This window comes from Pantoea phytostimulans, assembly GCF_046118715.1.
GTDB lineage: Bacteria > Pseudomonadota > Gammaproteobacteria > Enterobacterales > Enterobacteriaceae > Pantoea > Pantoea phytostimulans.
In genome coordinates this window covers 2133325-2248667 of record NZ_CP173698.1, presented here as the reverse complement: position 1 = coordinate 2248667, position 115343 = coordinate 2133325, and the positions used below count along the sequence as shown (strand labels likewise).

Sequence of the window (115343 nt, the reverse complement as noted above, 5' to 3'; positions counted from 1 at the left end):
CGCATATGAAAAATATGGCTTCAATGATTTCAAACTGAAAGGCGGCGTACTGCGCGGTGGCGAAGAAGCTGAAGCCGTGACCGCGCTGGCGAAGCGTTTTCCCGAAGCGCGCATAACGCTCGATCCCAACGGCGCGTGGTCACTCAATGAAGCTATTTTGCTGGGTAAGCAGCTGAAAGATGTGCTGGCCTATGCAGAAGATCCGTGCGGCGCAGAGCAAGGCTATTCAGGACGCGAAGTCATGGCGGAGTTCCGCCGCGCAACCGGCATGCAAACCGCAACCAACATGATTGCCACCGATTGGCGACAGATGGGGCACACCATTTCGCTGCAATCAGTGGATATTCCGCTGGCCGATCCGCATTTCTGGACCATGCAAGGTTCCGTGCGCGTGGCGCAAATGTGCCACGATTTTGGCCTGACGTGGGGTTCGCACTCCAACAACCACTTCGATATCTCATTGGCGATGTTCACCCACGTTGCTGCGGCAGCGCCCGGCGCAATTACCGCCATTGATACGCACTGGATCTGGCAGGAAGGCAATCAGCGCCTGACAAAAGAACCGTTCCAGATCAAAGGCGGCATGGTACAGGTGCCGCAAAAACCGGGATTGGGCGTTGAGCTGGATATGGATCAGGTGATGCAGGCTAATGCGTTGTATCAAAAACACGGTCTCGGCGCGCGCGACGATGCGCAAGCAATGCAGTTCCTGGTGCCAGGCTGGACCTTTGACAATAAACGTCCGTGCCTTGTGCGCTAACCTTTTTGGCTTCCGCAGGGGAGCCGATGCAACAGGAGTAAAACCATGAGTAATGCAGCCTGGCCGAACAGCTTTCGTCGTCGTTTGCTGGCAGGTGAAACCCTGATTGGCAGTTGGTGTGCACTGGCAAATCCATTAAGCACCGAAGTGTTAGGACTGGCCGGATTCGACTGGCTGGTGCTGGATGGGGAACATGCGCCCAACGACATCACCACTTTTGTGCCGCAACTGATGGCGCTGAAAGGCAGCCACAGCGCGCCCGTCGTGCGTCCGCCCTGTAATGAACCGGTGATCATCAAACGTCTGCTGGATATCGGTTTTTATAACTTCCTTGTGCCGTTTGTTGAGACCGAAGAAGAAGCGATCCGCGCTGTTGCCTCTACGCGTTATCCACCCGCGGGTATTCGCGGCGTATCGGTATCGCACCGCAGCAACATGTACGGAACCTTGCCGGAGTACAACAACACCATCAATGACAACATCACGGTGCTGGTACAAATCGAAACGCAGCAAGCAGTAGACAATATTGATGCTATCGCGGCGGTTGACGGCGTGGACGGTATTTTTGTTGGGCCTGGCGATCTTTCTGCGGCGCTGGGCTATCTCGGCCAGCCAGCGCATCCAGATGTGCTGAAAGTGATTAAGCACGTTTTCGAGCGCGCTAAAGCAGCGGGCAAACCCAGCGGTATTCTGGCACCGGTTGAAGCCGATGCCCGGCGCTATCTGGAGTGGGGCGCCAGCTTTGTGGCGGTCGGCAGTGATTTAGGTGTTTTCCGCAACGCAACGCAGGCGCTGTGCGACAAATTTAAGAAGTAATCAACCAAGAGGCAACATAATGAAAATTGGATTTATCGGCCTGGGTATCATGGGCAAGCCAATGAGTAAAAACCTGGCGAAAGCGGGCTATTCGCTGGTGGTACGCGATCACCATCCAGAAAATGAAGCTGAACTGGTTGAGTTAGGTGCGACAGTGGCGAAATCACCAAAAGAGGTCGCCGAACAAGTGGATGTGGTGATTACCATGGTGCCGAACTCGCCGCAGGTAAAAGAAGCCTGCCTTGGCGAAAACGGCATTATTCATGGCGCCAAACCTGGCTTGATTGTGATCGACATGAGTTCAATTGCACCGCTGGCGAGCCGAGAGATTCACGATGCGCTGGCAGAAAAGCAGATCAAAATGCTGGATGCGCCAGTCAGCGGCGGGGAACCCAAAGCCATTGAAGGCACGTTGTCTGTGATGGTTGGGGGCGACAAGGCGGTGTTTGATCAGTGCTACGACATCATGAAAGCGATGGCGGGCTCGGTGGTGCACACCGGCGATATTGGCGCGGGTAATGTAACCAAGCTGGCGAATCAGGTGATTGTTGCCCTGAATATTGCGGCGATGTCTGAAGCGTTGTCTTTGGCAACCAAAGCGGGGGTAAACCCGGATCTGGTTTATCAGGCCATTCGCGGTGGGTTGGCGGGCAGCACGGTGCTGGATGCTAAAGCACCGATGGTGATGGATCGTAATTTCAAACCGGGCTTCCGTATCGATCTGCATATCAAAGATCTCGCCAATGCACTCGATACGTCGCACGGCATTGGCGCGCACTTGCCGCTAACGGCCGCCGTGATGGAAATGATGCAGGCGCTGCGCAACGATGGACAGGGCTCCTCCGACCACAGCGCGCTCGCCTGCTATTATGAGAAGTTAGCGAAGGTTGAGATTTCCCGCTAAAGGGGGTTCCGGTATCTGCGGATACCGGGCTGGCTATGAAATCATTTCAGACCATCAACAGCGCTCGGATTGCCTATGAAAATCGTTATCGCACCGGATTCATATAAAGAGAGTTTATCCGCCCTGGATGTGGCATCAGCGATTGAAGCGGGTTTCCGTGAGATCTTTCCTGATGCGCATTACGTCAAAATACCGGTCGCCGACGGTGGTGAAGGCACGGTTGAAGCGATGGTGGCGGCGACGGAAGGGAAAATCGTCAGGTTGAAGGTTACAGGTCCGCTTGGCAAACAGGTTGAGGCTTTCTATGGCCTTTCTGGTGACGAGCGTACCGCGTATATCGAGATGGCGGCGGCAAGCGGATTGGAGCTGGTGCCTGCGGCGCAGCGCGATCCGCTGACTACGACCTCATTTGGTACTGGCGAGTTGATTAAAAACGCGCTCGATAAGGGCGTGGAGCACATTATTATCGGTATTGGCGGCAGTGCTACCAATGACGGTGGCTCCGGCATGATGCAGGCGCTGGGTGCACGCTTGCTGGATCAGCAAGGCAAAGAGATTGGTTATGGCGGCGGAGCGCTGCCAGAATTAGCCAGCATTGATATTGAAGCATTAGATGCGCGAATCAAGCAGTGCCGATTTGAAGTGGCTTGCGATGTCACCAATCCCTTAACCGGTGATGCGGGTGCATCCGCGATTTTTGGTCCGCAGAAAGGGGCAACGCCGGAACTGGTTAAACAGCTCGATCAGTCACTGGCGCATTACGCGCAGATCATTCTGCGGGATTTAGATATTGATGTACTGCACATTCCCGGCGGCGGCGCGGCGGGCGGTATGGGTGCGGCACTGCATGCATTTTGTCAGGCTGATTTGCGACGCGGCATTGAGATTGTCACAGAGGCGTTGGGGCTGGCGGAGCAGGTTAAAGACGCTGATTTAGTCATTACCGGCGAAGGGCGTATTGATAGTCAAAGCATCAACGGTAAAGTACCCATTGGCGTAGCGAGTGTAGCCAAACGCTTTGGCAAGCCAGTGATAGGCATTGCAGGCAGTTTAACGGCTGACGTGGGTGTGGTGCATGAACACGGACTAGACGCGGTGTTTAGCGTGCTTTACAGCATCTGTTCACTGGACGATGCGCTGGCGAATGCTGAAAAAAATGTTCACCTGACAGCGCGTAATGTTGCGGCGACGTTGAAGATTGGTGGGTTTAAATAAGTATTTTGCTGGTGTGCGCTCTCCCCAATTTTAATCCTCCCCTACCCGTGGGGAGGAGGACGCTGCCCTAAGTCACCTCTGCACTGACTTACACCTGTGCTGAACCTGTCAATTCGATGCCTGCATGCGGCAGTGTCGCCTTCCTCCGCTTCAGCGGATAAGACCGGGATGGGGGATAAATGCCCTCATACTTAACGGACCGAGAAGCGAAATCAACAGCACCTGACAAAGCTTAAGAAATCACGCTTATTTTTACGCCAAACGCAGAACTCGCCGCGCTTCTTTTGCAACATTCTCCATCTCATCCTGCAACTCCAGCAGCTCCGGCTCAAGCGCATCAATATCACTGGCCTGCAGCAGCTCCTTTTCCAGTTGATGACACAACTGCTTCATGCGCGGCACACCGCTATAACTGGCACTACCGTGCAGTTTATGAATAATTTCACGCAACCCAGTCACATCGTTAGCAGCGATAAACAGCGCAATCTTCTCGTGCACTTCCGGTAAAAACTCCAGCAGCATACGCAGCATATCGTGGGCTAAATCGGGCTTATTGGCGGCCTGACGTAACGCTAATGCCCAATCCAGCGAGGGCAGAATTTGCGGCAGCTCTGGCGTCTGCACGGTTGGCGTTGGCGTGTAACGTGCCAGCAGTTGGCTGAGCTTGCTCTCATCAATTGGCTTGGCAAGGTAATCGTTCATTCCCGCTTTGATAAGCTGTTCGCGCTCGCCATCAATTGCATGCGCAGTTACGGCAACAATCGGTGTATGCGCATGCTGAGGCAGGGTACGAATAATTTCGCTGGCGCGGATGCCATCAATATCCGGCATTTGAATATCCATCAAAATGACATCTAACGGCTGTAAACGCGCCTGATGAATCGCTTGTTCTGCGCTGTTACACAACACGATCTTTTGCACCTGCTCCTCCAGCAGTGCACCGATCAATTTAAGGTTGGCAGGATTATCATCCACGGCCATTACTGCCAGCGGCAAACGCGGTGAGGCGGGCAGTTCGTTTAACTGACGGGTATGCAAATCCAGTAGCATTGGCAGCAGGCGCGTCTGCGAGATCGGTTTGGCTATACAGCCATCAATACCGCGTACTTTTAGCTCGTCGGCCAGCAGCATCATTGGGCTTGGCAGCGCCAGCAGTACGTTGTCAGCGCGATCTAGCAGCGCATTAATCAGCTCATCGGCCAGCAACTGATGTTGAGTAACATTCACTGGCATCGCCATTAATAGCAGCGGGTAGTGATCTTCACTCAGCCCTTCCAGTGTTTCGCTGTAATCGATTTGCAACGGCGTCATACTCAGCATCTTCAACACGGTTTTCGCCACACGGGTATTGGCTTCTACATAAGCAATGCGCGAATGAGACAAGGCGTCTAACACGCGAGGCATGCTCGGGGCATTGGGATTGAGATCAAGCTGCACTCGCACTCGGAAGGTGGAACCTTGATCCGGTTGGCTGTGGAAGGTGATTTCACCACCCATCTCATTCACCAACTTTTGCGTAATGACCAAACCCAAGCCAGTGCCGCCATGACGACGTGAAATGCTGGCGTCAGCCTGACGAAACGCCTGAAATAGCTGCATTTGCTGCTGCTCAGAAATACCAATGCCCGTATCCTGTACCTGAATTTCCAGTTCGATACGCGAAGGGGTAATAGCGCGTTGCGCTACTTTGAGATCGATGGTGCCTTTTTCGGTGAATTTGATCGCATTGCCAATCAGGTTAATCAGGATCTGCTGCAGGCGCAGCGCATCACCAATCACGTTGTCTGGCACACTGCTGTCGCACACCACTGTTAATTCCAGCCCTTTGTCATGCGCAGAAGGCGCCAGTAACACCAGCGTTTCATCCAGCGTGGCGCGAAGGGGGAACGGAATAGACTCCAGTACCAGTTTGCCCGCTTCCAGTTTTGAAAAATCGAGCACGTCGTTGATGATGCTTAGCAAATTGTTGGCAGAGCGCTCAATGGTTTGCATGTAGTCGCGTTGCGTAGTGCGCAGCGGGGTTTTCAGCATCTGGCGGGTAAAACCGAGCACGCCATTTAACGGCGTTCGTAGCTCGTGCGACATATTGGCAAGAAATTCAGATTTGATGCGTGCCGCTTCCTGTGCACGCTTCTTCGCAAGATCCAGCTCAACGTTCTGAATCTCTAATTGTTCCAGCGTTTCACGCAGATCGTAGGTAGCCTGATCGATATTGTGCTGCATCTCTTCGTGGTAAGCAGTCAGCGACATCGCCATCGCGTTGATGCCATTTTTGAGAATGCTTAACTCACCCAGCATGTAGCCTTCAACGCGGCTGTCGAGTTGGCCGCGGCGAATGCGGTCAACGGTGCTGACCATATTGCGAATCGGGCCGGTTACGTCACGCATTAGACGATAAGCAAACAGCATGGCGATGCATAAACAGAACAGCAACATCAGCGTGGCAACAAAGACTTCTTTGTATTGCTGCAAGCGCACTGATTGCAGATCGAGCGCTATCGCGACATATCCCAATGGATTGCCAGAAGGTTTTGCATCTTCGCTGGGGATTTCATCTACCGCATAACGTTCAGACGTTATGGGTGTGCGTAAAATTAAGACGTTACCGTGCCGTTCCATTGAGACATCATCTGGCAGGGCGTTGATATCTTCTTTCTGCAACAGGCTGAGGTTTTGTTTGTTATTTGAGCTGACATAGAGTTGGTTATTATTGTCGAAAACCGAAATCGCACGGACAATATTGGAATGACGCCGATGCAGCAGGCTAACCAGCTCGCGCATCGTGTCGCGGTTATGCCACGTCATGCTGTATTCGCTGGAAATTGCCAGGGGTTCAATGATATTCGCGCCGGCATCCATGACTTGTCGCTGCAGTTCGTTATAGCGGTGCACGACAAAGAAAGAGCTGAGCAACAGGCCCACCATTAAGGTTGGGGCCAATATTAAAATCATCATTCGCGCCCGCAGGCTGTATTTCGTCATAATACGGCTGACTCCGGCATTTACATCCTTGTGCATCCCGTCGGTAAACCCATGCACGCCGATTTTTGAGAAAGAGAATTAACAACACTATGGCGCAATTTTACACCGCAAAACAGCGTGTGACGACCAAACAACGGATTACCGTCACCATCGAAGACCTTGATCCATTTGGACAAGGTGTCGCACGGCACCAAGGCAAAACGATATTTGTCAGCGGTGCGTTGCCAGGCGAACAGGCAGAAATTACCTTAACTGAGGATAAGCGCCAATTTGCCCGAGCGAAAGTCACGCGCTTGTTAAGCAGCAGCCCGGCACGCGTTACACCGCGCTGCCCACATTTTAATACCTGTGGTGGCTGCCAACAGCAGCATGTTGATGTTGTTTTACAGCAGCAGAGTAAAGCGCAAGCGCTAAGCCGGATGTTAAGTAAAGAAGCGCAACGCGTAGTGGCCGTGGATGAAGTTATTGCCGGAGAACCTTGGGGCTATCGCCGCCGAGCACGGCTGGGATTGCAATGGCAAAACAAAAGCCAACAGCTGCGAATGGGGTTTCGTCAGGAAGCCAGTAACGATCTGGTCGATATTCAGCAATGCCCCATTTTGACGCCCGAACTTGAGGCGTTGATCACGCCGTTACGCCAGTGTCTGCGTGAGTTAAAAGCGGTTAAAAGGCTGGGACATGTTGAGCTGGTACAGGCAGATAATGGCCCGCTGATGGTTTTACGTCATCTTGATGCGCTGCATGTCGACGACAGAGAAAAACTGGAACGCTTTTCGCATAAGCATCAGTTGATGATGTTTTTGGATGACGGCAGCGAAAACTTAACGGCTCTAAGTAATAACCAACCGTTCTATCAATCACACAAACTTAAGTTAACCTTCAGTCCGCAAGATTTTATTCAGGTAAACGATGCGGTCAATCAACAGATGGTAGCCCGGGCAATTGACTGGCTGGATCTGCAACCAGACGATCGCGTATTAGATCTGTTTTGCGGCATGGGAAACTTCACACTTCCGATAGGAAAAGTCGTACAAAATGCGGTTGGTGTGGAGGGCGTTGCAGCATTAGTACGGCAGGCAGCGTATAATGCGGACTTGAATAGTCTTAAAAATGTCAGCTTTTTCCAGCATAACCTGGAGGAAGATGTTTCGCGCCAGCCGTGGGCGGCGCAAGGATTTAACAAGGTATTACTCGATCCGGCGCGTGCCGGTGCCGCAGGCGTGATGACGCATGTGGTTAAACTTGCACCACAACGTGTGGTCTATGTTTCGTGTAATCCCACGACACTCGCTCGCGACAGCCAGACATTGCTGTTGGCGGGCTACCAATTGGAAAGGGTCGCGATGCTGGATATGTTCCCACATACCCGTCATCTCGAATCCATGGTGCTGTTCAAAAAAACATAAGCGATCATTAAGATCGGTGTGCAGGAGAGGATATGGTTGCGGTTAGAAGTGCGCATTTAAATACGGCGGGGGAGTTTGCCCTCGACCAGTGGATCGCCAGTCTTGGCATGATCAACCCGCAATCATGTCAACGACTTGCCGAAACCTGGCGCTATTGTGAAGCCCAAACGCACAACCATCCGGATCAATCTCTGCTGCTGTGGCGTGGTATTGAGATGGTCGAAATCCTCTCGATGCTCAGTATGGATATCGACAGTCTGTGCGCCGCGCTCATTTTCCCGCTCGCAAATGATGAAGTGGTGAGTGAAGAGGAACTTGAGCAAGCGGTCGGCAAAGGCATTGTCTCGCTGGTACACGGCGTACGCGACATGGATGCGATACGCCAGCTCAAAGCCATTCATAATGACTCAATGGCCTCCGAGCAGGTGGATAATGTTCGCCGCATGTTGCTGGCGATGGTAGAAGATTTCCGCTGCGTGGTGTTGAAATTAGCCGAACGCATCATGAACCTGCGCGAAATGAAAGACGCGCCGGAAGATGAGCGCGTGCTGGCAGCAAAAGAGAGCACCAATATTTATGCGCCGTTGGCCAACCGACTCGGCATAGGTCAACTGAAGTGGGAGCTGGAGGATTATTGCTTCCGCTATCTGCATCCTGATGAATACAAGCGCATCGCCAAACTGTTGCATGAACGCCGCATTGACCGCGAACAGTACATCGAAAATTTCGTCGATAATCTGCGTAAAGAGATGGCAAAAGAGGGCGTACGCGCTGAAGTGTACGGGCGCCCAAAACATATCTACAGTATCTGGCGTAAGATGCAGAAAAAGTCGCTGGCGTTTGATGAACTGTTTGATGTGCGTGCAGTGCGTATTGTGGCTGAGCGTCTGCAAGACTGTTATGGCGCATTAGGCACGGTGCATACGCTTTATCGCCATCTGCCCAGCGAGTTCGATGATTACGTCGCCAATCCAAAGCCCAACGGCTATCAATCCATTCACACCGTGGTGCTGGGCCCGAAAGGCAAAACGGTTGAAATTCAGATACGTACCCGCCAGATGCATGAAGATGCCGAACTGGGCGTTGCTGCGCACTGGAAATATAAAGAAGGGCCTTCTTCCAGCAATGCGCGCGGCTCAGCGGGCCACGAAGAGCGCATTGCATGGCTGCGTAAACTGATCGGCTGGCAGGAAGAGATGGCTGACTCTGGCGAGCTGTTGGAAGAGGTGCGCAGCCAGGTCTTTGACGATCGCGTTTATGTCTTTACACCCAAAGGCGACGTGGTTGATCTGCCAGCGGGTTCAACGCCGCTGGACTTCGCTTATCACATACACAGTGATATCGGTCATCGCTGCATTGGCGCGAAGATTGGCGGTCGTATTGTGCCGTTTACGTATCAATTGCAGATGGGTGATCAGGTTGAAGTAATCACCCAGAAACAGCCGAATCCAAGCCGCGACTGGCTCAACCCTAATCTGGGTTTTATCACCACCAGCCGCGGTCGCTCTAAAATTCATAACTGGTTCCGCAAGCAGGATCGCGACAAGAATATTCTCGCCGGACGGCAGATTCTGGACAACGAACTGAGCCAGATGGATATCAGCCTGAAAGAAGCTGAAAAACTGCTGCTGCCGCGCTATAACGTCACCTCGCTAGAAGAGCTGCTCGCCGCGATTGGCGGGGGCGATATTCGTCTTAATCAGATGGCAAACTTCCTGCAGGCCAAGCTTAACAAGCCGAGTGCTGAAGAGCAGGATCGTGAAGCGCTGCGCCAGCTGACGCAAAAATCCTACTCAGCGCCGTCGCGTAAAGAGAGCGGACGCGTGGTGGTGGAAGGCGTCGGCAATTTAATGCATCACATTGCACGCTGCTGCCAGCCGATTCCTGGCGATGACATTGTGGGCTTTATTACTCACGGACGCGGTATTTCGATTCATCGCGCCGACTGCGATCAGCTTGCTGAGCTGATTTCCCATGCACCAGAGCGCATCGTTGATGCTGTGTGGGGAGAAAGCTATTCCAGCGGCTACTCGCTGGTGGTGCGCGTGACGGCCAACGATCGCAGCGGGTTGCTGCGTGACATCACCACCATTCTCGCCAATGAAAAAGTGAATGTGTTGGGCGTCTCCAGCCGCAGCGATACTAAAAAGCAGCTGGCAACGATTGATATGGATATTGAGATTTATAACCAGCAGGTGCTGGGCCGCGTGTTGGCGCGCCTGAATCAGGTCTCCGATATCATTGATGCCCGCCGTTTGCATTGATGATGCGCGTTTAGTTTGGTGTCAGAAAGAGTGTGCTGTCAGGAAAGAGCGTGCTGGCTGTCCCCCATCCCGACCTTCCCCCGCGCAGCGGGGGAAGGAGACGCTGCCACATGCAGGTACAGAGCGGGCATATTGCAGCATCTTCCTCCCCCATTTATGGGGGAGGACCGAGGTGGGGGACAAACAACCTCGCACTTCAAAAGACAGACAGTGTAATAAAACGCATAAAATCCAACTCAAAATCATTCCCCAAAGGATCTTCCCCATGAATTCAATTGATCGCCTGCTGGGCATTATGAAAACCCTGCGCGATCCGCAACACGGCTGTCCGTGGGATCGCGAACAGACCTTTGCCAGCATTGCGCCTTACACATTAGAAGAGACGTACGAAGTCGTCGATGCCATCCAGCGTGAAGATTTTGATGATCTGCGTGGCGAGTTGGGCGATCTGCTGTTTCAGGTTGTGTTCTATGCGCAAATGGCCAACGAGCAACATCGCTTTAACTTTGACGATATTTGCCACGCCATCAGCGATAAACTGGAGCGTCGCCACCCGCATATTTTTGCTGATGTCAAAGCGGATAACAGCGCTGAAGTTTTGAAAAACTGGGAAGCCATCAAAACCGCCGAGCGTGCAGAAAAAGCGCAGCATTCCGCGCTCGACGACATTCCCAAAGCGCTGCCGGCGTTAATGCGCGCGCACAAAATTCAGAAGCGTTGTCACAACGTTGGGTTCGACTGGACGACATTAGGCCCGGTCGTCGATAAAGTGCATGAAGAGATCGACGAAGTGATGCATGAAGCGCAGCAATCGGTGATTGATGAGCAAAAGCTGGAAGAGGAGATTGGTGACCTGCTGTTTGCTACGGTGAATCTTTCACGGCATTTGGGCAGTAAAGCAGAAACCGCCCTGCAAAAAGCCAATGATAAATTCGAACGTCGTTTTCGTCAGGTTGAATCAATCATTGCTGAGCAAGGTCTGAGCATGCCGGGTGCAACGCTGGAACAAATGGAAGAAGCCTGGCAACAGGTTAAAACGCGAGAGAAAAGCTGATTATTCCACCTCTGCGCATAAAATAGCCAATTAAGCTTACACGATTCAGCGTCACAGTAACTTTGTGACATACATCAAACTTTCATTTACTGCTATCCGTTATGTTAGCCGCAGCATTGCGTTGGAGGATGGCAGTGATTCATCAATTGTGGCTGATAGCGGTTTCCAGTATACTGTTTTCCCGTCCTGGTTATTCCACCGTCTTTAAACCTAAACTCTCAGGTTCAGCATGACAACGAATTATATTTTTGTGACCGGCGGGGTTGTATCCTCTCTGGGTAAAGGCATTGCCGCAGCCTCCCTCGCAGCCATTCTCGAAGCACGTGGTCTGAACGTGACCATCATGAAACTGGACCCGTACATCAACGTGGATCCGGGTACCATGAGCCCAACGCAGCACGGTGAAGTCTTCGTTACCGACGATGGGGCCGAAACCGATCTGGATTTGGGTCACTACGAGCGTTTTATTCGCACGCACATGTCGCGTCGCAACAACTTCACTACAGGCCGAATCTACTCAGAAGTCTTGCGCAAAGAGCGCCGTGGCGACTATCTGGGTGCGACGATTCAGGTCATTCCGCACATCACTAACGCCATCAAAGAACGCATTATTGAAGGCGGCGAAGGCCATGACGTGGTTCTGGTTGAAATCGGCGGTACCGTCGGTGACATCGAATCATTGCCATTCCTTGAAGCCATTCGTCAGATGGCAGTTGATGTGGGCCGTGAACACACCATGTACATGCACCTGACGCTGGTACCTTACATGGCAGCAGCCGGTGAAGTGAAAACCAAACCGACGCAGCACTCAGTGAAAGAATTGCTTTCCATTGGTATTCAGCCGGACGTGTTGATCTGTCGTTCCGACCGCGCTGTGCCTGCCAACGAACGCGCTAAAATTGCGCTGTTCTGTAACGTGCCGGAAAAAGCCGTTATCTCGCTGAAAGATGTTGACTCCATTTACAAGATTCCGGGCATGCTGAAATCGCAGGGCCTGGATGATTACATCTGTAAGCGCTTCAACCTGAACGCACCGGAAGCCAATCTGGCTGAGTGGGAGCAGGTAATTTATGAAGAAGCGAATCCAGGCGGCGAAGTCAACATTGGTATGGTTGGCAAGTACGTTGAACTGCCGGATGCGTATAAATCTGTTATTGAAGCGTTGAAACACGGTGGCCTGAAAAATCGCGTCACTGTAAATATCAAATTGATCGACTCGCAGGATGTTGAATCACGCGGTGTCGAAATTCTGAAAGATTTAGATGCGATTCTGATCCCGGGTGGCTTTGGTTACCGTGGCGTCGAAGGCAAGTTGATGACCGCGCAATATGCGCGCGAAAACAACGTACCGTATTTAGGTATTTGTCTTGGCATGCAGGTTGCGCTGATGGAGTTTGCCCGTAACGTTGCTGGCCTCGAAGGCGCCAACTCCACGGAATTTGTGCCAGACTGTAAATATCCGGTGGTTGCGTTAATTACCGAATGGCGTGATGAAAACGGCAACGTTGAAGTCCGTACTGAGCAGAGCGATCTCGGCGGCACCATGCGCCTTGGCAGCCAGCCTTGTCAGTTAACGCCAGACAGCAAAGTACGTCAGCTGTACGGTACTGACACCATTGTTGAGCGCCATCGCCATCGCTATGAAGTCAACAATATGTTGTTGAAGCCGATTGAGGCTGCAGGTCTGCGTATTGCGGGACGTTCTGGCGACGACCAGCTGGTGGAGATCATTGAGATCCCGAATCACCCATGGTTTGTAGCTTGTCAGTTCCACCCGGAATTCACGTCGACCCCACGTGATGGTCACCCGCTGTTTGCTGGCTTTGTAAAAGCCGCGCATGAGTACCAGAAGCGTTTAGCGAAGTAAGTTTCACGAGCAACGCGCGAACTTTTCGCGCGTTGCTTGTCTTAGGATTGACTAACTTGTACTGAGGAAAATCGTAATGTCCAAAATCGTAAAAGTCATCGGTCGCGAAATTATCGACTCACGTGGTAACCCGACTGTTGAAGCAGAAGTGCATCTGGAAGGCGGTTTCGTAGGTCTGGCAGCAGCGCCATCAGGGGCTTCTACCGGTTCACGCGAAGCGCTGGAACTGCGTGACGGTGACAAATCTCGTTTCCTGGGCAAAGGCGTAACCAAAGCTGTTGCTGCGGTAAACGGTCCGATTGCTGAAGCGGTAAAAGGCAAAGACGCGAAAGATCAGGCGAACATCGATAAAATCATGATCGACCTGGACGGTACTGAGAACAAATCCAACTTCGGTGCAAACGCCATTCTGGCTGTTTCACTGGCTGCTGCTAAAGCTGCTGCTGCCTCTAAAGGCCAGCCGCTGTATGAGCACATCGCTGAACTGAACGGCACGCCAGGCAAATTCTCTATGCCGCTGCCAATGATGAACATCATCAACGGTGGTGAGCACGCAGATAACAACGTTGATATTCAAGAGTTCATGATCCAGCCGGTTGGCGCGAAAACGCTGAAAGAAGCTATCCGTATGGGTTCTGAAGTTTTCCATCATCTGGCAAAAGTGCTGAAAAGCAAAGGCATGAGCACTGCGGTAGGTGACGAAGGTGGCTACGCGCCAAACCTGGGTTCTAACGCCGAAGCGCTGGCAGTTATCGCTGAAGCGGTAGCAGCAGCAGGTTACAAACTGGGTGAAGATATCACTCTGGCGATGGACTGCGCAGCATCAGAATTCTACAAAGACGGCAAATATGTGCTGGAAGGTGAAGGCGGCAAAGCTTACACCTCTGAAGAATTCACCCACTTCCTGGAAGATCTGACCAAGCAATATCCGATTGTTTCAATCGAAGATGGCCTGGACGAATCTGACTGGGCTGGCTTCGCTTACCAGACCAAAGTGCTGGGCGACAAAATTCAGTTGGTGGGCGACGACTTGTTCGTTACTAACACCAAAATCCTGAAAGAAGGTATCGATAAAGGCATCGCGAACTCCATTCTGATCAAATTCAACCAGATCGGTTCTCTGACCGAAACCCTGGCTGCAATCAAAATGGCAAAAGACGCAGGCTACACCGCGGTGATTTCACACCGTTCAGGTGAAACCGAAGATGCAACCATCGCTGACCTGGCGGTAGGTACTGCAGCGGGCCAGATCAAAACCGGTTCAATGAGCCGTTCTGACCGCGTTGCTAAGTACAACCAGCTGATTCGTATCGAAGAAGCGCTGGGTTCAAAAGCACCGTTCAATGGCCTGAAAGAAGTTAAAGGTCAGTAATCGGCTGCTGATGCCGCATAAAAGCGGCAACGCCTGATGATAAAGCCCCGCCAGCGAGCGGGGCTTTTGTTTTTTTAGCATCAGCAGCTGTTGTTGTGAGGCGCAAATCTGCCATAATCAGCGCCCTGATTTTTCCGAGCGAGTAAAAAATGTTCTACCCGATTAACGAAATGTTCCAAACGCTGCAGGGCGAAGGCTATTACACCGGTGTGCCAGCCATCTTCATCCGTTTACAAGGATGTCCAGTGGGCTGCAGTTGGTGTGATACCAAGCATACCTGGGAAAAGCGAGCAGATCGGGAAACGTCGCTGGGCGATATTTTAGTGAAAACCGTGGAAAGCGATGCCTGGGGCGACGCTGACGCGGCTACTTTGTTAAATGCCATTGAGCAGCAAGGTTGGACGGCCCGCCACGTGGTGATTACCGGCGGCGAACCGGCAATTTTCGATCTGCGACCCTTAACTGAAGCGCTGGAATCAGCCGGTTTTAATTGTCAGATTGAAACCAGCGGCACGCATGAGATTCAGTGCTCTGAAAAAACCTGGGTGACCGTTTCACCGAAGGTGAACATGCGGGGTGGTTATGATGTATTGGCGCAGGCGCTGAGCCGAGCCGATGAGATCAAACATCCTGTGGCACGTGAGCGCGATGTGGAAGCATTAGATGAATTGCTGGCGGGTCTGCAAGACAGCAAGGCGCGCATCATTGCGTTGCAGCCTATTAGCCGCAAAGATGAAGCGACCAAGCTCTGTATCGAAACGTGCATAGCGCGCAACTGGCGCTTGTCGATGCAAACGCACAAATATCTGAATATTGCCTGATGTGGATAGGGCGGCAATGCGCCGCCCTGATCGTTACTGTTTTGCCTTCCAGGCGTCATACGCTTTCTTAATCTCGGTTTTCGCCGCTGCGGCATCTTGAAAACCATTTAACTCCACTTTCTTGCGGCCATCCGGCAACTGCTTATAGACGCGGAAAAACGCTTCTAAACGCTGCACTTCAACCTTCGGCAGATCGCTTAGCGATTGGATCTCATCGTAAGTGGGATCGATTTTGCTGGCAGGTACCGCAACGATTTTATCGTCTTCTTCGCCACCGTCGATCATCTTCAACACACCAATCGGACGCAGTTTGATCAACGTGCCTGGCTGCAAGGGCGCGCGAGTGTAAAAGATCACATCCAGTGGATCATTATCGCCGCCCAATGATTGCGTCAGCGAACCGTAATTGGCGGGATAGGCAACAGGCATCGACTGAAAACGATCGGCAACGATAAAACCGGTTTTCGCATCGGTTTCATATTTGATTACTCCACCCGCCGGGATTTCGGTTACCGCGAAAAACTCTTCCGGTACATTGTCAGGCTGCGGGAAATGAAGCACGTTTTCCGCCTGGACGGCTGCAGAGGTTGAAACAAGCAGAGCAATAATTGAAAGGCGTTTTACCAGATTCATCGTTGATTCTCTTGATCTTTAATGAAAGAGACCACAACGTAGAGGGCAATGATGACAGTAAGATGAAGGCAGTCATTTAATCAGAGATCAGACGTTTCAAACTGCAGGAAAGCGGCAACCGGGCGGTAAATCGAGTAGAACCTATCGAACTCGCGATTAATGCGGTTAGCGCACCTGCAGTGTGAAAGGCAAAGCGTTTATCAGCCGCGGTAGACGCAGCCTGCGGTACAGGTCTCTTTGATCATCACCGCACTCAGCAGCGGCAAGCGCGGCTTCATTTGATCCCAAATCCATTTTGCCAGCACTTCACTGGTAGGATTTTCCAGACCGGGAATATCATTGAGATTGTAGTGATCAAGGCGATCGTAGATCGGCTTAAACGCCGCTTTAAGTTCGGCAAAATCCATTACCCAGCCGGTATGCGCATCCACTTCACCGGTAATTTCCAGACGAACCAGGAAGGAATGACCATGTAAACGGCCGCATTTGTGTCCTTCAGGCACATTCGGTAAGTGATGTGCAGCTTCGAACTGGAATTCTTTAAATAGCGTGGTAGACATAAGGGTTCTCAGACTTTAAAAACCGCTGAATTCTACCTGAAAGGCAGATTTTTCGCACCCGCAAAGCGCAAAGCCGCTTTTTTCGCTCAATTCTCTCTGCATCTGCTTGTTTAATAGCCTGATAAATAAGCGCTTTTTTTACCACTTTTGCCGATTATCTTTACCTGAAAAACCACTTAGTCATTTTGGTTATTTATTATGTCGAAGGCGTATTTAATCGTTAATATACGGCCCGGTAACCTACCCACTCTTCCGCCATTTTACGGTTCGGACTTCTGATACTGGAATTTTTAACGCGATGACGACTCAGGCACCAGGTTCAATGCTCCCACTCTCGCCGGAGCAACTCGCTCGCTTACAAGCGGCGACGACGGATTTTTCCACTACCCAAATGGCATGGCTCTCAGGTTATTTCTGGGGAATGGTCAATCAAACGCCTGGCAGCGTAGCCGTCAGCGCGGCGCCTGTGCAGGCTGAAATTCCAGCTATTACACTGCTTTCAGCCTCGCAAACCGGTAATGCACGCCGACTGGCGGAGCAACTGCGTGACGACTTGCTGGCGGCCAAACTGAACGTCAACCTTGTGAACGCGGGCGATTATAAATTCAAGCAGATCGGTCAGGAAAAACTGTTGGTGGTCGTGACGTCGACTCAAGGTGAAGGCGAGCCGCCAGAAGAAGCGGTGGCGTTGCATAAATTCCTGATGTCGAAAAAAGCCCCGAAAATGGACGGCACCGTATTTGCGGTGTTTGGTCTGGGTGATAACTCTTACGAATTCTTTAGCCAGGCCGGTAAAGATTTTGATAGCCGCCTGGCGGAGCTGGGTGCGGAGCGGCTGCTGGATCGCGTAGATGCTGATGTTGAATACGCAGATCAGGCCACGGCCTGGCGCAGCGCGTTGACAGAAATTCTGAAAAAACGTGTCCCTACTGAGTCGCCAGCGCAAGCTGCTGCCACAGCCGCAGGCAGCGTAAATGAAGTTTCCAGCAGTCCCTATACTAAAGAAGCGCCGCTTACCGCCAGCTTTGCGGTAAACCAGAAAATCACGGGCCGTGATTCTGACAAAGACGTTCGCCACATCGAAATTGATCTGGGTGATTCTGGCTTGCGCTATCAGCCTGGCGATGCGCTTGGCGTATGGTTTGAAAACGATGCGGAATTGGTTAAGGAACTGCTTGAGCTGGTGTGGCTGAAAGGCGATGAACCGGTTGACGTTAACGGGAAATCTTTGCCACTGGCAGAAGCATTACAAAAACATTTCGAACTGACAGTGAACACCGCGCAGATTGTGGCGCAGTACGCGGCGCTGTCGCGCAACGAAGAGCTGCTGTCGCTGGTGGATGACAAAGCTAAACTGCAGAAATATGCGCAGTGTTATCCGATTGTCGACATGATTCGTTTGGCACCGGCTGAGCTGAGTGCCGAGCAGCTAACTACGCTGCTGCGTCCGCTGACGCCGCGCCTTTACTCAATTGCTTCTTCACAGGCCGAAACAGAGACGGAAGTGCATATCACCGTCAGTGCAGTGCGCTTCGATATCGAAGAGCGCCAGCGTGGCGGCGGAGCTTCAACCTGGCTTGCTGATCGCATTGAAGAAGATGGCGAGATTCGCGTCTTTATCGAACACAACGATAACTTCCGTCTGCCAGCCAACCCGGATGCGCCGGTGATCATGATTGGGCCAGGTACCGGTATTGCACCGTTCCGCGCCTTTATGCAGCAGCGTGAGAATGAAGATGCTTCGGGTAAGAACTGGCTGTTCTTTGGTAATCCCCATTTTACCGAAGACTTCCTGTATCAGGTTGAATGGCAGAAATATGTGAAAGATGGCCTGTTGACCAATATCGATCTGGCATGGTCACGCGATCAGGCGGAAAAGATTTACGTACAAGATAAAATCCGCGCCAAAGGGGCGGAAGTGTGGCGCTGGATTGAAGAGGGCGCGCACCTTTATGTCTGCGGCGACGCTAACCGAATGGCAAAAGACGTCGAGCAGGCATTGCTGGATGTGGTGGTCGAACACGGTGGAATGGATCGTGAAACGGCCGACGAATTTTTAAGTGAGCTGCGCATTGAGCGCCGTTATCAGCGAGACGTTTACTAATGAGCGAAAAACACCCTGGACCGCTGGTTGTCGAAGGCAAATTAGCGGACGCCGAGCGTCTGAAAAAGCAGAGTAATTATCTGCGTGGCACCATCCTCGACGATCTCGACAATGGCCTGACCGGCGGTTTTACTGGCGACAACTTTCTGCTGATCCGTTTTCACGGCATGTACCAGCAGGATGACCGCGATATTCGTGCCGAACGTGCTGAGCAAAAGCTGGAAGCGCGTCACGCTATGATGCTGCGCTGCCGTTTGCCTGGCGGCATCATTACGCCGTCGCAGTGGCTGGCTATCGATAAGTTTGCCACCGATAAAACCCTTTACGGCAGCATCCGTTTAACCAACCGTCAGACTTTTCAGTTTCACGGCATCCTGAAGAAAAATGTTAAGCCGACGCATCAGATGCTGCATGAAGTGGGTCTTGATGCGCTGGCAACCGCTAACGATGTGAACCGTAACGTGCTTTGCACCTCAAACCCGGTTGAATCGGAGCTGCATCAGGAAGCGTACGAATGGGCGAAGAAACTTTCTGAGCATTTGCTGCCACGTACCCGCGCTTATGCGGAGATCTGGTGGGATCAGGAAAAAGTGGCGACCACCGACGAAGAGCCGATCCTCGGTGAAACTTACTTGCCGCGTAAATTCAAAACCACTGTGGTGATCCCGCCGAATAACGATGTGGATCTGCATGCCAACGATCTGAACTTTGTTGCTGTGGCAGAGAAAGGCAAACTGATTGGTTTCAACCTGCTGGTCGGCGGCGGTTTGTCGATTGAGCACGGTAACAAAGCCACTTACGCGCGCACCGCCAGTGAGTTTGGTTATCTGCCGGTTGAGAAGATTCTCGACGTGGCGGAAGCGGTGGTAACGACCCAGCGTGACTGGGGTAATCGTACCGATCGCAAAAATGCGAAAACCAAATACACCCTGGAACGCGTTGGTGTTGAGACGTTTAAAGCGGAAGTGGAAAAGCGTGCCGGTTTAACTTTCGAACCGATTCGTCCTTACGAATTCACTACACGCGGCGATCGTATTGGCTGGATCAAAGGCATCGACAACAAATGGCATCTAACGCTGTTTATTGAAAACGGCCGTCTGCTCGATTATCCAGGCCGTCCGCTGAAAAGTGGCATCGCCGAAATTGCCAAAGTACACGTGGGCGATTTCCGTTTGACCGCGAACCAAAACCTGATTGTGGCAGGTGTGCCGGAAAGCGAAAAAGCAGCGATCGAAGCGATTGCCCGTGCACATGGCTTAATGGAAAACGTCACGCCACAGCGTGAAAACTCCATGGCTTGCGTGGCTTTCCCGACCTGTCCGCTGGCGATGGCTGAGGCTGAACGTTTCCTGCCTTCTTTCGTCACTAAAGTCGAAGAGATCATGCACGGACACGGTGTTGGCCAAGAGCACATAGTGTTACGCGTTACCGGTTGTCCCAACGGTTGTGGCCGTGCCATGCTGGCTGAAATCGGCTTAGTGGGCAAAGCGCCAGGCCGTTATAACCTGCACATCGGCGGTAATCGCATAGGTACGCGCATCCCGCGTATGTATCGAGAAAATATTACTGAGGATGAAATCCTTGGCAGTATCGATGAGCTGGTTGGACGCTGGGCGAAAGAGCGTCAGGGCGAAGAAGGTTTTGGCGACTTCGTTATCCGCGCCGGGATTGTGACGCCGGTAGTGGACCCAGCACGTGATTTTTGGGATCAGGAGGCAAAATGAGTCAGTTAGACCTCGCAGCACTGAATGAGATGTCCAAGGTACAGCGCTCAATGGCGCTGGCCGCAACCAACGCTCAGCTGGAAAAATCTTCTGCTGAAGAGCGCGTGAGTTGGGCGCTGGAGAATTTACCGGGCGCTTACGTGCTCTCATCCAGCTTCGGTATTCAGGCGGCGGTGTCGCTGCACTTAGTTACGCGTCAACAGCCGGATATACCGGTTATCCTGACCGACACCGGTTATCTGTTCCCGGAAACGTATCGTTTTATTGATGAGCTGGCTGACCAGCTCAACCTGAACCTGAAAGTGTTTCGCGCAGAGACTTCGCCTGCCTGGCAGGAAGCGCGTTACGGCAAGCTGTGGGAGCAGGGTGTTGAAGGAATTGAGAAGTACAACGAGATCAACAAAGTTGAGCCGATGAATCGCGGTCTGGATACGCTGGGCGCGCAAACCTGGTTTGCAGGTCTGCGTCGCGATCAGTCAGGCAGCCGAGCGAATCTTCCCGTGCTGGGCGTGCAGCGCGGCGTGTTCAAAGTGCTGCCGATCATCGACTGGGATAACCGACAGATTCATCAATATTTGCAGGATAATAATCTTAAATATCATCCGCTGTGGGATCAGGGTTATCTTTCGGTTGGCGATACGCATACCACGCGCAAGTGGGAACCCGGCATGGCTGAAGAAGAGACGCGTTTCTTTGGTTTAAAGCGTGAGTGCGGATTGCACGAAGGCTAATAGTCATTTGCTTCCCTCCTCGCTCCTCCCCCATAAATGGCGGAGGACGATGCTGCCATATGTTAGTGATGAAGCGGCATGTGGCAGCGTCTCCTTCCCCCGCAAGCAGCGGAAGGTAGGGATGGGGGAAAGCCAGCACAGATCCAAAAATCCACAGCCAGCGCCTTAACTTAAATTCCTTTTAACGCAGCAAATGCCTCTGCTGCGCGCGTTACATTGATCTTTGTGACATCATAATTCGCCACCGCGACAAACGGATCCTCCGCCAGGATAGTATCCAGTCGGGCACGATCGATATCCTTAACGAGTACCATGCCACCGGTACGCGGATCTTTTCTTCCGGCTGCAATAAAGACGTCAGCATCAAAATAGCGATCCAGCCACTGAATATGCGGCTCAAGCAACGCTTCTACTTCTTCTACCGGGCGAAAATAGGTCAGATAAACCACGTACATATCAGATCCTCATACTTTGGGATTGGTGAGTTCGCTGAGCAGCGGCAGCAGTACTTTTACGCTGTCTCGGGTGCGCAGAGTAATGCGGCCCGGTAACCAGCGGTCCAGATAAGCCAGATTATCACGCTCGGTCTGATGGCGTGTGGTGCCGTCTGGGAAGTGGTGTGTGCGGCTGCGCTGCTGAGTACCATCTTTAGCCCCTAATGCCCAGTTGCTGGCGGTAACATCCATTAGCGGAAAGCCCGCTTTATCGAATGCATTGATGCCGGGGTAATCTTTACGGTTTAACTGATGACTCGCTGCCGAAATACCAAATTCACGCGCCAGATAAAGTGCTCGCTCGCTGGTTTGCTTGCGCACCGCGCGTGGTGTATTCAGGCCGCTGTTGAAATAAAGATGATCACCGGTTATCAGGCTATTAAGGTCGATAACCAGCAGCGTATTTTTCTTCTCTTTATTGCTCATGCGCGCAACGTAATCATCCATGCCGTGCAGACCAACTTCACCAGCGCTAAGCGCCACAAAACGCACACCATAATGCAGGGGTTTTTTGCTTAGCTTTTCCGCCAGTTCCAGCATGACGCCTAAACCTGAAGCGTTGTCGTCTACACCTTGCAGGCGCAGGCCGCCCATATTTTGATTCGCCTGGCTGCTGTTTTGTGGTGTCCATGTATCAAGGTGGGCGACGATTAAAATTTCCTGCGGCTCGCTGCCTGTACGGGCCGCAATCACCGAGGTTGCGGTGAGTTTATGCCAACGCGCTTTCCCGTCAGCGTCGTGCCAGTCGTAACCCGTATTGAACTGACGAGTATTAGTCTGAAAACCCAGCGAGGTGAACTGCTGTTTTAAATAATCGGCGGCCATTAATTCGGCCGGACTGCCGCTCATGCGACCGGGGAAATAGGTGGCAATATGACGGACTTGCTGTTCAGCAAATTGACCCGGCGTGTCAGTCGCAGCCTGGGCAGAAAAAATAAAACCGCAACAGAGCAGCGCAGTGAGCGCGGTCAGGCGGAAAGAGGCAAACATACGGCGTTCCTTGTAATTCATCTCATGACAGAAATTAGCGAAAATTTTCTGTGCTTAGTATGAAACTGTGACCCCGATTACACAATTTCAATCGCTCTGAAAGCCCAGTAAGATCATTTGCTAAGCACATTTTGTTCTGAGCTTTTCGCATTCGTTATTCCATTCAGTAACTACTCATTCCAATTCGTAATTTCATCTGGATTAACACCGGGACGTATAGTCGCGTTAACGCAAAGTTACAACACTAAGGTTAACGTGGATTATTTGCCTCTTTTTGCCGATCTCAAAGGCCGCCCGGTTTTGGTTGTCGGCGGTGGAGATATCGCGGCGCGGAAAATTGAACTGCTTCGTCGCGCGGGTGCGCGCGTGCAGATTGCTGCTCGCGAACTTTGCCCCGAGCTTCATGAACTGTTGGAAATGCAACAGCTGGAATGGCTGGCGACGCATTTTGATCCCGCCCAGCTCGATGGCGTGTTTCTGGTGATCGCGGCAACTGACGACAATACGCTAAATGCACAGGTATTCGAAACGGCTAATGCACGGCAAAAACTGGTCAATGTGGTCGATGACCAACCGAAGTGCAGCTTTATTTTTCCTTCTATCGTTGATCGCTCACCGCTGGTGGTAGCGATCTCGTCCAGCGGCACCGCGCCAGTGCTGGCGCGTATGCTCCGTGAAAAACTCGAAGCATTATTGCCCGCTAACTTAGGCCAAATGGCAGAGGTTGCGGGACAGTGGCGGGATAAAGTGAAACAGCGCTTTACGCGGATGTCCGATCGCCGTCGTTTCTGGGAGCGCGCTTTTAACGGTTTGTTCGCCAGCCAAATGGCAGCAGGCAATGTGAATGAAGCGAAGCTGACGCTTGATCGCGAACTCAACGACGAGCCGAATCAGCAGGGCGAAATTATTCTGGTCGGCGCGGGGCCTGGCGACAGCGGTCTGTTGACCTTACGCGGCTTGCAGGTGATGCAGTTGGCAGATGTCGTGCTTTATGACCATCTGGTCAGCGATGAAGTGCTGGAACTGGTTCGCCGTGATGCCGATCGTATCTGTGTTGGCAAGCGCGCGGGTGCGCATTCGGTGCCGCAGGAAGAGACCAATCAGATGCTGGTCAAACTGGCGCTGCAAGGCAAGCGCGTGGTGCGCCTGAAAGGCGGCGACCCGTTTATTTTTGGTCGGGGCGGCGAAGAGTTACAGGCGGCGCAGCAGGCAGGCATTCCGTTTCAGGTGGTGCCTGGCATTACTGCGGCGGCAGGCGCGACAGCCTATGCAGGCATTCCGTTAACGCACCGCGATTATGCGCAGAGCGTGCTGTTTATCACCGGGCATTGCCGTCCCGATGGTGATGGCATCGACTGGCCATCTTTGGCGCGTTCGCGTCAGACATTGGCAATTTATATGGGCACGGTGAAGGCTGCTGAAATCAGCGAAGGGTTGATTCAGCATGGGCGCGCCGCGTCTACGCCGGTCGCGGTCATCAGCCGCGGCACGCGACAAGATCAACAGGTGCTGACCGGTACCTTAGAACAGCTTGAGGCGCTGGCTGCATCTGCGCCCACTCCGGCACTGTTAGTGATTGGAGAAGTGGTCAATTTGCACGGGCAGCTCGCCTGGTTTCAACATTCAGCACAGCAGGGGACTCGCGAGTCCGCCGTTGTCAATCTGGCTTGAGAGGAAAAACGATGGACCAAAAACGACTCACTCATCTGCGTCAGTTAGAGGCAGAGAGTATCCATATCATTCGCGAAGTTGCGGCGGAGTTCGGCAATCCGGTGATGATGTATTCCATCGGTAAAGACTCTTCAGTGATGCTGCATCTGGCACGCAAAGCGTTCTTTCCGGGCACGCTGCCGTTCCCGCTGTTGCACGTGGATACCGGCTGGAAATTCCAGGAAATGTACGCGTTCCGCGATCGTACCGTGAAAGCGATGGGTGCTGAATTACTGGTTCACCGTAACCCGGAAGGCGTGGCAATGGGCATCAACCCCTTTGTTCACGGCAGCGCAAAGCATACCGATATCATGAAAACCGAAGGCTTAAAACAGGCGCTGAATAAGTACGGCTTTGATGCGGCCTTCGGTGGCGCTCGTCGTGACGAAGAGAAGTCGCGTGCTAAAGAGCGTATCTACTCCTTCCGCGACCGCTTCCATCGCTGGGACCCGAAAAATCAGCGTCCTGAGCTGTGGCACAACTACAACGGCCAGATCAACAAAGGCGAAAGCATTCGAGTCTTCCCCCTGTCGAACTGGACCGAGCTGGATATCTGGCAGTACATCTTTCTGGAAAACATCGACATTGTTCCGTTGTATTTGGCCGCGCCGCGTCCGGTGTTAGAACGCGACGGTATGTTGATGATGGTGGATGACGATCGTATTGACCTGCAACCTGGCGAAGTGATCAAGCAGCGCATGGTGCGTTTCCGTACTCTTGGTTGCTGGCCACTGACCGGTGCTGTTGAATCGCAAGCGCAAACGCTGCCGGAGATCATCGAAGAGATGTTGGTTTCTACTACCAGCGAGCGTCAGGGCCGCATGATTGACCGCGATCAATCCGGTTCGATGGAACTGAAAAAACGTCAGGGTTATTTCTAAGGAGACGCCAGATGAATACTGTAATTGCACAACAAATTGCCGACCAGGGCGGCGTTGAAGCCTGGCTGACCACACAACAACATAAAAGCCTGCTGCGTTTTCTGACCTGCGGCAGCGTTGATGACGGTAAAAGTACGCTGATTGGCCGCCTGCTGCATGACACGCGACAGATTTACGAAGATCAGCTTTCATCGCTGCACAATGACAGCAAACGTCACGGCACCCAAGGCGAAAAACTCGACCTAGCGCTGCTAGTGGATGGCCTGCAAGCTGAGCGTGAGCAAGGCATCACCATTGACGTAGCCTATCGCTATTTCTCTACGGAAAAGCGCAAGTTCATCATTGCCGACACGCCTGGACACGAACAGTACACGCGTAATATGGCAACCGGCGCCTCAACCTGTGATTTGGCAATTTTGTTGATCGATGCGCGTAAAGGCGTGCTGGATCAAACCCGCCGTCACAGCTTTATTTCTACGCTGCTGGGGATTAAACATCTGGTAGTGGCGATCAATAAAATGGATTTGGTGGAATACAAGCAAGAGGTATTCGAGCAGATCAAACAGGATTACCTCGATTTTGCCGCGCAGCTGCCGGAAGATTTAGATATCCGTTTTGTACCGATGTCGGCGCTGGAAGGGGATAACGTTGCGTCACCGAGCCAAACCATGCCGTGGTACAGCGGACCCACGCTGCTGGACGTGCTGGAAACGGTTGAGCTAAATCGCGTGGTCGATCATCAACCGATGCGTTTCCCGGTGCAGTATGTTAATCGCCCCAACCTGGATTTCCGCGGCTACGCCGGTACGCTGGCGTCTGGCGTGGTGAAAGTGGGCCAGCGTGTAAAAGTGCTGCCGTCTGGCGTTGAGTCGAACATCTCGCGCATTGTGACTTTTGATGGCGATCTGCAAGAAGCGGGCGCGGGTGAAGCGATCACGTTGGTGTTGGAAAATGAAATTGATATCAGCCGTGGCGATCTGCTGGTGGATGCCAGCGCTGAACTAAATGTAGTGCAAGCCGCCACTATTGACGTGGTGTGGATGGCTGAACAGCCGCTGCAGGCTGGCCAAAGTTACGACATTAAAATCGCCGGTAAGAAAGCGCGCGGTCGCGTAGAAAAAGTGATTCATCAGGTTGAGATCAACTCGTTGGAAAAACGCGATGTCGACAGCCTGCCGCTGAACGGTATTGGTTTAGTTGAGATGACGTTTGATGAGCCGATGGTACTGGATAAGTATCAGCAGAATCCGGTGACAGGCGGTATGATCTTTATCGATCGCCTCAGCAACGTCACTGTGGGCGCAGGCATGATCCATGAACCGCAAGTCGATGCGCCACGCGCGACTGGCGAGTTCAGTGCGTTTGAGCTGGAACTGAATGCGCTGGTGCGCCGTCATTTCCCACACTGGAACGCCCGCGATCTGTTGGGTGGTCAATAATGGCGCAACACGATGATAACGTGGTGTGGCACGATCATCCGGTAACGCGTGAATCGCGAGAGCAGCAGCACGGCCATCAAGGCGTGGTGCTGTGGTTTACCGGGCTTTCGGGCTCGGGAAAATCCACCGTGGCAGGGGCGCTTGAGCAGGCGCTGCATCGTATTGGTGTCAGCACTTATCTGCTCGATGGCGATAATGTGCGTCACGGCTTGTGTCGCGATCTCGGTTTTAGTGATGACGACCGCAAAGAGAATATTCGTCGGGTTGGCGAAGTGGCGAAGCTGATGGTCGATGCGGGTTTAGTGGTGTTAACTGCCTTTATTTCACCCCACCGTGCCGAGCGGAAAATGGTGCGCGATCTGTTAGATAAAGGTCAGTTTGTTGAAGTGTTTGTTGATACGCCTTTGTCAGTATGCGAATCGCGCGATCCGAAAGGATTGTACAAAAAAGCGCGTGCCGGTGAGTTACGTAACTTCACTGGCATTGATAGCGTATATGAAGCGCCAGAACAGCCAGAAATTCAGCTTGATGGCGAACAATTGGTTACAAAACTCGCCGCCCAATTGTTAGACCTGCTGCGTGACCGCGATATCATCAGATCCTGAAAAGAGAGCGGCAAATCGCCTGTGATTTGCCGCATTCGGTCACCAGGATTTTTATGCAGAATATTACCCCTATGTTGGCTCGCAAAGATGAACGCCCTGATGATGAGCCTCGCTCGTCACTGCCAGGCGGTATTATCGGCTTCCTTTCTTACTGGTGCGCGCTGGCAATCCCTTTCCTGCTCTACGGTTCCAACACGCTATTCTTCTTTCTCTATACTTGGCCATTCTTTCTCGCGCTGCTGCCGGTATCGGTGATTATGGGGATCGTGTATAGCATGTTGCTACGGGGTCAATTGCTGTGGACCTTACTTGCTACCGTCATTTCTGTTATCTGCCTGTTCTGGCTATTGTTCACTTTCCTCTCCGGCTGGTGATTACGTTGATGTGCAAACGCATCGGCTGGTTACAAAACTTTACCCGCTAATTTCACTTCTTTGACGTCACTTTTGTACACACATGCAGCAAAGCGGACCATTTTCGTTGCTGTTGTGGAGTCCTGCGCAAAGTTATGGGATGATTGGGCCGTTTTTAGGGGGCGGGATGGGAAAACTGACGTTACTGCTATTGGTGCTGTTAGGCTGGCTGCAATACTCATTGTGGCTGGGGAAAAACGGTGTCCATGATTATACGCGCGTTGATGATGACGTCGCGGTTCAACAGGCGAATAACGCCAAACTTAAGTCGCGTAACGATCAGCTGTTCGCCGAAATTGACGATCTCAATGGTGGCTCCGAAGCGATCGAAGAACGCGCACGTAATGAGTTGGGCATGATTAAACCCGGTGAAACCTTCTTTCGTCTGGTTCCTGATCAGAACAAACGTAACGCGCAAGCTGCGCAAAACCAACAACGATAAAACATGAACACTGTGTCCTCTTTTGCGGATGTGATTGCCGTGGTGCCGGCGGCCGGTATCGGCAGCCGCATGCAGGCGACTTGTCCTAAGCAGTATCTGACGATTGGTCAGCACACCCTTCTGGAACACAGCATTGCACGCCTGTTTTCGCATCCTGCTATCAAGCAGGTCATCATTGCAGTAAGCCCGGATGACCAACACTTTGCTTCGCTGCCGCTGGCAAGTGATCCACGCGTTATTCGCGTGGTGGGCGGAGAGACGCGTGCTGAGTCGGTGCTGGCAGGATTAGAGGCTGCGCAGGGCGCGAGTTGGGTGCTGGTGCACGATGCGGCGCGTCCATGTTTGCACCTGGATGACCTTTCGCGTCTGTTGCAAATTCGTGAGCAAAGCCGTGTTGGCGGCATTCTGGCCGCACCGGTGCGCGACACCATGAAGCGCGGCGAACCCGGTAAAGTAGCCATTGCTCATACCGTGGAACGCGAAGACCTCTGGCATGCATTAACCCCACAATACTTTCCTCACGCGCTGCTGACCGCTTGCCTGACGCGGGCTTTGAATGAAAATGCCAACATTACTGATGAAGCCTCGGCGTTGGAATATTGCGGCTATCATCCGGTATTGGTCAGTGGACGCAGTGATAACATCAAAGTTACCCGGCCAGAAGATCTGGCGCTGGCAGCTTTTTATCTCAGTCAGATTCAATTAAAGGAGAGCGCATGATGCGTATCGGTCACGGTTTTGACGTTCACGCTTTTGGTGGAGAAGGTCCGCTGGTGATTGGCGGCGTGCGAATTCCGTTTGAGCACGGTTTTATTGCCCATTCCGATGGCGACGTGGCGCTGCATGCGTTAACCGACGCGCTGTTAGGCGCGGTAGCAATGGGTGATATTGGTAAGCTATTCCCTGACACCGATCCAGCATTCAAAGGCGCTGACAGTCGTGGTTTGCTACGTGAGGCCTGGCGTCGCATTGCGGCCAAGGGTTATCAGATAGGCAATGTTGACGTCACTCTCATTGCCCAAGCGCCGAAAATGCTGCCGCACGTGCCGCAGATGCGGGTAAATATTGCCGAAGATCTGGGGTGTCATATGGATCAGGTTAACGTAAAAGCCACCACCACTGAAAAACTGGGTTTTACTGGACGCGGTGAAGGCATCGCGTGTGAAGCAGTGGCGCTGCTGCTGAAAGCGGAGCCCGCATGACGCTGCACTATTTACACGGCACGCCAACCGCAACCGGTGTGATTAAAGCCAACCCAGAAGATTTTGTGGTGGTGGAAGATCTCGGTTATAGCCCAGACGGTGAAGGTGAGCATCTGCTGGTGCGTATTCGTAAAACAGGCGCGAATACCCGCTTTGTTGCTGAGGCTCTGGCGAAATATCTTGGTATTCATCTGCGCGATCTGAGCTATGCGGGCATGAAAGATCGCCATGCTGTTACCGAACAAACGCTCTGTTTCCGCCTGCCAGGTAATGCCATGCCCGACTTGCGTGGCTTTGAGCTTGAAGGCGTTGAAATTCTTCAGGTTGTGCGCCATAAGCGCAAACTGCGTATTGGTGCGCTGGCGGGTAATGCATTTCGTCTTGTGATCCGTCAGGTCAGCCAGCGCGAAGCGGTTGAACATCGGCTGGCTTTAATCCGCGATGCCGGCGTGCCTAACTATTTTGGCGAACAGCGCTTTGGTCACAACGGTAATAACCTGACGATAGCGCAGCAATGGGCGCGCGATGAAATCCGCTTACGCGATCGTAATAAGCGCAGCCTGATTCTTTCTGCTGCTCGCAGTGCGCTGTTCAATCAGGTCACTAGCGCCCGCATGCAACAGCAGGGCGGATTGAGCCATGTATTGACTGGCGACGCAATGCAGCTAGCCGGGCGCGGCAGTTGGTTTGTCGCCCAGGCAGACGAACTTGAAGCATTGCAGGCGCGCGTTGATCAGCATGAATTGCGCGTTACCGCGCCAATGCCAGGACGCGGTGAACCGGGTCCGCAAGCAGAAGCGTTAGCCTTTGAGCAGCAAGCGTTGGCGGACTCATCGACGCTGATTTCTCTGCTCGATCGTGAACGCGTTGATGCGGGCCGTCGCGCAATGTTAGTGGTGCCACGCGACCTGCGCTGGGCGTGGTGGGATGACGTAACGCTGGAAATGCAGTTCTGGCTTCCTGCCGGAAGCTTTGCCACCAGCGTGGTACGCGAGCTGTTGAACAATACGGCTGACAACACCAACCTGGACGAATAAAGTTAGCCGATTGCTGAACGTAAGAGCGACCTACCGCATTGTGTTGGGTGTTTTTATGTTGCCAGCTTGCCGCATAAGTCCTGCTAAACGTCTTTGGTGATTGCCGTAACATTGTTCGTTCATCGGGTAATGTTGCGGCAAAGCGCTGTTATGGGACTATTTACGTCTACCACTTCCCCTCTCCCGCCGCTAGAATGCAAAGACCCCCACATGGGCTTTTTTCGCTGACAGGCATCTCTGCTTGTCTGCCCGCGAGGTTAGATTGAATCAAAAAAGGTCAGGGTGAAATGCGGATACTCCTCAGCAACGATGACGGAATTCATGCGCCGGGCATTCAAACGCTTGCCAGGGCATTACGGGAATTTGCCGACGTTCAGGTCGTCGCACCCGATCGTAATCGCAGTGGTGCATCAAACTCCCTGACGCTGGAAACGCCGCTGCGCACCTTTACCCATGAAAATGGGGATATTGCGGTGCAAATGGGAACGCCAACGGATTGCGTATTTCTTGGCGTAAACGCATTAATGCAACCGCGTCCTGAGATTGTAGTTTCGGGTATTAATGCGGGTCCTAATCTCGGTGATGATGTAATTTATTCCGGCACTGTCGCGGCGGCAATGGAAGGGCGACATTTGGGACTGCCAGCATTGGCGGTTTCACTGGATGGTCATCAGCATTATGACACTGCCGCTGCGGTAACCTGCGCGCTGCTCAAAGCATTAACGCGTGAGCCGCTGCGGACCGGCCGCATCCTCAATATCAACGTACCCGATTTACCGCTTGATCAGATCAAAGGTATTCGTGTGACGCGTTGTGGCAGTCGTCATCCGGCCGATCAAGTTATTCCTCAGCAAGATCCGCGGGGTAATACGCTCTACTGGATTGGACCGCCGGGGAAAAAATTAGATGCAGGCCCAGATACGGATTTCGCGGCGGTGGATCAAGGTTACGTCTCTGTCACTGCATTACATGTTGATCTTACCGCACACGCGGCTCAGGATATTCTTTCTGACTGGCTGGTTAACGCTGAGGTAAATCTGGCATGGTGAACCGGCGCATCGAAACGTTGTTGACACAACTTCGTCAGCAGGGCATTGACGATGAATGCCTGCTCAAAGCCATTGCTGATGTGCCGCGTGAGCGATTCATCGACGAAGCGTTTGAACACAAAGCCTGGGATAACGTGGCACTGCCGATTGGCTCAGGACAAACCATTTCTCAGCCTTACATGGTAGCTCGCATGACTGCGCTGCTTGAGCTACAGCCGCACTCTCGCGTGCTGGAAATTGGCACTGGCTCTGGCTATCAAACTGCAATTCTCGCTCATCTCGTCGATCATGTTTATTCGGTCGAACGCATTAAAGGTCTGCAATGGCAGGCCAAACGCCGCTTAAAGCAACTTGATCTGCACAACGTCTCCACACGTCACGGCGATGGTTGGCAAGGCTGGCCATCACGTGGCCCCTATGACGCCATCATAGTGACGGCTGCCCCACCCGAAATTCCGATTGCGCTGATGGCGCAATTAGCAGATGGCGGCATTATGGTGCTCCCGGTCGGCGAGGATCAGCAAGTGCTGAAACGCCTGCGTCGTAAGGGAGAGGAATTTGTTGAAGAGATAATTGAACCGGTCCGGTTTGTTCCTTTAGTTCAGGGCGATTTAGCTTAAGGCCTCTGCTACGTATTTCTTCACAACTGTTTCATAGCACCACGTACTTGATCTTGTTACTATCCCTTTTCATCAATGAAAAATCAGATTTTAACGCGCCGCACAGAGTATTGTGCTGGCGAGTAGAGTAGGACAGGTACAGCAGGGTTGCCATCACGGGGGATCAATGAGCACGGGAAGCACTATTTTTCAATTACGCCGTTTGGCGGCGCTTTCACTGGTAGGTTTTTGGCTGGCGGGCTGTAGCTCAGGCGATAACTCACAAGCACCCATTAGCCAAATTGGTGATGGCGGCGGTATGAACACGGCTTCTGATCAGACAAACACCCCTTCTGGCGGTGTACCCGCAATGCCAAGTCAGGGAGGAATGTTAAGCAATAATACAGCTTCCCAACAAAGCAATAGTGGAATGATTAGCGCAGATAACGCTGTACAGACGCAAAATGGGCGAATTGTTTACAACCGCAGTTATCAGAACATTCCGAAAGGTAGCTATTCAGGTGAAACTTACACCGTTAAACGCGGTGATACACTGTTTTACATTGCCTGGATTACCGGTAACGATTTCCGCGATTTAGCCCAACGTAACAACGTTTCAGCCCCGTATGGCCTGAATGTAGGGCAGACTTTGCAGATCGGTGATGCCTCTGGTCAGCCGATCACGGGTGGCAATGCCATTACCGTCGCCGATGCAACGCAGGGGGGCGTCCCAACATCGCCACAAATTAAATCTGCCGCTGTTGCACAGCAACCTGTTATTACGTATTCTGATGATTCGGGTAATTCGAGCGGCAGTAAACTTCTGCCATCGAAAGGAGCAAATGTTGCAACGACAACAGCTCCTGCCGTTACCGCACCACCCACGGTCAGTAGTACGACCAACAGTTCAACGCCGGTGGGAAGCTGGCGTTGGCCGACTGATGGGAAGATTATCGATAACTTCTCTGCTGCGGAAGGTGGCAATAAAGGTATCGATATCGCTGGATCGCGCGGACAATCTGTTGTCGCCACCGCATCGGGAAGGGTGGTTTACGCAGGTAACGCTCTCCGGGGTTACGGTAATTTAATCATCATCAAACACAATGATGATTACCTGAGTGCCTACGCCCACAACGATACAATGCTGGTCCGGGAACAACAGGAAGTTAAGGCGGGGCAAAAGATCGCTACCATGGGTAGCACCGGTACCAGTTCAGTAAGATTACATTTTGAAATTCGTTACAAGGGGAAATCCGTAAACCCGTTGCGTTATTTACCGCAGCGATAATCCGGCAGAACCTATGGTGTTCTGCCTTGGAATCACGGGTAGGAGCCGCTTATGAGCCAGAATACGCTGAAAGTAAACGAGTTACATGAGAATGCGGAATTCGAGGAGAACGGAGCTGAGGTTTTTGATGAGAAAGCTCTCGTTGAAAACGAACCTAGTGATAATGACGTAGCGGAAGAAGAGTTATTGTCACAAGGTGCGACGCAGCGCGTTTTAGATGCGACGCAGCTCTATCTCGGGGAGATTGGCTATTCTCCTTTGTTAACGGCTGAGGAGGAAGTTTTCTTCGCCCGCCGTGCATTACGAGGTGACATTGCTTCTCGTCGCCGCATGATCGAAAGTAACTTGCGCCTGGTGGTAAAGATTGCCCGCCGTTATAGCAATCGTGGACTGGCTTTGCTGGACCTGATTGAAGAGGGTAATCTTGGCCTGATTCGTGCCGTAGAGAAGTTTGACCCAGAACGTGGGTTCCGTTTCTCAACATACGCCACCTGGTGGATTCGTCAGACCATTGAACGGGCAATCATGAACCAAACCCGTACGATTCGTCTGCCGATTCACATTGTTAAAGAACTGAATGTTTACCTGCGCACCGCGCGTGAACTTTCCCACAAGCTTGATCATGAGCCAAGTGCGGAAGAAATTGCGGAGCAACTGGATAAACCTGTTGATGACGTAAGCCGTATGTTGCGTCTCAATGAACGCATTACATCAGTTGATACGCCACTGGGCGGAGATTCTGAAAAAGCGCTGCTGGACATTCTGGCCGATGAAAAAGACAATGGTCCAGAAGATACCACGCAAGATGACGATATGAAGCAAAGCATCGTCAAATGGTTGTTCGAACTGAACGCCAAGCAGCGTGAAGTGTTGGCGCGTCGTTTCGGCCTGTTGGGCTATGAAGCGGCAACGCTTGAGGATGTAGGCCGTGAGATCGGCTTAACCCGTGAGCGTGTACGTCAGATTCAGGTTGAAGGTTTACGCCGTCTGCGTGAAATCCTGCAGGCGCAGGGCCTCAACATTGAAGCACTTTTTCGTGAATAACGGTTTCATGAATAATTAGTACTGTTTTAATGCGAAAAGCGGTGATGTTAATCACCGCTTTTTTTATGCTCATATTTCACATGGCAGCATAAAACCTACCTGTTTTTTTCCTTGTACAGCGTTGCGTCAATAAGCTGAAAGCATGCGGTTTCGGTAGAATCGTTACATTGTCCCTCAGGCGAGCATGATTGCTTTGAGCGAACATACGGCTTATTACACCAATAAGGCGGGGATGATTTTTTTCATACGTGAAATGGCTACTGAACTTGGGCCGTTCGGTATTACCGCCCATGCGATTTCGCCAAAAAACATTGAAACGGAACGTAGTCAGCGTTACTGGCGTGCCGAGCAAATGAAGTTAAAAATCCCGCACATCGTTTTGCTTTACCTGAATAAATAGTCAGCGCGGTTTTATATCCCCGCAGTTCGGAAGCAGACACATCATTGGGCAAAATTGAGTCGTTGATGGTGGATAAAGCGTCGTTTAGTGCGTGTAAATAGTGTCACGACAGAATTTGAGAAAAGCAGTAAATCCACCAGAGAAAGAACCCAGAATAACAAGTACCCGCACACGATAATGCTCGTGTGCGGGAAAAATTAAACCAACGATTTCAGGCGATATATCCAGTCAAGTGCCTGACGCGGTGTCAGCGTATCAGGATCAAGTGCTTCAAGTGCTTCTACCGCTGGGGAGGTTTCCTCAACTAATAATGGGAGCTGAGAGCCATCAACTGTTGATGATGCCGTTAGTGTCGACGTCGTTTCTAACTCTTTTAGTTTGTTTCTTGCACGTTTAATCACTTCTTTAGGAACGCCTGCCAGCGCAGCCACAGCAAGGCCGTAACTCTTGCTTGCCGCGCCTTCCTGAACACTGTGCATAAATGCAATCGTATCGCCGTGTTCCACTGCATCAAGGTGCACATTGACGACGCCTTCCATTTTTTCTGGCAACGTTGTTAGCTCGAAATAATGGGTTGCAAACAGCGTCATAGCTTTGATTCTGTTTGCCAGATTTTCGGCACAAGCCCATGCAAGTGATAAGCCATCATAGGTTGAAGTACCTCGCCCGATTTCATCCATCAGAACCAAACTGTGTTCGGTGGCATTGTGCAAAATATTAGCCGTTTCGGTCATTTCCACCATGAAGGTTGATCGGCCCGAGGCGAGATCATCTGCTGCACCTACGCGCGTAAAAATACGATCTAACGGACCGATTACAGTCTCTTCAGCGGGTACGAAGCTACCAATCCAGGCCATCAACGCAATAAGTGCAGCCTGGCGCATATAGGTACTTTTACCGCCCATATTGGGTCCGGTAATGATCAACATACGGCGCTGCGGTGCTAAAGAGAGTGGGTTAGCGATAAAAGGTTCTTTCAGCACCTGCTCAACTACTGGATGTCGTCCGCCTGTAATTTTAATTCCCGGCTTATCTTGTAACGTTGGGCGACAGTAATTCAGCGTCCAGGCGCGTTCGGCCAGATTACTGAGCACATCCAGTTCGGCTAATGCGGAAGCACTGAGCTGCAGCGCTTCAAGGTGGGGCAGTAACTGGTCAAACAAAGCTTCATATAGCCCTTTTTCCAGTGCCAGCGCTTTGCCTTTTGACGTGAGGACTTTGTCTTCGTACTCTTTCAGTTCGGGAATAATGTAGCGCTCAGCATTTTTGAGCGTTTGGCGGCGTACGTAGTGCATTGGCACTTGGTGGCTTTGCCCGCGACTGACCTGAATGTAATAACCGTGAACGGCATTGAATCCTACTTTCAATGTGTCCAGCCCAAGCTTTTCTCGCTCACGAATCTCTAGCTTGTCGAGATAGTCGGTAGCGCCATCAGCCAGTGCTCGCCACTCGTCGAGCTCAGCGTTATAACCAGGTGCTATGACGCCACCGTCTCTAATCAACACCGGTGGTGATTCAATGACCGCTTGCTCGAGCAATTCTCGTAGCGCGGTAAATTCACCCATTTGCTCACGTAGCGTGTTTAACTGCGTAGTTTCTACGCTACCTAACAGAACGTTAAGTTCAGGCAGTTGTTGAAATGCATGGCGCATACGTGCCAAGTCGCGTGGGCGTGCTGTGCGCAAAGCCAGACGGGCTAAAATACGCTCCAGATCGCCAACCTGACGTAATACAGGCTGCAGGGATTCACAGAGATCCTGCAATTCAGCGATAGATTCCTGACGTTGATTAATAATCCGAGCATCGCGTAGTGGCATATGTAGCCAGCGCTTTAGCATGCGGCTACCCATTGGCGTAACGGTTTTGTCTAACACCGCAGCCAAGGTGTTTTCTGTGCCACCCGCTAGATTCTGCGTAATTTCTAAATTGCGACGCGTAGCAGCATCCATGATGACGCTATCTTGTTGTCGTTCCATGCTAAGCGAACGAATATGGGGCAGGGTGGTACGCTGTGTATCTTTGACATACTGCAACAAGCATCCGGCAGCGCGTAAACCTAAATGGGCCTGCTCAACACCGAAACCGCTGAGATCGCGCGTACCGAATTGCATATTGAGCTGCTGACGGGCGGTATCAATTTCAAATTCCCATAATGGGCGACGACGCAAGCCACGACGTTGCTCAATCAAAGACATTGCCTGGAAATCTTCAGGGTAGAGCAGTTCAGCCGGATTTGTGCGTTGTAACTCCGCAGCCATCGTTTCCTGGTCAGCGGGTTCGCTCAGGTGAAAACGACCTGAACTGATGTCCAGCGTAGCGAAGCCATAGCCTTGCGCGCTCTGCACAATAGCGGCCAACAAATTATCGTGACGTTCCTGTAATAGCGCTTCGTCACTGATCGTACCCGGCGTCACAATACGGACTACTTTGCGTTCAACGGGTCCTTTACTTAAAGCGGGATCGCCAATCTGCTCACAAATCGCGACTGATTCACCCAATTGCACCAATTTTGCAAGATAGTTTTCTACGGCATGGTAGGGCACGCCAGCCATAGGAATGGGTTCACCTGCTGAAGCGCCACGTTTGGTTAATGAGATTTCCAGCAGTTGCGAAGCGCGTTTTGCATCGTCGAAAAACAGCTCATAGAAATCGCCCATGCGATAAAACAGCAGGATGTCGGGATGCTCAGCCTTGAGGCGTAGATATTGCTGCATCATTGGCGTATGGGTGCTGAAGTCCATTTGCTCTGCTCCTTTCATCTCATTTTTACTCAAAGTTGCCTCTTCCTCTTTCCCGCCACGCTTGAAAAAGTGTTTCTATGGGGATGTGTGCAACAACCGGTTGGTCGAGTGCAAATTGTGAATGTTACCACTATTCACGCCAGCGCTTCATCTGACATCCCTTTTCAGCGAAGAACTTAACAAAGGGCGTTACGTGGGAAAACGCTTTTTTGATACAGATATACAACGTGCCGAGATGTCTCACAAAAGCGTCATGTGATACGTAAAGATGATAGAAAATCCGCTTTTTTTAGCGATTTGGCCTGTATGTCGCTGGTTCTAACGATTACCATGACGGTTCGTTTTGAGTCTGCTTATGGATGTCGAATGCGTTTTAAGGTTGCTTATCTACCGCTTATCGCTCTGCTTGCTGCCTGTAGCAGTAAGCCTCAAACACCCCAGGAAATGGCCGTTGAAAAAGCGCCTAAAGGCGGATTTTTACTTGAGCCTTCCCATGCGGTTCAACCCATGTTTGGTGACTTTGCCGGCAATCCTGCAGCAGAGCAGTTCATCAACCAAATGGTGGATAAACATGGATTTGACCGCCAACAGCTTCATGCGGTAATTGGTCAGGCTAAGCGACTGGACTATGTTTTGCGCCTTATGGATCGTCAAGCCCCTTCCTATACGCCACCGAGTGGACCAAACGGCGCATGGATTCGTTATCGGAATAAATTCATAACGCCGGATAACGTTCAAAATGGCGTCGCGTTTTGGGATCAATATCAAGAAGCGTTACAGCGGGCGCAGCAGGTTTATGGTGTGCCCCCAGAGATCATTGTCGGTATTATTGGCGTAGAGACACGCTGGGGCCGAGTGATGGGAAAAACGCGCATTTTGGATGCCTTAGCAACGCTGTCATTTAATTATCCGCGTCGAGCAGCTTACTTCAGCAGCGAGCTTGAGACCTTTTTACTAATGGCGCGTAATGAACAAGATGATCCATTGGATTTACGCGGATCTTTTGCCGGTGCAATGGGATATGGTCAGTTCATGCCATCATCTTATAAGCAATATGCGGTTGATTTTAATAGCGATGGGCATGCCAATCTCTGGGATCCGGTTGATGCGATTGGTAGCGTGGCGCATTACTTCCAGCAGCATGGCTGGCGGAGTGGCGAAAACATTGCTGTTCCGGCAAGTGGTCAGGCACCTCTACTTCAGGACGGTTTCAAAACCAGTTACAGCGTGAGCATGCTTGCCGCATCCGGCCTTTCCCCACAAGGATCGCTGAATGGCAATAATCAAGTTAGCTTGCTGCGACTTGACTTAGGGACAAGCTATCAATATTGGTATGGTTTGCCTAATTTTTACGTCATCACGCGTTATAACCACAGCACACATTATGCAATGGCAGTATGGCAATTAGGTGAAGCGGTAAGTAAAGCACGGCAGGGTTCGATGTTGTAAAGGCTGTCCTTAGTAACCGTAAGGTTATATGATGGCGCGCCATTAATTTCATCTTTATTGCCTAAATGTTTTCAGGAGTTGTTATGTCTTTACCCGCTTGCCCCCTTTGTCACGCCGATTACACTTGGCAGGACGGTAATAATCTCAACTGCCCTTCGTGCGGACACGTTTGGAGTCAAACTGAAGACCAAAGCAGTCATGATGAATTAGTGGTGCGAGATGCCAACGGAAATCTTCTTGCTGATGGTGATAGCGTTACTGTGATCAAGGATTTAAAAGTAAAAGGCAGCTCAGCGCCGCTTAAAATCGGCACCAAAGTGAAAGGAATTCGGTTGGTTGAAGGCGACCATAACATCGATTGTAAAATCGACGGGTTCGGACCAATGAAACTGAAATCAGAGTTTGTTAAAAAGAACTAAATTGAGTGGGCGCAGTTATGCGCCCGTTCAGATAGTCATTCAAACAGACGATCAATCGCAGCGCATTGCTCAATACTCAGCGCACCACCATAGTTACGTGAGTGACTTGTCATCGAATCGAAACGGCGTGAAACCGCTGTTTTAATGGTTGTCACAAAATCATCCCCAACCGTATAAATCGCCATGAGTTTGCCAATACGTTGTTGGATACGTACCAGTTCGGTAAGATCACCGCTACGCCAAGCCTGTTTAGCGCTGGCAAAAAGTTCTGGCACTATGTTATTTAATCCAGAAATGACGCCGGAACCCCCCGCCAGTAGATTCGGTAACAAATATTCGTCATAGCCAGAAAGCACAGCAAAATCGCCGCGCACCTTTTTTGTTTCCTCTATCAAGGCTCGGTTGTGCGACAAACAGTCCACTGTATCCTTTATACCTACAAAATTGGGTAACTTTGATGCCAGCTCGCTGATCAATGCTGGTGTAAGATCGCAGCCTGTGCGGGCAGGGAAGTTATAAGCAAACCATTTTCCCCCTAACTGCTGATCAAGCGCTTCAAAGTAGTGCAATAGCTGATTCTGCGTCTGCCCATAATAGTAGGGCGGTAAGACCATTACCGCATCAAATCCGCTTTTCCAGGCTGCATCAGCCAACTCAACAATATCGGCCATGCAAGTGCTGGAGACATTAGCCACCATTTTTAGCGGAGAAAGTTGGCGAGCTTCACGAATCAAAAAAAGCCTTTCTTGCTGTGTTAATGAGGCAAATTCTCCAATACTTCCCATCAGTAATAGAGTATCGATTCCTGAGGCATTCAGGCGTGAAAAATGGCGGCCTAACGCCTCAATGTCTACAGCGCCTTTTTCATCAAAAGGGGTTACGGAAGGGCACCAGACGCCAGCAAATTCTGAAGGTGTAGTCACGATCTACTCCTGAATCAGGGATATAAATGAAACGATGTTTTAATTTAATGAAGTAAAAAATTTCCTGCCAGCGCTCAATGCAAAAATGGAGTATGTATCGCACTTTTCATTTTTTAAGCATCTCGTTTTTGCGCGCATCAGCTGATAAGAGAGAGGTGAGCCGTGCACGATTGGAACCCAGAGCTATATCGCAAGTTTGAAGTAGAAAGAACCCGTCCTGCCAGAGAGTTACTGGCACAAATCAACGCAGATGAGGTCTCACAGGTTACCGATTTAGGTTGCGGCCCCGGAAACAGCACTGAACTACTTGTCGATTCTTGGCCTTTGGCTTTGGTTACGGGCATCGATACTTCTGAGGCGATGCTCGCTCAAGCGCGCATACGTTTACCGCAATGTGAGTTTTTCAATGCTGATATTGAGACCTGGCAGCCTGATGTGCCGCAGAACGTTATCTATGCTAATGCATCACTGCAATGGTTAAGCGAACACTCAACCTTATTACCGCATTTGGTTAAACAGCTTGCCGCTGGTGGTACTTTGGCGATTCAGATGCCAGACAATCTTAATGAACCTTCGCATCAGATGATGCGAAAAGTTGCCGAAAAAGCGCCCTGGAATTCCTTAATGAGTGCGCACGCTGCAGAGCGTAAGCAGTTGCTTACCAGCGATGATTATTATGATTTGCTGACCAAGGCAGGATGTGAGGTCAACATTTGGCGCACTACTTATTATCACGTTATGTCGGATGCTCAAGCTATTATCACATGGTTACAAGCGACGGGATTGCGCCCCTTTCTGCAACCGCTTAATGAGACTCAGCGGGACGCGTTTCTTAAAGATTATCATGAGCAATTGAGCCGGGCTTATCCTAAGCGCGCTGATGGTCAAGTTTTGCTGGCCTTTCCACGACTTTTTATCGTAGCGATGAAAATACGTTAAACATTATGGGGAGCAGTGCGCAAATTGATTATTCCTTGAGCCGCTGCGCTTGAAAAAAAGGGTGCATTCCACCATTTTGCTAACAGCTAAACGGAGATAAGCGATGAATGATCAACAACTGCTAATACTGAGTACGCAAGTTGGGGAACGATTAAAGCAAATTGGAGCAACAGTAACCTGTGCGGAATCATGCACTGGAGGGTGGATTGCCAAAGTATTAACAGACATCAGCGGTAGTTCAGCGTGGTTTGAGCGTGGGTTTGTTACCTACAGTAATGATGCGAAACAGCAACTTGTTGGCGTTAAGGCAGATTCATTGGCGCAGCATGGGGCGGTAAGTGAAGCTGTAGTGACTGAAATGGCTTTGGGCGCGCAACGTGAAGCACAGGCGGAGTTTGCGGTTTCGGTTAGCGGTATTGCTGGCCCGGACGGCGGCAGTGATGAAAAACCGGTCGGTACTGTCTGGTTTGGTTTTGCGGCGCCGCAAGGAAAAGTGAAGGCTTTTTGTCAGCATTTCTCTGGCGATCGTGAAGCCGTAAGACGCCAATCAGTGGCTTGGGCACTGCAAACGTTGTATAGCGAATTTCTGGTAAATTAAACTTGATACTGTATGACTATACAGTATAATTATCGGCAACAGAAAGAGAGCAGGCACCCAGAGTGCGTGTTTACCCGGCATGATTAGGAGTAGAAATGGCAATTGACGAAAACAAACAGAAGGCTTTAGCTGCCGCGCTGGGCCAGATTGAGAAGCAATTTGGTAAAGGCACTATCATGCGCCTGGGTGAAGACCGCTCAATGGACGTGGAAACCATCTCTACCGGTTCGCTTTCTCTGGATATCGCATTGGGCGCAGGCGGTTTACCGATGGGACGTATGGTGGAAATCTACGGACCAGAGTCATCAGGTAAAACGACGCTGACATTGCAGGTTATTGCCTCAGCACAGCGTAAAGGTAAAACCTGTGCCTTTATCGATGCAGAGCATGCACTGGATCCGGTTTACGCTAAAAAGCTTGGTGTCGATATTGATAATCTGCTGTGTTCTCAGCCAGATACAGGTGAGCAAGCATTAGAGATCTGTGATGCGTTAGCACGTTCAGGTGCTGTTGACGTTATCATTGTTGACTCCGTTGCTGCACTGACACCAAAAGCGGAAATCGAAGGTGAAATCGGTGACTCACATATGGGCCTTGCAGCACGTATGATGAGCCAGGCGATGCGTAAGCTTGCTGGTAACCTTAAGCAGTCCAACACTCTGCTGATTTTCATCAACCAGATCCGTATGAAAATTGGTGTGATGTTCGGTAACCCGGAAACCACTACCGGTGGTAACGCACTGAAATTTTATGCTTCTGTTCGTCTGGACATCCGCCGTATTGGTGCGATTAAAGATGGCGACAACGTCGTCGGTAGTGAGACGCGCGTTAAAGTGGTTAAAAACAAAATCGCTGCGCCATTTAAACAGGCCGAATTCCAGATCATGTATGGCGAAGGCATTAACATCTTTGGTGAACTGGTCGATTTGGGCGTGAAGCACAAGCTGATTGAAAAAGCGGGTGCGTGGTATAGTTATAACGGCGATAAGATTGGTCAAGGTAAAGCGAATGCGGGTAACTTCTTGAAAGAGAATCCAGCAATCGCAAACGAAATCGATCAGAAACTGCGTGATATGCTGCTTAATAATAGCGGTGAATCTGCGCCAGCAACTGAGTCTGTTGATGACGCTGAAAACGTTGCGAGCGAAGCTAACGAAGATTTCTAATGCGTTTACGGGAGTGAAGAAATTCACTCCCGTTTGTTTTTCCTGCCTTTCTTTTCTTTATCTTCCATCTGCTTTGCTCTGCCGCCATAATTTCACTCCGTTTGTATAAGGTGAGCAGTATGTCTGAACAACCTCAACCACAAATCATCTCTTTTCCTCGTCTCCTCGATCGTGCGATGCGCGTACTTGGCATGCGCGATCACAGCCGTGAAGAGCTAAAACGCAAGCTGCAGCAGTCAGTACAGCGAACAGCCTACATGCAGCAAAAAACGCCCGAAACCATCACTGAAGAGCAAATGGAGAAGGTGCTGGATTGGTGTCAAGAGAATGGCTGGCTAAATGATGAGCGCTTTACTGAGCGCTTTATACAAAGTCGTAGTCGCAAAGGTTATGGCCCGCAACGCATACGCATGGAGTTGACGCAAAAAGGAATCGGTCGTGATGCCATTGATATAGCAATGGAGGAAACAAATATCGATTGGGCTGAGTGTGCTGCGCAACTGGCTGAGCGTAAATTTGGCCTCCCCTTACCGAAAGAATGGAAAGAGAAGGCGAAAGTGCAGCGCTTTCTACAGTCGAAAGGCTTTTTATCAGAAGATATTCAATCCATTTTTAGAAATATTGATGGCTAAAAGCCGATGTAATTTTACTTCCCACTGAAGAAAATTTATCTTATTCCCACTTTTTTGTTCCTCTGAACATGTAAGCCGTACGGTTACGGCTTGCCTGAAGAGGCGGAACGTTCGTTAGCGTGATTCAGGATATTTATGAGCAAGAGCACTGCTGAGATCCGTCAAGCGTTTCTCGACTTTTTTAATAGCAAGGGACATCAGGTTGTAGACAGCAGCTCCCTCGTACCGAATAACGACCCAACGTTGCTGTTCACGAACGCTGGGATGAACCAGTTTAAAGATGTTTTCCTCGGTCAGGATAAACGTGATTATTCACGTGCAACGACGTCGCAGCGCTGCGTGCGTGCGGGTGGTAAACATAATGACCTTGAAAACGTGGGCTACACTGCGCGCCATCACACCTTCTTTGAGATGCTGGGTAACTTTAGTTTTGGTGACTATTTCAAAAAAGAAGCGATTGCGTTTGCCTGGGAACTGTTAACGAGCGAGCAGTGGTTCAAACTGCCGAAAGAGCGTTTATGGGTAACCATTTATGAGACCGATGATGAGGCTTACAGTATTTGGGCCAATGATATCGGCGTTCCTCATGAGCGTATAATCCGTATTGGCGATAATAAAGGTAGCGCTTACGCATCAGATAACTTCTGGCAAATGGGTGATACCGGTCCTTGCGGCCCATGCAGCGAGATTTTTTATGATCACGGTGATCATATTTGGGGCGGGCCGCCAGGAAGTGCCGAAGAAGATGGCGATCGCTACATTGAAATCTGGAACATCGTCTTTATGCAATTCAATCGGCAGGCTGACGGCACTATGCTGCCGCTGCCGAAACCCTCCGTTGATACGGGTATGGGGCTGGAGCGCATCTCGGCGGTTCTTCAGCATGTTAATTCCAACTATGAAATCGATCTGTTCCAGAAATTGATTCAAGCAGTAGCAAAAGTCACCGGCGCAACCGATCTTAATAATAAATCTTTGCGTGTAATTGCTGACCATATCCGTTCTTGTGCTTTCCTGATCGCCGATGGCGTCATCCCGTCTAATGAAAACCGTGGCTATGTATTGCGCCGTATCATTCGTCGTGCCGTACGTCATGGAAACATGCTGGGTGCCAAAGATGCATTCTTCTACCAGCTTGTCGCACCATTGATTGAAGTGATGGGCACGGCGGGGGAAGAGCTGGCTCGTCAGCAGACACAGGTTGAAAACATTCTTAAAAGCGAAGAAGAGCAGTTTGCTAAGACGCTTGAGCGTGGATTAACGCTGTTGGATGAAGAGTTGGCAAAACTGCAAGGTGATACGCTTGATGGTGAAACAGTTTTCCGCCTGTATGACACCTTTGGCTTTCCGGCTGATCTTACCGCTGACGTCTGCCGTGAACGCAATCTGAAAATTGATGAAGCCGGCTTCGAAAAGGCGATGGAACAGCAGCGCCAACGCGCTCGTGAAGCGAGCGGGTTTGGCTCAGATTACAGTAATGTGATTCGTATTGACGCAGCGTCCTCTTTTAAGGGTTACGACCATCTCGACTTAGCCGCGACTGTCAAAGCGCTTTATGTCGCTGGCGAAGCGGTTGAAGAAGTTAGCGCTGGGCAAGATGCCGTTGTGGTTTTGGACGAAACACCTTTCTATGGTGAGTCTGGCGGCCAGGTAGGTGATACCGGAAAGCTGACAGGGAATAATGCTGAATTTAATGTTCACGATACACAAAAGTATGGTCAGGCTATTGGTCATATCGGTAAGCTGGCTTCAGGTCAGTTACGCGTAGGCGATCGTCTTCATGCCGAAGTGGATGCAGCGCGCCGTGCGCGAATTCGTCTGAATCACTCAGCGACGCACCTGTTACATGCAGCACTACGTCAGGTATTGGGCGACCATGTTGCTCAGAAAGGTTCGCTGGTAAATGACAAATATCTTCGTTTCGATTTTTCACATTTTGAAGCGATGAAACCGGATGAAATTCGTCAGGTAGAAGATATCGTAAACACCCAGATTCGACGTAACCTGCCAGTCGAAACTGAAGTCATGGATCTTGATGCTGCGAAAACTAAAGGCGCAATGGCGCTTTTTGGTGAGAAGTATGACCAGCGCGTTCGTGTACTGACGATGGGTGATTTCTCTGTTGAGCTTTGTGGTGGCACGCACGCAGCACGCACCGGAGATATCGGCTTGTTCCGTATTCAGGCTGAATCCGGAACAGCTGCAGGTATTCGTCGTATTGAGGCGATAACGGGCGAGGGCGCATTGGCTCAGGTCAATGCTCAAAGTACCCAGTTGCATGACATTGCACAGCTGGTAAAAGCGAATAGCAGCAACCTGAATGAAAAAGTCCGCGGTTTGGTTGATCATGTCCGCGCACTGGAAAAAGAGTTGCAGCAATTACGCGATCAGCAGGCGGCTCAGGAAAGTGCTTCACTGAGCAGCAATGCGATAAGCGTTAAAGGGACGAAGCTATTAGTAAGTGAACTCAGCAACGTAGAGCCAAAAATGCTGCGCACAATGGTTGATGACCTGAAGAATCAACTGGGGTCAGCGGTGATTGTGTTGGCTACAGTAGTCGAAGGGAAAGTATCTCTTATTGCCGGTGTTACCAAAGACTTAACCGATCGTGTAAAGGCTGGCGAACTTGTCGCAGAGTTAGCGCAGCAGGTAGGTGGTAAAGGTGGCGGTCGACCCGATATGGCGCAAGCTGGTGGTACTGATGCCGCAGCACTGAATGGTGCGTTGGCAGGCGTTGAAGCATGGGTTTCCAGCCGTTTGTAATGAAATAAAACAATGCATCGCAGCAAGCGTCAGAACGGTTGTTCCGGCGCTTTTTCATGCGATGTACAGTAGGTAATGACAAAGTCAGGTTGATGTAGTGTATTTCGGCTAAACTAACTATCAGCAGAATGTATTGGCGCATCGATCTACATTGGTGTAATTGTCATAGTCTATGTTCAGCGTTTAATGATGGATAATGCCGGGAGTCCGAACAGGCCCGACTCTTTTAATCTTTCAAGGAGCAAAGAATGCTTATTCTAACTCGTCGAGTTGGTGAAACCCTCATGATTGGTGATGAGGTGACCGTAACGGTGCTGGGTGTTAAAGGTAACCAGGTTCGTATCGGTGTTAATGCACCGAAAGAAGTGTCTGTGCATCGCGAAGAGATCTATCAGCGTATCCAGGCCGAAAAAACTCAGCAAACGAGCGTTTAACGGATTCAGCGTCTCGCATTTTGCGAGGCGCTACCGATTTCACCCCAATCCCTACCTTTTTCTTTGTCCCAATATTCCCCTCTTTTTTAACTTCAGCATGCTTTCTTTGTTGATTATTCACTCTTTTTGCCGTCATTTTGCGCCAATTGCCTGTCATTTGTTCAATCGAACAAGCAGTGGGAAAAATTTGTTTGACTTATAAGTCCCAGAAAGTAATATGTGCGCCACGCAGTGCCGATGAGCAGTTGTAAAGTTCAGAAGCACAGTTCGGAAGAACGCGTTTGGTGAGGTGGCCGAGAGGCTGAAGGCGCTCCCCTGCTAAGGGAGTATGCGGTCAAAAGCTGCATCGAGGGTTCGAATCCCTCCCTCACCGCCATTTCCGATGCATCCATAGCTCAGCTGGATAGAGTACTCGGCTACGAACCGAGCGGTCGGAGGTTCGAATCCTCCTGGATGCACCATCGGAAATTTTAAAAGTGAATTAGCAGTTCCTTTCTTGGTGAGTAGTTAGCACCCTGCGTTGTACAAGAATTTAGTAAATGCATCCATAGCTCAGCTGGATAGAGTACTCGGCTACGAACCGAGCGGTCGGAGGTTCGAATCCTCCTGGATGCACCATTCTTCGTAACATTCCCAGGTTGATTTCTGAAAGTCCAATAAAAACGAATTACCCATGCATCCATAGCTCAGCTGGATAGAGTACTCGGCTACGAACCGAGCGGTCGGAGGTTCGAATCCTCCTGGATGCACCATTCGCTTTTTCGTTATACCCAATAGTTATCTCCTTTCTGTTATACCTGTTTTTACCTATGCATCCGTAGCTCAGCTGGATAGAGTACTCGGCTACGAACCGAGCGGTCGGAGGTTCGAATCCTCCCGGATGCACCATATTCTCAATCTCTACCTCTACCTCTACCTCTACCTCCATAGCACGCTGCCACACCCGTCAACACTGCTTAAAGCAAAAACCTCTGCCTTAACCCTTCTGCAATTCAGTAAAACCAACAGCGTTGAGTTATTTCATAACGCACCCAAAATATTTCCCATGATGTTATACCCTCCTCAAATTGTTAAAAAATCTACAGTGATTCCACACGGTTATACGCCGTCCCGCCGGATCACCTTTTTCTGAAAAGAAAAATATCTAATGCTTTCAAAGCATTTGCTGTTCATCCCACCTGGCGACAACCTGCACACATTAAGCTAAAGTAATGGCTCATTTATTGAATGTCCGGAGTGACAATGTACGATCAATATGACGCCCTGATTTTCGATATGGACGGCACAATTCTTGACACCGAGCCGACACATCGAAAAGCGTGGCATCAGGTACTGGCGCGCTACGGATTGACGCTGGATGAAGCACGCATGGTGAGTTTCAATGGTGCGCCAACCTGGCAACTGGCGCAGTTTATTATTGAAATAAATCAGTCAACTCATGATCCTCTTCTTCTCGCTGCTGAAAAAACAGCTGCCGTAAAAGCCATGCTGTTGGAAAACGTGCATCCACTTCCTTTAATGGACGTCGTCAAGGCTTATTATGGCCGTCGTCCCATGGCAGTTGGAACGGGCAGTGAGCACAGCATGGCAGAGGCTTTGCTAAACCAACTGGGTGTACGCGAGTTGTTTACAGCAGTGGTTGGTGCAGATGACGTGCAGCGCCACAAACCAGAACCGGATACTTTTTTACGTTGCGCAGAACTCATGGGCGTAGCGCCGGAACGTTGTATTGTTTTCGAAGACGCTGATTTTGGCGTACAGGCAGCGAAAGCTGCAGGTATGGACGTGGTAGATGTTCGCTTACTGTGAGTGAAATCCTTGTTTACGCCTCTTTGTTTGGCAGCAGTTTTTTAAGCGCGACGCTTTTACCGGGAAGCTCTGAAGCACTGCTGATTGCTTTACTGATTGCTAAAAAAGCATCAGTTTATGGGTTGATTGTGGCCGCATCGTTGGGAAACACCTTGGGCGGCTTAACCAACATTCTTCTTGGTCGCTTACTGCCGCTAAAACGTCAGGGGCGATGGCATGACACAGCAATGACGTGGTTACACCGATTAGGGCCTGCAGCACTGCTATTCAGTTGGTTGCCGGTGGTAGGTGATCTGCTCTGCGTTCTCGCAGGCTGGTTACGTTTCGCCTGGCTCCCGGCAATGCTGTTTCTCGCCGTCGGTAAAACGCTGCGTTATATCGTTATCGCGACCGCCACATTACAGGGCATGCAATGGTGGCATTGATTCGCACAGATTCGAGGCTACGGTTAACATTATGCTGAACAAAAATAAATTATTCTCACAGCGGGAGGTTAATGTGATCCCGGACGTATCTAAAGCGCTGTCCTGGCTGGAAGCGCACCCTAATGCTTTAAAAGGCATTGGACGTGGTATCGAACGTGAAACATTACGATCAATGCCAAATGGTCATCTTGCTGAGAGCGGTCACCCGGAATCTCTGGGGTCTGCGCTTAAGCATGACTGGATTACCACCGATTTCGCAGAAACTCTGCTCGAATTTATCACGCCGGTTGATCACAGCATCGACCACATGCTGGCTTTTCTACGCGATATTCACCGCCATGTTGCGCGTGAGTTGGGCGAGGAGCGCATGTGGCCGTTCAGTATGCCTTGCGTGATTGAAGATGCAGATAAAATTGAGCTGGCGCAATACGGCAATTCCAACATTGGCCGGATGAAAACGCTCTACCGTGAAGGGCTGAAAAATCGCTACGGCGCGCTGATGCAAACCATCTCCGGCATTCATTACAACTTTTCACTGCCGCTGTCTTTCTGGCAGGAATGGGCCGATGTGAAGGATGTGGAAAGCGGTAAAGAAACCATTTCTGCTGGTTATCTGCGCCTGATTCGAAATTACTATCGCTTCGGATGGGTGATTCCTTACCTGTTTGGTGCATCACCTGCTGTCAGCTCCAGCTTTTTACAAGGGCGTGAAAGCGCGCTGCCATTTGAAACCAATGACGAAGGTATGTTGTGGCTGCCTTATGCAACGTCGCTTCGTCTGAGCGACCTTGGGTATACCAACAAATCTCAAAGTTCGTTGGGTATCACGTTCAATTCTCTGGACGGTTATGTTTCGGCACTCAAGAAGGCGATTAAAACGCCATCAGAAGAGTTTGCAGAGATGGGCACTAAAGATGCAGAGGGTAACTGGCTTCAGCTTAATACCAATGTCCTGCAAATTGAGAACGAGCTCTATGCACCTATTCGTCCTAAGCGTGTTACGCGCTCTGGCGAAGCGCCATCTGATGCGCTGCTGCGTGGCGGCATTGAATACATTGAAGTCCGTTCACTTGATATCAATCCCTTCTCTGCAATTGGCGTCGATGAAAATCAGGTACGCTTCCTTGATCTGTTCCTGATTTGGTGCACGCTGGCAGATGCGCCTGAAATGAGCGCTGAAGAGCTGCAGTGCACTCGTCAAAACTGGAATCGTGTTGTATTGGAAGGGCGTAAGCCGGGCCAAAAAATTGCGGTAGGATGTGGTGAAGCGGAGCATTCGCTGCAAGAAGTAGGCAAAACATTGTTTGCAGATCTGCGTCGTGTCGCTGAGGTGTTAGACAGCAATCAGGGCAGCACGCAATATCAACAAGTTTGCGATCAACTGGTGGCATCGTTTGATGATCCTGAGCTAACCTATTCAGCGCGCATCCTTCACGCGATGAAGGATAATGGTTTGACCGGAACCGGTATAGCATTGGCAGAACAATATCGTCATTTGCTGTGTGAAGAATCTTTGGAAGTGTTAAGCGAAGAAGACTTCACGCGTCAGGCGCAAGAGTCTGTGTCTAAACAGCAGCAGCTTGAAGCGAATGATACGTTGGATCTGGAAGCGTATCTGGCGAGCCGGGAAGGGTAGAAAAAGAAAAAGGCCACATCAATGTGGCCAAATTAACATCTCTGTGTTGTCAGGGATGATGATAACAAATGCGCGTCTTTCATATATTCAGACGTTGGGCGAACAGAAAAGTTTCATTGTTTTAAAAAAAATTCTCAGAACAGGAGGCGACGTAATGCCATTACTGGATAGTTTTACTGTTGATCACACCATCATGGCTGCGCCTGCAGTGCGTGTAGCGAAAACCATGAAGACGCCAAACGGCGATACAATTACTGTTTTCGACCTGCGTTTCTGCCGACCTAACATTGAGATCCTGACTGAGCGCGGTATTCATACGCTTGAGCATCTTTTTGCAGGATTCATGCGCGATCACCTGAATGGTGACGGTGTCGAAATCGTTGATATCTCACCGATGGGTTGCCGTACTGGTTTCTATATGAGTCTGATCGGGACGCCAGATGAGCAACGCGTAGCGAAAGCGTGGAAAGAGGCGATGGAAGATGTTCTGAAGGTAAAAGATCAGAATCAAATCCCTGAACTCAACGAATATCAGTGTGGTAGCTACAAACTGCATTCATTAGATGAAGCGCAGCAAATTGCCCGCAATGTTCTGGCACATGATATCGGCGTTAATCACAACGAAGATCTGAAACTACCAAAAGAGAAATTGCAGGAACTGCACATCTAGTTTTGCGATTACCTGCCAAAAAACGCCGCATTTAGCGGCGTTTTTTATAGGCAATTTAGGAGCCGACGGAAGATTTCAATGGCGTCTTTGGTGTGATTTTGACCTGCTTCACCATATTGTCCTGCACATCCAGAATATCAATGTCGTAGTGACCAATTTGAATGCGCGTCTTCATTTGTGGAATCTCTTCCAGCGCCTCAAGCAACATCCCATTAATGGTACGTGCTTCTTCTTCAGGTAGGTTCCAGTTAAAGGCTTTGTTGATTTCGCGCACATTGGCGCTTCCTTCAATCAAGACTGAACCATCGTTTTGTGGCATCACTTCTTCTGCAAGTGAAGGTGACATAGAGGTAGTGAAATCGCCAACGATCTCTTCAAGAATATCTTCGATAGTCACCAAACCTTTGATGTCACCATATTCATCAACCACCAAACCGGCTTTCTTCTTGTTGCGCTGAAATTTAACCAGCTGCACATTCAATGGTGTGCCTTCCGGTACATAATAGATTTCATCAGCAGCGCGTAGCAGCGTCTCTTTGTTGAACTCTTTTTCTGTCATCATGCGCCAGGCTTCGCGTACACGCAGCATGCCTACACAATCATCGAGCGAATCACGAAACAATACGATGCGTCCGTGTGGCGAATGGCTGAGCTGGCGGGCCACGGATTTCCAGTCATCGTTGATATTAATGCCAACAATCTCATTACGCGGCACCATGATGTCGTCAACGCTGACTTTTTCCAAATCAAGCACCGAAAGAAGCATGTCCTGGTTACGGCGTGATATCAAATTACGTGACTCATAAACGATAGTGCGTAGCTCTTCTTTGCTTAGTGCGGAGTTGATAGAACCATCGGTTTTCATCCCAACCATACGCATCAAAATACGCGTTATGGTGTTTAACAGCCAGACCAAGGGCAGCATGACATATTGCAATGGCCCAAGCAGTACGCTGCTAGGATAGGCCACTTTTTCTGGATAAAGTGCGGCGATGGTTTTAGGGAGGACTTCGGAAAATACCAAAACGACAAACGTGAGCACACCGGTAGCGATAGCGACACCGGCATCGCCATACAGGCGCATTCCAACAATGGTCGCTAAGGCCGACGCGAGGATATTAACCAGGTTATTGCCAATCAGCACCAGGCTAATCAGGCGATCGGGGCGTCGCAGTAACTTTTCAACGCGACGCGCTCCGCGATGCCCGCTTTTAGCTTGATGACGCAGCTTGTAGCGGTTAAGCGTCATCATGCCAGTTTCTGAACCTGAAAAATAAGCCGAAACCAGTACCATAATGATTAGCGTTACGATCAGCGTGGTGGTCGAAACATGTTCCAACGCAGGACTTCCTTAATTAATGTGAGGCAGAAGTGAGTAGGTGCTGTAAAACACGGCTGCCGAAGTAAGCCATGGTTAACAGCAACGCGCCGCCGCAGTTGAACCAGACTACGCGACGACCGCGCCAACCCTCATGATAGTGTCCCCAAAGCAGAACGATATAGACGAACCATGCAATGATGGAAAGTACTGCTTTATCAACATTCTCGGCACTGAACAGGTTATGCATATAAAACAAACCGGTACAAAGCACCAGTGTCAGCAGCACAACGCCCACTTGGGTAATATGAAACATCTTGCGCTCAATGGTAAGCAGCGGCGGCATATCTTGGGTAAACGCCAATTTTTTATTTTTTAACTGATAGTCAATCCAAGCCAGCTGCAGCGCGTAGAGGGCCGCGATAATGAGTGTGGCGTAGGCAAACAGCGACAGGCCGATGTGAATCATCATGCCCGGCGTGGTTTCAAGATGAGTAATGAACGCGTTGGGAACGAAGGTAGCAAAAGCCAGGTTGATCAGCGCAAAACTGTAAACAATCGGTAACAACAGCCAGCCACGATTGCGTGAGGCGACAATCGTCATGATGGCGCAGATCAGTAAGCTGACTAGCGATCCAATGTTCAACAGGCTTAAGTTTTGTCCACCATCAACGGCAAAAATGCGTTGCTGCAGAGCCACCGCGTGGGTAATCAGCGCCACGCAGGCAGAAAGCACCGCCATCCGCCGCCAGCCACCGTTACGTTTTAACAAGCTGGGAATGATCAGTGCAAGGCTTAGGGAGTAGGCGAACAGCGCCACAATCGAGAAAACGGACATAGATCCTTTCGGGTATCAGTCAGATATAAGGAAAAAAGCAGTATAGCGCCAGCAGCAGTATGCTCCAAACGATCTGAGGGTCAATTGCAGAGATCGCTGATGCTTCGTGTTATAATCCGCCGCATTCTGCCGATCAGGCGCCTCGCGATTTTTTAAGTGAGAGAAAATGTTTGATAATTTAACCGATCGTTTGTCGCAAAGCCTGCGTAATATCAGTGGTCGCGGAAGGCTGACCGAAGACAATATTAAAGACACGCTGCGTGAAGTTCGCATGGCGTTGCTCGAAGCTGACGTTGCACTGCCAGTTGTACGTGACTTTATCAGTCGCGTAAAAGAGAGTGCAGTAGGCCATGACGTCAATAAAAGCCTGACGCCAGGCCAAGAGTTCATCAAAATCGTCCGCAACGAACTGGTTGCAGCAATGGGGGCAGAGAATAATGCGCTTGATTTAGCTGCGCAGCCACCTGCTGTTGTGCTGATGGCCGGTTTACAAGGTGCGGGTAAAACGACCAGCGTCGGGAAACTGGGTAAGTTCCTGCGTGAAAAGCATAAAAAGAAAGTCCTGGTTGTTTCTGCTGACGTTTATCGTCCTGCAGCGATTAAACAGCTTGAGACTTTGGCTCAACAGGTTGGGGTTGATTTCTGCCCATCCGACGTGAGTCAGAAACCCGTCGACATTGTTAACAATGCGTTGAAAGAAGCCAAACTGAAGTTTTACGACGTGTTGCTGGTGGATACTGCCGGTCGTTTGCACGTTGATGAAGCGATGATGGACGAAATCAAACAGGTTCATGCCGCGATTAATCCGGTTGAAACGCTGTTTGTGGTTGATGCCATGACCGGTCAGGATGCGGCTAACACGGCTAAAGCATTTAACGAAGCATTGCCGCTGACAGGCGTTATTCTGACCAAAGTGGATGGTGATGCTCGCGGCGGTGCTGCGCTGTCAATTCGTCATATTACCGGCAAACCGATTAAGTTCATGGGTGTCGGTGAGAAGACCGAGGCACTGGAGCCTTTTTATCCAGAACGTATCGCATCACGTATTCTCGGCATGGGCGACGTGCTGTCGCTGATTGAAGATATCGAGAGTAAAGTTGACCGCGAGCAAGCTGAAAAGCTGGCGAAAAAATTAAAAACCGGTGACGGTTTCGATTTAAACGATTTTCTTGAGCAGTTGAAGCAGATGCGCAACATGGGCGGCATGGCTAGTCTGATGGGCAAACTGCCAGGCATGGGCCAACTGCCAGATAACGTTAAATCGCAAATGGACGACAAAGTGCTGGTGCGCATGGAAGCCATCATTAATTCAATGACGCGCAAAGAGCGCGAAAAGCCGGAACTCATTAAAGGGTCGCGTAAACGTCGTATTGCGACCGGTTCAGGCATGCAGGTGCAGGACGTTAACCGCTTACTTAAGCAGTTTGATGATATGCAGCGCATGATGAAGAAAATGAAGAAAGGTGGCATGGCAAAAATGATGCGCGGTATGAAAGGCATGATGCCGCCAGGTTTCCCGGGACGTTAATCGTTCCACAAAAAAGCCCGAAAGAAACGCTATTAGGTTGCTTTTTTCGCCAAAATGAGTAAAATTTTCGGGCTTTTTATACAGCACCCGGACTCCATTCCCCGATGGAGCCGGGTGTTTTATTAACTGAAGAGGATGTTATGGTAACAATTCGTTTGGCACGTCACGGCGCTAAAAAGCGTCCGTTCTATCAGGTCGTCGTTACTGACAGCCGTAATGCACGCAACGGTCGCTTCATCGAGCGCGTAGGTTTCTTCAACCCGATCGCTTCTGGTCAGGCTGAAGGTCTGCGTCTGGACCTGGATCGCATCGAGCACTGGGTTGGCCAGGGCGCTACGCTTTCTGATCGCGTTAACGCGCTGATCAAAGAAGCAAAGAAAGCAGCTTAATCTGTCACGGTGGTGAGCATGAGCAAACAACTTGCCGCACAGCCTCCCGTTAATCCCATTGTTTTGGGTAAAATGGGGGCCGCATACGGCATCCGCGGTTGGCTCAAAGTGTTTTCCTCCACTGAAGACGCTGAAAGCATCTTCGACTACCAACCTTGGTTTATCCAGCGTGCCGGTAAATGGCATCAGGTTGAGCTAGAGGGTTGGAAGCACCACAATCAGGACCTGATTATCAAAGTCAAAGGCTTCGATGATCGGGATGCGGCGGCTCAATTAACCAATTGCGAAATCAAGGTTGATTCGACGCAGTTGCCAGCGCTGGATAACGGTGACTATTACTGGAAAGACCTTATGGGTTGCCAGGTTGTTAACCTTGAAGGCTACGAGTTGGGCAAAGTCATTGATTTGATGGAAACCGGCTCGAACGACGTACTCGTTGTTAAGGCAAACCTGAAAGATGCGTTCGGTGCTCAGGAGCGGTTGATTCCGTTTCTTGATGAACAGGTTATCAAGAAAGTCGATCTCACTACTGGCCTCATCGAAGTAGATTGGGATCCTGGTTTTTGATCTCCGAATCACAGGGTAACGTAACGGCGAATACAATGTGGATTGGTGTTATTAGCCTGTTTCCAGAAATGTTTCGCGCTATTACCGATTACGGGGTAACTGGCCGGGCAGTAAAAAATGGCCTGCTTAGTATTCAAAGCTGGAGTCCGCGTGACTTCGCGCTTGACCGGCACCGCACCGTGGATGATCGTCCTTATGGCGGCGGACCGGGAATGTTAATGATGGTACAACCTTTACGGGATGCCATCTCCGCAGCGAAAGCAGCGGCGGGAGACGGGGCTAAGGTGATATATCTTTCACCTCAGGGGCGCAAACTCGACCAACAGGGCGTTTGTGAGTTAGCGACGCAGAACAAGTTAATTCTGGTCTGTGGTCGTTATGAAGGGATTGATGAGCGCGTAATCCAAACCGAAATTGATGAAGAATGGTCAATCGGCGATTACGTACTCAGTGGCGGAGAATTACCAGCCATGACGTTGATTGACTCAGTTGCCCGGTTTATTCCTGGTGTGCTGGGTAAGCAAGCGTCAGCCGATGAGGATTCGTTCTCGGATGGTTTGCTGGATTGTCCACACTACACCCGACCTGAAGTGTTAGAAGGCAAGGAAGTTCCGGCAGTTTTACTGTCAGGCAACCATGCCGATATTCGCCGTTGGCGCCTGAAACAGTCGCTAGGCCGTACCTGGCTAAGAAGACCTGAACTTCTGGAAAACCTGGCTCTGACTGAAGAGCAAGCAAGGTTGCTAAAGGAATTCAAACGTGAATTTCAGCAGCAGCAAAACGATGATGTGGAAGAGTGATCTTCCCCGACTATCAGTTTACCCAGGATAAGAGATTTAATTATGAGCAACATTATTAAGCAAATTGAACAAGAGCAGATGAAACAGGACGTACCTTCTTTCCGTCCGGGTGATTCCGTGGAAGTGAAAGTATGGGTCGTTGAAGGTTCTAAAAAACGTCTGCAGGCATTCGAGGGCGTGGTTATCGCTATTCGTAACCGCGGTCTGCACTCTGCATTCACTGTTCGCAAAATTTCTAACGGCGAAGGCGTTGAGCGTGTTTTCCAAACTCACTCACCAGTAATTGACAGCATCGCTGTTAAACGTCGTGGCGCTGTGCGTAAAGCCAAACTGTACTACCTGCGTGAGCGTACTGGTAAGTCTGCTCGTATCAAAGAGCGTCTTAACTAAGGTATCGCTAGCGCGACATCTAAAAGTTAATAGCAAACAAGGGGTTGGCGAAATGCCAGCCCCTTTTTTATTATAATGAGGGAAAAATACCTGCGGACACAATGTCATCATCACGCCAGAATCTCTGTGAGCTTATTTCTGAGGCCGATGAAAATGATAAATCGCGGTATTAACCGGACCGCTGTCTAAAATGATCAACCCGTAGCGGTAATCAACAAAACGCCCTCCGCATTTTTCTGCCACTCTCCTGCTTGCTGTATTGGCCTCTGCTGCCAGGATCTCAATCGTTTTAATAGCAGGACGTTCAAATCCAAACTTAAGCAGTTGGTTTACCGCCTGGCTGGCAATGCCTTTTCCTTGAACATCGCTGCGAACCCAATATCCCATCGCACTAAAATCACCTCGAAAACGAGAAAAGCGAATACCTGCGCCACCTAATAGCCGATCTTGCTCATCAACAATGGCAAATTCATGCGCTTCACCTGTTGCTCTTTGCAAGTGAGTAAAGTTGATCCAGCTGGCTGCTTCTTTTTCCTCATAATTTTCATGTGCCCAGACCATCCATGGAAGCAAAGTGTCGAGCGAGTTATTGACTGCGGCAGTGAAGGCAGAAATATCCTCTAGGGTGAATGGACGTAATGTAATAGAAGCGAAATGAGCGGTCATATGAAATTACTGAATTAAGCAAGAAGTGGCGTCAGATTAACACAGGTCACTTAAGCGCCCATGCTCAGCATTGTAATTATAACTTTACAGTTTTGATGGTGTGGGCTAAGCGCAATTTAAATATAAGTTGTTCATTTTAAACTAATTAAATTATTTATTAGGCGTTATTTTTATTTGCAGTAATTAAAAATGTACAGACTAATTGCAAGGCGTACTCTTTATGATACAGTGTGCGACATCCTCTTAGAGGATCCCTGGACCGCATAAACGAGAAAAGGATCGTAATCATGCAAAAAGACGCGCTGAATAATGTGCATATCGCAGATGAACAAATATTGATCACGCCAGAAGAGTTAAAGGCGAAATTCCCACTAAATGCCCAGCAACAAGAGCAGGTTGCTGCATCTCGCCAGACGATTTCTGACATTATCGCAGGCCGCGATCCGCGTCTTTTGGTGGTGTGTGGCCCATGTTCAATTCACGATACAGAAGCTGCACTTGATTACGCTCGCCGTCTGCAAACCCTTTCTGAACAGTTGAAGGATCAGCTGTACCTCGTTATGCGCGTCTATTTTGAAAAACCTCGTACGACCGTAGGTTGGAAAGGTTTGATCAACGATCCTTATATGGACAATTCGTTTGATATGGAAGGGGGCTTACACATTGCACGTAAGCTGTTAGTGAATTTAGTGGAAATGGGTCTGCCATTGGCCACTGAAGCCCTTGATCCTAACAGTCCACAATATTTAGGCGATTTGTTCAGCTGGTCGGCGATTGGTGCTCGTACGACTGAATCGCAAACTCACCGTGAAATGGCATCAGGTCTTTCAATGCCGGTTGGTTTTAAAAACGGAACAGATGGTAGTCTTGGCACGGCCATCAATGCAATGCGCGCAGCTGCAATGCCACATCGTTTTGTCGGTATCAATCAGTCTGGTCAAGTTTGCTTGCTGCAAACTCAAGGCAATCCAGACGGTCACGTCATTCTCCGTGGTGGAAAAACGCCAAATTACGGGCCAGAAGATGTTGCACAATGCGAAAAAGAGATGCTCAAGGCGGGACTGCGTCCAGCCTTAATGATAGATTGCAGCCATGGTAATTCTAATAAAGACTTCCGTCGCCAGCCTGGGGTAGCTGAGTCAGCTGTCGCCCAGATCAAAGATGGTAACCGTTCGATTATTGGTTTGATGTTGGAGAGCCATATCAATGAAGGGAGCCAATCTTCTGAGCAACCACGCAGTGAAATGAAATATGGCGTTTCCGTCACTGATGCCTGCATCAATTGGGAAGTCACTGAAGTTTTGCTACGTGATATGCATCAGGATCTGCAAGGAGTGCTGTCGGCGCGTCTGTCACACGAGGTGTAATGAGCAATGGTTGCTGAACTGACCGCGTTACGCGATCAAATAGATAATGTAGACAAGGCGCTGCTCGATCTGCTGGCAAAGCGGCTTGAACTGGTCGCTGAGGTAGGCGAAGTCAAAAGCCGTTATGGCTTGCCTATTTATGTGCCAGAACGTGAAGCTTCAATGCTGGCGTCGCGCCGTAAGGAAGCGGAAGCGTTGGGTGTGCCGCCTGATCTTATCGAAGATGTGCTGCGCCGCGTAATGCGTGAATCCTACACCAGCGAAAATGACAAAGGTTTCAAAACGCTTTGTCCTGAATTGCGTCCAGTGGTGATCGTTGGCGGAAATGGCCAGATGGGCAGGCTATTTGAAAAGATGCTGACCCTGTCAGGTTATACCGTAAAAATACTCGATAAAGCGGATTGGGAGCAGGCTGAATCGCTGCTAAGCGATGCCGGCATGGTGATTATCAGTGTTCCGATTCATTTAACTGAACAAGTCATAGCGCAGCTGCCGCAGCTGCCTGATGACTGCATTTTGGTTGATTTAGCTTCAGTGAAAAATCGCCCGCTTCAGGCGATGCTGGCCGCGCATGGAGGACCGGTGCTGGGGTTGCATCCGATGTTTGGGCCTGACAGCGGTAGCCTTGCGAAACAGGTTGTGGTTTGGTGTGATGGCCGTCAACCTGAAGCGTATCAATGGTTTTTGGAACAAATGCAGGTTTGGGGGGCTCGCTTACATCGTATTAGCGCTGTAGAGCATGATCAAAACATGGCGTTCATACAGGCGCTTCGGCATTTCGCGACCTTTGCTTATGGTCTGCATTTAGCTGAAGAAAACGTTAATCTCGATCAGTTATTGGCGCTGTCGTCGCCAATCTACCGGTTGGAATTAGCGATGGTTGGACGCTTGTTTGCCCAAGATCCGCAGTTGTATGCTGACATTATTATGTCTTCAGAAAATAACCTGGCACTGATAAAACGTTATTATCAACGCTTTGGCGAAGCGATTACCTTGCTGGAGCAGGGTGATAAGCAAGCCTTCATTGACAGCTTTAATCGGGTCGAGCACTGGTTTGGCGACCATGCCAAACGCTTCCTGGTGGAAAGCCGCAGCTTATTACGTTCGGCGAACGACAGCCGGCAGTAAATAAAAAGGCATCCCGTTGGATGCCTTTCTTTTATTCGCCAGGTTCAACCGGCACGATATTTTCGCCTGGATAACATCCCAATACCTTCAGCGATCGCGTCATCGTTTTCAATTCTTGTAATGCCTGCTGCATTTTTTCCGACTGCAAATTTGCCTGCACATCAATGTAAAACATCTCTTCCCACGGATTTCCATTGATAGGACGTGACTCAAGTTTACTCATGATCAGGTTGTGTTGTCGCAAGACTAACAGGGCATCAACCAGCGCACCTGCTTGCTGTCCTGTTGCCATGATGAGTGTGGTTTTCGCGGGAACCTGATCAGAAACGTCGATCGGTTTACGAGCCAGAACAATGAAACGCGTCTGGTTTTGTTGCTGATTCGCCAGATTTCGTTCAAGAACCTGTAATTGATAAAGCTCCCCACCAGCCTCACTGCCTAAGGCTGCAACTTTAGGTGAATTGAGTGCAGCGACTTTCTCCATCGCTGCTGCAGTACTTTCGGTGTACTCAATTTTCCAATGTGGGAAACGATTAATAAACTGGCTACATTGCTGGAAAGGCTGGGGATGACTATAGACCGTTTCAATCTGCTGAAGATCGGTAGTGCCATTGATCAACACGCAATGTTCGATGGGCAAAGTCAGCTCGCCCACAATCGACAAACTTGTTTGCTGAAGCAAATCGTAAACATCATTGATCGAACCCGAACTGGTATTTTCTATTGGCAATACCGCGTAATCGGCTAAGCCATTTTCAACGTGTTTAATAATGTCATGAAACTTAAGACAGCCGCTTTCAACCATATTGTCAAAATGGCGCGCTGCGTATTTACGTGCAGCAAGGTGAGAATAGGAACCTTTTGGACCTAAAAAAGCAATGCGGGCAGCCTGCGCATGAGGATGGTTCAGATTCTTTTGCAGGAGCGCCTGTTGAGTTAATACAGAATCCTCAATCACTAACTGGAAAAGCCGAGTGATGTAGTGTGCATCCAAATGGTGTTTCTTGCCCAGTACGATCAAATGCTCCAGCAAAGCGCGTTCGCGTTCTACATCACGAATAGGGCGATGGGTTTCAAGTTTAGCCTGTGCAACCTCAACGGCCAGCGAACGGCGTTCTGCTAAAAGAGTCAGTAGTTTTTCATCGACCGCGCTGATTCTGTCGCGCAACGCCAGTAATGGATTATCGGGATTCATAGGGATCACCTGTAAGCTGTCCAATAAAAAAGCCTCCCAGTTGGGAGGCTTTGTTGTTCGTCTTCGCTTTCGTTTTCACACGACGAATTGCCTCCCAATTAGGGGAAGGTAAAAAAGAAAGCGAAGAAAAACAGAGGTTGTTTCATGATTAATTCCACAAAAATAGTGAACTGAGAGTAACCGTACTGATTTGAAGCTGTCAATAAAAAACGCGCCCGTAGGCGCGTTAAACTTGTCGTTGAAGTGATTAGCTGGCCGGTGTGAAGTCTTTTACGCTGGTCGTTGCGCGGCGAGCTTCGGCTTTATGCTGAACTTTATTGAGCTGTCGTTCGAGCTTAGCAATCAAATCATTTATTGCGGTATACATATCGTCGTGTTTGGCGCTGGCCACCAAAGTGCCGTTTGGCGTATTTATAGTGGCATCAGCCACGAATTCTTTTGGTTCTTTGGACAAGACAATATGGGGATTAATCAGGTCGGTTTGCCACTTTTCTAGCTTGGCGAGACGGTCTTCGACATGGTTGCGGATAGCCGCAGTGATTTCCATTTGTTTACTGGTAATGTTGAGAATCATATTTCTTACCTCTCTGTCATTTCCGTCTTGGTAAGTTCAGCATAACGCGAAAACAGACAAAATGTGTGATTTAGATCACGAAAAAATGTCACTTTTTGTCAAGGCCAGTTATTTGTGAGAAAGGCTGAGAAAGCGGGTTAAAAGGCTTGAAGCGTAGCCGTTAAAAGCGCATTGTTGATGGGTTAGCTCAACGGGAAAACACTGGTTTTAATGTTTTTCCGAGCATAAAAAAAAGCAGCCATTGAAGGCTGCTTTTTTAGTTTCAAGCGGAATAAAAATTAGCTGACTTGATTAGCAGCAATAATCTTTGCCACTTTATCTGCTTCTGCGTTTAGTTGTAGATGACGGTAGGCATTTTCCATCAGCGACAGCGCATCGTGCGTGGCCTGCGTATCAGGATAATCGCGCATCATACCTTCCACACGGTTAACGACCGCGACATAAGCCTCGCGCTTAGTATAGAATTGCGCCACGGACAGTTCATATTTCGCTAAACGATCTTTCAAGTAGACCAGACGTTTTTGCGCGTCAGCTGAATATTGGCTGTTCGGATAACTGCGCAGCAGCTGCGAGAAGTCACGGAATGCATCACGGGCATGGGTCGGATCACGATCAGAACGATCAATGCCGAAGAAGCCTTGCAGCGCCGAATCATCCAACGCCATATCCGTCAGGCCTTTCATATAGATAACATAGTCGATGTTTGGATGAGTAGGATTCAAACGCATGAAGCGAGCAATAGCCGCCTGTGCTAATGGCAGATCGGCATTTTTATAATACGCGTAGATCAAATCCAGCTGAACCTGCTGTGAATAAGGACCGAACGGATAACGATTATCCAGCGCTTCCAGTTGCTTAATCGCCGCTTTAAAGTTACCGTCCTGCAGCTTTTGCTGCGCTGTGGCATAGATTTCAGAAGGCGGGCTGTCCGGTACCGCGTCATTAGAGCCGGAACAACCCACAAGGGCCAGGCTCAGTGTGGCAGCAGCCACCAGATGTTTCATACGCGTCATGACGAAATGATTATCCTCAAAATGTTATGGCGGAAGCTGTCCGTATAGCTCCCGGTAATGACCAGGTACGATAGCACATTATATTAAACGGCATCGCCGTGAAAACCCAACGTTAACGAAGAAGCTGTATATGGCACAACAAGTTCAACTCACCGCAACGGTATCCGAATCACAACTCGGACAACGCTTAGATCAGACTTTGGCAGAATTGTTCCCTGATTATTCGCGTTCTCGTATAAAAGAATGGATCCTTAACCGTCGCGTTAGTGTTAACGACACGATTGTCGACAAACCAAAAGAGAAAGTGTTAGGTGGCGAACGTGTCGCCATTGACGCTGAGATCGAAGAAGCGCAACGCTGGGAGCCGCAAAATCTGCCGCTCGACATCGTTTATGAAGACGATGATATCCTGGTGATTAACAAGCCGCGTGGTTTTGTGGTGCATCCGGGCGCGGGAAATCCTGATGGTACGGTGCTGAATGCGTTGCTGCATCATTACCCCGCCATAATGGATGTTCCGCGCGCAGGCATCGTCCATCGCCTTGATAAAGATACCACTGGATTAATGGTGGTAGCTAAAACCGTTCCTGCACAAACGCACTTGGTCGAAACGCTACAGCTGCGTGAAATCACGCGTGAATACGAAGCGGTAGCAATCGGTACGATGACAGCGGGCGGCACCGTTGATGAGCCAATCAGCCGTCACTCAACCAAGCGCACGCATATGGCTGTGCATCCGATGGGCAAACCTGCGGTTACTCACTATCGAATCATGGAGCATTTCCGTGCACACACGCGTTTACGCCTGCGTCTGGAAACGGGACGTACCCACCAGATTCGTGTCCACATGGCGCATATTAACCATCCGCTGGTAGGCGATCCGCTTTATGGTGGTCGTCCACGTCCGCCAAAAGGTGCATCTGAAGCGTTCATCTCCACATTACGTGGCTTCGATCGCCAGGCACTGCATGCCACCATGCTGCGTCTGTATCACCCTATCACCGGTATTGAAATGGAATTTCATGCACCAATCCCGCAAGACATGATCGATTTAGTTAACGCTTTGAAAGCGGATACTGAAGAGTTCAAGGATCAAATGGACTGGTTATGAGTTTGATTATCCCCGATTGGCCCGTACCGTCCCGCGTGCGAGCGTGTTCCTCTGTACGCTATGGCGGCACGAGTACAGCACCTTGGAAATCGCTGAATCTGGGTAGCCATGTCGGGGATTCGTCATCACATGTCGAAAGCAATCGCCAACGACTGGTGGAGCTAGCGGGCTTGCCCGCAATGCCACAATGGCTGGATCAGGTTCACACAACCGATATTGTCCGGCTGCCACATTCCGTACAAGAGATACCGCGTGCAGATGCATGTATTACTAATCAAGCAGGCGTAGTGTGTGCAGTAATGACAGCAGATTGTTTACCGGTGTTGTTCTGCTCGGCGGATGGAACGGAAGTCGCCGCTGCACATGCGGGGTGGCGTGGGCTTTGCGATGGCGTATTAGAAAACACGCTGGCGCAGTTTCGTTCATCTCCTAATCAGATTCATGCATGGCTTGGACCAGCAATTGGTCCGAATGCATTTGAAGTCGGCGCAGAGGTACGCAGTGCCTTCATGGCTAAAGCTCCTCAGGCGGCAGCGGCATTCCGTCCCGTTGGCAATAAATTTTATGCCGATATAGTGTTATTAGCGCATCAGCGTCTGCAGGCGGCAGGCGTGCAATCTGTTAGCGCTGTGAAGCGTTGCACCTTCAGCGAACCAGACAATTTCTTCTCCTTTCGCCGTGATGGTGTTACCGGTCGTATGGCAACTTTGATCTGGCTGATATAACCTTACGCCATAAGACGATCCGGTTAGTATGTTTTTTACTCTCATCTCAGGTCATTAACCTTGAAATTTTGAGGGATGACCTCATTTAATCTCCAGTAGCATTTTGACCTGTAATGGGAGGAATCATGCGTCTGGATCGTCTTACCAACAAATTCCAACTGGCTCTCGCCGATGCGCAGTCCCTCGCTCTGGGACATGACAATCAATTTATCGAACCTCTGCACTTGATGAGCGCGTTGCTTAATCAAGAAGGCGGAACGGTACGTCCATTATTAACGTCTGCAGGTGCGGACGTTGCAACCTTACGCACGCAGGTAGAGCAGGCGATCGATCGTCTGCCTCAAGTGGAAGGGACTGAAGGTGATGTTCAGCCTTCATCTGATTTAGTCCGTGTGCTCAATTTATGTGACAAGCTGGCGCAGAAGCGCAGCGACAATTTTATTTCATCTGAATTATTTGTTCTGGCGGCCCTCGATTCACGTGGTTCTTTGGCAGATATCCTTAAATCTGCTGGCGCAACCAATGAAAAGCTAACCAAGGCCATTGACCAGATGCGTGGAGGAGAAAACGTGAGTGATCAAGGGGCTGAAGATCAGCGGCAGGCATTGAAAAAATACACCATCGATCTAACCGAGCGTGCTGAATTAGGCAAACTCGATCCAGTAATCGGTCGTGATGAAGAGATTCGCCGGACTATTCAGGTATTACAACGGCGCACTAAAAACAATCCCGTGCTTATTGGTGAACCTGGCGTGGGTAAAACGGCTATTGCTGAAGGACTGGCTCAGCGCATCATTAATGGTGAAGTACCGGAGGGTTTAAAAGGCCGCCGCGTACTGGCGTTGGATATGGGCGCGCTGGTGGCGGGCGCAAAATACCGTGGTGAGTTTGAAGAGCGCTTAAAAGGTGTATTGAACGATCTTTCTAAACAGGAGGGAAATGTCATCCTGTTTATTGATGAGCTGCATACTATGGTTGGCGCGGGTAAAGCTGACGGCGCGATGGACGCTGGTAATATGCTTAAACCTGCATTGGCGCGTGGTGAGTTGCACTGTGTGGGCGCGACGACGCTGGATGAGTATCGTCAATATATAGAGAAAGATGCTGCGTTAGAACGTCGTTTTCAGAAAGTCTACGTCGCTGAGCCAAGCGTTGAAGACACCATCGCTATTCTGCGTGGGCTGAAAGAGCGTTATGAATTGCATCACCACGTTCAAATTACCGATCCGGCTATCGTCGCGGCCGCAACCTTATCGCATCGCTATATTGCTGATCGCCAGCTACCCGACAAGGCGATTGACTTGATTGATGAGGCGGCTTCAAGCATCCGCATGCAGATGGACTCTAAGCCTGAATCGCTTGACCGTCTTGAACGCCGGATTATTCAGCTGAAACTGGAGCAGCAGGCACTTAAGAAAGAAGCGGATGACGCCAGCATCAAACGTCTTGAGATGTTAGAGAGTGAGCTAAATCAAAAAGAGCGTGAGTACGCTGAACTGGAAGATGAGTGGAAAGCGGAAAAAGCATCTTTATCCGGTACGCAGAACATCAAGGCTGAACTTGAGCAAGCGCGCCTTACACTTGAGCAGGCTCGCCGCTTAGGCGACCTCGGCCAAATGTCCGAGTTGCAGTACGGCAAGATTCCAGCGCTTGAGAAACAGCTGGCTGCAGCGACTCAGGCTGAAGGCAAGATGATGAAGCTGCTGCGTAATCGAGTTACCGACGTTGAAATTGCCGATGTGTTAGCACGATGGACCGGCATTCCTGTGGCGCGCATGATGGAAGGCGAGCGCGATAAGCTTTTACGTATGGAGCAAGAACTGCACGCACGTGTCATCGGCCAGGACGAAGCGGTTGAAGCTGTATCGAATGCTATTCGCCGTAGCCGCGCGGGATTGTCGGATCCTAATCGCCCGATCGGTTCTTTCTTATTCCTTGGGCCGACAGGGGTAGGTAAAACTGAGCTGTGCAAGGCATTGGCGAACTTCTTGTTTGATAGCGATGACGCGATGGTACGTATCGACATGTCTGAATTCATGGAAAAACATTCTGTGTCGCGACTGGTCGGTGCGCCTCCTGGTTATGTTGGCTATGAAGAGGGCGGCTATTTAACAGAAGCGGTTCGTCGTCGTCCTTATTCAGTCATTCTTCTGGATGAAGTAGAGAAAGCACATCCAGATGTGTTCAACATCCTGTTGCAAGTTCTCGATGATGGGCGCTTAACCGATGGACAAGGACGAACTGTGGATTTCCGCAATTCAGTTGTCATCATGACATCGAATTTGGGATCGGATTTGATTCAGGAGCGTTTCGGCAATCTCAATTATGGCGAAATGAAAGATATCGTCATGGGAGTAGTAGGGCAGCATTTCCGCCCTGAGTTTGTTAACCGTATTGATGAAGTGGTTGTGTTCCATCCATTAGCTGAGAAACATATCGCTTCAATCGCGCATATTCAGTTGCAGCGTTTGTATAAGCGTCTGGAAGATCGCGGTTATAAACTGCACATTTCCAGTGAAGCGATTAAATTGCTTGGTGAGAATGGCTACGATCCGGTTTATGGCGCGCGTCCACTTAAACGAGCTATTCAGCAGCAGATTGAAAATCCGCTGGCTCAGCAAATACTTTCCGGTGCATTGGTTCCGGGCAAAACTATCGAAATGGATGTTAAAGACGGTGTAATAACAGCTCATCAATAACACTCCTCAAATAAAAACGGGCCTTTTGGCCCGTTTTTTATGGGTAAAAAGCGATAATTGGTTCATAAAATAAGCAGGTGGTTTAAATATTGAGCGGTTGAATAAAAACTTGAGATTAGCACTTGTCAGCCCGGAAGAACTCCCTATAATGCGCCTCCACTGACACGGCAAACCGGCAACGGGATGGCGGTTCAGGAGACACAGGAAACTGGGTCGCCGGAGAAAAGCTTCTGAAAAAGAGGTTGACTCTGAGGAGGGAAAGCGTATTATACGCCCCTCGCGACAGACCGGCTAAGCCGCTGTTCGCACTGCTCTTTAACAATTTATCAGACAATCTGTGTGGGCACTCGCAGGATGGATATCAGCGTCTTAGGACGTAAAAAATATCAAGCCTCACGAGTGAACACATAATGAAATTCATTATGACGTTTTACAGATGAGCACCGCTTAACTTGTTTAAGCAAATCAAACTTAAATTGAAGAGTTTGATCATGGCTCAGATTGAACGCTGGCGGCAGGCCTAACACATGCAAGTCGGACGGTAGCACAGGAGAGCTTGCTCTCTGGGTGACGAGTGGCGGACGGGTGAGTAATGTCTGGGAAACTGCCCGATGGAGGGGGATAACTACTGGAAACGGTAGCTAATACCGCATAACGTCGCAAGACCAAAGTGGGGGACCTTCGGGCCTCACACCATCGGATGTGCCCAGATGGGATTAGCTAGTAGGCGGGGTAATGGCCCACCTAGGCGACGATCCCTAGCTGGTCTGAGAGGATGACCAGCCACACTGGAACTGAGACACGGTCCAGACTCCTACGGGAGGCAGCAGTGGGGAATATTGCACAATGGGCGCAAGCCTGATGCAGCCATGCCGCGTGTATGAAGAAGGCCTTCGGGTTGTAAAGTACTTTCAGCGGGGAGGAAGGCGATGCGGTTAATAACCGCGTCGATTGACGTTACCCGCAGAAGAAGCACCGGCTAACTCCGTGCCAGCAGCCGCGGTAATACGGAGGGTGCAAGCGTTAATCGGAATTACTGGGCGTAAAGCGCACGCAGGCGGTCTGTTAAGTCAGATGTGAAATCCCCGGGCTCAACCCGGGAACTGCATTTGAAACTGGCAGGCTTGAGTCTCGTAGAGGGGGGTAGAATTCCAGGTGTAGCGGTGAAATGCGTAGAGATCTGGAGGAATACCGGTGGCGAAGGCGGCCCCCTGGACGAAGACTGACGCTCAGGTGCGAAAGCGTGGGGAGCAAACAGGATTAGATACCCTGGTAGTCCACGCCGTAAACGATGTCGACTTGGAGGTTGTGCCCTTGAGGCGTGGCTTCCGGAGCTAACGCGTTAAGTCGACCGCCTGGGGAGTACGGCCGCAAGGTTAAAACTCAAATGAATTGACGGGGGCCCGCACAAGCGGTGGAGCATGTGGTTTAATTCGATGCAACGCGAAGAACCTTACCTACTCTTGACATCCAGAGAACTTAGCAGAGATGCTTTGGTGCCTTCGGGAACTCTGAGACAGGTGCTGCATGGCTGTCGTCAGCTCGTGTTGTGAAATGTTGGGTTAAGTCCCGCAACGAGCGCAACCCTTATCCTTTGTTGCCAGCGATTCGGTCGGGAACTCAAAGGAGACTGCCGGTGATAAACCGGAGGAAGGTGGGGATGACGTCAAGTCATCATGGCCCTTACGAGTAGGGCTACACACGTGCTACAATGGCGCATACAAAGAGAAGCGACCTCGCGAGAGCAAGCGGACCTCACAAAGTGCGTCGTAGTCCGGATCGGAGTCTGCAACTCGACTCCGTGAAGTCGGAATCGCTAGTAATCGTGGATCAGAATGCCACGGTGAATACGTTCCCGGGCCTTGTACACACCGCCCGTCACACCATGGGAGTGGGTTGCAAAAGAAGTAGGTAGCTTAACCTTCGGGAGGGCGCTTACCACTTTGTGATTCATGACTGGGGTGAAGTCGTAACAAGGTAACCGTAGGGGAACCTGCGGTTGGATCACCTCCTTACCTGAAGATACCTCCCGCGAAGTGCTCACACAGATTGTCTGATAGAAAAGTAAAGAAGCAGTAAAACCCCGGCAGGCTTGTAGCTCAGGTGGTTAGAGCGCACCCCTGATAAGGGTGAGGTCGGTGGTTCAAGTCCACTCAGGCCTACCAAATCCTGTTCGTCAGGATCACTGGTCGACGGGTTTTACCAGACTTTTGGGGCTATAGCTCAGCTGGGAGAGCGCCTGCCTTGCACGCAGGAGGTCAGCGGTTCGATCCCGCTTAGCTCCACCATCAACTCCCCCGTTGATACCCAAACAAAACTTCAGAATGCATTTTCGAGTGCATTGCGAAGTTTTACTGCTCTTTAACAATCCGGAACAAGCTGAAAATTGAAACGACGCGCGCCGCATCCCTCCGTAATAAGGGGTGCACAGGCGACGCGTTCGAGTCTCTCAAATGCTTACAGCACGCAGCGTTGCAAAACGCCTGTGGGTTGTGAGGTTAAGCGACTAAGCGTACACGGTGGATGCCCTGGCAGTCAGAGGCGATGAAGGACGTGCTAATCTGCGTAAAGCGACGGTAAGGTGATATGAACCGCTACAGCCGTCGATGTCCGAATGGGGAAACCCGGTGCACTCAGTGCATCATCGCAACATGAATACATAGTGTTGCGAGGCGAACCTGGGGAACTGAAACATCTAAGTACCCAGAGGAAAAGAAATCAACCGAGATTCCCCCAGTAGCGGCGAGCGAACGGGGAGCAGCCCAGAGCCTGAATCAGCTTGTGCATTAGTGGAACGGTCTGGAAAGTCCGACGGTACAGGGTGATAGTCCCGTACACAAAAGTGCACAAGCTGTGAGCTCGATGAGTAAGGCGGGACACGTGGTATCCTGTCTGAATATGGGGGGACCATCCTCCAAGGCTAAATACTCCTGACTGACCGATAGTGAACCAGTACCGTGAGGGAAAGGCGAAAAGAACCCCGGCGAGGGGAGTGAAACAGAACCTGAAACCGTGTACGTACAAGCAGTGGGAGCCTCTTTTATGGGGTGACTGCGTACCTTTTGTATAATGGGTCAGCGACTTATATTCTGTAGCAAGGTTAACCGTATAGGGGAGCCGCAGGGAAACCGAGTCTTAACTGGGCGTTAAGTTGCAGGGTATAGACCCGAAACCCGGTGATCTAGCCATGGGCAGGTTGAAGGTTGGGTAACACTAACTGGAGGACCGAACCGACTAATGTTGAAAAATTAGCGGATGACTTGTGGCTGGGGGTGAAAGGCCAATCAAACCGGGAGATAGCTGGTTCTCCCCGAAAGCTATTTAGGTAGCGCCTCGTGAACTCATCTCCGGGGGTAGAGCACTGTTTCGGCTAGGGGGCCATCCCGGCTTACCAACCCGATGCAAACTACGAATACCGGAGAATGTTATCACGGGAGACACACGGCGGGTGCTAACGTCCGTCGTGAAGAGGGAAACAACCCAGACCGCCAGCTAAGGTCCCAAAGTCATGGTTAAGTGGGAAACGATGTGGGAAGGCACAGACAGCCAGGATGTTGGCTTAGAAGCAGCCATCATTTAAAGAAAGCGTAATAGCTCACTGGTCGAGTCGGCCTGCGCGGAAGATGTAACGGGGCTAAACCATGCACCGAAGCTGCGGCAGCGGCGCGCAAGCGCCGTTGGGTAGGGGAGCGTTCTGTAAGCCGTCGAAGGTGGACTGTGAGGTCTGCTGGAGGTATCAGAAGTGCGAATGCTGACATAAGTAACGATAAAGCGGGTGAAAAGCCCGCTCGCCGGAAGACCAAGGGTTCCTGTTCAACGTTAATCGGAGCAGGGTGAGTCGACCCCTAAGGCGAGGCCGAAAGGCGTAGTCGATGGGAAACAGGTTAATATTCCTGTACTTGGTGTTACTGCGAAGGGGGGACGGAGAAGGTTAGGTTAGCCGGGCGACGGTTGTCCCGGTTTAAGCGTGTAGGCTGGCAGTCCAGGTAAATCCGGACGGCCTCAAGGCTGAGGCGTGACGACGAGGCACTACGGTGCTGAAGTAACTGATACCCTGCTTCCAGGAAAAGCCTCTAAGCATCAGGTAACACAAAATCGTACCCCAAACCGACACAGGTGGTCAGGTAGAGAATACCAAGGCGCTTGAGAGAACTCGGGTGAAGGAACTAGGCAAAATGGTGCCGTAACTTCGGGAGAAGGCACGCTGGCGCGTAGGTGAAGGGACTTGCTCCCGGAGCTGAAGCCAGTCGAAGATACCAGCTGGCTGCAACTGTTTATTAAAAACACAGCACTGTGCAAACACGAAAGTGGACGTATACGGTGTGACGCCTGCCCGGTGCCGGAAGGTTAATTGATGGGGTTATCCGCAAGGAGAAGCTCTTGATCGAAGCCCCGGTAAACGGCGGCCGTAACTATAACGGTCCTAAGGTAGCGAAATTCCTTGTCGGGTAAGTTCCGACCTGCACGAATGGCGTAATGATGGCCAGGCTGTCTCCACCCGAGACTCAGTGAAATTGAACTCGCTGTGAAGATGCAGTGTACCCGCGGCAAGACGGAAAGACCCCGTGAACCTTTACTACAGCTTGACACTGAACCTTGAGCCTTGATGTGTAGGATAGGTGGGAGGCTTTGAAGCGCGGACGCCAGTCCGCGTGGAGCCAACCTTGAAATACCACCCTTTAATGCTTGATGTTCTAACGTAGGCCCGTAATCCGGGCTGCGGACAGTGTCTGGTGGGTAGTTTGACTGGGGCGGTCTCCTCCTAAAGAGTAACGGAGGAGCACGAAGGTCAGCTAATCACGGTCGGACATCGTGAGGTTAGTGCAATGGCATAAGCTGGCTTGACTGCGAGAGTGACGGCTCGAGCAGGTGCGAAAGCAGGTCATAGTGATCCGGTGGTTCTGAATGGAAGGGCCATCGCTCAACGGATAAAAGGTACTCCGGGGATAACAGGCTGATACCGCCCAAGAGTTCATATCGACGGCGGTGTTTGGCACCTCGATGTCGGCTCATCACATCCTGGGGCTGAAGTAGGTCCCAAGGGTACGGCTGTTCGCCGTTTAAAGTGGTACGCGAGCTGGGTTTAGAACGTCGTGAGACAGTTCGGTCCCTATCTGCCGTGGGCGCTGGAAAACTGAGGGGGGTTGCTCCTAGTACGAGAGGACCGGAGTGAACGCACCGCTGGTGTTCGGGTTGTCACGCCAGTGGCACTGCCCGGTAGCTAAGTGCGGAAAAGATAAGTGCTGAAAGCATCTAAGCACGAAACTTGCCCCGAGATGAGTTTTCCCTGACCCCTTGAGGGTCCTGAAGGGACGTTGAAGACTACGACGTTGATAGGCCGGGTGTGTAAGCGCAGCGATGCGTTGAGCTAACCGGTACTAATGACCCGTGAGGCTTAACCTTACAACGCCAGAGGCGTTTTGGTTGTAGAGACAGAGATTTTCAGCTTGTTCAGCGGATAACCCTGCGCGGCGAAGGCGGCGCGGGACAACAGAATTTGCCTGGCGGCTGTAGCGCGGTGGTCCCACCTGACCCCATGCCGAACTCAGAAGTGAAACGCCGTAGCGCCGATGGTAGTGTGGGGTCTCCCCATGCGAGAGTAGGGAACTGCCAGGCATCAAATAAGTAAAAAAGCCCTTTGCATCCGCAAAGGGCTTTTTTACGTCCTGCATCCGGGCAGACGGCAGCGGCAAGCGCTAAATACCGCCGGCTCAGCGGCCGGCAAGCCAGCCGGCGATAAAGTCAGCCACCCGGTCAGGCCGGCTGATGTTCAGAACGGGGACGTGAAGCGCCGGGCAGGCATCGCCGGCCACGGCAATAACGTGCCCGCCGGTTAAGGCCTCAGCGCTTTCCTCAGTACCCTCCCGCCATAAAGCGATTTCTGGTACCTATTTGTTTTTAAATCACTCAATATAGCCAGCTCTCAACAACAATTTATACAGGTATTCCCTGTAAAAATTGCATGTGTTACAAGCAAATAATCGGTCCAGTCACAAATCGCAATATCAGAGTTGATCCACTTCCCGTATGCCCTTAACAAATGCTTTACTCAATCCTTTAACGCTGCTTATCAGCAAGGAAAAGAGGCAAGGCATGACAGATATCATCAAAAACCAAAGCGACGAAAGCTCGCATCCTGATTCAACAAAAAAACGCATTTGGGCCATCGTAGGTGCATCATCGGGCAACTTAGTTGAGTGGTTTGATTTCTATGTATATTCATTTTTCTCACTCTACTTCGCACATATTTTCTTTCCGGCAGGCGATACCACAACGCAGTTGCTGCAAACAGCCGGCGTATTTGCCGCTGGTTTTTTAATGCGACCCATTGGGGGATGGTTATTTGGTTATATTGGAGATCGCCATGGCCGAAAGAAATCAATGCTGATCTCCGTATGCATGATGTGTTTTGGATCACTGGTCATTGCATGTTTGCCTGGCTATGAAAGCATCGGGGTTGCTGCACCCATTATTTTGTTGCTGGCACGTATGTTTCAGGGCTTATCAGTGGGAGGCGAATACGGTACTAGCGCAACCTATATGAGTGAAGTCGCGCTTGAAGGACGTAAAGGATTCTACGCTTCTTTTCAATATGTCACCCTGATTGGTGGCCAATTAACGGCAGTGTTGACGGTGGTCATATTGCAGTTCACCCTCAGTGACGAGGAACTGCGTAACTGGGGATGGCGTATCCCGTTTTTCCTTGGTGCAGCACTGGCTATTGTGGCGTTATGGCTGCGTCGATCTCTGGAAGAAACCTCTGACAAGAAAAGCCGTGAACATAAAGATGCAGGCAGCGTTGGTGGATTGCTGCGTAATCATACGCGTGCTTTTTTAATGGTCTTAGGTTTTACAGCCGGCGGCTCACTCAGCTTTTATACCTTCACAACCTATATGCAGAAGTATTTAGTTAATACAGCAGGTATGGATGCTAAAACAGCGAGCGGATTGATGACTGGCGCATTGCTGTTCTTCATGTTGTTGCAACCCGCCATTGGGGCATTGTCAGATAAGATTGGTCGACGTGGATCGATGATGATCTTCGGGGCGGGTGCAGCGATCTGTACTGTTCCAATCCTGACTCTGCTGCAAAATGTACAAAGTCCATGGATCGCTTTTCTACTGATTATGCTTGCCTTACTCATCACCAGCTTTTATACCGCGATCAGTGGCATCTTGAAGGCTGAGATGTTTCCGCCGCAGGTGCGAGCATTAGGTGTGGGTTTATCTTACGCGGTTGCGAATGCAATTTTTGGAGGATCGGCAGAATACATTGCCTTGTTGATGAAGCAACAGGGAATTGAAACGACCTTCTTCTGGTACGTTTCGGCAATGGGCGCGCTGGCATTTTTAGTCTCACTAATGCTGCACAAACGTGGCAAGGGCATCAAGCTTTAATGGCTCCAATTCCACAAAGCGATGCCGCTAGACGCTCCGGCAACATCCCAGGCTAAATCTTTCCAACTCCAGCCGCTGCCATCGTGGCGGCTGTCAAACCACTCTTTCCCGACGCCAAAACTCAGAGAAAACATCATTCCTATCGTGCTGCTTTGACGCATGGAGAGGTGCTGATGATCGCCATATTCGCTACCAGCCGCAGCCAAAGCCGCTGAAGCAAAGAAATGCTCTGCTTTATCCTTGCCTGTCCAGCGATCTTCAGCGACGTGAGCACAACCGCTACAGAGCACGGCAGCAAACAGCAAAATACGGGTGGGTTTTACTGAAAAGCCCACGCCGATTATAGAATGCGACTGATCAAACGGTCGATACGGATACGACGCAGGCGGCGGATAAGTTTGCGCACCTTTGCAGGGTAATCGGCAATACTTTCCAGCTCGCGATAATGTTTCACCACAGTCGTATGCTGACGAATCAACGTTAACTCTTTTTCACGTTGCTCCGTAAGCTGTTGCAGCGGATCGTGAATCAATACTGCATTTTCAAGATCGAGTCGCCATGCACGCGGATTAAGGTTATTACCGGTAATCAGCTGCCATTCATCGTCGACCCATATCCCTTTCAGGTGATAGCTGTTTTCGCCATCTTTCCACAATCGCGCAACTAGCTGATCGTTATCCACATAATACTGTAAGCGACTCAAGAAGCGGCGAAGATTAATTTCATAGAGATAAGGCAGAGCGCCGATAATTTTAAACGGCTGATCTTCAGGAATATAGAAATCATTAGCTGTTTTATCGCCAACAATAATCTCAACCTTCTTGCCCTGACGCAGTAAGAGGATGATATTTCTGACCAAAATCGCGGGCATATTAAAGTAAGGCGTGCAAATTACCAGTTTTTGCTCCGCGCAAGGCATCAAATGAAAGATGGTCTTGTTCAGTAAGCTGCGTTTGCCCAATCCCACAAGCGGCGTTACCGTCAGCTCTTCATTATGTCCGTTACCTTCAAACTGATAATTAAAACCGCGCAGATCCTGACGGAACTGGCGAGTTTCGTTTTTAATTTCCGGGCTTGAAGGGCGTTCAGCAAAATCCAGCCGATTTACTGCTTCTGCCTGCTTTATGTTGATATTCATCCATTCAAACATGGTATCAGCCAGCACTGGATTTCGGATTATCTGATAGCGGTCATAACGGTATTTATCATGCTGATGCAGATAGACGTCGTTCAGGCTGGCACCGCTATAAAGCAGCGTATCATCAATGATGAAGCCCTTAAGATGCAGTACACCGAGCGCTTCACGCGTATTTACCGGAATGCCGTAAACGGGAATAGCGATATCCGCATGCTGCGTCGCCATCTCGCAATACCAGTCAGCGTTGGTCAGGCCGCGAGCGGCGCCAATACGTCCACGCTGCGCACGATGCCAGTCAACCAGAATGCTGATATCCAAATGCGGGCGCGCTTGTTTCGCCGCATAGAGTGCATTCATGATAGCGCGACCGCCATCATCATTTTCCAGGTAAAGCGCAACGATGCAAATGCGGGATTGCGCTGCCGCGATCTTCTCCAGCAGCGTCTGACGAAATTCGGCAGGCGAGTAAAGTGTCGACACATCCGCAACGGATTGTGACAGTTTCGGCAGCTGTGCGAGGTGTTGTTGGTGTTTATTACGTTTAAATTTAGACAACATCACAGTGCACTTCTTCTCTGTTCATTGCATGGCCTTTTGCCATCAAATCAGGGTCATAACGATAAATAATAACATCAACGACGCCGATCGGGGCGATTTTTACCTTTCTCTACAAGGTTAGTTGATATCATCCTGCAGCGACAATTTAAGACTGACAATACCGTCATCCAATTGAATATCAACATGAAAGTTGAGTTTTCGCGCCAAAGTAATCATGCCGCGATTATGGGGCATGGTGATACCGTTCAATTGTTGCAGACCGTGATCGCGGGTATAGCGAATCATCTTTTCCAGTAAACGTCGTCCCATGCCAAGGCCTTTCAAATCAGAGCGCACGAGCACCGAAAACTCCGCATCGACATTATCTGCATCAGAAATGGCCCGCGTCACGCCAATAATTTCTGGCTGCCCCTGATGCTGTCGGAGGGCAATAATCGCCATTTCACGGTCATAATCAATCTGCGTCATATTGGCGAGATCGTCATGAGTAAATTCATTGATCTCGCTAAAATAGCGATAATAGAGATCTTCTTTAGTGACCTGTCCAATAAAATCGCGTAGCAGCGGCTCATCCTCAGGCAAAATAGGCCGGAACAGGCAATATTGACCATCTTTTAATTCAACCTGTTCTTCAAGATGCTGAGGATAAGGACGAATGGCCAAGCGCGCTTCATTGTCACCGCTGAAAGGGGCAAGGTTTAGCGTCACGTCGAGCAGGGTAAAGTCATTGCCAGACACCAGCAGCGGATGGATGTCGAGCCGCTGAATCTCCGGGCAATCCACCACAAGGTTAGATACCTGCACCAGCAATTGACTCAAGCCAGCAATATCAAGCGGGTTCAACGCGCTACGGCTGCGAATTTTGCCACTTTTAATCGCCTGAATCACCAGATAACGCGCCAGCGTCATGTTCAGCGGTGGCAGCGCAACGGCAGCTTGTTTATCGGCTTGCCACTCAACGCCACCTTCTCCCAACATGATAATGGGACCAAACAGGGCGTCATGCTCAACAACCACACGCAGTTCTTGTGCTCCCGCGCGATTCGCCATGCTTTGCACTAATAAACCTTCGATACGTGCCTGGGGCAAAGTGTGTTTAACGCGATCAAAAATCGCGTCTGCCGCACCTTGCACCTCTGCAGCGTTACGCAAATAAAGCATCACGCCTTGTACATCTGATTTATGCGCGATATCTGGCGAGCGCAGCTTAAGCGCTACCGGATAACCAATCTGCTCTGCAATGGCCACCGCCGCCGCGCTGTCGCTGGCGATCCATGTAGGTAATGTCGCTAAACCGTATGCGTCTAAGACGGGTTGAACTTCATGCGTATCAAGCGAGGTAATGCCTTTTTCCAACGCTTGAGACAGTAACTGATGTGCCTGCGCGCTATCTTGCGTCAGGCTGGTGGGCAGGGCTGGCGTTTCACGTAACTGCTTTTGATTACGCCGATATTCCACCTGATGCATAAATGCCGTCACCGTACCTTCAGGCGTACGCCAGGTTGGGATCCCTGCTTGGGTAAAAGCACGTCGTGCAGCCTGCGATGAAAACTCACCGCTCCAGTTGGTCAGCAGCGTAACCAGCTTGCCACGCGGATGCTGAGAAATCGCGTTGATCAACTGCTCTGCTGATTCCGTAGCAGGCGCAACGGCGCTAGGTGCATGGATTATCATCAATGCATCAAGATCATGGCTATTCAGCAGAATATTGATGCAGGCAACGTAGCGCTCTGGCGTAGCATCGTCTTTTAAATCCAATGGATTACCGTAGCCGGTCCCTTCTGGTAATACGTCGGCGAGCTGCTGTAGTGTCTCTGCATTCAGCGTCGCTAACTTGCCGTTACGCGCATAAAGTTCATCAAGCGCCAGCGCGGCCGGCGCAGCGCCGTTGCTAACAATCATTAAACGCTCGCCGCGCAGTGGACGCATATGACTCAATGATTCCACGGCTGTGAAGAGTTCATGTGTGTCCTGCACCCGCAGCAATCCGGCGCGTTGAATTGCAGCATCCCAGGCGGCATCCAGCCCGCTGTGGGTGCCGAGTAGCGCTTGTGCCTGCCGGCTGCGGCCACTTTTTATCACTAAAATGGGTTTGTTACGCGATGCACTGCGCGAAGCAGAGACAAAGCGTCGCGCATCACTTAGGTGTTCAAGATAGAGCAGTATGGCGCTGGTTTTGCCGTCGCGAGCGAGGAAGTCGAGCAGATCGTCAACATCAGTATCTAAACTATCGCCTAAAGCGATAAACCAGGAAAATCCCAAGTTACGCTGCTGCGCCCAGTCCAGAATAGTGTTGGAAACGGCAGCGGATTGCGAAATAAACGCGATACGGCCTTTTTCAATCGGTACTGGCGAAAAGCTGGCATTTAAACCTTGCCACGGCGCGAGCAAGCCTAAACTGTTGGGGCCGAGCAAACGGATCTGCCATCGGCTAGCACAGGCTTTAAGCTCTTCTAACTGGCTGGCAGGAGCGGAGAGAATAATGCAGGCTTTGCAGCCTTTTTCACCGAGCTGTTGCAGTAGTTCAAAATTGCGTCGGGCGTGAGTGCAGATCACTGCAAGATCGGGTGCGAAAGGTAAACTGTCGATGGTGGGCCAGGCGAGTACGCCGCTGACCGCTTTGTATTTTGGCGTGACCGGCAGAACCGGGCCGCTAAAGCCGCCCGCCAACAGATTGCGCATCATAAAATACCCGGCACGCCCGGGCTTTACTGAAGCACCAATCACCGCAATCGATTTAGGTCGTAACAGCGCTTCCAGTCCGCGTTGGCTCATCTCGCTCTCCAGAGCTCAGGATTTGCATGATTGTAAACGCTTTTTAGCGACCCTGCCGCCCGGCAGATCGCAAGCTACAGATCTTCTTCAGATTTCTGTTGCCTGGCCAGGATGATGCGGTTTACCGGCTAAGTAGGCGGCGCGGAATTGCTCGAAATGGTTAAGTAGTGCATCGGCTGCGAATCGATCTCCTGCTTGTTCAAGCAGCGCTGCCGCCACTTCGGCGGTACAGTGTTGCCCCTCACCGTGCGCTTCACGCAGGGTATAACGCGACGGTGTGCTGACATTGAGCGACATCACCGGCAACGCATCCAGCCACGGACTTTTGCGGAACATTTTACGCGCTTCGCTCCAGGTACCATCCAGCATAATAAACAGTGGCGGTTTACCGCTCAGCGGCGGGGCAGTTAACACTTCGCGGTCAGGATCAGCATAGGCAGCAGGAAAAACCACCAGCGGTTGATACATGGGATTAGCCACGGCTTGCAGTAATAACGGATCCGGTTCGATGCGCGACCAACCAAAAGCCTGCGTTTCCGGCAGAATATCGGCAATCAAACGCCCGGTATTACTTGGTTTCATCGGTTCCGTATCAAACATCACCAGACAAAAGCGGCTGCGTGCCGTTTGTGGCTGGATTGAGGAGCAGAGGCAGAGTTTTTCTGGCAACAGGCAACCCTGACAGCGCAACACACGGTTACCGCGAGCGAGAAAAGGGCGCGTGGCGCGCGCCAGGCGTTGAGTACGCAGGCGTAATACGGCGTTATCAGACATGATTATTCGGGACAGGAAAAACGTCAGTGTAATCGAAGCGCAACAGAAAAGGAAAAGGCCAGCGTGGCTGGCCTTTGAGGATTAAAGCGATTCGTCGAGCCATTCATTAAACGGCGCTTTTGGCATTGCACCGTTAAGCATGTCAACCATTTCGCCTTTCTTAAACAGCATAATAGTAGGAATGCTGCGAATGCGGAAACGCGCGCTAAGCGCAGGTTCGGCTTCGGTGTTAACTTTAATAAAGCGCACTTGTCCGCTTCGTTCACCGGCAACATCTTTGAATACCGGCGCAAAGTTCACGCAAGGCCCGCACCAAGGGGCCCAAAAATCGACCACAACCGGCAAATCATCTTGCAGATACTTGTCTAGCGTGGCAGCAGTAGCGCTAATCACTTCGCCATTAAATAACGCGGTGCCGCAGCGACCACATGTTGCTCCATCGGCAAGTCGTTCTTGCGGAACGCGATTGGTTGCCTGGCAGGAAGCACATACCGTATTCATAGGAACCTCTGAGGTTGGAACGTGTCAGTCTGGTATTTATTGTCCATTATGAAAGGGGTAACAGAACCGCTCAATTTGGATTTCCCAATAGGTTCAATAGTTGATAGCTAAGCGCCAGCACATCAGGTAATCTTCGCGCTCTCAATGCAGGAGGAACAAATGAACGACGAATTTAAAGGCAAAAGTGGTAAGGTCAAAGTGATGTATGTGCGTGGCGAGGACGATAAAAGTGCACGTGCACCCAATCCTCGTACAGGCAAAGGTGGCCGTCCCGCTGCCCGCCAGGAAGATACTCGTCGTTCTTCTGGTCCCCGCACTGAACGTAATGAAGGCCGCTCTTCAGGTCCACGCAATGACCGTAATGAAGGCCGTTCTTCCGGTCCATATGGTGATCGCAGCGAAGCGCGTCCTTCTGGCCCTCGCAGTGACCGTAATGAAGGCCGCTCTTCAGGCCCGCGCAACGACCGCAACGAAGGTCGCTCTTCAGGTCCACGCAATGACCGTTTCGACGACAGCCGTAAACCACGCGGTGGCGGCGAAGATTCACCTTGGCGTACCATTTCCCGTCCGCCGTCTGCTTCAACTGAAGCAGCAGATGACAAACCCGATCACGGCGGCATCAGCGGTAAAAGTTTTGTCGATCCAGAACAGATTCGCCGTCAGCGTTTAGAAGAGACGCGTGTTTATGGTGAAAACGCCTGTCAGGCGCTGTTCCAGAGCCGCCCGGAAGCGATTGTACGCGCCTGGTTTGTTCAGGAAGTGACGCCGCGTTTCCGTGAAGCGCTGCGCTGGTTAGCAGCAAACCGCAAAGCCTACCATGTAGTAGAAGATGCTGAGATCACCAAAGCTTCAGGCACTGAACATCATGGCGGCGTTTGCTTCCTGATTAAAAAACGCATGGGCATGGCAGTATCAGAGTGGTTGAGCAAAGCCGATGAAAAAGATTGCATCTTAGCGTTGGAAGATGTCAGCAACCCACACAACCTCGGCGGCATTATGCGAAGCTGCGCACACTTCGGTGTGAAAGGTGTGCTGGTGAATGATGCCTCGCTGCTGGAATCGGGTGCGGCTGTTCGCACCGCAGAAGGTGGAGCAGAGCACGTGCAATCCATCAGTGCTTATTCCTTCAACGAAGGACTTGAAGCGTTCCGTAAAGCCGGTTACACCATTGTCACGACGTCAAGCCATGAAGGTACGCCATTGGCGAAGGCTAAATTGCCGGCCAAAATGGTGTTGGTATTGGGCCAAGAGCGCGAAGGCTTGTCGGACAGTGCTTTCCAGCAGGGCGACATGAGTGTGTCAATCGGCGGAACCGGTAACGTTGAAAGCCTCAACGTCTCGGTTGCGACCGGCGTATTGCTCGCCGAATGGTGGCGTCAAAACGCATAAAAAAACGGGCCGAAAGGCCCGTTTTGCTTTTTAGCGTTAGTGCGCACCGCCTCCGCCGCCACCCGCACCAAAAGGTGGACGCGCAAACCAAATCAGCACCAGCAGAATCAAAAATACTCCCGCCGATGCCCAGAAAATCTCGTTTGCCGAGATGATCAATCCCTGATTGGTAATTTGCTGCGCGATATAAGCTGACGCTTGCTGATGTGTCATGCCCATACTTTCCAACTTATCGTACATCTGCTGCGAATTAACATTATACGGCGTTACAGATTCCGACAAATAGCTGTGATGCATGGATTCGCGATCGGTCCACAGGGTAGTGGTAATCGACGTGCCAATCGAGCCCGCTAGCGTTCGGACAAAGTTCGACAGACTTGAGGCTGCCGCCAGGCGATCCGGCGTCAAACCCGACAAAGTAATCGTCGTCAGCGGCATAAAGAAGCACGCTACCGCAAAGCCCTGAATAAACTGCGGCCATGCCGATGCGCCAAAATCCATGCCTGGTTCGAACGTGTAAGCACGCCAGTAAAAACAGACGGCATACATAATAAAGCTGAAGGTCACCAGACGACGCATATCCAGCTTATGGGCAAAGCGGCCAATAATTGGCGACAGGATAACCGGGATAATCCCGACCGGCGCTGACGCCAGTCCTGCCCAGGTTGCCGTGTAGCCATATACCTCCTGCAATAGCTGCGGCAGCAAAACAATTGAGCCGAAGTAGAGCATGTAAGCCAGGCTAATCGACAAACAGCCGATAGTGAAATTACGTGATTTAAACAACGACAAATCGACTATGGGATGGTCGTCAGTCAGCTCCCAAACCAGCAGCACAGCCAAGGCAATCACCGCCACAACGGCTAGCACAATGATCTCCGTTGAGCTAAACCAGTCGAGCTCTTTGCCGCGATCCAGCATCACCTGCAAACAACCAATGCCGACCACCAACAACACTAACCCGACCATATCAATAGGACGTATTTCGGTTTTGGTTTCGCGGCCACGCAAGGTCTGCAGCGTTAACATCACCACCACCGCCCCAATTGGCACGTTAATGAAGAAGATCCAACCCCAATGATAATTGTCACTGATCCAGCCACCGAGAATCGGGCCACAAATAGGGGCCACGATCACCGTCATCGCCCACAGCGACAGCGCGATACTGCGCTTCGCCGGAGGGTAATTACTCAGTAGCAAACTTTGCGACAGCGGAATCAGCGGGCCAGCAACAATGCCTTGAATCACGCGGAAGAAAATCAGCATTTCCAGGCTTTCTGACATGCCGCACGCCCAAGAGGCGATAGCAAACAGGATGGTCGCCCACGTGAACAGCTTCACTTCACCAATGCGTTTTGCCAGCCAGCCGGTAATCGGGATCGAGATAGCGTTTGCCACCCCGAACGAGGTAATGACCCATGTGCCTTGTGAGTTCGAGGCGCCGAGATTACCGGCAATAGTAGGAATAGCCACGTTAGCAATGGTCGAGTCCAGTACCTGCATGAACGTCGCCAGCGACAACGCGATGGTCATTAAGACCAGCGGCATCCCTTCAAGCGGTTTTTGTGCCATTACAGCCTCCGCATCATCATCCGGCGTTGGCGCGGACGATATCGGTGATCAGCTGATTAACCGGCATGAGGTCAATCGCCAGCGCATTACTGCTGTAAGCCGCTTGTTGGCGTACGCTGGTGGCCAGCGCACTGCCGCCCGTCACGCTGGTATCCACTTTCACCAAAGTTGAAAGGCCAATACGCAGCGGGTGTTGAGCAATATCTTGCTGATTCAGCTCGATACGTACCGGCAGACGCTGAACCACTTTGATCCAGTTCCCGGTTGCGTTCTGCGCGGGCAACAGCGAAAAGGCGCTGCCGGTGCCCATATCAAGCCCCACAACTTTGCCGTGATAAACCACTTCATCGCCATAAATATCAGCGACCACGGTGGCGGGCTGGCCGATACGCACGCCTGCCAGCTGAGTCTCTTTAAAGTTGGCATCCACCCACAAATTGGTGGCAGGCACCACTGCCATTAACGGCGTGCTGGTGCTGATCTGTGAACCAACTTGCACGCTACGACGCGAAACATATCCATCCATTGGGCTACGAATATCGGTACGCTGCAACGCCAACCAGGCATCACGTAGCTCTGCGGCGCTCTGTTTTACCGCTGGCTGGTTTTCCAGCGAGGTCTGGAGAATCATCGCCTGATTCGCGTTGTATTGCTGTTCAGCGACATCGAGCTGTGCTTTGGCTGTGGCTACTGCATCACGCGAGTGTTGCAGCTCTTCACGACCAATCAGGTTAGAAGCGCCTAGTGGTTCGCGGCGCTTTAGATCGGCTTCGGCTTGCTGCAAAGCAGTTTGCTGTAGCTTGATGCTGGCTTGGTATTGTTTGCCGTTAATCATCAGCTGATGCGTTTGACGTACGCTGGTGGCTAACGCCGTTTGCGCTTTTTCAAACGCCTGTTCGGCATCAGTTTTATCCAGCGAAACCAGCACATCTCCTTTTTTGACGAAATCAGTGTCGTCGAACCACACTTTATTCACGCTACCTGAAACCTGTGCCATCACCTGCACCTGGTTACCGGCAACATAAGCGTCATCTGTTTCCTGATAGTGACGCAGCACCAAAAACCAATAAACCAGCCACGCAATACCGATCAGCACAAAGATGATCGCCAGCCCTGTTAGCACAACTTTGCGCTTTTTCTTTTTATTTCCAGGCTGTTGCGGGCTTTGTGCTTCTGCCGTTGCACTCATGTCGTTCTCCACGTTTTCCATTTAACCGGGGTGCGGGGATCCCTTCTCGCAGACGCCCGAGTCGAAAAAAGCCAGCGACTGAGCGCTGGCCTGATAAAAAGGGGATTAAAATAACGGTTTCGAAAGGTGATTGTGTCGCACTTCTTGCTATTAGCGCGACAGCGAGGCGATAAGCTGATCTTCGTCCATTTTATCTAAGCGGTTAAGCAACTTACGGGTAATCCCTTCCAGTTGTGACTTCTCATCTACCGACAAAGATGACCACAAATATTGCAGGCTTTGATGCTGTGGCGGCAGAACCTGTCGCAGGAAGTCATTGCCTTTTTCGGTCAGATGCAGGTGCAGGCAACGGCGATCGTGTTCGCTTTCACGACGTTCAATCCAGCCGCGCTTTTCCAGCTCATCGGCAATGCGCGTAGCATTGGTGCGCGACGAGCCCAGCGCTGAGCTGAGTTCTGAGGGTTGGATGCTCTGGTTTTCTTGCGCATCCAGCGTAATCAGCGCCATAAACAAGGTTTCGTTAATTCCCTGCGCCTTGAGCATTTTGTTGCGGTTGTCTAACAGCTTTCCCTGCATGTGCATACACAGGCGCGTCAGAATGATCTCCTGCAACGGGAAATCTTTATGGCGGTTAGCACGGATGTTTAGCATCTGTTCAATGGGAGTAAACGAACTTTCCATTTAAAAAAACCTCACTAATTGCAACTAGTATAATAACTATGGTGACAGAATAATCGTGGTCATATTTTCCGCTGGTGATTGGGAACGATCACACTGTCAACATCGGGTGATTCCAGGTCTATCCCTGACCTTGGGCGCGAAACCCGCGCCCGCTGCGCCAAACAGCGGCAGCATGCGCTATCAAAACGGTGCGAAAGCAAATAATTTCGCGAGAAAAAATAACTTTAGTGAATAGCTTTATGCCTAACAATAACAAAGCCAATCAAATGTGACCAGACACAACCAAAAGTTTGGTGGCGCTTTTACGTTTCCTAAACATTCTCAAAACGGTGTCCTCGCCACCAAATCAAAAGGTTCACTAATGTCATTAAGGCACCTGCAGCACAGACGCCATACCAACCCGCAAGATGGTAAGCATTGGCTGACAAGAGTGAACCGAAGGCACCCCCGATAAAATAGCTGGTCATGTAACCGGCGTTGAGGCGATTACGTGCCTCCGGCTTTTGCGCATAAATTACGCTTTGATTGGTGATGTGAACGGCTTGCACAGCCAGATCGAGCAGCAAAATACCGATAATCAGCGCAGTAAGATAATGTGCTCCCAACGCAATAGCGGCCCACGATGCCAGCATGATCAGTAGGCCAGCGCTGGTCGTCAGTTTTGCTTTGCCTTTATCGGCTAACGCACCCGCCTGACGTGCCGCCAGCGCACCTGCCGCGCCAACCAAACCCAGCAGACCTATCTGGCTTTCCGAAAAATTGTAAGGTGGCGAAGAGATCAGAAATGCCATCGAAGTCCACATTACACTGAAGTTCGCGAAAGAGAGACAACCGGTATAAGCGCGGGTGCGAATCACTCGATTTTCAGCATATAAACGGAAAATGGACCGTAACAGTTGAGGATAATTCAGCGAAACCGATTGCCTGGTCGATGGCAAAAAGCGCCACAAGGCCACGGCCATCAGCGCCATTAAGAGGCTGGCGGTCCAGTAAACGGTACGCCATCCGCCAAACTGCGTTAATAAACCTGCAACAGTTCGCGCCAGCAAAATGCCTAACAACAGGCCGCTCATTACCGTGCCGACAATTTTCCCGCGCCGATCTGGATCGGCCAACGTGGCGGCCAGCGGCACCAGAATTTGTGCGACGACCGAAAACAGGCCAGTAATCAGCGTACCGAGCAGTAACAAGGCAAACGAAGAGGAGAAGGCCGTGATCACCATGCCGCCTGCGGCCAGCAAACTCATGACAACGATCAGTCCGCGCCGCTCCAGCATGTCGCCCAGCGGAACCAGCAGCAGTAATCCGCAGGCATAGCCGAGTTGTGCGACTGTCACGATAAATCCCGCTAGATTGACTGAGAGATCAAACTGTTGAGCGATGGTATGAAGCAGAGGCTGCACATAATAATTGCTAGCTACCGACAAACCTGTAGCGATCGACATCAGCAGGACTAATGCAGGCGTTAAGCGCTGGCGGGAAGCATTCATTGAGGGGAACGGTGGGTAATAATCATAATGAGTTAATAGTAACTCAAAAAACTATTTCAATGTTGTGTTAATTAACAGGACATACCAGTGGAAAAAAGATCAAAAAAGGGCGGAAAGTTCCGCCCTTGATCGTTGTGTGGCTTTTTATTTAGCAGCAGCCTGGGCATCGGTTACCCATTTATCAAATTCAGCCTGATGGCCTTTGATCCAACCATCAACGTGACCATTGATAGCATCTTCAGAAGATTGTCCATCGTGCATAGCAGCATTTTCTGCGTTGATATCGGCCAGCGGCAGTTTCATTTCGGAGAACAGTTTCGCGGCGGCTGGGTTTTTCTCAGCCCAGGCTTTGTTTGCCACGATATGCATGGTGTTCACCGGGAAGCCGTAGTTTGAGCCATTCGGTAACTTGGTATCGACATTTTTCTGTTCACCCGGCATGGATGAAAAAGGCACCTGTAACCACACCACGTCACGGCCTGGTTTTAATACATCGCTGACCCAATACGGTGTCCAGGTATAATAGAGAACCGGTTTACCCTGCTTGAAGCGCGTGATGGTGTCGGCAATCATCGCAGAGTAATTACCTTGGTTGTGCTCCACCGTATTGCTCAGGCCGAAAGCATTGATCTGATGATTGATGACCGCTTCGCAGCCCCAGCCCGGTGTGCAGCCGGTCATATCGGCTTTGCCGTCACCATTGGTATCGAAAAGCTTGGCAATCTTCGGATCTTTCAACTGCTCAATATTTGTAATGTGGTGCTGTTCAGCCGTTTTCTTGTCAATCAGGTAGCCTTGCGCGGCACCTGTAACATAAGTTCCTGCCCGATAAAATTTTGCATCGCCGCCAGCCGCTTTATACATATCATCATGCAGCGGTTTCCAGTTGGTCGCGATGAATGTGGCATCGCCCGCAGCAATGGTGGTGTAGCCAACGTTGTAATCGACTTCACTCGGTTTTTCGACGGTGTAACCCAGTTTTTCTAACGCACGGCTAACCAGCAGTGTCTGAAAAGTCTCTTCAGAAATGGTGCTTTGAACCGGTTTAACTGTAATGCCTTTGCCTGGCAGGTCGGCAGCGGAGACGTGTGAAACGGCGAAAGTCGTTAACACGGCGGCGAGCAGAGGAGCTGTCTTGCGCATAGTCATTCCTTATTTTTAGGTGTCGCTTCAAGGCTGGCGGCACAGCGTGCCGCCCGAAAAATCATTTTTTGCGGAAAGGGGATAAAAGCAGGCCAATCGGGCCAGAGTAATACCAGTGGCGATTGCCACGGCTGCGGCTATCGCGGCCCATTGATTGCGTGAGTCGGTCAAGAATAATGGCGAGGATCACGATGCCCACGCCGCCAACAGTGGCGAGGCCCATATCAAGACGACCAATACCGCGTAATACCATCTGTCCCAAGCCGCCCACGGCGATCATCGACGCGATAACCACCATTGACAGCGCCAGCATCAGTGTCTGGTTGACACCCGCCATGATGGTTGGCATCGCCAGCGGTAACTGTACTTTGAACAACATTTGACGCGGGCTGGCACCAAAAGATTCGCTCGCTTCGATCAGATCGGCAGGCACCTGTTTAATGCCAAGGATGGTCAGGCGCACAATGGGCGGCAAAGCAAAGATAATGGTCACCACGACGCCAGGCACGTTACCGATACCGAACAACATTACAATCGGCACCAGATAAACGAAGGCGGGTGTGGTTTGCATCGCATCCAGCAGCGGACGCACAATACGTCCCGCACGTTCACTGCGCGCTAACCAAATCCCCAACGGCAATCCAATAAGGATACAGAACAGCAGCGCGGTTAAGACCAGCGCCAACGTCACCATCGCTTGTGACCATGCACCAATCGCACCAATCAAAATCAGTGAAATCAGCGTGGCGATTCCCATTGCCGGCGTGGCAATTTGCCAGGCGATGAGTGCAAACAGCACAATCGCGACAGGCGCAGGCATACCCATCAGCATCTGCTGGAACGCGCTAAGAATGTAATCAATCGGTACGCGAATGCCTTGGAACAGCGGACGGAAATGGGTCACTACCCAATCAATCCCTTCAGTTACCCAATGATCGAGCGGAATCCATGTCTTATGAAACGGGTCCATCAGGTTGAAATGCTCGGGCTGCGGCGCAGGCGCGCTGTTTAACCAGTCGCTGCTGCTGGCTGCGGCATCATGCCCACCGCTGCTGCCTGAAGCACCCCATGCATCAGCGCCGCCTCCATCGCTTGGTGTTGCAGCATTGCTGCTGTCGGCAGGCGATGTAGCACTGCTTGGAGTTGACCAGGGATCGCTGCTTTGATCGGCTGCTGGTGGGGGTGTTTGTGCGGGTGTGCTGGCAGCATCCCACGGATTGCTTGCATCTTTACTCATTGCTGGGCTCCTTCACGATCTAAAGCGCGTAATAGCATGCTCTTTGAAATGATACCGACGTACTGATTCTCTTCTCCGATAACCGGTACGGCGCAAGGCGCCTGAGCCACATGCGAGAGCAAATCATTTAGCGAGGTATCCGCAGGAACCGCAGCAGGAAGCGAGAGCAGGGCGCTGTCGAGGCCTTCTCCCGCCGCTAAAGCCGCTTTAAGTGAATCGGTTGAAACAACGCCGACAAATTTCTGTTTTTCCAGTACGTAGCCATATTCACGATCTTCATCTTGCAGCAATTTAATGGCGGAACGAGGACCAAAACCAGCCGCTTTGCGAATTAACGCGCCAGCGCTGCGACGAGCAATATCTTTGGCGCTGAAAACATGGCTAATATCCACGCCGCGGAAGAAGGTGCGCACATAATCATTGGCCGGATTATTGAGGATTTCATCCGGTGTTCCCACCTGAACCACTTCACCGCCTTGCATAATGGCAATGCGATCGCCAATACGCATCGCTTCATCAAGATCGTGGGAAATAAACACAATGGTACGCTGATGTTTAGCCTGTAATTTTACCAGCTCATCCTGCATCTCGGTGCGAATAAGCGGATCAAGTGCAGAGAAGGCCTCATCCATTAATAATATGTCAGGATTGATCGCTAAGGCGCGGGCTAATCCAACGCGTTGACGCATACCACCAGAAAGTTCATCGGGGTAAGCATGTGCATAATTTTCCAGGCCAACCTGACGTAACGCATCTAACGCTTTTTCCTGACGTTCAACAACATCAACACCCGCTAATTCCATGCCAAAAGCAGTATTATTTAGCACGTTCATATGTGGCATGAGCGCGAATGACTGGAATACCATGCTGATCTTATTTCTGCGCACTTTACGCAGTTCGCTGTCCGATATTTTGGCAATATCGACACCATCAATGATGACCTGGCCGCGAGTGGGCTCTATCAGACGATTGAGAAGGCGAACCATGGTCGATTTTCCTGAGCCGGATAACCCCATGATGACGAATATCTCGCCTTCTTCAATGGCCAGACTGGCATTTTTAACCCCGAGAGATAAACCGGTTTTCTCGAGAATAACGTCCTTTCCTTCTCCCTTTTCTATGTATTTAAAGGCGCGTTCTGGATTGTCGCCAAATATCTTATAGAGATTTTTTACTTCGAGTTTAATTGCCATGCAGTAATACAATCCTGGTTAAATTTTTTAATATCAAACTGCTTTCCCGATGAAATTTAAGCAGGCCATACCGTAGCATACTCAGATTATCTGACAACCCTGAGTCAGATATTGGCGCGCCCTGAAAGCGTGTCAATGGCGAATATTCCTAGTGCCTGTAAGGGATGCGGCTAGATTATTTTTTTTGAAATCGCAAAGCGAATTTAATCCTGTTTCAGCCTGTTTGGTTGTGAAAGCGGCTAAAAGAGAGGCCGTATTGCAGCGGAATGGGCGGTGAAATGATGATTTAATTGAACGGATATATTAAAAAAAATAGAGTGGGATTTTCCGAATGAATGCGGGGTGTAATGCAGAATTATTCGGGCCTAAAGTGGCCCGAATGCGGGAATTAGAAGTTCCAGTCTTCGTCTTCGGTTTCTACCGCTTTTCCCATTACGTACGAAGAACCTGAACCCGAGAAAAAGTCGTGGTTTTCGTCTGCGTTAGGTGAAAGTGCAGAAAGAATTGCTGGGTTAACCGTGGTCAACTCCGCCGGAAATAACGCTTCATAGCCAAGGTTCATCAACGCCTTGTTGGCGTTGTAATGCAGGAAGGTTTTGACTTCATCAGCCCAGCCCACATCGGCATACAGCGCGTCGGTGTAGGCTACCTCATTTTCATACAACGCCAGTAGCAGATCGTAAGCAAACTGTTGCAGCTCTTCGCGGCGGCCTTCATCGACATTTTCTAAAGCTTTTTGGAACTTATAACCGATGTAATAACCGTGTACGGCTTCATCACGAATGATCAGGCGAATCAAATCGGCGGTATTGGTGAGTTTACCGCGGCTCGACCAATACATTGGCAGCCAGAAACCGGAGTAGAAAAGAAATGATTCCAGAAACACGCTGGCGATTTTCTTCTTTAGCGGATCATCGGCACGATAATGCTCAAGGATGATACGCGCCTTGTTTTGCAGCGGTTCATTTTGTTCGCTCCACGCGTAAGCGGCATCCACATCATTGGTATTGCATAACGTCGAAAAAATGGAGCTGTAGGAGCGTGCATGTACCGCTTCCATAAAGCTGATGTTCGACAGTACCGCCTCTTCATGCGGCGTTATCGCATCATCCATTAGCCCCGGCGCACCTATCACGTTTTGAATGGTGTCGAGTAGCGTCAGGCCAGTAAACACCCGGATCGTCAGCTGCTGCTGCTGCTTATCCAGCGACTGCCAGGCGGGCAGGTCGTTGGACAGTGGCACTTTTTCTGGCAGCCAAAAGTTACTGGTCAGGCGGTTCCACACCTCAAGATCTTTATCGTCCTGAATGCGGTTCCAGTTAATCGCTTGAATTTGTTTTAGTTTCATAATTTTCAGTTCAATAGTTTTCATCACAACGCACAAGAAACGCAGCCTTGAACCTCTGTGCCTTGAAGCGCCATTTGACGAAGTCGTATGTAATACAGCGTCTTGATGCCTTTCTTCCACGCATAGATCTGGGCTTTATTGATGTCGCGCGTGGTGACGTCATCGCGGAAAAACAGCGTCAATGACAAGCCTTGGTCAACATGTTGCGTCGCTTCAGCGTAAGTATCGATAATCGCTTCCGGGCCAATCTGATAAGCGTCCTGATACAGGTCGAGATTGTCATTAGTCATAAACGGCGCGGGGTAATAAACACGGCCCGTTTTGCCCTCTTTACGAATCTCGATGCGCGACACGATAGGGTGAATGCTGGAGGTTGCATGGTTGATGTATGAAATCGAACCGGTTGGCGGAATCGCCTGCAGGTTTTGATTGTACAAACCGTGTTTCATAACTGCGTCACGTAGCGCCAGCCAATCGGCATGCGTCGGTAACGTCAAGCCAGCCTCTGCAAACAGCTGTGTCACGCGTTCGGTACGCGGCAACCATTCGCGCTGCAAATATTTATCAAAGTAGCTGCCATCGGCGTATTTCGACGCGGTAAAACCCTCAAACGTTTGCTGATGCTCTTCCGCCAAATGGTTCGAGGTACGCAGCGCATAATAGGTGACGCAATAGAAATAAAGATTGGTGAAATCCAGCGCTTCAGGTGAACCGTAGGCGATGCCTTCACGCGCCAGGTAACCGTGCAGATTCATCTGCCCTAAACCAATGGCATGTGATCGACGATTCCCTTCGGCGACCGAAGGCACCGAATCGATCTGGCTCATCATCGACACCGACGTCAGCGCGCGCACGGCGACATCCACTGTGCGTGCCAAATCGTGGGAATCCATCGCATGCGCAATGTTCAATGAACCGAGATTGCAGGAGATATCTTTACCGATGCGGCGATAACCGAGATCGTCATTGAATTCGCTGGCGCTGTTGACCTGCAAAATCTCAGAACAGAGATTGCTCATGTTGATGCGACCGGCAATCGGGTTGCTGCGGTTTACGCTGTCTTCAAACATGATGTAGGGATAACCCGATTCAAACTGGATTTCAGCCAGCGTCTGGAAGAAGTCGCGGGGTTGAATATAGGTTTTACGGATGCGATCGTCCGCCAGCATTTCGTCATACTTCTCACTGATGCTGATATCACCAAATGCCTGGCCATAAATGCGCTCAACGTCATACGGTGAAAACAGTGCCATCGGGCGGTTTTCTTTCGCCAGTTGGAAAGTGATGTCGGGGATAACGACACCAAGCGACAAGGTTTTAATGCGGATCTTTTCATCAGCATTTTCACGTTTTGTATCAAGGAAACGGAAAATGTCGGGATGGTGCGCGTTGAGCCAAACTGCACCCGCGCCCTGACGTGCACCCAACTGGTTAGCATAAGAAAACGCATCTTCAAGCATTTTCATTACCGGAATCACGCCGGAAGATTGGTTTTCAATACGCTTGATGGGGGCACCCGCTTCACGCAGGTTGGACAACAGAAAAGCCACGCCGCCGCCGCGCTTCGAAAGTTGCAGCGCAGAGTTCACCGCCCGGCCAATCGACTCCATATTGTCTTCAATACGCAGCAGGAAACAGGAAACCAGTTCGCCGCGCTGTTGTTTGCCACAGTTTAGAAACGTCGGTGTTGCAGGTTGGAAACGGCCGCTGAGGATCTCTTCCAGCAGCGCACGCGCCAGCACTTCATCACCCTGCGCCAGCGTCAGCGCCACCATGCAAGCACGCTGTTCAAAGGTTTCCAGATAGCGTTTGCCATCGAAGCTTTTCAGCGTGTAGCTGGTGTAATACTTCCAGGCGCCGAGAAAAGTTTTGAACTCAAAACCCCAGGCATCGGCTTCGTCGTGGATAGCACACAAGAAAGTGAAATCGTATTGATTAAGCACATCTGCTTCGTAGTAACCTTCCGCCACCAGGTAGCGCAAACGCTCAGCGGCCGAATCAAAGGCGAGCGTGTTGGGTTGAACGTGCTGCAGGAAAAACTGGCGCGTCGCTTCATGATCTTTGTCGAACTGGATACGGCCATCGGCATCGTACAAATTCAGCATGGCATTGAGCGAATGATAATCCAGCGTCAGATTATTGAGGGTGTCTGTTGTTGCCAAAATTGGGTTACTCCCGCTTTTACATTAGCGATATCTTCGGGGGTTCCCATCAATTCAAATCGGTAGAGACGGGGAACCTGGCATTTCTTCGCAATGATGTCGCCCGCAAGGCAGTATCCTTCGCCGAAGTTGCGGTTACCGGCAGCAATGACGCCGCGAATACCGCGTCGGTTAGCTTCATCATTGAGAAACTGAATGACCTGCCTGGGTACAGCGCCACGGCTGCTCCCACCGCCATAGCTGGGCACCACCAGAATATAAGGCTGGTCGATGTGCAGCTGTTGTTTTGCGTCAAGCGGAATGCGGCGGGCGGGCAAGCCCAGTCGGGTCACGAATCGATGGGTGTTTTCCGACTGGCTGGAAAAATAGACCAGTGGGAACATGACGTTATCCGCCGACAGCGGCAAGCTGACGGAGGCTGGCAATTTTATCGGGACGGAAACCGCTCCAGTGATCGTCATCCGCCATAACCACTGGAACCTGGCGATAACCCAGCGATTTTAGGTTGTCGATAGCCTCGGGTTGGCTATCGAGATTGATCAACTGATAATCGATGCCGTTACGATCCATGGCATTTTTAGTGGCATTACACTGGACACAATTGTTTTTGGTGTAAATAATAATGCGCATGATTCGTATTCCTCTCTGTAAAGGGTTCAGGTCGCGAGATACGAAGCAAATACCGTTTGCTTTGGGCTTCGTCCTTGCTGACATCTTGTGTCGTGCTGATGAGTTAAATACTAGATGTAGTGTTTGTGGAGATCAAGCGCACTATATATAGGGATTTGAGATTTGCACTGCCAGAAAGCGGCTAACGCCAGCTACCATGCGCCTTTCGCATTTAAAAAATTATTTTGTAAAGAGAGAAGGTCAAAAAACAGGCATAAAAAAGCCCCGCAAAATGCGAGGCTTAGTCAATACTTCAGGTGTTAGCGGCGAGAAACCAGCAGCGCACCCAGCACGATACCTACTGCTGCACCGATACCTACGCCATGCCACGGTTTGTCATGCACGTAAGCGTCAACCTGATAGCCTGCGTCGCGTGCGACCTGGGATACGCGATTTCCGCTGCCATTGAGTTTAGCGCGCGTTTGCTTAAGCAGTGTCTCTGCCTGGCTGCGGGCGTTGGTCACTTCATCTTTTGCATCGCTGCCGTAAGATTTCAGCAATGCTTCGAGTGAATCTGCGAGCTCGTTCACATCCTGATTAATATCAATGTCATCGTTTTTGCTGGTTCGATTAAACATTTTTTGGCTCCCTTTGATTTAAAACGTAATACTGAGTGTAGACGACCTTTTGCTAAACGAGACGCGAGAGTGGCCTTTAGGGAAAATTCCGAACGCCAGGTCTGTCATGCTGTTGTAAGGTTGCGAGGCTTTTGAAGAGGAGAGAATTAAGCATGTATTTACGACCAGATGAGGTAGCGCGCGTACTGGAAAAAGCGGGTTTCGAAGTGGATGAAATCACGCCACGCGCGTACGGATATCGTCGTGGTGACAACTACGTTTATGTTAATCGCGAAGCGCGAATGGGGCGCACGGCGCTGGTCATTCATCCGACGCTAAAAGAGAAAAGCCAACCTTTTGCTGAACCGGCATCAGAAATGAAAACCTGTGATCATTACACCCAATTTCCGCTCTATCTGGCGGGTGATTCGCAGGAACATTATGGTATTCCTCATGGTTTCAGTTCACGCATGGCGCTTGAACGCTACCTGCAAAGTGTTTTTGGCTAACGCATCAGGCCCCGCCGCGACGGGGCTCTGACCCGCCTGCTGTCAAATCCTTACCTTTCATCACGTTGCAATTCCTGGCTGTGACGCGTATAACGCTGTTCGATATAGATGTTTAGACGTCCATACGGATAAAGTTATGAGCGAGCAAAATAATCCTTCACAGGATCCCTTCAAAAGAACCATGAAAGCGCGCCACCTGGTGATGCTATCGCTGGGCGGTGTAATCGGTACTGGGTTGTTTTTTAACACCGGCTACATCATTTCAACCACGGGCGCAGCAGGCACATTATTGGCCTATTTGATTGGCGCTTTCGTAGTTTGGCTGGTGATGGTGTGCCTTGGCGAACTGTCGGTGGCAATGCCCGAAACAGGCGCATTTCACGTTTACGCTGCGCGTTATCTTAGCCCGGCAACCGGTTATACCGTGGCCTGGCTTTACTGGCTGACCTGGACGGTGGCACTGGGTTCAAGCCTGACGGCCGCGGGTTTTTGCATGCAGTATTGGTTCCCGCAGGTGCCAGTCTGGATCTGGTGTTTAGTCTTCTGTATCGCCATTTATCTGTTGAATGTCATCTCAACTCGCTTCTTTGCGGAAGGAGAGTTCTGGTTCTCACTGATCAAAGTGATCACGATTATTGCTTTCATCATTCTTGGGGCGGGCGCGATGTTCGGCTTTATCCCGCTGAAAGATGGCACGGCCGCGCCGGGTTTGAGTAACCTCACCGCGCATGGCTGGTTGCCAAATGGCGTGTTACCCATTTTGATGACCATGGTTGCGGTAAACTTTGCTTTCTCCGGCACCGAGCTAATCGGTATTGCAGCGGGCGAAACGCAGAATCCCCAGAAAGTCCTGCCGTTGGCGATTCGCACCACCGTGGCGCGCCTGATCATCTTCTTCATCGGTACGGTGCTGGTGTTGGCGGCGCTGATTCCCATGGATCAGGCGGGCATTGTGAAAAGCCCCTTCGTGCTGGTTTTTGAGAAAATCGGTATTCCCTGGGCGGCGGATATCATCAACTTTGTGATCCTGACGGCGATCCTGTCAGCCGCCAATTCGGGACTTTACGCGTCAGGTCGTATGTTGTGGTCGCTGGCCAATGAGAACACGCTGCCGCGCGCCTTTGCCCGTGTAAATAAACGCGGTGTGCCGCTGTTCGCTATCACGATGAGTATGATTGGCGGGCTGTTAGCGCTGTTTTCCAGCGTGATTGCGCCAGACACGGTGTTCGTGGCGTTGTCAGCGATTTCCGGTTTTGCGGTGGTTGCAGTATGGCTGAGTATTTGCGCATCGCATTTCATGTTCCGCCGTCATCATCTCCAACAAGGCAAGTCGCTTAACGCGTTGGCTTACCGTGCACCGTTGTATCCGCTGACGCCGATTCTTGGCTTTCTGCTTTGCCTGATGGCCTGTATAGGTCTGGCATTCGATCCCACTCAACGCATCGCCTTATGGTGCGGCATTCCGTTTGTGCTGCTTTGCTATGGCGCATACCATATGACGCACAAAAATAAAAAATTCCCTGAGGCTGAGGAGGCCAACGATGTCGCTTAATCCTGTCGCGCAGGCGCTAACGGAATCTGAATCGCTGATTCTTGATGGCGCGCTGGCCACTGAACTGGAAGCGCGTGGCTGCAATCTGGCTGATGCGCTGTGGTCTGCCAAGGTATTAATGGAAAACCCTGAGCTGATTTATCAGGTGCATTATGACTATTTCGCTGCCGGGGCGCGCTGTGCGATTACCGCCAGTTATCAAGCGACGCCGCAGGGTTTCGCGGCGCGAGGTCTGGATGAAACACAATCGCTGGCGCTGATTACGCAAAGCGTTGAGCTGGCGAAACGTGCTCGTCAGGATTTTCTTGCGCAGCAAGGCGCGCACCAGACGCTGCTGGTGGCGGGATCAGTTGGGCCTTACGGCGCTTATCTGGCTGATGGCTCAGAGTATCGCGGTGATTACGCACTGCCCGAAGCGGAAATGATGGCGTTTCACCGGCCACGCGTGAAAGCGCTGCTGGAAGCGGGCGCGGATCTGCTGGCATGTGAAACCTTGCCTTCGTTTGCTGAAGCTCAGGCGCTGGTGAAGTTGCTGACGGAATTTCCTCACAGCGCGGCCTGGTTTTCATTCACGCTGCGGGATGCGGAACACATCAGCGATGGAACCCCGTTGAGCGAGGTCGTGGCCTATCTTGATGCACAGCCGCAAGTGGTGGCGTTGGGGATTAACTGCGTGGCACTGGAAAGCGTTACGCCTGCGCTGAAACAGCTTCAGGCGTTAACCGACAAACCGCTGGTGGTTTATCCCAATTCTGGCGAGCAATATGATGCCAGCAGCAAAACCTGGCACTCCGCGCCTTCGGGCTGCACCTTGCATGACAAATTGCCTGAATGGCAACACGCTGGCGCACGTCTCATTGGCGGTTGCTGCCGCACCTCACCGAAAGACATCGCGGCTATTGCGCACCGTTGTCAACCGCAATAAGGCAGCAGAATCGGGCGATGATAGCGCGATTGAGACGCGTGAAAAGGCGGGAAGGGCAGTTTAGACTGTGCTTCCTGACCTTTTAGTGGATCCCTTCATGAAACAGCGAATTCTGGCTTTGGCCGCTGCACTACTGCTTAGCGGTTGTGCCACCATTGTCGGCAACGAAACCCAATCGGTACGCATCGATTCCCTGCCGCAGGGCGCACGCTTCACGGTGCAGGATGAGAACGGCCGTGCGGTTGCTCAGGGATTCACGCCGCAAACCGTCGAGCTGGAAAAATCAACCGGCCGTTACTTCGGTAAAAAACATTATCTGCTGATGCTGGAAAGTCCTGGTTATGTGCCGGTGACGATGCCTATCGAGGCACGCGCCAACCTCTGGTATCTGTTAGGTAACATTCCGCTGGGCGGATTCCCTGGCTGGCTGCTGGTCGATCCTTTCTATGGCGGCATGTACAACCTTAAACCAGAGCATCCACGTCCGTTTATGAACCCGGTTGGCGCGCGCGGTTAATCACTGCGCGGTAGGTTGCAGCATGCCGCCTGGCGTTTTATGCTTTTCCAGATACTGGTGCTGGAAAATACACATGCGGATGGTGTTGCGGTATTCGCCGTTGATAAAGAATTCGTGCTTTAGCACGCCTTCAATCTCAAAACCCAGCTTGGTGTAGATGTGGATCGCTTTCTCGTTCTCCTGATCAACAATCAGATAGAGCTTGTAAAGATTAAGCACGGAAAAACCATAATCCATCGCCAGCTTAGCCGCCTGGCTGGCGAGACCTTTGCCCTGATGCGTAGGATCGATGATGATCTGAAACTCTGCGCGGCGGTGGACATGATTAATCTCAACCAACTCCACCAGCCCGGCTTTTTGCCCATCATGCTCAACCACAAAGCGACGTTCAGTTTGATCGTGAATGTGCTTGTTGTAGAGATCGTAAAGCTCAACAAACGCCTCATAAGGCTCTTCAAACCAGTAACGCATCACGCTGGCGTTGTTATCCAGTTGATGAACAAAGTGCAGATCTTCCCTTTCCAGCGGGCGTAATTTAACCGTCATTTTTCATTCCTTTTATGTCAACAATGCCGCGAGTATAGCCGTTACGGCTTCGCGTTTGCATGGAGGCGTTAAACCGCGACTTTCTCATCATTCAATCTGGCTATCGCACAGAGAAGCGGGGCGGAATGGCGTATTACAGCATTTTGCTGAGATAGACGCCGAGCGGGTCGTCGCCGTAAGGTGCAAAGGCTGCACAGCGTTGATAGCCCAGACGCTGGTAAAATCGCAGCGCGGCGTGATGATGTAGACCGGTTTCCAGCCTGAGTTGCTGTAAACCGACGTCACGCGCCTGCATTTCAATGTCGGCCATCAACTGTTCTGCCACACCTTGTCCACGCACCTCAGGTGCAACAAACAGACGTTTTAATTCACCAAAACCGTTTGGCTGAATCATTAACGACAAACATCCCACTGCGCGGCCTTGTGTATCACGCGCCATCAGCAGAATCAGCTCATCGTCTGCGAGCGCCGTGAGGTCGGTGCAATGTTGACTTTCGGGCGGGTAAAGGGCGTTTTGCCAGTGATCTAACGCGGCAATCAACGCTGCAGCGCAGGGTGAGAAGGGTTCTTGTTGAATCGAAAACACGTGGTCCTCAGCATTCCGTTTACGGGGATTTTACCCTACGACGAAATTGGACCACGCTTCAAGTACTACGCGCCGATCTGCTCAATGATGCGGCCCTGCGCCATGCGTACCGCGCTGTCGCACATGTGATCGATCACATCAGGATCGTGACTCACCAACACCATGGTTAAGCCATCCTGGCGTTTCAGATCGCTTAGCAAGTTAAGGATCTCAGCCTGTACCGACATATCGAGTGCCGACGTCGGCTCATCTAACAGCAGGATCTTCGGCTCAAGCAGCAGCGCACGTACAATCGCTACACGCTGACGTTGACCGCCTGAAAGCTGATGCGGATAGCGATCCGCCAATGCCGGATCCAGGCCAACATGGCGAAAGCCTTGATTGATACGATCGTCAATGTTGTCGCGCCTCAGCAATTTTAACGGCTCGGCAAGGGTACGACGCAGGCGGTGACGCGGATGCAGCGAGGCGTAGGGATCTTGAAAAACCATCTGTACGTCGCGACGCAATTCGCCGGTAAACGGTTTACCCGGCGCAACATCTTTACCCGCCAGCTGCATCTTGCCTTGCCAGTGCGGATTGAGTCCGGCCATAACCCACAGCAGCGACGATTTACCGCAGCCGGATGGGCCAACCAAACCAAAGCAGGCACCCGCTTCAACCTGGAGATTGACATCATGCACCACGGTACGCAGCTCGTAACCCTGCTTGTGCGCTACGCTCAGGTTCTGCAAATTAATCACGATTCACCTCCAGCGCAGCACGATCCAACACCGGCAGCGTTTGGCCATGCGTAGCTTTGCTCGGGCGGCACGACCACAAGGTGCGCGTATAAGGATGGGTGGCGTTAGGCAGCTCATTAGCCGGCAGCGTATCCAGCAGTTGGCCTTTGTACATCACCATCACGCGTTCGCAGTGCTCTGAAACCTGCTGAAGATCGTGGCTGATCAGCAACAAACCCATATTGCGCGCTTCGACTAAACCACGGATCAGCGCCAGCACTTGATCGCGCATAGCATGATCCAGTGCGGATGTCGGTTCATCAGCAATCAGGAAATCGGGATCGGTGATCAAGGCGATCGCCAGCATCACGCGCTGGCCCATGCCGCCAGAAAGCTGGTGAGGATAGTTTTGCATCAGTCGACGTGGATCAGGTAATCCCACTGCATTGAGCATTTCGCACACTTTCTCTTTACGCTCAGCGCGGCTGAGGCGGCGATGCAGCAGCAGCGGCTCCTCAACTTGCCAGCCGATTGTGCGGGTAGGATTGAGGGCATATTTCGGATCTTGCATCACCATCGCAACGCGGTTGCCGCGCAGCGTATTCCAGTCTCGCTCACGTAACTTCAGCGCGTTTTCTCCGGCTATTTGCAGCTGTTTTGCCTGTAAATGCAGAGCAGGGGAGAGTAGGCCCATCAAGGAGCGAGCAGTCAGGGATTTACCCGAGCCAGATTCGCCCACCAGCGCCACGCGCTCACGGCCAAGGGTAAAACTGATGTTATCTACCAGCAGCGCATCATCGCTACGAATAGTGAGCGACTCGGCATGAAGTAAGACATTATTTTGCATGTCGGGTATCCAGTCGGTCACGCAGGCCGTCGCCTGTCAGATTAAAAGCGAGGCTGGCGAACAGAATCGCGGCGCCCGGAGCGGCAGCAACCCACCATTGGTCGAAAATGACTTTACTGCCTTCCGCGACCATTGAACCCCATTCAGCCGTTGGCGGCTGTACGCCCATGCCGAGAAAGCCGAGGCCAGCAGCAGAAAGAATAATGCCGCCCAGACTCAGGGCCGCTCGCACCACCGCTGTCGGCATGCAAAGTGGCAGAATATGGCCAAACATCAGGCGGAAGCCGGTAATGCCCTGCATACGCGCGGCGGCAAGGTAATCACTGCGGCGCAGCGCCAGCGTTTCAGCACGAGCCTGGCGAGCAAACGGTGGCCAACTGGTCAGCGCCAGCGCCAGCGCGCCGTTCATTAACCCCGGCCCCATAATTGATACCAGCGCCAGTGCAATCACCAGATTGGGCAGCGACAGGAAGATATCGGTGATGCGCATCAGCACACGCTCCGTCCAGCCACCGACGTAACCTGCGGTGATGCCAATCAGCAGACCAACCGGGATGGTCAGAATCAAAATCAACGACACCAGCAGTAGCGTTGGACGCGCACCGTAAATCACGCGGGACAGCAAATCGCGACCAAAGCCGTCAGTGCCGAACCAGTGCAGCGCGGAAGGCGGCAGCAGGCGATTCGATATGGTTTGCAGGTTGGGATCGTAAGGCGAAAGCAGCGGAGCCAGCAGCGCCATCAGGATCAGGATCGCCACTAACGTCAGACCAATCGTTAATGAGGTGACGCGGCGTTGGCGGCGTCGAGGCCGCATAGTTTCAAGTTCAGAGAGTTGTTGCGTCATCGGGTTCTCGGATCGGTTAACCAGGTAAGGGCATCCGCCAGCGCATTAATTAAAATAAAGCAGCCGCCAATCAGTAATGTGGCACCCAGAATTGCGGGCACATCGCCGGAGAACAGCGCGTTGGTCATGTAGCGACCGACGCCAGGCCAGGCAAACACGGTTTCGGTTAGCACTGAACCTTCCAGCAGCGTGGCGTAGGAAAGGGCAATCACCGTGACCAGCGTGCCAAGTACGTTAGGAAAGATATGACGCAGCAGGATACGAACGCGTCCGGCACCTTTGGCGCGAGCCAGCGTCACATACTCTTTACTGCTCTCTTCCAGCAGTGCAGCACGCAACAGGCGTGTAATACCTGCCATCGCCAGCAGGCCCAAAATCACTACCGGCAACCATAAGTGCGCAATCGCATTACGGAACATCTCCGGCTCGCCCGACAGCCAGCTGTCGATCAACACAAAACCGGTTTTTGGCTCCAGAGTATAAACCCAGATATCATCCAGACGTCCCGGTCCGGCTGACCAATGCAGCACGGCGTAAAAGAGCAGCATGCCCAGCAGGCCAAGCCAGAACACTGGCACTGAATAGCCCAACAGTGAAATAAAGCGAGCGATGTTATCGATGATGCTGCCTGGCTTCCATGCCGCAAGTAACGCCAGGCTAACACCAAACACTACCGCGAAGATCATTGCGCAGCTGGCCAGTTCAATCGTCGCCGGGAAAGTCTGCATCAAATCATTGCTGACCGGCTGGTTAGTCAACCGTGACACACCCAGATCGCCCCGCGCCAGATGCTCAATGTAGTGCCAGAACTGCATTAATACTGGCTGATCCAGACCCAGCTCGTGGCGTACCTGCTCATAGGTCGCTTCGCTGGCGTGATCGCCCGCAATCTGCTGCACCGGATCGATCGGTGAAAGGTGCGACAACATAAAGGTGAAGGCGAGCAGGCCGAGCAACGTCACCAGCAGCGACAGCAAGCTGGTGGAAACGCGCCCGGCACGCTGCCAAAAATGCCGGGCGAACCCGGCAGAGTGGGCAGAATTTGCCATTACTTCGTAACCTGCGAGTAGTAAACCATGTCAGGGTTGATGCCCTGAACATAGCCTTTGAGGTTATCACGCAGAGCAATCAGGTTTTTCGCCTGCATACCAATCACATACGGCGAGTTCTTCAGCACTTCGCGCTGCATAGCTTCATATAATGCAACGCGCTTCGCTGGATCGCTTTCAGCGGTTGCGGCTAATACCTGCTTATTCAGTTCCGGGATATGCCAGTCTGATCGATAAGCCAGGGTTTTGCTGCCATCTTCCGGGTTATAAGCGTAAGAAGCGGCATTGGTGTTCGGATCGAAATAGTCGGAACCCCATGCATTGAGCGTAGCCTGGTATTGATGCGCTTTTACTTTAGTAGAGACTTCAGAGCTTAATCCCGGCACCACGTCCACTTTCACGCCGCCTTTGGCGAAGCTGCCTTGTAACGCTTGCGCGATATCAAGGTATGGCGGTTGATTGCTGGTAGAAAGCGTAAAGGAGACGTTGTTTAAACCCGCTTTTTTCAGAATCGCTTTGGCTTTTTCAGGATCATAGCTGTAGGGCGTATCGTTCAGCGCGCCGAGGAAACCTTTCGGCAGGAAAGTCTGATGCACATCAAACTGGCCTTTCAGCAAGTCATTGGCGATGCCGTTATAATCCCACAGGTAACGCGCTGCTTCCCAAAACGCCGGATTTTTCAGCGTATCATTGGCGCCTATATTGAACTGAATATAGTAAAGCGACGCCATTGGAATGGCTTCGGTCTTCACGCCAGCTTTACCTTTAAGTGAAGCAATCTGGTCAGCACCCAGGTTGCGGGCAATATCTGCATCACCTTGCTCCAGCAACAGACGGCGAGCAGCGGGTTCCGGTACGTTTTTAATTAAAATGTTTTTCAGCTTTGGCGCACCTGCAGGTGAGGTTGGATTGGCGCTCAGCAACACCACTTCATGCAGAACGACTTTGCGGATCTGGTAAGGGCCGCTGCCTGCTGAATGCGTTGCTAACCACTGATTACCGAAGTCACCATTCTTTGCATTCGCCATCACCGTTTTTTCATCAACAATGGATGAAACCGGCGCAGAAAGCAGGCTCAGAACGTATGTTGGGCTGACGTTAGCACTCCAGCTAATCTGAACATGATTGTCATCGACTTTCTTCAGGAAAGTATCAACGTTGTCTTTGTTCCAGCCGAGCTGGGTAAGAATAAAAGAAGGATCAAGGTTCAGCTTAACCACGCGACCCAACGAGAAGATCACATCTTCTGGACGCAGCGGATTGCCGCTGGCAAATTTCGCATCTTTACGCAGCTCAAACGTCATACTGCGATTGTCGCTGCCAGCTTGCCAGGAAGTGGCTAATGTCGGCTGCAGATCGATAGGATTTTGCGGATCAGACTGCACCAGACGTTGATAGATATTGGTAAAAGCCTGCACGGTGGTAAGTTCAAAACCTTTGGCCGGATCAAAACTGTCGGCATCATCAGTTGATTGAGCAATCACCAGCGTATCTTTTGGCGTGGCGGCATGGGCTGTGAAGGCTGCAGCCAGCGTCATTGCCAGCAGTGATGGAATTATTGTTTTCATGAAATTTCCTTGCCTAAAAAAAGTAACGCGAGTGTACGAAAGGGCCGAGACGAAGAATAGTCGAAAATAGGCTAATGATATGCAAAAAAGGTATAAGGATGACGATGCAGTTATAAGCGAGTGGGCAGACATTACGTTCAAACGCTACAAGCGTAATAGAGCCGAGAAAAAATGCATACTTCTGTTAGACATTCTTAGCGCATTAATAACATAAGCCGGTGGCAAGATTTTATTTTAAGGGGATTTATCGATCTTTTTTCAATCAGTTTGAGTAAACAGAAAAGTTTCGGATGTTTGCGTGAACGTATATTTAATAAGGGTGGTTAAAATAAAAAAATCGTGTTCCACTCTTTTAAGCGGTTGAATGGATTTGTCTTTTTTAATAGGGAGTTTAAGTTTTAACCCGCTTTGTCGCTTTAGTTGAATAGGCACGTTATTTCAGTGAGTAAGTCAGTATCAGGCTTGCCCGCAGGTGATGTTTATTAACTGTAAAAGATATGATGGTATTATGACGATGATAAACTGGCAGGTTATTGATAAATTTATATTAATAATACTTGATGGAGATCAAGGCCGCTGGGCGTTCCTCGCTGACCAATTGCGTGCTTTGGGGGTACCTGATGATAAAATTGTTCGTATTGAAACGCCATCAGGTGAATCTTCAGCTTGTCATCGGACTCAAGCACATATTAATGCAGTAGAGATGGCGCAAACGCAGGGTTGGCATAATGCTTTTATCATTGAGGATGATTTTTGTTTTAATGAGTGTGAAAGTAATTATGAAAATATAAATCGCTTTCTCAATGCGTTATCGAAGATAAAATGGAGCGTTGCGCTCTTCGCTGCAAATTACTATAAAGTCACGCCGGTTAAAACGGTTGATTATCTGGTCCGCGTTAATGTTGCGGGATCTGCCTGTGCCTACGTGGTTAATAAAGATTATTACACCTCGTTATTAACCAATTACCGCTGTGGATTACAAGCCTTGCTTCAGGGAAAAAGTGAGCAAGAGTATGCTTTAGACGTAAACTGGCACACAAGTATGCATCGGGATTTATGGCTAGGCATTTTTCCCACTAGCGGCAGCCCATTTACTGATAAAAGCATGAGCGAAAAGAGTGATTGTCGCTCGCAGTTTAACAAGCCATTACACGAAATCATCTCTCCTGCAAAATTATCACCTTCACCCTCTGGCCCAATCAAAGTGGACTTTTACTTCCAGTGGCCGCCAGGATGGACAAATTTTGAATCGGTGATTGATGCTATGCGCAGTAATCCCGCTTTTGATTGTCGTATTGTTGTTGTGCCCTATCTGAACTTCAACGCCACCGATCTAAAGGGTGATATCCAGCGCGGCATACTCAAAGAGCGGTCGCTCGATTACATTGGTTTCGAGGATTATTCGCTGGAGTCACGCCAGCCTGATGTCGTTTTCCTGCAGAATCCTTATGATGAAGCGAGGCCAGAAGCTTTTCGCAGCGAATATCTGTATCAGCGTGGCGTTAAAATTGCCTATATTCCTTATGCGCTCGATACAGGCATCGGTGAAGAAACCATGGTGTATCAATACAATTTGCTATGTCAAAATTTAGCGACATGGATTTTCTCTCGCTCCGAAAGACACAGAAAAGAGTTCGCGTCTCAATGCCATGCAGGTAATAAGCATGTCTATGTCACAGGGCATCCTAAATTTGATTATTACGATCGCCGTTATGGTTTTGATGAAGAGAATAAAACGAAGGGGAAGGTTAAAACGTTTCTATGGACACCGCATTTTATCCTGCCGGGAAACCGGAAGATGTACAGTACATTTAATATTTATCATGCGGCAATCATAAAACTGATTGAACGTGATGATGTTCATGTGATCATTCGTCCTCATCCTTTGCTAAAACAGTGGTTGAATGTGGCAAGTCAAAAGACTCAGGATAACTACAAAAAGCTCGTTGATATCTCAAAGACCCGGAGTAATGTTAGCTGGGATTTCAGTCATGATTATAAATCTTCATTCTCCCAATCTGATGCGCTTATTGCTGATATGGGATCTTTTTTACTTGAATACCTCCCCTCGAAAAAGCCCATTCTTTATCTAACCCATAAAACGTGTTACGGACTGAATAAAACCGCAGATTTTATTTATGATTCCTATGATGTGGCAAGGAATGAAAAGGATATTGCACGGTTTGTGGAAAATATTGTCAACGATCGCGATCCAATGCGGTTAAAACGTGAGGAGGTTTTACAGGCAGAGTTGCAAATAGATGATGTAACCGTAGGCGAGAAAATTACAAATATTATCTACCAGTCGTTAAGAGGTTAGGGGGTTAGTTTAGGCGTTAATAACGACAATAAAATTGATGTTCTAAATTAATCATTGGTATGGCTTTAATATTACGCTTGGTTAAAAAGCGTAAAGTTAACCTGATAATATTGTTGCAACTTTTGATGAAGTTGAATATCGTCCATTGATGTTTTACTGGCGTAACGCACTCAATGAATGGGAAATCTAATGGCTGTAGCCTGCTTACATACCGCCGCGAGTAATATCGCTATTTTTGACGACGCTGCCTGTAAACTCAACATTCCCGCTATTCATTTAAGTCATCTTGTCGTGCCGCACTGGTTGGCTGAAGCTGAGCGGGCAGGCGGATTGACGGTGGAACTAAAGCAGCAATTGGTCTCTTTTATTCAATCGATAATGCCTCATTTTGACGCCGTTTTGATCACCTGTTCAACGCTGGGTGCAGTAGCTGAAAATTTCCCTTGTTTGGAAAAGAGATGCGCAGTGTACCGAACCGATCAAATGTTGGCAGATGTATTAGGTGATCGTCCCGGAAAGTCGGTGGTGCTTTATGCCGCACCGTCTACATTAGCGACTACGACAGCCCTTTTTTGTCGAGATACGACACGGTTACAGCCTGAAGTACGACTGGTATCGGAAGCATGGCAGATCTTTAAATCAGGCGATCAAGATAGCTATCTTGCGTTAATAGCTGAAGCGATCAAAAAAGCATTAGATGAGGGAGCAGATAATGTTGCCCTGGCACAAGTCTCTATGGCACCAGCGATTAAAGCTTTTACGGGTGATGCTCGTGTATTAGCAAGCCCACATCTCAGTTTACAACGCTGCTTTGGCTAAAAGTTACTGTGGGTATCAAAGACAAAAAAGCCCGCTTTCACGGGCTTTTTTAAATGAGATAGCGTGATTCGACTGGAGCAGATTGCGTGTATTCAGCGTCTGGCTGCTTCTTTTTCCACGATTCTTTTCTGCTGCTAAAGCACCTCAGCGACGCATATCGCTCTGGCATTTATTCATCGTCTCGCTCTTTATTTGCGCGCTGCCGCTCATAAAATTCATCTTCCGCTGCAATGATTTCATCCATCAACGAATCCATATCCACTGTGTGATTTTCTTCGACGAAGAGACCTGTTAGTGGTGTTTCTGGCGTTAATTTTCCATCTTCATATAACAGCCAAATTTCTTTCGCATAACGCGTTTGCAGTAATTGCGGTGCGAACTGGCCATAATAAGCGGTGATGTTATTCACATCGCGTTCAAACATTGATTGAGCATGGTTGTTAGCAGCGGCATCTACCGCCTGCGGCAAGTCGATAATTACCGGGCCATTCGCATCGAGCAACACGTTAAATTCTGATAAGTCGCCATGTACGATGCCTACACACAACATGCGCACAATATTGCGAATCATGGTATCGAAATCAGCAATGGCACTTTCTTCTGTTAAGGTCACATCGCTAAGACGAGGAGCGACCATACCTTCAACATCCGTGACCAGCTCCATCAGTAACACGCCGTCGATACACATATAAGGCTGTGGTACGCGCACACCCGCGTTAGCCAGACGGAACAACGCATCGACCTCCGCCATTTGCCAGGACTCTTCTTGCTGCTTGCGTCCGAATTTGGAACCTTTTTGCATTGCACGGCTATTACGCGAATTACGGACTTTACGACCTTCCTGGTACTGCACGGCTTGCTTAAAGCTACGTTGCGTTGCTTCTTTGTACACTTTGGCACATTGGATTTTGTCACCACATAAGACAGTGTACACGTCTGCTTCTTTGCCGCTTTTTAGACGCTGGAGCACTTCGTCTATCAGGCCGTCATCGACCAGCGGTTGGATTCTGTTTGGGATTTTCATGCGGCTTTATACCTTATTTCAGCCGCTTTTCGTATCAATAACACAAACGATGATACTGGAAAAAATTGGCAGAGTTTGGACATTGGCTATCATTGGGTTTTCGTCGTTTCAGGCATCACGAAACAATCACATTTTACGAGGTACTTCTCAAGGTGTCTAAAAAGTTTGGATTTATTCAGGAAAATTCAGATTTCGCAGCGCTAATTTAAGACACAAAAAAGCCCGCAGGGCTTGCGCCGTGCGGGCTCTTAGGACTTCATCGGATGACTCTGGTAATCACCGATGGAGAATTTTGGTGGAGCTGGCGGGAGTTGAACCCGCGTCCGAAATTACTACACCGTCGGCACTACATGCTTAGTCCAGTCTTTACATTCGCCGGTCAGCTGCGAACGGACACGCCACTGACAAACTAGCCTGATAGGATTTAACGCTTCAACCCCAGGCAGGGCGTCCACGCGATCTCTTTTGGGTTTGACCTCTCTTGATCCCCGTCCTAAGAGCGGAGGCTAGGGAGAGAGGGCTCTAAGCAGGTTATTAAGCTGCTAGTGCGTAGTTTTCGTCGTTTGCGACTATTTTTTTGCGGCTTTTAACGAGGCAAACCGCCCCTCGGCATGCTCCTAAGGCTTCACAATCCCGTCGAATCCAGAATCAGCCCCAAGACTTCAAATACTAGCAAAAAATCGCATCGGAATCCAGCGTTTAACGGCGGGCGTTCTTCATGATGCGCGCTTTATCCATTTGCCATTCACGATCTTTAATATCCGAGCGTTTATCGTGCTCTTTTTTACCGCGAGCTACGCCAATTTTCAATTTACACCACGCGTTTTTCCAGTATAGCGACAAGGCTACGATGGTATAACCTTCGCGATTTACTCGGCCAAACAGCGAATCAAGTTCGCGCTGTTTCAACAGTAACTTGCGGGTGCGTGTTGGATCACAAACAACGTGACTTGACGCGACAGCTAAGGGTTGAAAGGTCGAGCCGAACAAGAAAGCTTCGCCATCGCGCAGCAAGATATAGCTCTCGCTGATGTTAGCTTTCCCAGCGCGGAGTGATTTAACTTCCCATCCTTGCAGCGACAAACCTGCTTCGAACTCTTCTTCGATGAAGTATTCGTGGCGGGCACGCTTGTTCATGGCAATTGTGGCAGAACCGGATTTGTGTGATTTTTTCTTTGTCATAGTGCTGAGTACTTTACATCACTTGGTCGGTTATCGCATCCCCAGTCCAGCGGGGCGTCAGGAAACAGGATATTCTAGCACACCCAAACACCGAGGAATTTTTGTTTAACCGCTGAAAATGCTATTATTTAGCGGTTTTGTGACGAACAGGAACCATTATGGCTCAGATTAGTCGTTCGGCGCTGGTGCCTTTCAGTGCCGGGCAGATGTACCAATTAGTAAATGATGTGGATGCATATCCCCAATTCCTGCCGGGTTGTACCGGTAGCCGCGTATTGGATGCGTCAGAGAATCAAATGACAGCGTCCGTCGATGTTTCGAAAGCGGGCATCAGCAAAACGTTTACCACGCTTAATACGCTGACAGACAATCAGAGCATCCACATGCAGCTGGTTGATGGGCCATTTCGTAAATTAACTGGCGGCTGGCGTTTTGTCTCATTAGGTGATGATGCCTGTAAAGTGGAATTAAGCCTGGAGTTTGAATTTACCAACATGCTGGTAGAGATGGCCTTTGGACGCATCTTCAAAGAGTTGGCTAATAGCATGGTTCAGGCTTTCACTCAGCGGGCCAAAGAGGTTTACAGTGCCTGATATCTCCGTTGAGGTGGTTTATGCACTGCCTGAAAAACAGTATCTGCGTTACGTTAAAGTAGAGCAGGGCAGCACGGTAGAACAGGCCATCGAAGCGTCAGGGTTACTGGAGTTGCGTAAGGAGATCGACCTTAGCAGTAATAAGGTGGGTATTTTTAGCCGTCCTGTAAAGCTAAGTGACAGCGTGGACGAAGGTGATCGTATTGAAATATACCGCCCGCTGATTGCCGATCCCAAAGAGTTGCGTCGGCAACGTGCTGAGCGGGCAAGCAGCAAAAAGTAAATCTATAACATCTTCTGCTCACCGCATGACTCTCTACAGGCACGAGCCAGCGAAATGAAAAAAGGCGCTAAATGCGCCTTTTTTATCATTCTTGATCCCACACTAACCGCGTTTTGGAGTCAGGTTCGGCTTGTTATCAATGTTAGTGAGTACGCCATTACCGTCGAAGTTAAGCGTCAGCGTCTGCTGTTTTACGCTTTCATGACCGGGTTCCTGACGGAAAACGTAATACCAGACATTGCTGCCAAACGGATCTTTCATCATTGGAGTACCCAGCGTGTAAGCAACTTGTTGCTGAGTCATGCCGGTATGAATCTTGGCCACATCATTAGCAACCAGGTAATTACCCTGATTGATATCCGGACGATAAACCACGCGCTCTAAAGTGGAACATCCGGCGGTCATCATTAACATTACCACTGCCGCGGCAGTCAGCGTTTTACAGCGCATTTATACATTCCTTTTCTGGGGCCAAACGCCTTTCAACAGGCTTTTTGTTGCCATCAAAATCTGAACTCTGCTTGCGGCAGGCTTTATTACTTTGGCGACATAAGGTGCCGATGATAATAAACCTTTTCGCTATTGGGAACCTCTACAGAGCATGCATATGACCGCGCTGTGTTAAAAAAGTGCCTTCTTAGGCCGCTAAAAGTTCTTTAGCGTTAGCAAGTGTATTGCGTGTGACTTCACTGCCGCCCAGTAAACGCGCCAGTTCTTGTAGGCGGGCTCGCTTATCCAGCGGCTGCATATGCGTTTCTGTCATCTCACCGTCCGTCTCTTTGCTAACGAAGAAATGTTGATGACCACAGCCCGCAACCTGCGGTAAATGCGTCACGCACATGACCTGAGTAGACTCGCCTAACTGGCGCAGCAGCTTGCCCACTACCGCGGCCGTAGGTCCGCTGATACCGACATCAACTTCATCGAAAATCATTGCCGGCGTTTCCATTTTCTTCGCGGTAATAACCTGAATGGCCAAGGCGATACGGGAAAGCTCACCGCCTGAGGCAACTTTACCCAATGGTTGCAAAGGTTGACCCGGGTTAGTCGTAACCTGGAAATCAACGCGACTGGCGCCGTCAGCTGTGAGCTGATCAGGATTAAACATCAGTTCAATAGTGAAGCGGCCATGCGGCATCGACAACATATGCATGCTTTGGGTGATCAACTGCTGCAATTCATTTGCGAACTTCAAACGCTGTTCATGCAATTGCTCAGCGCTGTGCAATGCAGCTTGATAGTGCTCAGTTACCAGAGTTTGCAAGCTCTCTTGATCACTCTCTTGCTGCGAAAGCAGCTCTGCTTCTGCCAACAACTGCTGATGAAATTCAGGTAAACCTTCAGGCGTGACATGATGTTTACGCGCTAACGCGATCTGCCGAGAAATGCGCATCTCTAATTCGTACAAGCGGTTTGGATCAAGATCCAGGCTGTCGCAGTAGTGACGCAATTCATCGCTGGCTTCGCTGAGCTGAATCGCTGCTTCTTCAAGCAAATTGAATACGCCACTGACTTTATCGTCGAGCGTAACCAGTTCTGACAACATCTGACGAGCGCTATAAAGCAGGCTGTTCAGATTGCTGTCATCACTGTCAGCCAACAGTTGTAAGGCCTGCTGGCTGGTTGAAAGAAGTTGACCGCTGTTAGCCAGGCGTTTGTACTCTTCATCAATCTGCTCATATTCACCCGCTTGCGGTGCAAACTCATTCAGCTCTTTCAACTGATACTGCAGTAGTTCGCGACGCGCTTCGCGTTCAAACGCCAGTTGCTGATGCTGTGCCAGTGTGCGACAGCTCTGATGCCAGGTTTGATAGTGGCTGCGCATGCGCTGTAGCAAATCGTCATGACCTGCATAAGCATCTAAAAGGTGTTTTTGATGATCGGCTTTGAGTAACAGCTGGTGAGCATGTTGACCATGAATTTGGATTAGCAACTGGCCGAGATCACGCAGTTGAGAAAGCGGGACAGCAGTACCATTAATGAAACCACGTGAACGGCCATCTGCGCTGATGATACGGCGAAGCAGACATTCGTTGCCATCATCAAGATCATTCTCTTCCAGCCAGCGCTGGGCTGAAGGTGATAACTTTAACTGGAAGCGGGCACATAAATCGGCCCGGCTGGCACCCTGACGTACCATGTCAGCCTCAGCACGGCCGCCAAGGCATAAACCCAGCGCATCAATGGCAATGGATTTACCTGCACCGGTTTCACCAGTGATTGCTGTCATACCGCGTTGAAAATCAATGTCGAGCTCACGAACGATAGCGAAATTACTGATGGTCAGTTGTGCCAGCATAGAATCACCTGTATGTAAAAACAGATATGGTTTTTCATACAGTATAAACTGGTTTTTTATCCAGTAAAGAGGGCACGCAATTTTTTAAAATAATTTTTTTGACCAGCCGAGTTTGGAGCTTAGCGTATTGAAATAGCTGTAATTTTTTGGATGGATTAGGTTAAGGTGATTCTCGCTACGCCTGATTAGAACATCTTCACCTTCCTGTATAGGCAAGGCAATTTGGCTGTCACAGCTGATTTCCAGGTCACTACGCCGTGATGAAAAACGTAATCGAATCGTACTGCTGCTGTTAATCACCAATGGACGCGCGGACAAGGTATGCGGAAACATAGGCACTAAAACAATGGCATCCAAAGAGGGAGTCAATATTGGGCCGCCGGCAGAAAGTGAATAGGCCGTTGAGCCGGTTGGCGTAGAAATAATTAAGCCATCTGAACGCTGCGAAAAGGCAAACACTTCGTCAATGTAGACTTCAAATTCAATCATATGTGCGACTTTGCCAGGATGAAGTACGACTTCATTTATCGCGCTACCAATACGTGGTGAACAGTCATGCCTGCAAACCTGCGCTTCCAGCAAAAAGCGGCTTTCGACAAAATAATTGCCCTGCAACACTTCATCTAATTGCTGTTGAGCATTATCAGGATCGAGATCGGTTAAAAAGCCTAAATTGCCGCGGTTAATACCAATCACTTTAATGTCATAACGCGCCAGTACACGCGCTGCGCCCAGCATGTTTCCATCACCGCCAACAACAACCGCAAGATCGGCTTGTTGACCGATTTCTGCAAGCGTACCGGTTTGCACATCATGCAGGGAAAGTTCCTGCGCGATCTGCTTCTCAACGATCACTTGATAACCTTTGGCTGTTAGCCAGCGCCAAAGCATTTCGTGGGTGGTTAGCGCTGTAGGATGACGTGGATGACCCACGATACCAATGCAGTTAAAGTGTTTGTTCATGTAATGGGTATTCCTTATAAGCTAAAACGGCAAGGCAATGTGATAGGTTCCCTTGAAACCGCCAAACCGATCCCCATAATAAGCCAACCAGCGAAATGAATGTGCAAAACGCGGAGAAATTCATGAGTAGTAAAGAACATAACACCCCTAACGAGCAAGTCTCAGACGAAATTGAGCAGGATCAGCAGCAACCACAGGACGCGGAGACAGCGGTTGAGGTGGATTCTCGTGATGAGCGTATCGCCCAACTTGAAGCCGAATTAGCGCAATCTCAGACCGGCGTTCGTGATGCGCAGCTGCGCGCGCAAGCAGAGATTGAGAATATTCGTCGTCGTGCTGAGATGGATGTAGAGAAGGCGCACAAGTTCGCGTTAGAAAAATTTGCTAACGAACTGCTGCCTGTTATCGACAGCCTTGAGCGTGCGATGGAAGTGGCTAATAAAGAAGATGAGAAGCTGGCGTCTATGATTGAAGGCATTGAACTGACGCTGAAATCCTTATTGGGTGCAGTACGTAAGTTTGGTGTAGAAGTCATTGGCGAAACGGGTGTGCCGTTTAATCCAGAAGTGCATCAAGCTATGTCAATGATGGAATCTGAAGATTTCGAACCGAATCACGTCATGTTAGTGATGCAGCGCGGCTATACCTTAAATGGTCGTCTGTTACGTCCGGCAATGGTTGCGGTAGCAAAAGCCAAAGG

General features: G+C 50.5%; 104 protein-coding genes, 7 tRNA genes, 3 rRNA genes, 1 other RNA gene and 1 other annotated feature (2 of these 116 only partly in view). Of the genes, 70 read left to right on the top strand and 45 right to left on the bottom strand.

Going from position 1 to position 115343, the window contains the following annotated elements; translation table 11 throughout:
• The 4 genes from gudD to ACF2G4_RS10425 form a co-directional block, all read left to right on the top strand.
• On the top strand, positions 1 to 760 hold the 3' portion of the coding sequence (gudD, locus tag ACF2G4_RS10440; protein WP_243079060.1) for a glucarate dehydratase. Its footprint begins 572 nt before the window's first position; 760 of the gene's 1332 nt are visible here — the last part of the coding sequence; the start codon falls outside the window, past its left edge; the stop codon is at positions 758 to 760.
• 45 nt (positions 761 to 805) lie between these two features.
• On the top strand, positions 806 to 1576 hold the full coding sequence (gene garL, locus ACF2G4_RS10435; RefSeq protein ID WP_409074786.1) for a 2-dehydro-3-deoxyglucarate aldolase: 771 nt from the start codon (positions 806 to 808) through the stop codon (positions 1574 to 1576).
• Positions 1577 to 1595: 19 nt separating this feature from the next.
• Entirely contained in the window at positions 1596 to 2480 is an 885-nt protein-coding gene (gene garR / locus ACF2G4_RS10430) for a 2-hydroxy-3-oxopropionate reductase (protein ID WP_215845744.1), read from the top strand.
• Positions 2481 to 2555: 75 nt separating this feature from the next.
• Positions 2556 to 3695, top strand: coding sequence for a glycerate kinase (locus ACF2G4_RS10425; RefSeq protein WP_243079061.1), 1140 nt, complete (start codon positions 2556 to 2558; stop codon positions 3693 to 3695).
• A 252-nt stretch (positions 3696 to 3947) separates the two neighbouring features.
• Here ACF2G4_RS10425 and barA read toward each other — a convergent pair whose 3' ends face one another.
• Positions 3948 to 6677 (bottom strand): two-component sensor histidine kinase BarA, encoded by a 2730-nt coding sequence (barA, locus tag ACF2G4_RS10420; protein WP_409074785.1) that lies wholly within the window; start codon positions 6675 to 6677, stop codon positions 3948 to 3950.
• A gap of 89 nt (positions 6678 to 6766) precedes the next feature.
• Here barA and rlmD point away from each other — a divergent pair, with 89 nt between their 5' ends.
• The 5 genes from rlmD to eno all read left to right on the top strand — a co-directional run bounded on the left by rlmD (position 6767) and on the right by eno (position 14640).
• The gene (gene rlmD / locus ACF2G4_RS10415) at positions 6767 to 8083 is read left to right on the top strand and encodes a 23S rRNA (uracil(1939)-C(5))-methyltransferase RlmD (protein WP_332625942.1); all 1317 of its coding nucleotides are present in this window, start codon (positions 6767 to 6769) and stop codon (positions 8081 to 8083) included.
• Between the two features lie 32 nt (positions 8084 to 8115).
• Positions 8116 to 10347 (top strand): GTP diphosphokinase, encoded by a 2232-nt coding sequence (relA, locus tag ACF2G4_RS10410; RefSeq protein WP_215845747.1) that lies wholly within the window; start codon positions 8116 to 8118, stop codon positions 10345 to 10347.
• Positions 10348 to 10612: 265 nt separating this feature from the next.
• The gene (gene mazG / locus ACF2G4_RS10405; protein ID WP_243079064.1) at positions 10613 to 11401 is read left to right on the top strand and encodes a nucleoside triphosphate pyrophosphohydrolase; all 789 of its coding nucleotides are present in this window, start codon (positions 10613 to 10615) and stop codon (positions 11399 to 11401) included.
• Between the two features lie 229 nt (positions 11402 to 11630).
• Positions 11631 to 13268 (top strand): glutamine hydrolyzing CTP synthase, encoded by a 1638-nt coding sequence (gene pyrG, locus ACF2G4_RS10400; RefSeq protein ID WP_215845749.1) that lies wholly within the window; start codon positions 11631 to 11633, stop codon positions 13266 to 13268.
• A 76-nt stretch (positions 13269 to 13344) separates the two neighbouring features.
• Entirely contained in the window at positions 13345 to 14640 is a 1296-nt protein-coding gene (gene eno / locus ACF2G4_RS10395) for a phosphopyruvate hydratase (protein ID WP_215845750.1), read from the top strand.
• Here the strand turns inward: eno and ACF2G4_RS10390 are convergent.
• Positions 14627 to 14755: a hypothetical protein gene (locus ACF2G4_RS10390; protein ID WP_279234007.1), complete on the bottom strand. Its 129-nt coding sequence runs from the start codon at positions 14753 to 14755 to the stop codon at positions 14627 to 14629. The genes eno and ACF2G4_RS10390 overlap by 14 nt on opposite strands.
• A gap of 34 nt (positions 14756 to 14789) precedes the next feature.
• Between ACF2G4_RS10390 and queE the strand changes: the two genes are divergently transcribed.
• Positions 14790 to 15461 carry a 7-carboxy-7-deazaguanine synthase QueE gene (gene queE / locus ACF2G4_RS10385; RefSeq protein WP_243079066.1) on the top strand — a complete coding sequence of 224 codons (672 nt, stop codon included), beginning with the start codon at positions 14790 to 14792 and terminating at the stop codon, positions 15459 to 15461.
• Positions 15462 to 15494: 33 nt separating this feature from the next.
• Here the strand turns inward: queE and ACF2G4_RS10380 are convergent, their stop codons facing one another.
• A complete protein-coding gene (locus ACF2G4_RS10380) occupies positions 15495 to 16094 on the bottom strand; it encodes an inorganic diphosphatase (protein ID WP_409074784.1) in 600 nt (199 codons plus the stop codon).
• 200 nt (positions 16095 to 16294) lie between these two features.
• On the bottom strand, positions 16295 to 16654 hold the full coding sequence (gene queD / locus ACF2G4_RS10375; protein ID WP_215845754.1) for a 6-carboxytetrahydropterin synthase QueD: 360 nt from the start codon (positions 16652 to 16654) through the stop codon (positions 16295 to 16297).
• A gap of 298 nt (positions 16655 to 16952) precedes the next feature.
• Here queD and cysJ point away from each other — a divergent pair, with 298 nt between their 5' ends.
• From cysJ to cysH, 3 genes are read left to right on the top strand one after another with little or no spacing between them, the layout of a single operon-like run.
• Positions 16953 to 18758, top strand: a complete 1806-nt coding sequence (cysJ, locus tag ACF2G4_RS10370) for an NADPH-dependent assimilatory sulfite reductase flavoprotein subunit (RefSeq protein ID WP_409074783.1) — start codon at positions 16953 to 16955, stop codon at positions 18756 to 18758.
• Positions 18758 to 20482, top strand: a complete 1725-nt coding sequence (cysI, locus tag ACF2G4_RS10365) for an assimilatory sulfite reductase (NADPH) hemoprotein subunit (RefSeq protein WP_409074782.1) — start codon at positions 18758 to 18760, stop codon at positions 20480 to 20482. The genes cysJ and cysI overlap by 1 nt, the downstream gene beginning before the upstream one ends.
• On the top strand, positions 20479 to 21213 hold the full coding sequence (cysH, locus tag ACF2G4_RS10360; protein ID WP_215845757.1) for a phosphoadenosine phosphosulfate reductase: 735 nt from the start codon (positions 20479 to 20481) through the stop codon (positions 21211 to 21213). Before cysI ends, cysH begins: the two co-directional genes overlap by 4 nt.
• Positions 21214 to 21383: 170 nt before the next feature.
• On the opposite strand, the gene ACF2G4_RS10355 is transcribed toward cysH, so the two are convergent.
• Both ACF2G4_RS10355 and ACF2G4_RS10350 read right to left on the bottom strand, forming a co-directional pair.
• Complete coding sequence (locus ACF2G4_RS10355; RefSeq protein WP_243079069.1) at positions 21384 to 21668, bottom strand: YciI family protein; 285 nt, start codon at positions 21666 to 21668, stop codon at positions 21384 to 21386.
• Positions 21669 to 21677: 9 nt separating this feature from the next.
• Positions 21678 to 22697, bottom strand: coding sequence for an aminopeptidase (locus ACF2G4_RS10350; RefSeq protein ID WP_409074781.1), 1020 nt, complete (start codon positions 22695 to 22697; stop codon positions 21678 to 21680).
• Between the two features lie 255 nt (positions 22698 to 22952).
• Between ACF2G4_RS10350 and cysG the strand changes: the two genes are divergently transcribed.
• The 14 genes from cysG to ACF2G4_RS10280 all read left to right on the top strand — a co-directional run bounded on the left by cysG (position 22953) and on the right by ACF2G4_RS10280 (position 34806).
• Entirely contained in the window at positions 22953 to 24368 is a 1416-nt protein-coding gene (cysG, locus tag ACF2G4_RS10345; RefSeq protein ID WP_409074780.1) for a siroheme synthase CysG, read from the top strand.
• An 11-nt stretch (positions 24369 to 24379) separates the two neighbouring features.
• Entirely contained in the window at positions 24380 to 25288 is a 909-nt protein-coding gene (gene cysD / locus ACF2G4_RS10340; RefSeq protein WP_243079071.1) for a sulfate adenylyltransferase subunit CysD, read from the top strand.
• Positions 25289 to 25299: 11 nt separating this feature from the next.
• Complete coding sequence (gene cysN / locus ACF2G4_RS10335) at positions 25300 to 26727, top strand: sulfate adenylyltransferase subunit CysN (RefSeq protein ID WP_215845761.1); 1428 nt, start codon at positions 25300 to 25302, stop codon at positions 26725 to 26727.
• Complete coding sequence (gene cysC / locus ACF2G4_RS10330; protein WP_215845762.1) at positions 26727 to 27332, top strand: adenylyl-sulfate kinase; 606 nt, start codon at positions 26727 to 26729, stop codon at positions 27330 to 27332. Before cysN ends, cysC begins: the two co-directional genes overlap by 1 nt.
• A 53-nt stretch (positions 27333 to 27385) precedes the next feature.
• On the top strand, positions 27386 to 27706 hold the full coding sequence (locus ACF2G4_RS10325; protein WP_215845763.1) for a DUF3561 family protein: 321 nt from the start codon (positions 27386 to 27388) through the stop codon (positions 27704 to 27706).
• 166 nt (positions 27707 to 27872) lie between these two features.
• Positions 27873 to 28187, top strand: coding sequence for a cell division protein FtsB (ftsB, locus tag ACF2G4_RS10320; RefSeq protein WP_215845764.1), 315 nt, complete (start codon positions 27873 to 27875; stop codon positions 28185 to 28187).
• Positions 28188 to 28190: 3 nt separating this feature from the next.
• On the top strand, positions 28191 to 28907 hold the full coding sequence (gene ispD / locus ACF2G4_RS10315; RefSeq protein ID WP_215845765.1) for a 2-C-methyl-D-erythritol 4-phosphate cytidylyltransferase: 717 nt from the start codon (positions 28191 to 28193) through the stop codon (positions 28905 to 28907).
• Positions 28907 to 29389 (top strand): 2-C-methyl-D-erythritol 2,4-cyclodiphosphate synthase, encoded by a 483-nt coding sequence (ispF, locus tag ACF2G4_RS10310; protein ID WP_279234025.1) that lies wholly within the window; start codon positions 28907 to 28909, stop codon positions 29387 to 29389. Before ispD ends, ispF begins: the two co-directional genes overlap by 1 nt.
• Complete coding sequence (gene truD, locus ACF2G4_RS10305; RefSeq protein WP_409074779.1) at positions 29386 to 30426, top strand: tRNA pseudouridine(13) synthase TruD; 1041 nt, start codon at positions 29386 to 29388, stop codon at positions 30424 to 30426. The genes ispF and truD overlap by 4 nt, the downstream gene beginning before the upstream one ends.
• 287 nt (positions 30427 to 30713) lie before the next feature.
• Complete coding sequence (surE, locus tag ACF2G4_RS10300; protein ID WP_332625935.1) at positions 30714 to 31475, top strand: 5'/3'-nucleotidase SurE; 762 nt, start codon at positions 30714 to 30716, stop codon at positions 31473 to 31475.
• Positions 31469 to 32095, top strand: a complete 627-nt coding sequence (locus ACF2G4_RS10295; RefSeq protein WP_215845768.1) for a protein-L-isoaspartate(D-aspartate) O-methyltransferase — start codon at positions 31469 to 31471, stop codon at positions 32093 to 32095. The genes surE and ACF2G4_RS10295 overlap by 7 nt, the downstream gene beginning before the upstream one ends.
• Before the next feature lie 166 nt (positions 32096 to 32261).
• A complete protein-coding gene (nlpD, locus tag ACF2G4_RS10290) occupies positions 32262 to 33362 on the top strand; it encodes a murein hydrolase activator NlpD (RefSeq protein WP_409074778.1) in 1101 nt (366 codons plus the stop codon).
• A gap of 51 nt (positions 33363 to 33413) precedes the next feature.
• Complete coding sequence (gene rpoS, locus ACF2G4_RS10285; protein WP_215845769.1) at positions 33414 to 34406, top strand: RNA polymerase sigma factor RpoS; 993 nt, start codon at positions 33414 to 33416, stop codon at positions 34404 to 34406.
• A gap of 184 nt (positions 34407 to 34590) precedes the next feature.
• Positions 34591 to 34806, top strand: a complete 216-nt coding sequence (locus ACF2G4_RS10280; RefSeq protein ID WP_332625934.1) for an SDR family oxidoreductase — start codon at positions 34591 to 34593, stop codon at positions 34804 to 34806.
• Between the two features lie 197 nt (positions 34807 to 35003).
• Here ACF2G4_RS10280 and mutS read toward each other — a convergent pair whose 3' ends face one another.
• Positions 35004 to 37547, bottom strand: a complete 2544-nt coding sequence (gene mutS, locus ACF2G4_RS10275; protein ID WP_409074777.1) for a DNA mismatch repair protein MutS — start codon at positions 37545 to 37547, stop codon at positions 35004 to 35006.
• Between the two features lie 366 nt (positions 37548 to 37913).
• Between mutS and mltB the strand changes: the two genes are divergently transcribed.
• The gene (mltB, locus tag ACF2G4_RS10270; protein WP_409074776.1) at positions 37914 to 38996 is read left to right on the top strand and encodes a lytic murein transglycosylase B; all 1083 of its coding nucleotides are present in this window, start codon (positions 37914 to 37916) and stop codon (positions 38994 to 38996) included.
• An 83-nt stretch (positions 38997 to 39079) separates the two neighbouring features.
• On the top strand, positions 39080 to 39415 hold the full coding sequence (locus ACF2G4_RS10265) for a zinc ribbon domain-containing protein YjdM (RefSeq protein WP_409074775.1): 336 nt from the start codon (positions 39080 to 39082) through the stop codon (positions 39413 to 39415).
• Positions 39416 to 39450: 35 nt separating this feature from the next.
• Here the strand turns inward: ACF2G4_RS10265 and ACF2G4_RS10260 are convergent, their stop codons facing one another.
• Complete coding sequence (locus ACF2G4_RS10260) at positions 39451 to 40338, bottom strand: dihydrodipicolinate synthase family protein (protein WP_409074774.1); 888 nt, start codon at positions 40336 to 40338, stop codon at positions 39451 to 39453.
• A 162-nt stretch (positions 40339 to 40500) separates the two neighbouring features.
• Between ACF2G4_RS10260 and tam the strand changes: the two genes are divergently transcribed.
• From tam to luxS, 15 genes are all read left to right on the top strand, one after another.
• A complete protein-coding gene (tam, locus tag ACF2G4_RS10255; RefSeq protein WP_409074773.1) occupies positions 40501 to 41277 on the top strand; it encodes a trans-aconitate 2-methyltransferase in 777 nt (258 codons plus the stop codon).
• A gap of 103 nt (positions 41278 to 41380) precedes the next feature.
• Positions 41381 to 41875, top strand: coding sequence for a nicotinamide-nucleotide amidase (gene pncC / locus ACF2G4_RS10250; protein ID WP_243079082.1), 495 nt, complete (start codon positions 41381 to 41383; stop codon positions 41873 to 41875).
• A gap of 95 nt (positions 41876 to 41970) precedes the next feature.
• Positions 41971 to 43041 carry a recombinase RecA gene (gene recA / locus ACF2G4_RS10245; RefSeq protein WP_215845776.1) on the top strand — a complete coding sequence of 357 codons (1071 nt, stop codon included), beginning with the start codon at positions 41971 to 41973 and terminating at the stop codon, positions 43039 to 43041.
• Positions 43042 to 43160: 119 nt separating this feature from the next.
• A complete protein-coding gene (locus ACF2G4_RS10240; RefSeq protein WP_409074772.1) occupies positions 43161 to 43673 on the top strand; it encodes a regulatory protein RecX in 513 nt (170 codons plus the stop codon).
• A gap of 135 nt (positions 43674 to 43808) precedes the next feature.
• Entirely contained in the window at positions 43809 to 46436 is a 2628-nt protein-coding gene (gene alaS / locus ACF2G4_RS10235) for an alanine--tRNA ligase (RefSeq protein ID WP_409074771.1), read from the top strand.
• Between the two features lie 248 nt (positions 46437 to 46684).
• Positions 46685 to 46870 carry a carbon storage regulator CsrA gene (gene csrA, locus ACF2G4_RS10230; protein ID WP_008927091.1) on the top strand — a complete coding sequence of 62 codons (186 nt, stop codon included), beginning with the start codon at positions 46685 to 46687 and terminating at the stop codon, positions 46868 to 46870.
• Between the two features lie 283 nt (positions 46871 to 47153).
• Positions 47154 to 47246 (top strand) — tRNA-Ser (locus ACF2G4_RS10225).
• An 8-nt stretch (positions 47247 to 47254) separates the two neighbouring features.
• A tRNA-Arg gene (locus tag ACF2G4_RS10220) sits at positions 47255 to 47331 on the top strand.
• Positions 47332 to 47411: 80 nt separating this feature from the next.
• Positions 47412 to 47488 (top strand) — tRNA-Arg (locus tag ACF2G4_RS10215).
• A 57-nt stretch (positions 47489 to 47545) separates the two neighbouring features.
• A tRNA-Arg gene (locus tag ACF2G4_RS10210) sits at positions 47546 to 47622 on the top strand.
• Positions 47623 to 47681: 59 nt separating this feature from the next.
• Positions 47682 to 47758 (top strand) — tRNA-Arg (locus tag ACF2G4_RS10205).
• 354 nt (positions 47759 to 48112) lie between these two features.
• A complete protein-coding gene (yqaB, locus tag ACF2G4_RS10200; RefSeq protein ID WP_409074770.1) occupies positions 48113 to 48679 on the top strand; it encodes a fructose-1-phosphate/6-phosphogluconate phosphatase in 567 nt (188 codons plus the stop codon).
• On the top strand, positions 48676 to 49104 hold the full coding sequence (locus tag ACF2G4_RS10195; protein ID WP_215845779.1) for a YqaA family protein: 429 nt from the start codon (positions 48676 to 48678) through the stop codon (positions 49102 to 49104). Before yqaB ends, ACF2G4_RS10195 begins: the two co-directional genes overlap by 4 nt.
• Positions 49105 to 49135: 31 nt before the next feature.
• Positions 49136 to 50740 carry a glutamate--cysteine ligase gene (gene gshA / locus ACF2G4_RS10190; protein ID WP_409074769.1) on the top strand — a complete coding sequence of 535 codons (1605 nt, stop codon included), beginning with the start codon at positions 49136 to 49138 and terminating at the stop codon, positions 50738 to 50740.
• A 154-nt stretch (positions 50741 to 50894) separates the two neighbouring features.
• Positions 50895 to 51410, top strand: a complete 516-nt coding sequence (gene luxS / locus ACF2G4_RS10185) for an S-ribosylhomocysteine lyase (RefSeq protein ID WP_215845781.1) — start codon at positions 50895 to 50897, stop codon at positions 51408 to 51410.
• Between the two features lie 55 nt (positions 51411 to 51465).
• On the opposite strand, the gene ACF2G4_RS10180 is transcribed toward luxS, so the two are convergent.
• Together ACF2G4_RS10180 and ACF2G4_RS10175 are read right to left on the bottom strand one after the other, a co-directional pair.
• Positions 51466 to 52749: an HlyC/CorC family transporter gene (locus ACF2G4_RS10180; protein ID WP_215845782.1), complete on the bottom strand. Its 1284-nt coding sequence runs from the start codon at positions 52747 to 52749 to the stop codon at positions 51466 to 51468.
• A 16-nt stretch (positions 52750 to 52765) separates the two neighbouring features.
• A complete protein-coding gene (locus tag ACF2G4_RS10175; protein WP_215845783.1) occupies positions 52766 to 53566 on the bottom strand; it encodes an inner membrane protein YpjD in 801 nt (266 codons plus the stop codon).
• A gap of 166 nt (positions 53567 to 53732) precedes the next feature.
• Between ACF2G4_RS10175 and ffh the strand changes: the two genes are divergently transcribed.
• From ffh to rplS, 5 genes are all read left to right on the top strand, one after another.
• Positions 53733 to 55094, top strand: coding sequence for a signal recognition particle protein (ffh, locus tag ACF2G4_RS10170; protein ID WP_215845784.1), 1362 nt, complete (start codon positions 53733 to 53735; stop codon positions 55092 to 55094).
• Positions 55095 to 55234: 140 nt separating this feature from the next.
• Positions 55235 to 55483: a 30S ribosomal protein S16 gene (gene rpsP, locus ACF2G4_RS10165; protein WP_007893313.1), complete on the top strand. Its 249-nt coding sequence runs from the start codon at positions 55235 to 55237 to the stop codon at positions 55481 to 55483.
• Between the two features lie 18 nt (positions 55484 to 55501).
• The gene (rimM, locus tag ACF2G4_RS10160) at positions 55502 to 56050 is read left to right on the top strand and encodes a ribosome maturation factor RimM (RefSeq protein WP_215845785.1); all 549 of its coding nucleotides are present in this window, start codon (positions 55502 to 55504) and stop codon (positions 56048 to 56050) included.
• 35 nt (positions 56051 to 56085) lie between these two features.
• Entirely contained in the window at positions 56086 to 56850 is a 765-nt protein-coding gene (gene trmD, locus ACF2G4_RS10155) for a tRNA (guanosine(37)-N1)-methyltransferase TrmD (protein ID WP_409074768.1), read from the top strand.
• Positions 56851 to 56892: 42 nt separating this feature from the next.
• The gene (gene rplS / locus ACF2G4_RS10150; protein ID WP_003849035.1) at positions 56893 to 57240 is read left to right on the top strand and encodes a 50S ribosomal protein L19; all 348 of its coding nucleotides are present in this window, start codon (positions 56893 to 56895) and stop codon (positions 57238 to 57240) included.
• Positions 57241 to 57372: 132 nt separating this feature from the next.
• Here rplS and ACF2G4_RS10145 read toward each other — a convergent pair whose 3' ends face one another.
• Entirely contained in the window at positions 57373 to 57906 is a 534-nt protein-coding gene (locus ACF2G4_RS10145) for a GNAT family N-acetyltransferase (RefSeq protein WP_332625478.1), read from the bottom strand.
• A gap of 287 nt (positions 57907 to 58193) precedes the next feature.
• Here ACF2G4_RS10145 and ACF2G4_RS10140 point away from each other — a divergent pair, with 287 nt between their 5' ends.
• On the top strand, positions 58194 to 59273 hold the full coding sequence (locus tag ACF2G4_RS10140) for a 3-deoxy-7-phosphoheptulonate synthase (protein WP_243079089.1): 1080 nt from the start codon (positions 58194 to 58196) through the stop codon (positions 59271 to 59273).
• 6 nt (positions 59274 to 59279) lie between these two features.
• Complete coding sequence (tyrA, locus tag ACF2G4_RS10135) at positions 59280 to 60401, top strand: bifunctional chorismate mutase/prephenate dehydrogenase (protein WP_215845788.1); 1122 nt, start codon at positions 59280 to 59282, stop codon at positions 60399 to 60401.
• A 31-nt stretch (positions 60402 to 60432) separates the two neighbouring features.
• Here tyrA and pheA read toward each other — a convergent pair whose 3' ends face one another.
• The 4 genes from pheA to bamD form a co-directional block, all read right to left on the bottom strand.
• Complete coding sequence (gene pheA, locus ACF2G4_RS10130) at positions 60433 to 61596, bottom strand: bifunctional chorismate mutase/prephenate dehydratase (RefSeq protein ID WP_409074767.1); 1164 nt, start codon at positions 61594 to 61596, stop codon at positions 60433 to 60435.
• Positions 61597 to 61618: 22 nt separating this feature from the next.
• Positions 61619 to 61743: a sequence feature (Phe leader region), on the bottom strand.
• Positions 61695 to 61742 (bottom strand): hypothetical protein, encoded by a 48-nt coding sequence (locus tag ACF2G4_RS10125; RefSeq protein WP_193323348.1) that lies wholly within the window; start codon positions 61740 to 61742, stop codon positions 61695 to 61697. (Overlaps the previous feature by 48 nt.)
• Positions 61744 to 61843: 100 nt before the next feature.
• Positions 61844 to 62170, bottom strand: a complete 327-nt coding sequence (raiA, locus tag ACF2G4_RS10120; RefSeq protein ID WP_215845790.1) for a ribosome-associated translation inhibitor RaiA — start codon at positions 62168 to 62170, stop codon at positions 61844 to 61846.
• A 278-nt stretch (positions 62171 to 62448) separates the two neighbouring features.
• The gene (gene bamD / locus ACF2G4_RS10115; protein WP_215845791.1) at positions 62449 to 63183 is read right to left on the bottom strand and encodes an outer membrane protein assembly factor BamD; all 735 of its coding nucleotides are present in this window, start codon (positions 63181 to 63183) and stop codon (positions 62449 to 62451) included.
• Positions 63184 to 63313: 130 nt separating this feature from the next.
• On the opposite strand from bamD, the gene rluD reads away from it, so the two are divergent.
• The 9 genes from rluD (at position 63314) to ACF2G4_RS10070 (ending at position 75116) form a co-directional block, all read left to right on the top strand.
• Positions 63314 to 64294, top strand: a complete 981-nt coding sequence (gene rluD, locus ACF2G4_RS10110) for a 23S rRNA pseudouridine(1911/1915/1917) synthase RluD (protein WP_215845792.1) — start codon at positions 63314 to 63316, stop codon at positions 64292 to 64294.
• Positions 64291 to 65019, top strand: coding sequence for a purine nucleoside phosphorylase YfiH (gene yfiH / locus ACF2G4_RS10105; protein WP_409074766.1), 729 nt, complete (start codon positions 64291 to 64293; stop codon positions 65017 to 65019). The genes rluD and yfiH overlap by 4 nt, the downstream gene beginning before the upstream one ends.
• A 113-nt stretch (positions 65020 to 65132) precedes the next feature.
• Complete coding sequence (gene clpB / locus ACF2G4_RS10100) at positions 65133 to 67718, top strand: ATP-dependent chaperone ClpB (protein WP_243079093.1); 2586 nt, start codon at positions 65133 to 65135, stop codon at positions 67716 to 67718.
• Between the two features lie 473 nt (positions 67719 to 68191).
• Positions 68192 to 69733 (top strand): 16S ribosomal RNA (locus ACF2G4_RS10095).
• Between the two features lie 73 nt (positions 69734 to 69806).
• A tRNA-Ile gene (locus ACF2G4_RS10090) sits at positions 69807 to 69883 on the top strand.
• Between the two features lie 47 nt (positions 69884 to 69930).
• A tRNA-Ala gene (locus ACF2G4_RS10085) sits at positions 69931 to 70006 on the top strand.
• Between the two features lie 208 nt (positions 70007 to 70214).
• Positions 70215 to 73121 (top strand): 23S ribosomal RNA (locus tag ACF2G4_RS10080).
• A gap of 97 nt (positions 73122 to 73218) precedes the next feature.
• Positions 73219 to 73334: ribosomal RNA gene (rrf, locus tag ACF2G4_RS10075) — 5S ribosomal RNA — on the top strand.
• Together the 16S, 23S and 5S rRNA genes with 2 tRNA genes alongside form the textbook arrangement of a ribosomal RNA operon.
• 477 nt (positions 73335 to 73811) lie before the next feature.
• Entirely contained in the window at positions 73812 to 75116 is a 1305-nt protein-coding gene (locus ACF2G4_RS10070) for an MFS family transporter (RefSeq protein ID WP_409074765.1), read from the top strand.
• Here the strand turns inward: ACF2G4_RS10070 and ACF2G4_RS10065 are convergent.
• The 5 genes from ACF2G4_RS10065 to trxC all read right to left on the bottom strand — a co-directional run bounded on the left by ACF2G4_RS10065 (position 75113) and on the right by trxC (position 80862).
• A complete protein-coding gene (locus ACF2G4_RS10065; RefSeq protein ID WP_409074764.1) occupies positions 75113 to 75451 on the bottom strand; it encodes a YfiM family lipoprotein in 339 nt (112 codons plus the stop codon). The two genes, ACF2G4_RS10070 and ACF2G4_RS10065, sit on opposite strands and share 4 nt — an antisense overlap.
• A gap of 5 nt (positions 75452 to 75456) precedes the next feature.
• Positions 75457 to 76812 carry a CDP-diacylglycerol--serine O-phosphatidyltransferase gene (gene pssA, locus ACF2G4_RS10060; protein ID WP_409075970.1) on the bottom strand — a complete coding sequence of 452 codons (1356 nt, stop codon included), beginning with the start codon at positions 76810 to 76812 and terminating at the stop codon, positions 75457 to 75459.
• A gap of 117 nt (positions 76813 to 76929) precedes the next feature.
• Positions 76930 to 79587, bottom strand: coding sequence for a bifunctional acetate--CoA ligase family protein/GNAT family N-acetyltransferase (locus ACF2G4_RS10055; protein ID WP_332625279.1), 2658 nt, complete (start codon positions 79585 to 79587; stop codon positions 76930 to 76932).
• A gap of 87 nt (positions 79588 to 79674) precedes the next feature.
• On the bottom strand, positions 79675 to 80361 hold the full coding sequence (locus ACF2G4_RS10050) for a tRNA-uridine aminocarboxypropyltransferase (RefSeq protein WP_243077362.1): 687 nt from the start codon (positions 80359 to 80361) through the stop codon (positions 79675 to 79677).
• A gap of 81 nt (positions 80362 to 80442) precedes the next feature.
• The gene (gene trxC / locus ACF2G4_RS10045) at positions 80443 to 80862 is read right to left on the bottom strand and encodes a thioredoxin TrxC (RefSeq protein ID WP_215845799.1); all 420 of its coding nucleotides are present in this window, start codon (positions 80860 to 80862) and stop codon (positions 80443 to 80445) included.
• Between the two features lie 159 nt (positions 80863 to 81021).
• Here trxC and ACF2G4_RS10040 point away from each other — a divergent pair, with 159 nt between their 5' ends.
• Complete coding sequence (locus ACF2G4_RS10040; protein ID WP_243077363.1) at positions 81022 to 82251, top strand: tRNA/rRNA methyltransferase; 1230 nt, start codon at positions 81022 to 81024, stop codon at positions 82249 to 82251.
• Positions 82252 to 82287: 36 nt separating this feature from the next.
• Here the strand turns inward: ACF2G4_RS10040 and emrB are convergent, their stop codons facing one another.
• From emrB to ACF2G4_RS09980, 12 genes are all read right to left on the bottom strand, one after another.
• A complete protein-coding gene (gene emrB, locus ACF2G4_RS10035; RefSeq protein ID WP_215845801.1) occupies positions 82288 to 83823 on the bottom strand; it encodes a multidrug efflux MFS transporter permease subunit EmrB in 1536 nt (511 codons plus the stop codon).
• 16 nt (positions 83824 to 83839) lie between these two features.
• Positions 83840 to 85012 (bottom strand): multidrug efflux MFS transporter periplasmic adaptor subunit EmrA, encoded by a 1173-nt coding sequence (gene emrA, locus ACF2G4_RS10030; RefSeq protein ID WP_215845802.1) that lies wholly within the window; start codon positions 85010 to 85012, stop codon positions 83840 to 83842.
• A gap of 150 nt (positions 85013 to 85162) precedes the next feature.
• Positions 85163 to 85693 (bottom strand): transcriptional repressor MprA, encoded by a 531-nt coding sequence (gene mprA / locus ACF2G4_RS10025; protein WP_215845803.1) that lies wholly within the window; start codon positions 85691 to 85693, stop codon positions 85163 to 85165.
• A 311-nt stretch (positions 85694 to 86004) separates the two neighbouring features.
• Complete coding sequence (locus tag ACF2G4_RS10020) at positions 86005 to 87183, bottom strand: MFS transporter (RefSeq protein WP_409074763.1); 1179 nt, start codon at positions 87181 to 87183, stop codon at positions 86005 to 86007.
• A 144-nt stretch (positions 87184 to 87327) separates the two neighbouring features.
• A complete protein-coding gene (proX, locus tag ACF2G4_RS10015) occupies positions 87328 to 88326 on the bottom strand; it encodes a glycine betaine/L-proline ABC transporter substrate-binding protein ProX (protein WP_215845805.1) in 999 nt (332 codons plus the stop codon).
• Positions 88327 to 88387: 61 nt separating this feature from the next.
• On the bottom strand, positions 88388 to 89563 hold the full coding sequence (gene proW / locus ACF2G4_RS10010) for a glycine betaine/L-proline ABC transporter permease ProW (protein WP_409074762.1): 1176 nt from the start codon (positions 89561 to 89563) through the stop codon (positions 88388 to 88390).
• Positions 89560 to 90756: a glycine betaine/L-proline ABC transporter ATP-binding protein ProV gene (proV, locus tag ACF2G4_RS10005; RefSeq protein ID WP_409074761.1), complete on the bottom strand. Its 1197-nt coding sequence runs from the start codon at positions 90754 to 90756 to the stop codon at positions 89560 to 89562. The genes proW and proV overlap by 4 nt, the downstream gene beginning before the upstream one ends.
• A 388-nt stretch (positions 90757 to 91144) precedes the next feature.
• On the bottom strand, positions 91145 to 92104 hold the full coding sequence (gene nrdF / locus ACF2G4_RS10000; RefSeq protein WP_409074760.1) for a class 1b ribonucleoside-diphosphate reductase subunit beta: 960 nt from the start codon (positions 92102 to 92104) through the stop codon (positions 91145 to 91147).
• Positions 92105 to 92127: 23 nt separating this feature from the next.
• The gene (gene nrdE, locus ACF2G4_RS09995; protein WP_332625268.1) at positions 92128 to 94266 is read right to left on the bottom strand and encodes a class 1b ribonucleoside-diphosphate reductase subunit alpha; all 2139 of its coding nucleotides are present in this window, start codon (positions 94264 to 94266) and stop codon (positions 92128 to 92130) included.
• Positions 94236 to 94649, bottom strand: a complete 414-nt coding sequence (gene nrdI / locus ACF2G4_RS09990) for a class Ib ribonucleoside-diphosphate reductase assembly flavoprotein NrdI (RefSeq protein ID WP_243077366.1) — start codon at positions 94647 to 94649, stop codon at positions 94236 to 94238. The genes nrdE and nrdI overlap by 31 nt, the downstream gene beginning before the upstream one ends.
• Positions 94650 to 94653: 4 nt before the next feature.
• Complete coding sequence (locus tag ACF2G4_RS09985) at positions 94654 to 94896, bottom strand: redoxin NrdH (RefSeq protein ID WP_215845811.1); 243 nt, start codon at positions 94894 to 94896, stop codon at positions 94654 to 94656.
• A 299-nt stretch (positions 94897 to 95195) separates the two neighbouring features.
• Positions 95196 to 95513, bottom strand: a complete 318-nt coding sequence (locus ACF2G4_RS09980) for a DUF883 family protein (RefSeq protein WP_215845812.1) — start codon at positions 95511 to 95513, stop codon at positions 95196 to 95198.
• 152 nt (positions 95514 to 95665) lie between these two features.
• Here ACF2G4_RS09980 and ACF2G4_RS09975 point away from each other — a divergent pair, with 152 nt between their 5' ends.
• The 4 genes from ACF2G4_RS09975 (at position 95666) to ACF2G4_RS09960 (ending at position 98995) form a co-directional block, all read left to right on the top strand.
• Positions 95666 to 96001 (top strand): DUF2002 family protein, encoded by a 336-nt coding sequence (locus ACF2G4_RS09975; RefSeq protein WP_031376461.1) that lies wholly within the window; start codon positions 95666 to 95668, stop codon positions 95999 to 96001.
• A 136-nt stretch (positions 96002 to 96137) separates the two neighbouring features.
• The gene (mmuP, locus tag ACF2G4_RS09970; protein ID WP_215845813.1) at positions 96138 to 97553 is read left to right on the top strand and encodes an S-methylmethionine permease; all 1416 of its coding nucleotides are present in this window, start codon (positions 96138 to 96140) and stop codon (positions 97551 to 97553) included.
• Complete coding sequence (mmuM, locus tag ACF2G4_RS09965) at positions 97543 to 98478, top strand: homocysteine S-methyltransferase (protein WP_409074759.1); 936 nt, start codon at positions 97543 to 97545, stop codon at positions 98476 to 98478. Before mmuP ends, mmuM begins: the two co-directional genes overlap by 11 nt.
• A gap of 97 nt (positions 98479 to 98575) precedes the next feature.
• Complete coding sequence (locus ACF2G4_RS09960) at positions 98576 to 98995, top strand: hypothetical protein (protein ID WP_215845815.1); 420 nt, start codon at positions 98576 to 98578, stop codon at positions 98993 to 98995.
• On the opposite strand, the gene speG is transcribed toward ACF2G4_RS09960, so the two are convergent.
• The 7 genes from speG to ACF2G4_RS09925 form a co-directional block, all read right to left on the bottom strand.
• Positions 98996 to 99541 (bottom strand): spermidine N1-acetyltransferase, encoded by a 546-nt coding sequence (gene speG, locus ACF2G4_RS09955; RefSeq protein ID WP_215845816.1) that lies wholly within the window; start codon positions 99539 to 99541, stop codon positions 98996 to 98998.
• Positions 99542 to 99674: 133 nt separating this feature from the next.
• Entirely contained in the window at positions 99675 to 100127 is a 453-nt protein-coding gene (locus ACF2G4_RS09950) for a GNAT family N-acetyltransferase (protein WP_409074758.1), read from the bottom strand.
• Between the two features lie 65 nt (positions 100128 to 100192).
• On the bottom strand, positions 100193 to 100870 hold the full coding sequence (locus tag ACF2G4_RS09945) for an ABC transporter ATP-binding protein (RefSeq protein ID WP_243077371.1): 678 nt from the start codon (positions 100868 to 100870) through the stop codon (positions 100193 to 100195).
• Positions 100863 to 101696, bottom strand: coding sequence for an ABC transporter ATP-binding protein (locus ACF2G4_RS09940; RefSeq protein WP_243077372.1), 834 nt, complete (start codon positions 101694 to 101696; stop codon positions 100863 to 100865). Before ACF2G4_RS09940 ends, ACF2G4_RS09945 begins: the two co-directional genes overlap by 8 nt.
• Positions 101686 to 102543, bottom strand: a complete 858-nt coding sequence (locus tag ACF2G4_RS09935) for an ABC transporter permease (protein ID WP_409074757.1) — start codon at positions 102541 to 102543, stop codon at positions 101686 to 101688. The genes ACF2G4_RS09940 and ACF2G4_RS09935 overlap by 11 nt, the downstream gene beginning before the upstream one ends.
• Positions 102540 to 103592 (bottom strand): ABC transporter permease, encoded by a 1053-nt coding sequence (locus tag ACF2G4_RS09930; protein ID WP_215845821.1) that lies wholly within the window; start codon positions 103590 to 103592, stop codon positions 102540 to 102542. Before ACF2G4_RS09930 ends, ACF2G4_RS09935 begins: the two co-directional genes overlap by 4 nt.
• Positions 103592 to 105160, bottom strand: a complete 1569-nt coding sequence (locus tag ACF2G4_RS09925) for an ABC transporter substrate-binding protein (protein WP_215845822.1) — start codon at positions 105158 to 105160, stop codon at positions 103592 to 103594. Before ACF2G4_RS09925 ends, ACF2G4_RS09930 begins: the two co-directional genes overlap by 1 nt.
• A 508-nt stretch (positions 105161 to 105668) precedes the next feature.
• On the opposite strand from ACF2G4_RS09925, the gene ACF2G4_RS09920 reads away from it, so the two are divergent.
• Together ACF2G4_RS09920 and ACF2G4_RS09915 are read left to right on the top strand one after the other, a co-directional pair.
• Positions 105669 to 107480, top strand: coding sequence for a CDP-glycerol glycerophosphotransferase family protein (locus tag ACF2G4_RS09920; RefSeq protein ID WP_409074756.1), 1812 nt, complete (start codon positions 105669 to 105671; stop codon positions 107478 to 107480).
• Between the two features lie 189 nt (positions 107481 to 107669).
• Complete coding sequence (locus tag ACF2G4_RS09915; protein WP_409074755.1) at positions 107670 to 108299, top strand: glutamate racemase; 630 nt, start codon at positions 107670 to 107672, stop codon at positions 108297 to 108299.
• Between the two features lie 169 nt (positions 108300 to 108468).
• Here ACF2G4_RS09915 and ACF2G4_RS09910 read toward each other — a convergent pair whose 3' ends face one another.
• From ACF2G4_RS09910 to smpB, 3 genes are all read right to left on the bottom strand, one after another.
• Entirely contained in the window at positions 108469 to 109323 is an 855-nt protein-coding gene (locus tag ACF2G4_RS09910; protein ID WP_215845823.1) for a PA4780 family RIO1-like protein kinase, read from the bottom strand.
• Between the two features lie 293 nt (positions 109324 to 109616).
• Positions 109617 to 109979: a transfer-messenger RNA gene (ssrA, locus tag ACF2G4_RS09905) on the bottom strand.
• A gap of 43 nt (positions 109980 to 110022) precedes the next feature.
• A complete protein-coding gene (smpB, locus tag ACF2G4_RS09900) occupies positions 110023 to 110505 on the bottom strand; it encodes an SsrA-binding protein SmpB (RefSeq protein WP_215845829.1) in 483 nt (160 codons plus the stop codon).
• 158 nt (positions 110506 to 110663) lie between these two features.
• Here smpB and ACF2G4_RS09895 point away from each other — a divergent pair, with 158 nt between their 5' ends.
• Positions 110664 to 111098, top strand: a complete 435-nt coding sequence (locus ACF2G4_RS09895; RefSeq protein ID WP_215845830.1) for a type II toxin-antitoxin system RatA family toxin — start codon at positions 110664 to 110666, stop codon at positions 111096 to 111098.
• Positions 111091 to 111381: an RnfH family protein gene (locus ACF2G4_RS09890; RefSeq protein ID WP_409074754.1), complete on the top strand. Its 291-nt coding sequence runs from the start codon at positions 111091 to 111093 to the stop codon at positions 111379 to 111381. Before ACF2G4_RS09895 ends, ACF2G4_RS09890 begins: the two co-directional genes overlap by 8 nt.
• Before the next feature lie 102 nt (positions 111382 to 111483).
• Here the strand turns inward: ACF2G4_RS09890 and bamE are convergent, their stop codons facing one another.
• The 3 genes from bamE to nadK all read right to left on the bottom strand — a co-directional run bounded on the left by bamE (position 111484) and on the right by nadK (position 114643).
• On the bottom strand, positions 111484 to 111831 hold the full coding sequence (gene bamE, locus ACF2G4_RS09885; protein WP_215845832.1) for an outer membrane protein assembly factor BamE: 348 nt from the start codon (positions 111829 to 111831) through the stop codon (positions 111484 to 111486).
• Between the two features lie 187 nt (positions 111832 to 112018).
• Complete coding sequence (recN, locus tag ACF2G4_RS09880; protein ID WP_215845833.1) at positions 112019 to 113680, bottom strand: DNA repair protein RecN; 1662 nt, start codon at positions 113678 to 113680, stop codon at positions 112019 to 112021.
• Positions 113681 to 113764: 84 nt separating this feature from the next.
• Positions 113765 to 114643: an NAD(+) kinase gene (gene nadK / locus ACF2G4_RS09875; RefSeq protein WP_243077376.1), complete on the bottom strand. Its 879-nt coding sequence runs from the start codon at positions 114641 to 114643 to the stop codon at positions 113765 to 113767.
• A gap of 122 nt (positions 114644 to 114765) precedes the next feature.
• Between nadK and grpE the strand changes: the two genes are divergently transcribed.
• Positions 114766 to 115343, top strand: partial view of a nucleotide exchange factor GrpE gene (gene grpE, locus ACF2G4_RS09870; protein WP_215845835.1) — the 5' portion only. The gene runs 4 nt beyond the window's last position; 578 of the gene's 582 nt are visible here — the first part of the coding sequence; it begins with the start codon at positions 114766 to 114768; the stop codon falls past the right edge of the window.

What these genes read in the sequence shown, in the direction of transcription:
- garL (WP_409074786.1), top strand. Translation starts at nt 806, where the DNA reads ATGAGTAATGCAGCCTGGCCGAACAGCTTTCGTCGTCGTTTGCTGGCA.
- garR (WP_215845744.1), top strand. Translation starts at nt 1,596, where the DNA reads ATGAAAATTGGATTTATCGGCCTGGGTATCATGGGCAAGCCAATGAGT.
- ACF2G4_RS10425 (WP_243079061.1), top strand. Translation starts at nt 2,556, where the DNA reads ATGAAAATCGTTATCGCACCGGATTCATATAAAGAGAGTTTATCCGCC.
- barA (WP_409074785.1), bottom strand. Translation starts at nt 6,677, where the DNA reads ATGACGAAATACAGCCTGCGGGCGCGAATGATGATTTTAATATTGGCC.
- rlmD (WP_332625942.1), top strand. Translation starts at nt 6,767, where the DNA reads ATGGCGCAATTTTACACCGCAAAACAGCGTGTGACGACCAAACAACGG.
- relA (WP_215845747.1), top strand. Translation starts at nt 8,116, where the DNA reads ATGGTTGCGGTTAGAAGTGCGCATTTAAATACGGCGGGGGAGTTTGCC.
- mazG (WP_243079064.1), top strand. Translation starts at nt 10,613, where the DNA reads ATGAATTCAATTGATCGCCTGCTGGGCATTATGAAAACCCTGCGCGAT.
- pyrG (WP_215845749.1), top strand. Translation starts at nt 11,631, where the DNA reads ATGACAACGAATTATATTTTTGTGACCGGCGGGGTTGTATCCTCTCTG.
- eno (WP_215845750.1), top strand. Translation starts at nt 13,345, where the DNA reads ATGTCCAAAATCGTAAAAGTCATCGGTCGCGAAATTATCGACTCACGT.
- ACF2G4_RS10390 (WP_279234007.1), bottom strand. Translation starts at nt 14,755, where the DNA reads ATGGCAGATTTGCGCCTCACAACAACAGCTGCTGATGCTAAAAAAACA.
- queE (WP_243079066.1), top strand. Translation starts at nt 14,790, where the DNA reads ATGTTCTACCCGATTAACGAAATGTTCCAAACGCTGCAGGGCGAAGGC.
- ACF2G4_RS10380 (WP_409074784.1), bottom strand. Translation starts at nt 16,094, where the DNA reads ATGAATCTGGTAAAACGCCTTTCAATTATTGCTCTGCTTGTTTCAACC.
- queD (WP_215845754.1), bottom strand. Translation starts at nt 16,654, where the DNA reads ATGTCTACCACGCTATTTAAAGAATTCCAGTTCGAAGCTGCACATCAC.
- cysJ (WP_409074783.1), top strand. Translation starts at nt 16,953, where the DNA reads ATGACGACTCAGGCACCAGGTTCAATGCTCCCACTCTCGCCGGAGCAA.
- cysI (WP_409074782.1), top strand. Translation starts at nt 18,758, where the DNA reads ATGAGCGAAAAACACCCTGGACCGCTGGTTGTCGAAGGCAAATTAGCG.
- cysH (WP_215845757.1), top strand. Translation starts at nt 20,479, where the DNA reads ATGAGTCAGTTAGACCTCGCAGCACTGAATGAGATGTCCAAGGTACAG.
- ACF2G4_RS10355 (WP_243079069.1), bottom strand. Translation starts at nt 21,668, where the DNA reads ATGTACGTGGTTTATCTGACCTATTTTCGCCCGGTAGAAGAAGTAGAA.
- ACF2G4_RS10350 (WP_409074781.1), bottom strand. Translation starts at nt 22,697, where the DNA reads ATGTTTGCCTCTTTCCGCCTGACCGCGCTCACTGCGCTGCTCTGTTGC.
- cysD (WP_243079071.1), top strand. Translation starts at nt 24,380, where the DNA reads ATGGACCAAAAACGACTCACTCATCTGCGTCAGTTAGAGGCAGAGAGT.
- cysN (WP_215845761.1), top strand. Translation starts at nt 25,300, where the DNA reads ATGAATACTGTAATTGCACAACAAATTGCCGACCAGGGCGGCGTTGAA.
- cysC (WP_215845762.1), top strand. Translation starts at nt 26,727, where the DNA reads ATGGCGCAACACGATGATAACGTGGTGTGGCACGATCATCCGGTAACG.
- ACF2G4_RS10325 (WP_215845763.1), top strand. Translation starts at nt 27,386, where the DNA reads ATGCAGAATATTACCCCTATGTTGGCTCGCAAAGATGAACGCCCTGAT.
- ftsB (WP_215845764.1), top strand. Translation starts at nt 27,873, where the DNA reads ATGGGAAAACTGACGTTACTGCTATTGGTGCTGTTAGGCTGGCTGCAA.
- ispD (WP_215845765.1), top strand. Translation starts at nt 28,191, where the DNA reads ATGAACACTGTGTCCTCTTTTGCGGATGTGATTGCCGTGGTGCCGGCG.
- ispF (WP_279234025.1), top strand. Translation starts at nt 28,907, where the DNA reads ATGCGTATCGGTCACGGTTTTGACGTTCACGCTTTTGGTGGAGAAGGT.
- truD (WP_409074779.1), top strand. Translation starts at nt 29,386, where the DNA reads ATGACGCTGCACTATTTACACGGCACGCCAACCGCAACCGGTGTGATT.
- surE (WP_332625935.1), top strand. Translation starts at nt 30,714, where the DNA reads ATGCGGATACTCCTCAGCAACGATGACGGAATTCATGCGCCGGGCATT.
- ACF2G4_RS10295 (WP_215845768.1), top strand. Translation starts at nt 31,469, where the DNA reads ATGGTGAACCGGCGCATCGAAACGTTGTTGACACAACTTCGTCAGCAG.
- nlpD (WP_409074778.1), top strand. Translation starts at nt 32,262, where the DNA reads ATGAGCACGGGAAGCACTATTTTTCAATTACGCCGTTTGGCGGCGCTT.
- rpoS (WP_215845769.1), top strand. Translation starts at nt 33,414, where the DNA reads ATGAGCCAGAATACGCTGAAAGTAAACGAGTTACATGAGAATGCGGAA.
- ACF2G4_RS10280 (WP_332625934.1), top strand. Translation starts at nt 34,591, where the DNA reads ATGATTGCTTTGAGCGAACATACGGCTTATTACACCAATAAGGCGGGG.
- mutS (WP_409074777.1), bottom strand. Translation starts at nt 37,547, where the DNA reads ATGGACTTCAGCACCCATACGCCAATGATGCAGCAATATCTACGCCTC.
- mltB (WP_409074776.1), top strand. Translation starts at nt 37,914, where the DNA reads ATGCGTTTTAAGGTTGCTTATCTACCGCTTATCGCTCTGCTTGCTGCC.
- ACF2G4_RS10265 (WP_409074775.1), top strand. Translation starts at nt 39,080, where the DNA reads ATGTCTTTACCCGCTTGCCCCCTTTGTCACGCCGATTACACTTGGCAG.
- pncC (WP_243079082.1), top strand. Translation starts at nt 41,381, where the DNA reads ATGAATGATCAACAACTGCTAATACTGAGTACGCAAGTTGGGGAACGA.
- recA (WP_215845776.1), top strand. Translation starts at nt 41,971, where the DNA reads ATGGCAATTGACGAAAACAAACAGAAGGCTTTAGCTGCCGCGCTGGGC.
- ACF2G4_RS10240 (WP_409074772.1), top strand. Translation starts at nt 43,161, where the DNA reads ATGTCTGAACAACCTCAACCACAAATCATCTCTTTTCCTCGTCTCCTC.
- alaS (WP_409074771.1), top strand. Translation starts at nt 43,809, where the DNA reads ATGAGCAAGAGCACTGCTGAGATCCGTCAAGCGTTTCTCGACTTTTTT.
- csrA (WP_008927091.1), top strand. Translation starts at nt 46,685, where the DNA reads ATGCTTATTCTAACTCGTCGAGTTGGTGAAACCCTCATGATTGGTGAT.
- yqaB (WP_409074770.1), top strand. Translation starts at nt 48,113, where the DNA reads ATGTACGATCAATATGACGCCCTGATTTTCGATATGGACGGCACAATT.
- gshA (WP_409074769.1), top strand. Translation starts at nt 49,136, where the DNA reads ATGCTGAACAAAAATAAATTATTCTCACAGCGGGAGGTTAATGTGATC.
- luxS (WP_215845781.1), top strand. Translation starts at nt 50,895, where the DNA reads ATGCCATTACTGGATAGTTTTACTGTTGATCACACCATCATGGCTGCG.
- ACF2G4_RS10175 (WP_215845783.1), bottom strand. Translation starts at nt 53,566, where the DNA reads ATGTCCGTTTTCTCGATTGTGGCGCTGTTCGCCTACTCCCTAAGCCTT.
- ffh (WP_215845784.1), top strand. Translation starts at nt 53,733, where the DNA reads ATGTTTGATAATTTAACCGATCGTTTGTCGCAAAGCCTGCGTAATATC.
- rpsP (WP_007893313.1), top strand. Translation starts at nt 55,235, where the DNA reads ATGGTAACAATTCGTTTGGCACGTCACGGCGCTAAAAAGCGTCCGTTC.
- rimM (WP_215845785.1), top strand. Translation starts at nt 55,502, where the DNA reads ATGAGCAAACAACTTGCCGCACAGCCTCCCGTTAATCCCATTGTTTTG.
- trmD (WP_409074768.1), top strand. Translation starts at nt 56,086, where the DNA reads ATGTGGATTGGTGTTATTAGCCTGTTTCCAGAAATGTTTCGCGCTATT.
- rplS (WP_003849035.1), top strand. Translation starts at nt 56,893, where the DNA reads ATGAGCAACATTATTAAGCAAATTGAACAAGAGCAGATGAAACAGGAC.
- ACF2G4_RS10145 (WP_332625478.1), bottom strand. Translation starts at nt 57,906, where the DNA reads ATGACCGCTCATTTCGCTTCTATTACATTACGTCCATTCACCCTAGAG.
- ACF2G4_RS10140 (WP_243079089.1), top strand. Translation starts at nt 58,194, where the DNA reads ATGCAAAAAGACGCGCTGAATAATGTGCATATCGCAGATGAACAAATA.
- tyrA (WP_215845788.1), top strand. Translation starts at nt 59,280, where the DNA reads ATGGTTGCTGAACTGACCGCGTTACGCGATCAAATAGATAATGTAGAC.
- pheA (WP_409074767.1), bottom strand. Translation starts at nt 61,596, where the DNA reads ATGAATCCCGATAATCCATTACTGGCGTTGCGCGACAGAATCAGCGCG.
- raiA (WP_215845790.1), bottom strand. Translation starts at nt 62,170, where the DNA reads ATGATTCTCAACATTACCAGTAAACAAATGGAAATCACTGCGGCTATC.
- bamD (WP_215845791.1), bottom strand. Translation starts at nt 63,183, where the DNA reads ATGACGCGTATGAAACATCTGGTGGCTGCTGCCACACTGAGCCTGGCC.
- rluD (WP_215845792.1), top strand. Translation starts at nt 63,314, where the DNA reads ATGGCACAACAAGTTCAACTCACCGCAACGGTATCCGAATCACAACTC.
- yfiH (WP_409074766.1), top strand. Translation starts at nt 64,291, where the DNA reads ATGAGTTTGATTATCCCCGATTGGCCCGTACCGTCCCGCGTGCGAGCG.
- clpB (WP_243079093.1), top strand. Translation starts at nt 65,133, where the DNA reads ATGGGAGGAATCATGCGTCTGGATCGTCTTACCAACAAATTCCAACTG.
- ACF2G4_RS10070 (WP_409074765.1), top strand. Translation starts at nt 73,812, where the DNA reads ATGACAGATATCATCAAAAACCAAAGCGACGAAAGCTCGCATCCTGAT.
- pssA (WP_409075970.1), bottom strand. Translation starts at nt 76,812, where the DNA reads ATGTTGTCTAAATTTAAACGTAATAAACACCAACAACACCTCGCACAG.
- ACF2G4_RS10055 (WP_332625279.1), bottom strand. Translation starts at nt 79,587, where the DNA reads ATGAGCCAACGCGGACTGGAAGCGCTGTTACGACCTAAATCGATTGCG.
- ACF2G4_RS10050 (WP_243077362.1), bottom strand. Translation starts at nt 80,361, where the DNA reads ATGTCTGATAACGCCGTATTACGCCTGCGTACTCAACGCCTGGCGCGC.
- trxC (WP_215845799.1), bottom strand. Translation starts at nt 80,862, where the DNA reads ATGAATACGGTATGTGCTTCCTGCCAGGCAACCAATCGCGTTCCGCAA.
- ACF2G4_RS10040 (WP_243077363.1), top strand. Translation starts at nt 81,022, where the DNA reads ATGAACGACGAATTTAAAGGCAAAAGTGGTAAGGTCAAAGTGATGTAT.
- emrB (WP_215845801.1), bottom strand. Translation starts at nt 83,823, where the DNA reads ATGGCACAAAAACCGCTTGAAGGGATGCCGCTGGTCTTAATGACCATC.
- emrA (WP_215845802.1), bottom strand. Translation starts at nt 85,012, where the DNA reads ATGAGTGCAACGGCAGAAGCACAAAGCCCGCAACAGCCTGGAAATAAA.
- mprA (WP_215845803.1), bottom strand. Translation starts at nt 85,693, where the DNA reads ATGGAAAGTTCGTTTACTCCCATTGAACAGATGCTAAACATCCGTGCT.
- ACF2G4_RS10020 (WP_409074763.1), bottom strand. Translation starts at nt 87,183, where the DNA reads ATGAATGCTTCCCGCCAGCGCTTAACGCCTGCATTAGTCCTGCTGATG.
- proX (WP_215845805.1), bottom strand. Translation starts at nt 88,326, where the DNA reads ATGCGCAAGACAGCTCCTCTGCTCGCCGCCGTGTTAACGACTTTCGCC.
- proW (WP_409074762.1), bottom strand. Translation starts at nt 89,563, where the DNA reads ATGAGTAAAGATGCAAGCAATCCGTGGGATGCTGCCAGCACACCCGCA.
- proV (WP_409074761.1), bottom strand. Translation starts at nt 90,756, where the DNA reads ATGGCAATTAAACTCGAAGTAAAAAATCTCTATAAGATATTTGGCGAC.
- nrdF (WP_409074760.1), bottom strand. Translation starts at nt 92,104, where the DNA reads ATGAAACTAAAACAAATTCAAGCGATTAACTGGAACCGCATTCAGGAC.
- nrdI (WP_243077366.1), bottom strand. Translation starts at nt 94,649, where the DNA reads ATGTTCCCACTGGTCTATTTTTCCAGCCAGTCGGAAAACACCCATCGA.
- ACF2G4_RS09985 (WP_215845811.1), bottom strand. Translation starts at nt 94,896, where the DNA reads ATGCGCATTATTATTTACACCAAAAACAATTGTGTCCAGTGTAATGCC.
- ACF2G4_RS09980 (WP_215845812.1), bottom strand. Translation starts at nt 95,513, where the DNA reads ATGTTTAATCGAACCAGCAAAAACGATGACATTGATATTAATCAGGAT.
- ACF2G4_RS09975 (WP_031376461.1), top strand. Translation starts at nt 95,666, where the DNA reads ATGTATTTACGACCAGATGAGGTAGCGCGCGTACTGGAAAAAGCGGGT.
- mmuP (WP_215845813.1), top strand. Translation starts at nt 96,138, where the DNA reads ATGAGCGAGCAAAATAATCCTTCACAGGATCCCTTCAAAAGAACCATG.
- mmuM (WP_409074759.1), top strand. Translation starts at nt 97,543, where the DNA reads ATGTCGCTTAATCCTGTCGCGCAGGCGCTAACGGAATCTGAATCGCTG.
- ACF2G4_RS09960 (WP_215845815.1), top strand. Translation starts at nt 98,576, where the DNA reads ATGAAACAGCGAATTCTGGCTTTGGCCGCTGCACTACTGCTTAGCGGT.
- speG (WP_215845816.1), bottom strand. Translation starts at nt 99,541, where the DNA reads ATGACGGTTAAATTACGCCCGCTGGAAAGGGAAGATCTGCACTTTGTT.
- ACF2G4_RS09940 (WP_243077372.1), bottom strand. Translation starts at nt 101,696, where the DNA reads ATGCAAAATAATGTCTTACTTCATGCCGAGTCGCTCACTATTCGTAGC.
- ACF2G4_RS09935 (WP_409074757.1), bottom strand. Translation starts at nt 102,543, where the DNA reads ATGACGCAACAACTCTCTGAACTTGAAACTATGCGGCCTCGACGCCGC.
- ACF2G4_RS09930 (WP_215845821.1), bottom strand. Translation starts at nt 103,592, where the DNA reads ATGGCAAATTCTGCCCACTCTGCCGGGTTCGCCCGGCATTTTTGGCAG.
- ACF2G4_RS09925 (WP_215845822.1), bottom strand. Translation starts at nt 105,160, where the DNA reads ATGAAAACAATAATTCCATCACTGCTGGCAATGACGCTGGCTGCAGCC.
- ACF2G4_RS09920 (WP_409074756.1), top strand. Translation starts at nt 105,669, where the DNA reads ATGACGATGATAAACTGGCAGGTTATTGATAAATTTATATTAATAATA.
- ACF2G4_RS09915 (WP_409074755.1), top strand. Translation starts at nt 107,670, where the DNA reads ATGGCTGTAGCCTGCTTACATACCGCCGCGAGTAATATCGCTATTTTT.
- ACF2G4_RS09910 (WP_215845823.1), bottom strand. Translation starts at nt 109,323, where the DNA reads ATGAAAATCCCAAACAGAATCCAACCGCTGGTCGATGACGGCCTGATA.
- smpB (WP_215845829.1), bottom strand. Translation starts at nt 110,505, where the DNA reads ATGACAAAGAAAAAATCACACAAATCCGGTTCTGCCACAATTGCCATG.
- ACF2G4_RS09895 (WP_215845830.1), top strand. Translation starts at nt 110,664, where the DNA reads ATGGCTCAGATTAGTCGTTCGGCGCTGGTGCCTTTCAGTGCCGGGCAG.
- bamE (WP_215845832.1), bottom strand. Translation starts at nt 111,831, where the DNA reads ATGCGCTGTAAAACGCTGACTGCCGCGGCAGTGGTAATGTTAATGATG.
- recN (WP_215845833.1), bottom strand. Translation starts at nt 113,680, where the DNA reads ATGCTGGCACAACTGACCATCAGTAATTTCGCTATCGTTCGTGAGCTC.
- nadK (WP_243077376.1), bottom strand. Translation starts at nt 114,643, where the DNA reads ATGAACAAACACTTTAACTGCATTGGTATCGTGGGTCATCCACGTCAT.